This window comes from Leptotrichia hofstadii, from assembly GCF_007990525.1.
GTDB classification, from domain to species: Bacteria; Fusobacteriota; Fusobacteriia; order Fusobacteriales; family Leptotrichiaceae; genus Leptotrichia; species Leptotrichia hofstadii.
Window position 1 is genome coordinate 1,671,600 of the sequence record NZ_AP019823.1, and the last position, 115,343, is coordinate 1,786,942.

125 protein-coding genes, 1 tRNA gene, 1 pseudogene and 1 riboswitch (2 of these 128 cut by a window edge) are annotated in these 115,343 nt (G+C 29.1%); of the genes and pseudogenes, 20 read left to right on the top strand and 107 right to left on the bottom strand.

What is annotated here, in order from left to right; translation table 11 throughout:
* The 10 genes from FVE77_RS07910 to purH form a co-directional block, all read right to left on the bottom strand.
* Positions 1-1,070, bottom strand: partial view of a tetratricopeptide repeat protein gene (locus FVE77_RS07910; protein WP_026746040.1) — the 5' portion only. It extends 100 nt beyond the left edge of the window; only the first 1,070 of its 1,170 coding nucleotides appear in the window; it begins with the start codon at positions 1,068-1,070; the stop codon falls past the left edge of the window.
* 105 nt (positions 1,071-1,175) lie between these two features.
* Entirely contained in the window at positions 1,176-1,451 is a 276-nt protein-coding gene (locus tag FVE77_RS07915) for a Txe/YoeB family addiction module toxin (protein WP_026746039.1), read from the bottom strand.
* Entirely contained in the window at positions 1,445-1,684 is a 240-nt protein-coding gene (locus FVE77_RS07920) for a type II toxin-antitoxin system Phd/YefM family antitoxin (protein ID WP_026746038.1), read from the bottom strand. The genes FVE77_RS07915 and FVE77_RS07920 overlap by 7 nt, the downstream gene beginning before the upstream one ends.
* Before the next feature lie 72 nt (positions 1,685-1,756).
* Positions 1,757-2,932, bottom strand: a complete 1,176-nt coding sequence (locus FVE77_RS07925) for a YARHG domain-containing protein (RefSeq protein WP_026746037.1) — start codon at positions 2,930-2,932, stop codon at positions 1,757-1,759.
* A 252-nt stretch (positions 2,933-3,184) separates the two neighbouring features.
* Positions 3,185-4,558: a cation:dicarboxylate symporter family transporter gene (locus tag FVE77_RS07930; RefSeq protein WP_026746036.1), complete on the bottom strand. Its 1,374-nt coding sequence runs from the start codon at positions 4,556-4,558 to the stop codon at positions 3,185-3,187.
* 152 nt (positions 4,559-4,710) lie between these two features.
* On the bottom strand, positions 4,711-6,081 hold the full coding sequence (locus tag FVE77_RS07935; protein ID WP_026746035.1) for a DKNYY domain-containing protein: 1,371 nt from the start codon (positions 6,079-6,081) through the stop codon (positions 4,711-4,713).
* Positions 6,082-6,118: 37 nt separating this feature from the next.
* A complete protein-coding gene (locus FVE77_RS07940) occupies positions 6,119-7,126 on the bottom strand; it encodes a DKNYY domain-containing protein (protein ID WP_026746034.1) in 1,008 nt (335 codons plus the stop codon).
* Positions 7,127-7,611: 485 nt separating this feature from the next.
* Positions 7,612-7,688: transfer RNA gene (locus tag FVE77_RS07945), tRNA-Lys, on the bottom strand.
* A 188-nt stretch (positions 7,689-7,876) separates the two neighbouring features.
* Positions 7,877-8,062: an excalibur calcium-binding domain-containing protein gene (locus FVE77_RS07950; RefSeq protein ID WP_036088020.1), complete on the bottom strand. Its 186-nt coding sequence runs from the start codon at positions 8,060-8,062 to the stop codon at positions 7,877-7,879.
* A gap of 356 nt (positions 8,063-8,418) precedes the next feature.
* A complete protein-coding gene (gene purH, locus FVE77_RS07955; RefSeq protein WP_026746033.1) occupies positions 8,419-9,939 on the bottom strand; it encodes a bifunctional phosphoribosylaminoimidazolecarboxamide formyltransferase/IMP cyclohydrolase in 1,521 nt (506 codons plus the stop codon).
* A 228-nt stretch (positions 9,940-10,167) separates the two neighbouring features.
* On the opposite strand from purH, the gene FVE77_RS07960 reads away from it, so the two are divergent.
* From FVE77_RS07960 to FVE77_RS07970, 3 genes are read left to right on the top strand one after another with little or no spacing between them, the layout of a single operon-like run.
* Entirely contained in the window at positions 10,168-11,184 is a 1,017-nt protein-coding gene (locus FVE77_RS07960; RefSeq protein WP_026746032.1) for a hypothetical protein, read from the top strand.
* Between the two features lie 30 nt (positions 11,185-11,214).
* Positions 11,215-12,006 carry a hypothetical protein gene (locus tag FVE77_RS07965; protein WP_026746031.1) on the top strand — a complete coding sequence of 264 codons (792 nt, stop codon included), beginning with the start codon at positions 11,215-11,217 and terminating at the stop codon, positions 12,004-12,006.
* A 39-nt stretch (positions 12,007-12,045) separates the two neighbouring features.
* Positions 12,046-12,729: a hypothetical protein gene (locus FVE77_RS07970; RefSeq protein ID WP_026746030.1), complete on the top strand. Its 684-nt coding sequence runs from the start codon at positions 12,046-12,048 to the stop codon at positions 12,727-12,729.
* Between the two features lie 87 nt (positions 12,730-12,816).
* On the opposite strand, the gene FVE77_RS07975 is transcribed toward FVE77_RS07970, so the two are convergent.
* The 3 genes from FVE77_RS07975 to FVE77_RS12855 all read right to left on the bottom strand — a co-directional run bounded on the left by FVE77_RS07975 (position 12,817) and on the right by FVE77_RS12855 (position 16,180).
* On the bottom strand, positions 12,817-14,046 hold the full coding sequence (locus FVE77_RS07975; protein ID WP_026746029.1) for a replication-associated recombination protein A: 1,230 nt from the start codon (positions 14,044-14,046) through the stop codon (positions 12,817-12,819).
* A 365-nt stretch (positions 14,047-14,411) separates the two neighbouring features.
* The gene (locus FVE77_RS07980) at positions 14,412-15,215 is read right to left on the bottom strand and encodes a hypothetical protein (protein ID WP_026746028.1); all 804 of its coding nucleotides are present in this window, start codon (positions 15,213-15,215) and stop codon (positions 14,412-14,414) included.
* A gap of 68 nt (positions 15,216-15,283) precedes the next feature.
* On the bottom strand, positions 15,284-16,180 hold the full coding sequence (locus FVE77_RS12855) for a hypothetical protein (protein WP_232052900.1): 897 nt from the start codon (positions 16,178-16,180) through the stop codon (positions 15,284-15,286).
* A gap of 259 nt (positions 16,181-16,439) precedes the next feature.
* Between FVE77_RS12855 and FVE77_RS07990 the strand changes: the two genes are divergently transcribed.
* The 4 genes from FVE77_RS07990 to FVE77_RS08005 all read left to right on the top strand — a co-directional run bounded on the left by FVE77_RS07990 (position 16,440) and on the right by FVE77_RS08005 (position 18,304).
* Positions 16,440-16,937, top strand: a complete 498-nt coding sequence (locus tag FVE77_RS07990) for a methylated-DNA--[protein]-cysteine S-methyltransferase (RefSeq protein WP_026746026.1) — start codon at positions 16,440-16,442, stop codon at positions 16,935-16,937.
* Between the two features lie 179 nt (positions 16,938-17,116).
* Positions 17,117-17,296: a hypothetical protein gene (locus FVE77_RS07995; RefSeq protein ID WP_026746025.1), complete on the top strand. Its 180-nt coding sequence runs from the start codon at positions 17,117-17,119 to the stop codon at positions 17,294-17,296.
* A 127-nt stretch (positions 17,297-17,423) separates the two neighbouring features.
* Complete coding sequence (locus FVE77_RS08000; RefSeq protein WP_026746024.1) at positions 17,424-17,603, top strand: hypothetical protein; 180 nt, start codon at positions 17,424-17,426, stop codon at positions 17,601-17,603.
* Between the two features lie 464 nt (positions 17,604-18,067).
* A complete protein-coding gene (locus FVE77_RS08005) occupies positions 18,068-18,304 on the top strand; it encodes a DUF6290 family protein (protein ID WP_026746023.1) in 237 nt (78 codons plus the stop codon).
* A 496-nt stretch (positions 18,305-18,800) separates the two neighbouring features.
* Here the strand turns inward: FVE77_RS08005 and FVE77_RS08015 are convergent, their stop codons facing one another.
* The 4 genes from FVE77_RS08015 to FVE77_RS08030 all read right to left on the bottom strand — a co-directional run bounded on the left by FVE77_RS08015 (position 18,801) and on the right by FVE77_RS08030 (position 24,374).
* On the bottom strand, positions 18,801-20,048 hold the full coding sequence (locus FVE77_RS08015) for a dicarboxylate/amino acid:cation symporter (protein ID WP_026746022.1): 1,248 nt from the start codon (positions 20,046-20,048) through the stop codon (positions 18,801-18,803).
* Positions 20,049-20,413: 365 nt separating this feature from the next.
* Positions 20,414-21,085 (bottom strand): HAD family hydrolase, encoded by a 672-nt coding sequence (locus FVE77_RS08020; RefSeq protein ID WP_026746021.1) that lies wholly within the window; start codon positions 21,083-21,085, stop codon positions 20,414-20,416.
* Positions 21,086-21,184: 99 nt separating this feature from the next.
* Positions 21,185-22,927, bottom strand: coding sequence for a glycoside hydrolase family 13 protein (locus FVE77_RS08025; RefSeq protein WP_026746020.1), 1,743 nt, complete (start codon positions 22,925-22,927; stop codon positions 21,185-21,187).
* 124 nt (positions 22,928-23,051) lie between these two features.
* On the bottom strand, positions 23,052-24,374 hold the full coding sequence (locus FVE77_RS08030; protein WP_026746019.1) for a 6-phospho-alpha-glucosidase: 1,323 nt from the start codon (positions 24,372-24,374) through the stop codon (positions 23,052-23,054).
* A gap of 195 nt (positions 24,375-24,569) precedes the next feature.
* On the opposite strand from FVE77_RS08030, the gene FVE77_RS08035 reads away from it, so the two are divergent.
* Positions 24,570-25,277: a GntR family transcriptional regulator gene (locus FVE77_RS08035; protein ID WP_026746018.1), complete on the top strand. Its 708-nt coding sequence runs from the start codon at positions 24,570-24,572 to the stop codon at positions 25,275-25,277.
* A gap of 119 nt (positions 25,278-25,396) precedes the next feature.
* Here FVE77_RS08035 and FVE77_RS08040 read toward each other — a convergent pair whose 3' ends face one another.
* The 6 genes from FVE77_RS08040 to FVE77_RS08065 all read right to left on the bottom strand — a co-directional run bounded on the left by FVE77_RS08040 (position 25,397) and on the right by FVE77_RS08065 (position 33,294).
* Positions 25,397-26,983 (bottom strand): alpha-glucoside-specific PTS transporter subunit IIBC, encoded by a 1,587-nt coding sequence (locus FVE77_RS08040; protein ID WP_026746017.1) that lies wholly within the window; start codon positions 26,981-26,983, stop codon positions 25,397-25,399.
* Between the two features lie 219 nt (positions 26,984-27,202).
* Positions 27,203-27,994, bottom strand: a complete 792-nt coding sequence (locus FVE77_RS08045) for an endonuclease/exonuclease/phosphatase family protein (protein WP_026746016.1) — start codon at positions 27,992-27,994, stop codon at positions 27,203-27,205.
* A 38-nt stretch (positions 27,995-28,032) separates the two neighbouring features.
* The gene (locus tag FVE77_RS08050) at positions 28,033-29,163 is read right to left on the bottom strand and encodes an N-6 DNA methylase (protein WP_026746015.1); all 1,131 of its coding nucleotides are present in this window, start codon (positions 29,161-29,163) and stop codon (positions 28,033-28,035) included.
* Positions 29,153-29,740, bottom strand: coding sequence for a restriction endonuclease subunit S (locus FVE77_RS08055; protein ID WP_026746014.1), 588 nt, complete (start codon positions 29,738-29,740; stop codon positions 29,153-29,155). Before FVE77_RS08055 ends, FVE77_RS08050 begins: the two co-directional genes overlap by 11 nt.
* Positions 29,741-29,852: 112 nt before the next feature.
* Positions 29,853-31,580 carry a hypothetical protein gene (locus tag FVE77_RS08060; protein ID WP_026746013.1) on the bottom strand — a complete coding sequence of 576 codons (1,728 nt, stop codon included), beginning with the start codon at positions 31,578-31,580 and terminating at the stop codon, positions 29,853-29,855.
* A 61-nt stretch (positions 31,581-31,641) separates the two neighbouring features.
* Positions 31,642-33,294 carry an Hsp70 family protein gene (locus FVE77_RS08065; protein WP_026746012.1) on the bottom strand — a complete coding sequence of 551 codons (1,653 nt, stop codon included), beginning with the start codon at positions 33,292-33,294 and terminating at the stop codon, positions 31,642-31,644.
* A gap of 316 nt (positions 33,295-33,610) precedes the next feature.
* On the opposite strand from FVE77_RS08065, the gene malQ reads away from it, so the two are divergent.
* Positions 33,611-35,107: a 4-alpha-glucanotransferase gene (malQ, locus tag FVE77_RS08070; RefSeq protein WP_269472252.1), complete on the top strand. Its 1,497-nt coding sequence runs from the start codon at positions 33,611-33,613 to the stop codon at positions 35,105-35,107.
* Between the two features lie 81 nt (positions 35,108-35,188).
* Here the strand turns inward: malQ and FVE77_RS08075 are convergent, their stop codons facing one another.
* From FVE77_RS08075 to FVE77_RS08145, 16 genes are all read right to left on the bottom strand, one after another.
* A complete protein-coding gene (locus tag FVE77_RS08075) occupies positions 35,189-35,791 on the bottom strand; it encodes a hypothetical protein (RefSeq protein WP_146967870.1) in 603 nt (200 codons plus the stop codon).
* Between the two features lie 19 nt (positions 35,792-35,810).
* A complete protein-coding gene (locus FVE77_RS08080; protein WP_026746009.1) occupies positions 35,811-36,827 on the bottom strand; it encodes a tetratricopeptide repeat protein in 1,017 nt (338 codons plus the stop codon).
* 64 nt (positions 36,828-36,891) lie between these two features.
* Positions 36,892-37,440: a hypothetical protein gene (locus FVE77_RS08085; protein ID WP_006803662.1), complete on the bottom strand. Its 549-nt coding sequence runs from the start codon at positions 37,438-37,440 to the stop codon at positions 36,892-36,894.
* Positions 37,441-37,534: 94 nt separating this feature from the next.
* Positions 37,535-38,323, bottom strand: coding sequence for a tetratricopeptide repeat protein (locus tag FVE77_RS08090; protein ID WP_026746008.1), 789 nt, complete (start codon positions 38,321-38,323; stop codon positions 37,535-37,537).
* 237 nt (positions 38,324-38,560) lie between these two features.
* Positions 38,561-38,713 carry a hypothetical protein gene (locus FVE77_RS12680; protein ID WP_169718711.1) on the bottom strand — a complete coding sequence of 51 codons (153 nt, stop codon included), beginning with the start codon at positions 38,711-38,713 and terminating at the stop codon, positions 38,561-38,563.
* 27 nt (positions 38,714-38,740) lie between these two features.
* Complete coding sequence (gene purN, locus FVE77_RS08095) at positions 38,741-39,364, bottom strand: phosphoribosylglycinamide formyltransferase (protein ID WP_036087878.1); 624 nt, start codon at positions 39,362-39,364, stop codon at positions 38,741-38,743.
* Positions 39,352-40,350 carry a phosphoribosylformylglycinamidine cyclo-ligase gene (gene purM / locus FVE77_RS08100; protein ID WP_026746006.1) on the bottom strand — a complete coding sequence of 333 codons (999 nt, stop codon included), beginning with the start codon at positions 40,348-40,350 and terminating at the stop codon, positions 39,352-39,354. The genes purN and purM overlap by 13 nt, the downstream gene beginning before the upstream one ends.
* A gap of 21 nt (positions 40,351-40,371) precedes the next feature.
* Positions 40,372-40,659 carry a YciI family protein gene (locus FVE77_RS08105; RefSeq protein WP_026746005.1) on the bottom strand — a complete coding sequence of 96 codons (288 nt, stop codon included), beginning with the start codon at positions 40,657-40,659 and terminating at the stop codon, positions 40,372-40,374.
* Between the two features lie 9 nt (positions 40,660-40,668).
* Positions 40,669-42,120 carry an amidophosphoribosyltransferase gene (gene purF / locus FVE77_RS08110; RefSeq protein ID WP_026746004.1) on the bottom strand — a complete coding sequence of 484 codons (1,452 nt, stop codon included), beginning with the start codon at positions 42,118-42,120 and terminating at the stop codon, positions 40,669-40,671.
* A gap of 148 nt (positions 42,121-42,268) precedes the next feature.
* Positions 42,269-42,985: a phosphoribosylaminoimidazolesuccinocarboxamide synthase gene (purC, locus tag FVE77_RS08115; protein WP_026746003.1), complete on the bottom strand. Its 717-nt coding sequence runs from the start codon at positions 42,983-42,985 to the stop codon at positions 42,269-42,271.
* A gap of 22 nt (positions 42,986-43,007) precedes the next feature.
* Entirely contained in the window at positions 43,008-43,703 is a 696-nt protein-coding gene (locus FVE77_RS08120; RefSeq protein WP_026746002.1) for a hypothetical protein, read from the bottom strand.
* A gap of 19 nt (positions 43,704-43,722) precedes the next feature.
* On the bottom strand, positions 43,723-44,202 hold the full coding sequence (gene purE, locus FVE77_RS08125) for a 5-(carboxyamino)imidazole ribonucleotide mutase (protein ID WP_026746001.1): 480 nt from the start codon (positions 44,200-44,202) through the stop codon (positions 43,723-43,725).
* 40 nt (positions 44,203-44,242) lie between these two features.
* Positions 44,243-44,944 (bottom strand): hypothetical protein, encoded by a 702-nt coding sequence (locus FVE77_RS08130; protein WP_026746000.1) that lies wholly within the window; start codon positions 44,942-44,944, stop codon positions 44,243-44,245.
* A 98-nt stretch (positions 44,945-45,042) separates the two neighbouring features.
* Entirely contained in the window at positions 45,043-46,158 is a 1,116-nt protein-coding gene (locus FVE77_RS08135) for a DUF3829 domain-containing protein (RefSeq protein WP_026745999.1), read from the bottom strand.
* Positions 46,159-46,352: 194 nt separating this feature from the next.
* Positions 46,353-50,159, bottom strand: coding sequence for a phosphoribosylformylglycinamidine synthase (locus tag FVE77_RS08140; RefSeq protein WP_026745998.1), 3,807 nt, complete (start codon positions 50,157-50,159; stop codon positions 46,353-46,355).
* 712 nt (positions 50,160-50,871) lie between these two features.
* A complete protein-coding gene (locus FVE77_RS08145) occupies positions 50,872-51,540 on the bottom strand; it encodes a DNA-3-methyladenine glycosylase (protein WP_051254484.1) in 669 nt (222 codons plus the stop codon).
* A 346-nt stretch (positions 51,541-51,886) separates the two neighbouring features.
* Between FVE77_RS08145 and hpf the strand changes: the two genes are divergently transcribed.
* Positions 51,887-52,207, top strand: a complete 321-nt coding sequence (gene hpf / locus FVE77_RS08150; RefSeq protein WP_006803647.1) for a ribosome hibernation-promoting factor, HPF/YfiA family — start codon at positions 51,887-51,889, stop codon at positions 52,205-52,207.
* Between the two features lie 125 nt (positions 52,208-52,332).
* Here the strand turns inward: hpf and FVE77_RS08155 are convergent, their stop codons facing one another.
* From FVE77_RS08155 to FVE77_RS08220, 14 genes are all read right to left on the bottom strand, one after another.
* On the bottom strand, positions 52,333-52,974 hold the full coding sequence (locus tag FVE77_RS08155) for an EexN family lipoprotein (protein ID WP_026745996.1): 642 nt from the start codon (positions 52,972-52,974) through the stop codon (positions 52,333-52,335).
* 36 nt (positions 52,975-53,010) lie between these two features.
* Positions 53,011-53,661 (bottom strand): NUDIX hydrolase, encoded by a 651-nt coding sequence (locus tag FVE77_RS08160; protein ID WP_036087875.1) that lies wholly within the window; start codon positions 53,659-53,661, stop codon positions 53,011-53,013.
* Between the two features lie 33 nt (positions 53,662-53,694).
* Positions 53,695-54,096 carry a hypothetical protein gene (locus FVE77_RS08165; protein ID WP_026745994.1) on the bottom strand — a complete coding sequence of 134 codons (402 nt, stop codon included), beginning with the start codon at positions 54,094-54,096 and terminating at the stop codon, positions 53,695-53,697.
* Positions 54,084-54,629: a hypothetical protein gene (locus FVE77_RS08170; RefSeq protein ID WP_232052901.1), complete on the bottom strand. Its 546-nt coding sequence runs from the start codon at positions 54,627-54,629 to the stop codon at positions 54,084-54,086. The genes FVE77_RS08165 and FVE77_RS08170 overlap by 13 nt, the downstream gene beginning before the upstream one ends.
* A complete protein-coding gene (locus FVE77_RS08175) occupies positions 54,617-55,810 on the bottom strand; it encodes a hypothetical protein (protein WP_026745992.1) in 1,194 nt (397 codons plus the stop codon). Before FVE77_RS08175 ends, FVE77_RS08170 begins: the two co-directional genes overlap by 13 nt.
* 38 nt (positions 55,811-55,848) lie before the next feature.
* Positions 55,849-57,102, bottom strand: coding sequence for a hypothetical protein (locus FVE77_RS08180; protein ID WP_026745991.1), 1,254 nt, complete (start codon positions 57,100-57,102; stop codon positions 55,849-55,851).
* 176 nt (positions 57,103-57,278) lie between these two features.
* On the bottom strand, positions 57,279-58,460 hold the full coding sequence (locus tag FVE77_RS08185; protein ID WP_026745990.1) for a phosphopentomutase: 1,182 nt from the start codon (positions 58,458-58,460) through the stop codon (positions 57,279-57,281).
* 80 nt (positions 58,461-58,540) lie between these two features.
* A complete protein-coding gene (locus FVE77_RS08190; RefSeq protein ID WP_026745989.1) occupies positions 58,541-59,119 on the bottom strand; it encodes a hypothetical protein in 579 nt (192 codons plus the stop codon).
* A 21-nt stretch (positions 59,120-59,140) separates the two neighbouring features.
* A complete protein-coding gene (locus tag FVE77_RS08195; RefSeq protein WP_232052902.1) occupies positions 59,141-59,638 on the bottom strand; it encodes a DUF2262 domain-containing protein in 498 nt (165 codons plus the stop codon).
* 22 nt (positions 59,639-59,660) lie between these two features.
* A complete protein-coding gene (locus FVE77_RS08200; protein ID WP_026745987.1) occupies positions 59,661-60,119 on the bottom strand; it encodes an immunity 51 family protein in 459 nt (152 codons plus the stop codon).
* Positions 60,120-60,230: 111 nt separating this feature from the next.
* A complete protein-coding gene (locus FVE77_RS08205; protein WP_006803633.1) occupies positions 60,231-61,133 on the bottom strand; it encodes a hypothetical protein in 903 nt (300 codons plus the stop codon).
* A gap of 80 nt (positions 61,134-61,213) precedes the next feature.
* Positions 61,214-61,900 (bottom strand): hypothetical protein, encoded by a 687-nt coding sequence (locus FVE77_RS08210; RefSeq protein ID WP_026745985.1) that lies wholly within the window; start codon positions 61,898-61,900, stop codon positions 61,214-61,216.
* 80 nt (positions 61,901-61,980) lie between these two features.
* Positions 61,981-62,343 carry a winged helix-turn-helix transcriptional regulator gene (locus tag FVE77_RS12860; protein WP_232052982.1) on the bottom strand — a complete coding sequence of 121 codons (363 nt, stop codon included), beginning with the start codon at positions 62,341-62,343 and terminating at the stop codon, positions 61,981-61,983.
* A 212-nt stretch (positions 62,344-62,555) separates the two neighbouring features.
* Complete coding sequence (locus FVE77_RS08220; RefSeq protein WP_026745983.1) at positions 62,556-62,906, bottom strand: winged helix-turn-helix transcriptional regulator; 351 nt, start codon at positions 62,904-62,906, stop codon at positions 62,556-62,558.
* A 132-nt stretch (positions 62,907-63,038) separates the two neighbouring features.
* On the opposite strand from FVE77_RS08220, the gene FVE77_RS08225 reads away from it, so the two are divergent.
* On the top strand, positions 63,039-63,839 hold the full coding sequence (locus FVE77_RS08225) for an amidohydrolase family protein (protein WP_026745982.1): 801 nt from the start codon (positions 63,039-63,041) through the stop codon (positions 63,837-63,839).
* A gap of 308 nt (positions 63,840-64,147) precedes the next feature.
* Here the strand turns inward: FVE77_RS08225 and FVE77_RS08230 are convergent, their stop codons facing one another.
* From FVE77_RS08230 to FVE77_RS08255, 6 genes are all read right to left on the bottom strand, one after another.
* Positions 64,148-64,873, bottom strand: coding sequence for an endonuclease/exonuclease/phosphatase family protein (locus FVE77_RS08230; RefSeq protein ID WP_026745981.1), 726 nt, complete (start codon positions 64,871-64,873; stop codon positions 64,148-64,150).
* 67 nt (positions 64,874-64,940) lie between these two features.
* The gene (locus FVE77_RS13100; RefSeq protein ID WP_408610376.1) at positions 64,941-65,090 is read right to left on the bottom strand and encodes a DKNYY domain-containing protein; all 150 of its coding nucleotides are present in this window, start codon (positions 65,088-65,090) and stop codon (positions 64,941-64,943) included.
* A 170-nt stretch (positions 65,091-65,260) separates the two neighbouring features.
* A complete protein-coding gene (locus FVE77_RS13005; protein WP_026745980.1) occupies positions 65,261-65,608 on the bottom strand; it encodes a DKNYY domain-containing protein in 348 nt (115 codons plus the stop codon).
* 62 nt (positions 65,609-65,670) lie between these two features.
* On the bottom strand, positions 65,671-66,516 hold the full coding sequence (locus FVE77_RS08245; protein ID WP_026745979.1) for an SH3 domain-containing protein: 846 nt from the start codon (positions 66,514-66,516) through the stop codon (positions 65,671-65,673).
* Positions 66,517-66,778: 262 nt separating this feature from the next.
* The gene (gene deoC / locus FVE77_RS08250; protein ID WP_036087870.1) at positions 66,779-67,444 is read right to left on the bottom strand and encodes a deoxyribose-phosphate aldolase; all 666 of its coding nucleotides are present in this window, start codon (positions 67,442-67,444) and stop codon (positions 66,779-66,781) included.
* A gap of 81 nt (positions 67,445-67,525) precedes the next feature.
* On the bottom strand, positions 67,526-68,233 hold the full coding sequence (locus FVE77_RS08255) for a GntR family transcriptional regulator (RefSeq protein WP_026745977.1): 708 nt from the start codon (positions 68,231-68,233) through the stop codon (positions 67,526-67,528).
* 331 nt (positions 68,234-68,564) lie between these two features.
* Here FVE77_RS08255 and FVE77_RS08260 point away from each other — a divergent pair, with 331 nt between their 5' ends.
* Both FVE77_RS08260 and fabV read left to right on the top strand, forming a co-directional pair.
* A complete protein-coding gene (locus FVE77_RS08260) occupies positions 68,565-69,308 on the top strand; it encodes an SDR family oxidoreductase (RefSeq protein ID WP_026745976.1) in 744 nt (247 codons plus the stop codon).
* A gap of 175 nt (positions 69,309-69,483) precedes the next feature.
* Positions 69,484-70,677: an enoyl-ACP reductase FabV gene (gene fabV / locus FVE77_RS08265; RefSeq protein WP_026745975.1), complete on the top strand. Its 1,194-nt coding sequence runs from the start codon at positions 69,484-69,486 to the stop codon at positions 70,675-70,677.
* A 272-nt stretch (positions 70,678-70,949) separates the two neighbouring features.
* Here fabV and FVE77_RS08270 read toward each other — a convergent pair whose 3' ends face one another.
* The 3 genes from FVE77_RS08270 to FVE77_RS08280 all read right to left on the bottom strand — a co-directional run bounded on the left by FVE77_RS08270 (position 70,950) and on the right by FVE77_RS08280 (position 73,133).
* A complete protein-coding gene (locus FVE77_RS08270) occupies positions 70,950-71,855 on the bottom strand; it encodes a magnesium transporter CorA family protein (RefSeq protein ID WP_026745974.1) in 906 nt (301 codons plus the stop codon).
* A gap of 190 nt (positions 71,856-72,045) precedes the next feature.
* Entirely contained in the window at positions 72,046-72,483 is a 438-nt protein-coding gene (locus FVE77_RS08275; protein WP_026745973.1) for a hypothetical protein, read from the bottom strand.
* A 29-nt stretch (positions 72,484-72,512) separates the two neighbouring features.
* Entirely contained in the window at positions 72,513-73,133 is a 621-nt protein-coding gene (locus FVE77_RS08280) for an EndoU domain-containing protein (protein WP_026745972.1), read from the bottom strand.
* A 174-nt stretch (positions 73,134-73,307) separates the two neighbouring features.
* On the opposite strand from FVE77_RS08280, the gene FVE77_RS08285 reads away from it, so the two are divergent.
* Entirely contained in the window at positions 73,308-73,898 is a 591-nt protein-coding gene (locus FVE77_RS08285) for a histidine phosphatase family protein (protein ID WP_026745971.1), read from the top strand.
* 101 nt (positions 73,899-73,999) lie between these two features.
* Here the strand turns inward: FVE77_RS08285 and FVE77_RS08290 are convergent, their stop codons facing one another.
* The 20 genes from FVE77_RS08290 to FVE77_RS08385 all read right to left on the bottom strand — a co-directional run bounded on the left by FVE77_RS08290 (position 74,000) and on the right by FVE77_RS08385 (position 91,830).
* Positions 74,000-74,269, bottom strand: a complete 270-nt coding sequence (locus FVE77_RS08290; protein WP_026745970.1) for a GNAT family N-acetyltransferase — start codon at positions 74,267-74,269, stop codon at positions 74,000-74,002.
* 69 nt (positions 74,270-74,338) lie between these two features.
* Positions 74,339-75,097 (bottom strand): ABC transporter ATP-binding protein, encoded by a 759-nt coding sequence (locus tag FVE77_RS08295; RefSeq protein WP_026745969.1) that lies wholly within the window; start codon positions 75,095-75,097, stop codon positions 74,339-74,341.
* 30 nt (positions 75,098-75,127) lie between these two features.
* Positions 75,128-76,102, bottom strand: a complete 975-nt coding sequence (locus FVE77_RS08300) for an ABC transporter substrate-binding protein (RefSeq protein ID WP_026745968.1) — start codon at positions 76,100-76,102, stop codon at positions 75,128-75,130.
* Positions 76,103-76,491: 389 nt separating this feature from the next.
* On the bottom strand, positions 76,492-77,247 hold the full coding sequence (locus FVE77_RS08305) for an ABC transporter permease (protein ID WP_026745967.1): 756 nt from the start codon (positions 77,245-77,247) through the stop codon (positions 76,492-76,494).
* Entirely contained in the window at positions 77,219-77,530 is a 312-nt protein-coding gene (locus FVE77_RS08310; protein ID WP_026745966.1) for a thiamine-binding protein, read from the bottom strand. The genes FVE77_RS08305 and FVE77_RS08310 overlap by 29 nt, the downstream gene beginning before the upstream one ends.
* 147 nt (positions 77,531-77,677) lie before the next feature.
* Positions 77,678-77,767, bottom strand: a riboswitch (TPP riboswitch).
* Positions 77,768-77,796: 29 nt separating this feature from the next.
* Positions 77,797-78,432: an EexN family lipoprotein gene (locus tag FVE77_RS08315; RefSeq protein WP_036087865.1), complete on the bottom strand. Its 636-nt coding sequence runs from the start codon at positions 78,430-78,432 to the stop codon at positions 77,797-77,799.
* Between the two features lie 14 nt (positions 78,433-78,446).
* A complete protein-coding gene (locus FVE77_RS08320) occupies positions 78,447-79,025 on the bottom strand; it encodes a hypothetical protein (protein ID WP_026745965.1) in 579 nt (192 codons plus the stop codon).
* 44 nt (positions 79,026-79,069) lie between these two features.
* Positions 79,070-79,705: an EexN family lipoprotein gene (locus FVE77_RS08325; protein ID WP_026745964.1), complete on the bottom strand. Its 636-nt coding sequence runs from the start codon at positions 79,703-79,705 to the stop codon at positions 79,070-79,072.
* Between the two features lie 210 nt (positions 79,706-79,915).
* Positions 79,916-80,665: a glycosyltransferase family 2 protein gene (locus FVE77_RS08330; protein WP_026745963.1), complete on the bottom strand. Its 750-nt coding sequence runs from the start codon at positions 80,663-80,665 to the stop codon at positions 79,916-79,918.
* A 149-nt stretch (positions 80,666-80,814) separates the two neighbouring features.
* Positions 80,815-81,339, bottom strand: coding sequence for a hypothetical protein (locus FVE77_RS08335; RefSeq protein ID WP_026745962.1), 525 nt, complete (start codon positions 81,337-81,339; stop codon positions 80,815-80,817).
* Positions 81,340-81,351: 12 nt separating this feature from the next.
* Positions 81,352-81,981: a hypothetical protein gene (locus tag FVE77_RS08340; RefSeq protein ID WP_026745961.1), complete on the bottom strand. Its 630-nt coding sequence runs from the start codon at positions 81,979-81,981 to the stop codon at positions 81,352-81,354.
* A 176-nt stretch (positions 81,982-82,157) separates the two neighbouring features.
* Positions 82,158-83,138, bottom strand: coding sequence for a Gfo/Idh/MocA family protein (locus FVE77_RS08345; protein ID WP_026745960.1), 981 nt, complete (start codon positions 83,136-83,138; stop codon positions 82,158-82,160).
* Positions 83,139-83,199: 61 nt separating this feature from the next.
* The gene (locus FVE77_RS08350) at positions 83,200-83,760 is read right to left on the bottom strand and encodes an RNA 2'-phosphotransferase (protein WP_026745959.1); all 561 of its coding nucleotides are present in this window, start codon (positions 83,758-83,760) and stop codon (positions 83,200-83,202) included.
* A 97-nt stretch (positions 83,761-83,857) separates the two neighbouring features.
* Entirely contained in the window at positions 83,858-84,847 is a 990-nt protein-coding gene (locus FVE77_RS08355) for a YiiG family protein (RefSeq protein WP_026745958.1), read from the bottom strand.
* Between the two features lie 141 nt (positions 84,848-84,988).
* Positions 84,989-88,174: a carbamoyl-phosphate synthase large subunit gene (gene carB, locus FVE77_RS08360; RefSeq protein WP_026745957.1), complete on the bottom strand. Its 3,186-nt coding sequence runs from the start codon at positions 88,172-88,174 to the stop codon at positions 84,989-84,991.
* A gap of 131 nt (positions 88,175-88,305) precedes the next feature.
* The gene (gene carA / locus FVE77_RS08365) at positions 88,306-89,388 is read right to left on the bottom strand and encodes a glutamine-hydrolyzing carbamoyl-phosphate synthase small subunit (protein ID WP_026745956.1); all 1,083 of its coding nucleotides are present in this window, start codon (positions 89,386-89,388) and stop codon (positions 88,306-88,308) included.
* A 407-nt stretch (positions 89,389-89,795) separates the two neighbouring features.
* Positions 89,796-89,990: a DUF898 domain-containing protein gene (locus FVE77_RS12870; protein ID WP_232052903.1), complete on the bottom strand. Its 195-nt coding sequence runs from the start codon at positions 89,988-89,990 to the stop codon at positions 89,796-89,798.
* 444 nt (positions 89,991-90,434) lie between these two features.
* Positions 90,435-90,833 (bottom strand): 30S ribosomal protein S9, encoded by a 399-nt coding sequence (gene rpsI / locus FVE77_RS08375; RefSeq protein WP_015769247.1) that lies wholly within the window; start codon positions 90,831-90,833, stop codon positions 90,435-90,437.
* A 13-nt stretch (positions 90,834-90,846) separates the two neighbouring features.
* The gene (rplM, locus tag FVE77_RS08380; RefSeq protein WP_018450228.1) at positions 90,847-91,281 is read right to left on the bottom strand and encodes a 50S ribosomal protein L13; all 435 of its coding nucleotides are present in this window, start codon (positions 91,279-91,281) and stop codon (positions 90,847-90,849) included.
* A gap of 195 nt (positions 91,282-91,476) precedes the next feature.
* Complete coding sequence (locus FVE77_RS08385; protein ID WP_172966418.1) at positions 91,477-91,830, bottom strand: hypothetical protein; 354 nt, start codon at positions 91,828-91,830, stop codon at positions 91,477-91,479.
* Positions 91,831-92,109: 279 nt separating this feature from the next.
* On the opposite strand from FVE77_RS08385, the gene FVE77_RS08390 reads away from it, so the two are divergent.
* Genes FVE77_RS08390 through FVE77_RS08415 form a run of 6 tightly spaced genes read left to right on the top strand, consistent with a single transcriptional unit; the run spans position 92,110 to position 98,144 of the window.
* Positions 92,110-94,167 (top strand): BglG family transcription antiterminator, encoded by a 2,058-nt coding sequence (locus FVE77_RS08390; RefSeq protein WP_026745954.1) that lies wholly within the window; start codon positions 92,110-92,112, stop codon positions 94,165-94,167.
* Complete coding sequence (locus tag FVE77_RS08395) at positions 94,161-94,592, top strand: PTS sugar transporter subunit IIA (protein ID WP_026745953.1); 432 nt, start codon at positions 94,161-94,163, stop codon at positions 94,590-94,592. Before FVE77_RS08390 ends, FVE77_RS08395 begins: the two co-directional genes overlap by 7 nt.
* Positions 94,593-94,638: 46 nt before the next feature.
* The gene (locus FVE77_RS08400; RefSeq protein WP_006803591.1) at positions 94,639-94,908 is read left to right on the top strand and encodes a PTS sugar transporter subunit IIB; all 270 of its coding nucleotides are present in this window, start codon (positions 94,639-94,641) and stop codon (positions 94,906-94,908) included.
* Positions 94,909-94,931: 23 nt separating this feature from the next.
* Positions 94,932-96,281 (top strand): PTS ascorbate transporter subunit IIC, encoded by a 1,350-nt coding sequence (locus FVE77_RS08405; RefSeq protein ID WP_006803590.1) that lies wholly within the window; start codon positions 94,932-94,934, stop codon positions 96,279-96,281.
* Positions 96,282-96,332: 51 nt separating this feature from the next.
* The gene (locus FVE77_RS08410) at positions 96,333-97,181 is read left to right on the top strand and encodes a transketolase (protein ID WP_026745952.1); all 849 of its coding nucleotides are present in this window, start codon (positions 96,333-96,335) and stop codon (positions 97,179-97,181) included.
* Positions 97,182-98,144: a transketolase family protein gene (locus FVE77_RS08415; RefSeq protein WP_026745951.1), complete on the top strand. Its 963-nt coding sequence runs from the start codon at positions 97,182-97,184 to the stop codon at positions 98,142-98,144. It abuts the gene before it with no gap.
* 121 nt (positions 98,145-98,265) lie between these two features.
* On the opposite strand, the gene FVE77_RS08420 is transcribed toward FVE77_RS08415, so the two are convergent.
* The 25 genes and pseudogenes from FVE77_RS08420 to FVE77_RS08530 all read right to left on the bottom strand — a co-directional run.
* Positions 98,266-99,009, bottom strand: coding sequence for a hypothetical protein (locus FVE77_RS08420; RefSeq protein WP_026745950.1), 744 nt, complete (start codon positions 99,007-99,009; stop codon positions 98,266-98,268).
* Positions 99,010-99,034: 25 nt separating this feature from the next.
* Positions 99,035-99,175 carry a hypothetical protein gene (locus FVE77_RS12480; RefSeq protein WP_154669758.1) on the bottom strand — a complete coding sequence of 47 codons (141 nt, stop codon included), beginning with the start codon at positions 99,173-99,175 and terminating at the stop codon, positions 99,035-99,037.
* A gap of 185 nt (positions 99,176-99,360) precedes the next feature.
* A complete protein-coding gene (locus tag FVE77_RS08425) occupies positions 99,361-100,119 on the bottom strand; it encodes an SEL1-like repeat protein (RefSeq protein ID WP_026745949.1) in 759 nt (252 codons plus the stop codon).
* An 11-nt stretch (positions 100,120-100,130) separates the two neighbouring features.
* Entirely contained in the window at positions 100,131-100,454 is a 324-nt protein-coding gene (locus FVE77_RS08430; RefSeq protein ID WP_146967875.1) for an SEL1-like repeat protein, read from the bottom strand.
* 106 nt (positions 100,455-100,560) lie between these two features.
* Positions 100,561-101,595, bottom strand: a complete 1,035-nt coding sequence (locus FVE77_RS08435; RefSeq protein ID WP_162141766.1) for a PAAR-like protein — start codon at positions 101,593-101,595, stop codon at positions 100,561-100,563.
* 184 nt (positions 101,596-101,779) lie between these two features.
* Entirely contained in the window at positions 101,780-102,271 is a 492-nt protein-coding gene (locus FVE77_RS08440) for a hypothetical protein (protein WP_026745946.1), read from the bottom strand.
* A 142-nt stretch (positions 102,272-102,413) separates the two neighbouring features.
* Positions 102,414-102,638, bottom strand: a complete 225-nt coding sequence (locus FVE77_RS08445; RefSeq protein ID WP_026745945.1) for a hypothetical protein — start codon at positions 102,636-102,638, stop codon at positions 102,414-102,416.
* A gap of 101 nt (positions 102,639-102,739) precedes the next feature.
* Positions 102,740-103,876, bottom strand: coding sequence for a toxin-antitoxin system YwqK family antitoxin (locus FVE77_RS08450; RefSeq protein ID WP_026745944.1), 1,137 nt, complete (start codon positions 103,874-103,876; stop codon positions 102,740-102,742).
* Positions 103,877-103,940: 64 nt separating this feature from the next.
* A complete protein-coding gene (locus tag FVE77_RS08455) occupies positions 103,941-105,023 on the bottom strand; it encodes an SMI1/KNR4 family protein (protein ID WP_026745943.1) in 1,083 nt (360 codons plus the stop codon).
* Positions 105,020-105,202: a hypothetical protein gene (locus tag FVE77_RS08460; RefSeq protein ID WP_026745942.1), complete on the bottom strand. Its 183-nt coding sequence runs from the start codon at positions 105,200-105,202 to the stop codon at positions 105,020-105,022. The genes FVE77_RS08455 and FVE77_RS08460 overlap by 4 nt, the downstream gene beginning before the upstream one ends.
* Before the next feature lie 13 nt (positions 105,203-105,215).
* Positions 105,216-106,304, bottom strand: coding sequence for an SMI1/KNR4 family protein (locus FVE77_RS08465; protein WP_026745941.1), 1,089 nt, complete (start codon positions 106,302-106,304; stop codon positions 105,216-105,218).
* A 45-nt stretch (positions 106,305-106,349) separates the two neighbouring features.
* Positions 106,350-107,432, bottom strand: coding sequence for an SMI1/KNR4 family protein (locus FVE77_RS08470; protein WP_026745940.1), 1,083 nt, complete (start codon positions 107,430-107,432; stop codon positions 106,350-106,352).
* A 13-nt stretch (positions 107,433-107,445) separates the two neighbouring features.
* A complete protein-coding gene (locus tag FVE77_RS13010; protein ID WP_081690301.1) occupies positions 107,446-107,976 on the bottom strand; it encodes an HNH endonuclease in 531 nt (176 codons plus the stop codon).
* 36 nt (positions 107,977-108,012) lie between these two features.
* Positions 108,013-108,462: a hypothetical protein gene (locus FVE77_RS08480; protein ID WP_146967877.1), complete on the bottom strand. Its 450-nt coding sequence runs from the start codon at positions 108,460-108,462 to the stop codon at positions 108,013-108,015.
* Positions 108,455-109,192, bottom strand: coding sequence for a hypothetical protein (locus FVE77_RS08485; RefSeq protein ID WP_026745937.1), 738 nt, complete (start codon positions 109,190-109,192; stop codon positions 108,455-108,457). Before FVE77_RS08485 ends, FVE77_RS08480 begins: the two co-directional genes overlap by 8 nt.
* Before the next feature lie 71 nt (positions 109,193-109,263).
* A complete protein-coding gene (locus FVE77_RS08490; protein ID WP_026745936.1) occupies positions 109,264-109,989 on the bottom strand; it encodes a coiled-coil domain-containing protein in 726 nt (241 codons plus the stop codon).
* A gap of 57 nt (positions 109,990-110,046) precedes the next feature.
* The gene (locus FVE77_RS08495) at positions 110,047-110,226 is read right to left on the bottom strand and encodes a hypothetical protein (RefSeq protein ID WP_026745935.1); all 180 of its coding nucleotides are present in this window, start codon (positions 110,224-110,226) and stop codon (positions 110,047-110,049) included.
* Positions 110,227-110,289: 63 nt separating this feature from the next.
* A complete protein-coding gene (locus FVE77_RS08500) occupies positions 110,290-110,775 on the bottom strand; it encodes a hypothetical protein (protein WP_036087857.1) in 486 nt (161 codons plus the stop codon).
* Between the two features lie 100 nt (positions 110,776-110,875).
* The gene (locus tag FVE77_RS08505; protein WP_026745934.1) at positions 110,876-112,015 is read right to left on the bottom strand and encodes a toxin-antitoxin system YwqK family antitoxin; all 1,140 of its coding nucleotides are present in this window, start codon (positions 112,013-112,015) and stop codon (positions 110,876-110,878) included.
* A 9-nt stretch (positions 112,016-112,024) separates the two neighbouring features.
* Entirely contained in the window at positions 112,025-113,110 is a 1,086-nt protein-coding gene (locus FVE77_RS08510) for an SMI1/KNR4 family protein (RefSeq protein ID WP_026745933.1), read from the bottom strand.
* 20 nt (positions 113,111-113,130) lie between these two features.
* Positions 113,131-113,517, bottom strand: coding sequence for an SMI1/KNR4 family protein (locus FVE77_RS08515; RefSeq protein WP_081690300.1), 387 nt, complete (start codon positions 113,515-113,517; stop codon positions 113,131-113,133).
* Positions 113,471-114,250, bottom strand: a complete 780-nt coding sequence (locus tag FVE77_RS12485) for an SMI1/KNR4 family protein (protein WP_026745931.1) — start codon at positions 114,248-114,250, stop codon at positions 113,471-113,473. The genes FVE77_RS08515 and FVE77_RS12485 overlap by 47 nt, the downstream gene beginning before the upstream one ends.
* An 8-nt stretch (positions 114,251-114,258) precedes the next feature.
* The gene (locus FVE77_RS08520) at positions 114,259-114,627 is read right to left on the bottom strand and encodes a hypothetical protein (RefSeq protein ID WP_146967879.1); all 369 of its coding nucleotides are present in this window, start codon (positions 114,625-114,627) and stop codon (positions 114,259-114,261) included.
* Positions 114,628-114,689: 62 nt separating this feature from the next.
* A pseudogene (locus FVE77_RS08525) lies at positions 114,690-115,223 on the bottom strand (Hint domain-containing protein); the annotation flags it as partial.
* Positions 115,224-115,282: 59 nt separating this feature from the next.
* On the bottom strand, positions 115,283-115,343 hold the final stretch of the coding sequence (locus FVE77_RS08530) for a toxin-antitoxin system YwqK family antitoxin (protein ID WP_146967881.1). 1,013 nt of this gene lie beyond the right edge of the window; only the last 61 of its 1,074 coding nucleotides appear in the window; its start codon lies off the right edge, out of view; its stop codon occupies positions 115,283-115,285.

A 115,343-nucleotide genomic window follows, 5' to 3' on the forward strand; every position in this document is an offset into this window, starting at 1 on the left:
TCTGTATTCAATATTTTTTCCAGCACTAAATTAATGTTTTTCAATTTCTGTTTTTCATCTTCTATCATTTCCAAAAGTTCTTCTTCCGTTGTATCTTTCCGATATTCTTCGTCAGTCTTTATTTCTTCAATATTTTGAAAAATCTCTTTTTCAGCTTCTTTCAATATTCTATCTATTTTCTCAAATTTATTCAATTGTTTCAAAGAATAAAGATACGGTGCCATATAATTTGCTTCTAAATTAAAATTAACATTCTCTGCATATTTACAATATTTTTCATAATTACTACATAAATAATATAAATCTTTTATATTACCATTATCAATGGTATTAAAACCTTCATACGTCAACCAATTCAAATATTTTTCATAATCTGTTTTCTCCAGCATTTCAAACTCTTTTATTTTTTCCAAAAGTTTTTCTATATTTTCAATATCTTTATTTCCTAAATAAATTTCACAAAGAATTCTGTAAAAATGATATTTAATGTTGTCTGAGTCCTCCATTAACAAATCATCTAAAATTTTTTCAGCCTTTTTATATTCTTTATTTTGAATTAAAATCAATGCATATCCATAACTATATTTCGTTTCATCACTCATTTTGCAGGCGATTTCTATATTTTCAAGAGATTTTTGATACATTTTAGTATGAAAACAAATAGCTGCAAGTCTGTAATAAATGTCTGCATTATTTGAATTAATTTTTATTGCTTTTTCAAGATAATCAATAGCCTTTTCTTCCATACATCCCATATCCTCACACAAATAAGCCAAATCAACATATATTCTAAACTTTTCATCTTCTGTCAAAATATCAAAATTCCTTTTCAAAAATGTTTCTAAAATTGCTATATCGTCGCATTTCCTGCTCAAATAGCAAACTCCCGCCAACTGACAAACAACCGAAACATCTTCAGGATTTTTCACAGTTTCCTTCAACAAGTATTTCCTATAATTTTCAAGTGCAACATCATATTCTGTTCTATCTTCATTTCCCATTTTTTCCCATATTTTATAAATATATTTTTTCATACCTTCATTCAATTTAACTTCAATATCCAATTTCATCTCCCAATTTTTATTTTAAACTTATTATAACACTTTTTTAAAAAACAAAAAAGGCTACAATTTTACTTGTAACCTGTCTTCTTTCACAATTTATTTATTCTATTTTTAAATTTCATAATGTGTCCACATACTAATGATATTTATTCTTTTCTCTTCTTCTATAACTTCATACACTAGCCTGTGCTGTTTATTAATTCTTCTTGAATAGTAACGTTTCAAATCTTTAGTTAAAATCTCATAGGACGGTGGTGTTTGAAAAGGATTTTTCTTTATAAGATTTATTAATTTTTCCACATTATTTTTTAATGCTGGAAATTGCTTTATTTTCTCTTTATCCTTATTCACTTTTTTCAAAATATAAATTTTGTACTCTTCTACCATTCAAAAACCTCGTAATCTTCATCAGAAGCCTTTTTTGCAACTTCAATTTTTTCTTTCATTGTTGGATCTGATAACAGGTATAGAGTTTCTAATAAACCATTATATTCAACTTCGCTAATGATAATAGCATTTCCTTTTTTAGTGTTCACATTGATAACATCATTATAGTCAATTGCCGACTCTAAATAAGAAAATAAATTTTTTCTCAAATTAGTTGCATTTGTATTTGTCATAAAAATCACTCCTTCCATCTATGTACATAATACAGTACATCATTATAAAAGTCAAGCAACTTTTTATAATTTCTATTTTCCCCTGCTTTTTATAATCTTATTCACATTATTAATAACTTCATAATCATCTTCTCTCAATTCCACATTTTTTCCAATTGGAATATACCACAAGAATTTTGAGAAATAATCTTTTAATTTTTTATCAGAAAAATCATATCCTGCTACTGCATAAGGATAACTTCTCATTATTTTCAAATCTTCATTGGTAAGTTCTTTTAATTCATCTGCTGTTAAATATTCCGCACTGTAAGCGGCTTTTGTTAAATCATCTCTGTATTTATAGCCTTTTTCCGTTTTTTCAGGAAAATAGTAATTACCGTTTAGATATGCTATTTCTGATAGGCTAAATTCATCTTCAGGACTAAAATTCTTTGTTTTAAAATGTAAATATCCTTTTTTTAATTTCGCATAGAGAACTTTATATTGTCCGTCTCTATCGTAATAATTTCTGTATCCGTAATCAATATTCCCTTCTCCAACTAATTTCCAGTCTATATATTTTCCATTCTTCATCTTTATTTCAGGTATTGCAATCAAAGCGCTTCCAGGCTCAACAATTACTTCAAAGTCATCCACTTTTTGATTTTTCCATTTTGAAATAGTAGACCAGACATAATTAAAGTCGTTATATCCGACACCTCCACTTCCATCGTAACGATAGCTATGCTCAATTACATTTTCTCCCTTTTTAAAGTTTGCTTTAAAATAATAAACATAGCTTCTTTTATAATAGTCGGCTTCCTCTTTTGCATTTTCTTCGTCATATTCCTTAAAATATTTTTTCACTTCTTCAAGTTTCTTTACATCCTTTGGAACAAAATCGGTTAATCTGTAAGAAACTGTATTTACACTTTTCCCATTTACAACAGTTCTAAAATTTTTAAAATGATTAACTTCATCCCATTCCTCATTTCCACCTTCAGGCGTAATAAACCCAATGTATTTCTCGCCAGCCTCAGGACTATCAAACACAAATCTTACAGTTACCGCCATTTCATTTACTGGTCCATACTCCCCCTTGACTTTTTCCAGCTTAAAATGAAGTTTCTCACTCTTTATAGCAATATTAGACACATTCATTGGAACAATATGTCCACCTTCCGAACCAAATTCCCAGTCATTTGCCAGTAAATTTGTACAAAAAATAAACATTAAGCAAAATAATAAAAATATTCTGATTTTTCTCATAGCAACCACTCCTATTTTTTATTAATTTTTTGTTTTTCATTATAAATTATACCTTGTATTAAATTTTAGTCAATATCTTTAATTCTTATTTTTAGAAAAATTAAAAGGACTAACTCCTGTTTTACACAGGAATCAATCCTTGTTAACCCATTAAATTACTTATCTAATTACAGATTTATCAATAACATAGACAAGTCAAAAATCTTAGGAGCAACTATAAATTTACTGCTTTAGAAATTTTTAAAAAATTTATTATGCTTCGCTTATTCTTTCCCCTTTAAAAACTTCTTCATTAAAAGTTCCCATTTCCTTGTCTACAACAGTTGAAACTACCATTGCACCGTTTACATTTATTGCTGTACGCCCCATATCTATTATTGAGTCAATTGGCAGCACTAAAGCTACTGGAGCAAAAGGCAATCCCATTCCACCTAGTACGACTGTTGCTGCAATGTAGGCTGTTCCCGGCACTCCTGCCATACCGAACGACCCTAATGAGATTACTGTTATAAGGCTTATTAGAAATACTGGAGTAATTGCAATGCCGTTCATATTGGCAATCATTATTGCTATTACTGCTGGAAATACTCCTGCACAACCATTCATTCCTATTGTTGTCCCTAGTGCCGCTGTAAAATTAGCAGTTGGTGAACTTACTCCTACTTCTTTTTCCAATGTTTCAATTGTTACAGGTAAAGTTCCCATGCTTGAAGTTGTTGTAAATGATAGAACTAACGGTGCTGTTACTTTCTTGTAATATCTTAGTGGATTTACACCGTGTATTGCAAGATTTAAAGATTGCATTATTACAACCAGTCCTAATGAAATAAACATTACAATCAGATATGTAACAAGATTTTTAAACACTTCAAGCCCATAAGAAGCTGTCAAATCAAACATCAATGCCGCAACTCCATACGGAATTATTTTTATTATTGTAATCGTAACGCTTGTCATTACTGAAAACAATGCTTCTGTTACGTCCTTCAAAGGTTTTATTTTCTCAGGATTTTTTAATCCAACTCGGTTTGTTGCAAATCCTAAAAACGCTGTAAATATTACTACTCCAATAACACTTGTTTCTGTCATAGCCTTAAAAATATTTGACGGTATAAACGAGACTACAACATCAACAAGGCCTTTATATTCCCCTTTTCCAGCCCATGCTTCCATTCCTTCAGGCAATTTCATTCCAACTCCCAGCTTAAATGTCATTGCAATTACAATTCCAATAATCGCCGAAATAGCCACAGTCGCTGTATAATAAACTACTGATTTTATGGTAAGTTTTTTCAAATTCTCATTATTTTTAGAATTAATTATCGAATTATAAACAGATAGCCCAACTAACGGAATAACTATCATTTTTAAAAGGCTCGTAAATCCTCTCCCTACTAACGAAGCTGCATTTGTTACATTCTTTATAACAACCTCATGCTCAGCCGCTCCCACTAATCCCAAAGTTGATTGAAATACAATTCCCGCAGCAAATCCCAATACTGTAGAAATTATTATCCTTGTAGAAAACTTAAATTTTTTCTTTAAATTCACATTTATATGAATCAATAAAAAAAATAGTAAAATCAAAATTACTATCCATATACTTGAAAACACTACCGCTGTCATTTTTCCTCCTAATTTTATTTAAAATTTATTCTTAAAATTTTCATATACAAATATTATCATTAATTTATTTTCATGTCAAGATATTTTTGTAATTAAATCATTTTTATAACAAATTTTATAAATTAAAAGTTTAATTTTAAAAAAATTGAAGTTTATTTCACAATTCTGCAATATTCATATTTATGATTTTTGTCCTGTGCTGTAATTGAACTCTTTTTAGTTTCGTTGCTTTTTTCCAGTGAACTAGAAGCATCAAAAATATTTTCCAAAGCATCTATAAATTCATCCATTGCTTCATCCTTATCATTTCCTACCATTTCAAAAGTTTTTACATCAGCACCTTTTAGCACTTTGTCATTACAATAAACGTTATTTCTATCTTTATAATAATTTTTACTAAATATTTTTACACTATCCTTATCTACATTCAATTTTACAACCTTATTTTTCGTCAAATCAAAAGGATCTTCAATTAACAGCTTAAATACTCCATCCTTATTTTTAAAAAATATTGCATACGCAACATTAGCATTTTTACTCATATACAGTGTCTGAAATTCAATTGGGCTTATGTTTTTTAATTTATGTTCTTTATAAAAAACATTGCTTTTATCTTTTTCAAAGAAATTATCCACTATTTGAAAAGTTTTTGCTTCTGCTCCTTCAATTTTATTTTTTTCAAAATAAATATTATTTTTATCCTTTGAAAAACCATTACCTATTAATTGAAAAGTTTTTACATCTATATTCTTAAATTTTTCATTATTGTAGTAAATGTTATTTTTGTCTTTTGAATATCCCTCTCCAATATTCTCAAAGCTCTCTTTATCAACATTTTCCAACTTTGAAATATTATATGCATCATCACTATCATAAAAAATTACTTCTGTGTCTCTATAAATACCATTCTTATCTTTTATATATCCATCACCAATATTTTCAAAACTTTCCCTGTCTATATTTCTCAATTTCGTTTTTCCAGAATAAATCCAGTTTTTATCTTTTCCAAAGCCTCCACCTAAATCTTCAAAAGTCCTTTTATCCACGTTATCAACTTTTTCTGCATACATTCCTTGCAAAACATAGATGCCATTTTTATTTCTAAAATAATCCATTTTACCCTTAGAATTCTCATAAAAAGTAACTTTTTTCATATCTACCGGTTCGCCACTATTTTCATACCGTACAGTCTGCCCATATAAATAAATATAATTTTTGTCTTTTCCAGTATCTTCATCCAATATTTCAAAACTATTTATATCTGCTTCCAAAATATCATATTCCTTATAATAAATAGTATCCTTATCTTTCGCAAAATTCTCATTCAAAATTTTAAAACTCTTTAAATCGGGATTTTTTACTAAATATTTTTCACTTTTTTCATCATCTATCCGCTTTACAACCAAAGTTTTATGATAATCCTCATTATAATAAATTTTACCATTTTCAATAATATATTCGGAAAATCCCGCATTTACTATTAAAATTAACAAACCTAATATTCTTAAAACAGTGCTTTTCATAAAGATCCTCCTTTTTTCAAATCCATCATTCCTTTAATTATCTCACAGAATAACAATCATAATATCCATGCTTGCTATCTTTCGCTGTTTCCACATCTGAATCATAAAATACTTTAAAACTCTTGACATCAGCTCCTTCCAAAATTTTTCCATTGCAAAAAACATTATTTTTATCCTTTGAATACAAATCGTCTATCAATGCAAAAGTCTTTGGATCCGCCTTTTCTACAACACTTAATTCGGATATTTCATTCAAAAAATACACCTTGTCCCTGTCTTTTAGGTAATAACTCACATCATAAACATTTCCCACAACTTCAAATCCATTAGATAAAACGTTTTCCAGTTTAATTCCCCTATAGTACACCCTATTCTTATCCGCAGAAAAGACAAAATCAATAATTTTAAAACTATTTTTATCCAGTCCTTTCAATTCATCAGCCTTCCCATTTGCAACATAATAAATTCCTGTTTTGTCTTTTACATATCTAAAATATTTTTTATTAACCACTTCAAATGTATTATAGTCAATATTCCTTAGTAAAATTAATTTCCCGTCAAATTCAAGAAAATTAATATTTCTTTCTAAAAAGTAAACATTTTTCCCATCTTTAATATAATATTCAGCTCCATCTTCCTTATTCGCAATTATTTCCATCTTACTGTTTTTCAAATTATCAATTTTCCAATAAAAATAATAAAGGGTATTCCCTGATTTTACCAAATAATTATTTATTCTCTCAATCGGCTTGCCTTCTAATTTTCCAATTTTCTCCCCTTCAAAATAGACATTATTCTCATCTTTTCCGTACCAAGTCCCTTCAATCCATTCAAACGTACCTGTCTTAGCCCCTTTTACAACTTTTCCATCATAATACACTTTCCCTTTATCTGTTACATATTGATTTTTAGGCTTTTCAGCAATACTTTCACTTTCATTTTGCTTTTTATTTTCCATTTTTGCATCTTTATCTCCATTCTTTACGCAAGCCACCATAATTACCATCATTGACAACATCATCATTTTTACAATATATTTTTTCATAAATGAAGCTCCTTTTAAAAATTTTTCTCTCAAATTGAATATCTGATACTATTTCCCATTTAAACAGCAGAAATCAAAAAATTCATGAAATTAAAGTTATTTTTTTACAAGATTATAATATTATCTAACTAAATTTTATCATTAAATATCAACCTTAAAGACTTTTATAGGTTTATTTACAAATATTATGTTTAATAATACTTTTTTCTATTTTTTAAATGGGATTTAAAAACATACTTTGATTTAATAAATTATATCACATTTTTCATTTAAAAAACAAAAATCACAGCTAAATTAATAGCCGTGATTCTAATAAATTTTATTCTATATTCAATACTTGTTTCAAGGTGTTTTGCAATAACTGAAAAAATTTAATTTTTTTATGTAAATTTATAATCAGTTCTGTTGTATCGGTTGTTAAGCAAAATTTCAAAAAAAAATAAGAGCCTAAAAAACTCTTATCACTAATATTTTATAGAAGATGATGGTGGGACTGGTGGGGATCGAACCCACAACCTACCGATTAAGAGTCGGTTGCTCTGACCAGTTGAGCTACAGTCCCATAAAAATTAAATTATAAAAACAATTCTATTCAACAGCTCTTAATTATAATACCACATTTTTTTCAATTTGTCAATTTAATAATTTCTTTTTTATACATCTCTTCACTTTTTATTTTAAAATTTTACTAAATTATACCATGTTTTAAAAAAAGAGTTATCCCAATCAAGAAACAACTCTGCATTTAATTTATTTACTTTCACAAGCTATACCATCTTTATCTCTGTCTAAATGTTTTGCATATCCTGGCTCGCCTTTTTTTATATTTTTGTAGCCTTTTGCACGTGCTTCCTTACAATTCTTGAAATACAATGTTTCCGAAAATGTATTTGCACTTACAAATACCAATGTCAATATCAAAAAAATTTTTTTCATTTTGGCTTCCTCCATTTTTTATATTTTTAAACCAAAATTAACCCTATAAAATCTATTTTTCTCAGTTTTTGATATTGGGATAGTCTATATCTCAATATGTGACTGGGCTGTAAACAGTGGTGTTTTAGTCCCCTTCAATATTGGGGTGGTCTATATCAATTAAGAAAAGAAATTTTAAACTTAACGTGGGTTTTAGTCCCCTTCAATATTGGGGTGGTCTATATCTCATCATATAATTGGAATAATATAGTTTTTTGAATTTTAATTGTCCCTCTATTCTTAAATTTTGATATAGATTACCCCTTTTCATATATTTTAAGTACAGTTTATCTATAAAAACAAGTATTTGTTTAATTTTAATGTTTGAAGTGTCTGATGCCAGTAAATACCATTGTCATTCCGTGTTCATCGGCAGCTTCGATTGACTCTTTGTCTCTAATTGAGCCACCTGGCTGTACTAATGCTTTGATACCGTATTTTGCAGCTTCATCTACACAGTCTCTGAATGGGAAAAATGCGTCTGATGCCAGAACTGCTCCTTCTAGTGAATCCAAGTCCCCTTTGGCGTGTTCAAGTGCGTGCTGAGTTGCCCAGATTCTGTTTGTCTGTCCTGTTCCAACTCCTGTTGCCGCTCCATCTTTTACGACCACAATTGCATTTGATTTTACGTGTTTTACGACTTTCATTCCAAGTTCCATGTCTTTTAATTCTTGCTCTATTGGCTGTTTTTTCGTTACAACTTCCATATTGTCAATCATTTTTTGATTTGTCTGCTGAACTAATATTCCACCGTCAACTTTTACATATTCCACTTTATCCTGCGGTTTTGCAACTTCGCATTTTATTACTCTCAAATTTTTCTTGGATTTTAATATTTCCAGAGCTTCATCAGTAAATGCCGGGGCAATTACGATTTCTAGGAAAATTTTGTTCAGTTCCTGTGCAGTTTTTGCATCAATTTCTCTATTAATTGCAACAATTCCACCAAAAATTGATACTGGATCACAATCATGGGCTTTCTTATAAGCTGTGAAAACATCATCTGCAACTGCCACACCACAAGGAGTCGAGTGTTTTACAGCACAGCAGGCAATTTCATCAAATTCATTTGCCACTTTCCAAGCAATATCCATATCCCTGATATTATTAAACGACAATTCTTTTCCATTTAACTGGACAAAATCCTTCATACTTCCATTTTCAGTAGTTGAAACGTAGTATGCAGACGATTGGTGAGGATTTTCGCCATATCTTAAATCAAATTTCTTTTCATACGAAACATTCAAATATTTTGGATATTCCTCTTCCAGCAAAAAGTTAGAAATAGCCGCATCGTAAGCTGATGTTAAGTTAAACACCTTCCCAGCCAATTTTTTTTTTGTTTCAAATGAAACTTCACCATTATTTTCAATTTCTTCCATAACTTTCTCATAGTCTTCTGTTTCGCAGATAACTGTAACGTCCTTGAATGATTTTGCAGCCGAACGAAGCATTGTAGGCCCGCCTATATCGATAAATTCGATTTTTTCATCAAAAGTCTTGTCTGTCTGAACTTCCCTGAAAAACGGATAAAGATTAACAACAACATAATCAATCGTCTCTATTCCTTCTTTTGCAATCGTATCCATATGCTCCTTATTGTCCCTAATCGCCAAAATTCCACCATGAATATTCGGATGCAACGTTTTCACCCTTCCATCCAGCATTTCTTTAAAATTAGTAACTTCTGAAACATCTATTACAGAAAGCCCATTTTCCTTCAAAAACTTGTAAGTCCCTCCAGTCGAAATAATTTCCACACCTTTTTGATTTAAAAACTGTGCAAATTCCAATATCCCAGTCTTATCAAAAACACTAATCAAAGCTCTTTTTTTCATTCGGCATCATTCCTCCAATATATTTTGTTAATTTATTTTATCACAAACCCTTGTATTTATCAAGGTTGTGTAATTATTAACTTTTTGAAAATTGTAAATTTAAAATTATTATACAATAATCTATAAAATTAACTACAATTTAATTCCCTTATAAGCAAAAAAAAAAAAAAAAAGAATAGTATAATTAAAAGGAAAATATAACTTTAAAACAAATAAGGAGGTTTTTTTATGGGATTTATTAATCCATTTCAAATTTACTCTAAAGGAGAGAACACTATTACAAATAATATTCTATTACTTCTATCAAACTTGTATAGAATAAATCCAAAAATTTATGAGTTGTTTATAAACAGTATTCTTCCAGAAAACATCAATTATGAAGTTATCCCTGTTTTTACACAGCAAAAATCACAAAAGGAAGGAGGAGTTATCGACGGACATATCCAGACAAAAGCAACAAAAATCATTATTGAAACCAAAATTACAGGATTAGACAATACAAAAAAACTTATTAATTACTGCAAAAATGAAAATTTAGCTGAAACAAATATATTAATTCACATAAGTGATTCTACCTTTGATGAAACTACCATAAAATCTATAAATCAAAGAATAGGAATTTATAATTTTAATTTTGTTTCAATAACTTTTTCCGAATTAATTTCTTCCCTTCAGGAAATTGCGGACGAATATCCTTTTAATGAAGAGCTATACCGTTTATCCAAAGATTTTTATTATTATTGTAGTTCAATGGGTCTAATAAAAAACGTATTTAGAATCGTTCCATGTAATAAAAGTTTTGAATTAAATAAAAAATATCGTTTATACTTCCAACCTGAATCCAGAGGATATTCAAACCATCAATTTACTGGAATATATACTGCAAAAGAAGTGAAATATATTGGAAAAGTAAATAAAGTTTTTTTGGCTGAGCTTACAGAAGAAGGAACATTAATTACTAAAAAAATTTTAGGCAATGCGGAAATTACTAACGAGGAAGAAAACAGAATCATCAATGCAATAAGGGAATTTCCAGAAATTTATGGCTATGGAGATATTTCAAAAAGACATATTTTCTTTTTATTTGACGATAATGATTTTTGTCCAACAAAATTTAAAAAAACTTCAAAATATGGTTTGCTAGGCTCTAGATTTTTTGACTTAAAAGCAGATTTGGAAATTGAAAATGTAGAGAAATTATCAACTTTAGAAATTGCAGAAAAATTAAATGATATTACTTGGTAAGAATGTATTTTAAAAGATTGGAAAAGAATTATGAGAAAATTGTTGTTAATTTTAAGTTTGTTCGTTATAAATATTATTGGATTGGCTTATGAGAAATGTAATCCTAAAACAATCTATGAAATTAGTGTAAATGATTTAAATGGAAGTTATTTTGGACAAAACAAAAAAGATGGAACAATTATGATAAAACTTGGTAAAAATGCTAACAAAGTACAGGCAATTCACTTTGATGAAAATAGGATTTTAAATAATTGTATTCTTGATCCCAAAATAACAGAATTTCATATTGAACATGGTTTATTTATCAATGCGATGTATGCTGAAATGATGGATGGTGTATATAATAATAATCAAGACATAAAAATAGATTATGATTCATGTCTTGAGAAAAATCATCAATTTTGTAAAATTTCTAAAGATGCAGATATTAACGGAAATCCTGTGGGAATTTCATTTAATCAAGAAGTTCAGGATATTGAAATTTATGGAAATATAGTTGACGTTGAAAAAAGAAATGATTATAAAAAAGTGATAATAGGTGAAGGATATGAGGAGGAGAATATTGCTGTATGTGCAAGTAAAAGTATTAGTGAAGAAAATTGTAAAAAAGAAAAATTCATAGTAAAATCTCCAAATGGTTATGCCAATCTTACTAGAAAAGCGTATGATAATTCGACTATTCGTGATAAAATAAAAAATGGAACAATTGTAGTCATAGATCCAATTGATATAAGTCCTTTTGATGTTGAAGGAGTATATGTTGAAGTTTTAGGACAACATAAATTTGGATACATTAATTGGAAATATTTGAAAAAGAAATAGTATTAAACATTTTAAATTTAAAATTTAGGAGAAATATAAATGGAAAATAATAATGTTGAAAATAAAAATTTAGTAAAAATTCTAATTGGAATAATAATTGCTCTTGTTCTAGTTATAGGATTTATCATCATAGGTAGTGGTATTTACCAATTTGTAAGTATGAAAAATAAAATAAGCGAGATGGAAAAAGTTCAAAAGGAACAAGAAAAACGACAGTTGGAAAATCAAATGATGGCTTCAGTACAAACTCAGGCTAAAGAAGACAACAAAAAAAGTGAAACCAAAACCAACGAAACTAAGACTGAAACTAAAGAAGTTGATCCATATGAAAGAAGATTTACAGCTTCTGATATGGATTATACACTTGTTGAAATAAAAGGAATAAGAAGTAATAACAAAATATTAGTTCAAGTTTTGGATGGAAAAGATAAAGGAAAAAAGGGATATATAAATTTAAAAGGCTTTAAAAACATAAGCACTTCTTCTCTAAAAAAATATATCGGTACAGTTTGGGCTGCAACAGGTATCAGTAATGGAGTAGAAATGGAATACGGCCTAATACTTCATTTACCAAATGCCAGCAGTAATCAGTTAGCTGAATATAATTTAAATAAATTGCTCATAGAAAGCAAAATGTCTGGAGATTCAGTCATTAAATACGACTGTGAGCGTGACACAGCAAGAAATTTTGTACAAAATTATGATTCTTCAGCTTGCTATTAAATATTCAAAAAAATACTCAGACAACTAATTACACCACTGTTTGAGTATTTTTTATACCAACTATTTTTCTAAATTCAACAGACAAATTTATTTTCCATTCTTCTTAATCTTCTTCAACCACTCATCTGCCGCCTTTTCAAATTTATTTTCCCCATGCTCGTAAAACTTGATTTTTTCATTCATATAAATTTGGTCTACATAATGATTTTCATAATTATGTGGGTATTTGTAGTCTTTTGCTCCAACTTTTGTGAGATGAACTGGTACTTCCTGAATTTTTTCATTTTCAATGTGGCTTAGTGCTGAATTTATAGCATTGTAGGCTGAATTGCTTTTGGGAGAAATTGCGAGATAGATTGCCACTTCAGATAAGATGATTCTAGCTTCGGGCATTCCAATTTCCTTTATTGCATTAAGTCCTGCCACAGCAACTGGTAAAGCCTGCGGATTTGCAAGCCCAATGTCTTCAGAAGCCAAAATTACAAGTCTTCTTGCAATATACAAAATATCTTCTCCGCCAGACAGCATTTTCGCCATCCAGTAGACAGTCGCATCAGGATCACTTCCACGAATACTTTTTATCATTGCTGAAATTGTATTGTACTTGTCTTCTGTCTTGTGGTATGATTTTTTTGTATTCAAAATTTCCTTTACTTCATCTAGCGTAAACTCCACTCCAACATTTGTTATCAGTTCCAAAATATTTATAGCCTGCCTTGCATCTCCTTCGATTATTTCCGAAATATATCCCAAAATATCATCTGAAATTCCAAAATTCTCCTTTTCATTAATATTTTTCAATATTTTAAGCAAATCATCCTCACTCAGCTTCTTAAATTCAAATGCCATACATCTTGATAACAATGCATTATTCAAGCTGTAATAAGGATTTTCAGTAGTCGCTCCAATTAAAATAATATTTCCATTTTCCAAATCTTCAAGCAGTGAATCCTGCTGCAACTTGTTAAATCTATGAATTTCATCTAAAAATAGTAATGTCTGCTGACCATTTGTGTGAAAGCTGCTGTGTGCCTTGTCAGAAATATTCTTTATATCAGTTACAGAGGCTTTTATAGCATTCAAATATTCATAATGGTAATTCATTTTATCAGCGATTATTTCTGCAAGCGTAGTTTTCCCTGTTCCCGGTGCTCCCCAGAAAATCGCATTCATAAAGTTTCCTCGCTCAATAATCTTCCTCAAAATCCCATTTTCCCCAACCAATCTCTTCTGCCCATAAAAATCATCAAGACTTTTGGGACGGTATCTAAATGCCAGCGGCTTCTTATCTTCATATACTTCATCAAATAAATTCATTTTTTTATATTTCCTTTTTTATAATTTTATTTAATTTTCTAAATATTAAAAATACAAATAAAAATTAACTTCTAAATAAGTAATTATTCTTTTTTTCTTTTAAAATTTCTATTTGTTGTTCTAATAAATAATTTTCCTCTTTCATTCCCCTTCTCCTTAAAACAAAAAAGTCTTGTCATAACTTATTTAAATACGACAAGACCGATGATCAAAACGATCAATTTATCTTGAATTAAGTATATCACTAAAACATTAATTCGTCAACAAACATTTTAATTTTTTTTAAATAAAGTAAATTATAAACACAAATATCATTTTTCAAAACTTTAATCACTAAACATCAATATTTTCAACAGTTTTAAAAACTATTCTTCTCCATAAAGTTTCTTTTTGTTATCTGAAAAAACATTTAAAATTAATATTATTGTAAATATTACAACAACAGATGATGTTAAATAAAAATAATAATTAAACACTACTTCCTGCATATTTGCATTTTGCATTATTTCTCTTATAAATCCAGAGAGTGTTTCCATTTTCCAGCCTTGACTTGTTTGAAGCAGATATAAATCTAAAAATAGCCCAGCAAAATAAAAAATTATCATTAGAATTATTGAACTTACGCCAGAAAAAATTATTGCAAATAGACTCTTTTTCTTATTATTCTCGTAAACTTTAATCGAAAATAAACACATTGTCAATAAAAATCCAATTAACTGCATCCCTTTTATTCCTTCTAAAACTCCCGTTTTAAAAAATATAGTAATTTTATCACTCATAGAAATACTCCCAGTATTTTTAACTATCGAATTTATCATCGAAAAAGTCACTCCAAGTGCAAATAAAACAATAGTTATCACTATTATAACAAAAGTCCAGAATTTTATTTTATTCAAATTCTCATTACCAAATCTAGTCTTCATCATTTTTATAAAAATAACACTTAATATAATCAGTACAACAAAGCTAAATAACGTCTGAACAAGCGTTACCATTTCTCCAGCTTTCAAATCTCCTGTTTTTGCCACACTATTGAAATAATAACTGCCAAAAATACCTCTTTGAAAAATTAGAATACTCCATGTAAAAATCATTATTCCAACTATTTTAACAGCTCCCAATAAAATATCAATAAAATTCCTATTTTCTATTTTTTCAAAATTTCTCATAAAAGCCTCCATTATATTTTAAATTTTTGTAAATCAACATTTACAATTTTAAGTATGATTTATTTCTCTTAAAAACTGTACTCTTTATAATCAAACCAGACATACCACAGTATTTTTTCTTTCTGATTAGGATATTCCCCAATAAGTTCTGTTACTATTGCCAATTCTTTTATTACTTCACTAAGCCACACATCTTCATCAGTTTCATCGTAATAAATTTCATATTTTTCCATTTTCTCTTCCGTTAAGTAATCACCAATTTTCAAATCTTCTGCTGGAAAATACTTCTCATCTTTTATATCAATCTTTACAATTTTTCCAGTTTTTGGATTTGCAAATAATGAATATTTCTGTTCCTTGTCTTCATACAGCAAATACTGACAATATTTTTTTAGATTTCTTTTCTCTGATTCAGGAATTACTTTTTCAATGTGATTTCCTAATTTTATTCCGCTATATTTACGGTTAATTTTAATATTTTCATCTAGTTTGACTTCTATTTTCCCTGTATCAAAATATCTCTTTAAGATTTTTTCAATTAACCTCAATTCATCCCAATAATATTTTTTTAAATTTACAAATTCAGGAACATCAAGATTTACGTTGTATTCCTGCAAATTATTTAAAAACTCCTCAGTATTCCCTATTTCAATTTCATCAAACCATTTATTATTAACAATATACTTTCCTTCTTTTTTACTTATATAAAAAAAAACGCAAAAAGCATAAATATCTCTAAATACTGCAATAATAAATGGCTCTCCATCCTTTGCTTCTTCGTTATAAATCAAAAATTTATTTTCAAAATTTCCATTTTTGGCTTTTACATATTTTTCTGTATTGTTTAAAATGTCACAAAGTAATTCATAATTTAAATTTTCCTTAATTATTACCTCTTCTTCTCCACTATCTGTTTCTTCTTTTTTATATTGATTATACAGCCACAATTTTAATTTTTTACTCATAAATTTTTTTAAAAGAAAGCTATCCCTAAATATTTTCTTTTCCCATAATGACTTATTCAACATAACTGAAAAACCTCACCTAATTTATTTCCCATTATATCATAAAAAGAGAACTCTGAAAATGTTAAAGTTTTCATTTAAAATTTTTACTTTTTCACTCCCTATTTACTTTTTTACCCAACCATATTATAATACATTTACCACAAAATGAATTAAAAAATTCAAATTTTAAATATAAAAAATTGAAAGGCTGATAACAATGAAAAAAAATATCTATTTTTATGAAACCAATACTCCAATTGGAAAAATTGGACTTGCCACAACAGAAAATGATTCTCATATTACTGATGTAATCTGGAATTATGAAATTGAAAAATTTAAAAATGATGATAATTTTCAAATTAAAGAAACCGAGTTAATAAAAAAGGCAAAAAATCAGTTATTTGAATATTTTTCGAAAAAACGAAAACAATTTGACTTGCCACTTTTAAAAGAAGGAACTCCTTTTCAAATTTCCGTCTGGAACGCTCTTGAAACAATCCCTTACGGCGAAACCCGTTCCTACAAGGACATATCCGTTGCCATTAATAACGAAAAAGCAGTCCGTGCAGTCGGAATGGCAAACAATCGAAATAAAATCTCAATTTTTATTCCCTGCCATCGTGTAATTGGTATGAATGGAAAGTTAGTCGGATATGGTGGAGGACTCCATATAAAAGAGTTTTTATTGGAACTGGAAGGTATTGAAATAAAATAATTTAAGAAAATTATATTGTAATTTAGGTATAATTTTATTTTTCATCAAATTTTCTACAGAAATATAAAAAACATTTGTATTCCAATTTAAAATATTGTATAATAAAAATATAAAAAAACACAAATAATCAATACATAAAATGAGATAAATATATTTAAAACATAAGGAGATGATATGCAATGTTTAAAAAAATTTTATTAATGGTTATACTTGCTATGTCTGTCGTGGGATGTGAGCTTTTAAGTCCAAGTTACTGGAATGATGTAAGTCAATCCAGAAGAGAAAGAGGAGAAAAATGTTATAGAAATGAAAATGGATATGCTTACTGCGTAGACAAGTACGGAAATAGAACATACTAGCTATATGTAATTTTATATTTCAACTTAAAATATTATTTAGTTAAAAAGAACACAAATAGTTAATACACAAAATCGAAGAAATATATTCACATAAATAGATAATTTAAACGGAAGGAAATGATATACAATGTTTAAGAAAATTTTATTGATGATTATACTTGCTATGTCTGTCGTGGGATGTGAGCTTCTAAGTCCAAAAGAATGGAGCGAATACAATAAGAGAAGGGCTGAAAGAGGTGTAAGGTGTTATGAGAGAGCTGATGGAATTTATTACTGCAATGATAAATACGGAAACAGAGTAGACTGATATATAATAGTATAGATATAAAACTAATCAATAAGATGGATAATGATAATCAGAAAAGAAGGAAACATATATTAAAGGCAGGGGCTTCCCATACAGGGGAATGCTTTCCCGCCTTTTTTTGATAAATATTTTATTTCTATTCTATCCCAGTTCAATTTCTTCATTAATTTTCTGATGAAAATCAATTTTGTTTTCAACATTAATAACATTAACTAATCATTTGTTTGACATATATTTTCTATAAAGCTATCTATTTTGTCTTATGTTATTCACTTCTTTTATTGTTTTCTGTATGAATGATATTTTTTATTCTAATAGGAACAATTTCATGCCCATATAGAGCAATTTCCTCTGAAGGAATTTTTTTGATACAAATTGCAGTTAATAAAATATTTTCGTTGATTTTTATTATTTTTTATGTTAAAATTTTATTAACAAAAATAACAAGAAAGGGTGTGAATTTTATGATAACCGTTTCTATAAATGCTCATCCTGACATAGAAGATAAAATAAACAACTATGTTAAGGAAAACAATATCAATTTAAACCAAGTAATGTTAGATTTAATTCTTGAAAAAATCGAAGATGAAGAGGACTACAAATTGGCTGTTGAAGCTTATGAAGAATATAAGTTAAACAAGGAAAAAGCAATTTCATTTGAAGATTTAGTAAAAAAAATGGGATTGGAAAATGAAATATAAAGTTATCATTAGACAAAAAGCTGAAAAACAATTAAATAAACTAGATGATTCTATGAAACTAAAAATTATGCGATACATTAAACAAAATCTTAATAACACAGATAATCCAAAAAAATTTGGTAAAGCATTAATACTATTTCCCATTTAAAGAGTAGAAATTAAAAAATTCATGGAGTTAAAGCGTTTTTTACAAGATTGTACTGTTATACAACCAAAATATCCTTTAATTAAATTTAATTATTAAGTATTCATATAAGGGATTCTTATTCAGATTTTGAAAAACTGTTTATTGTTCATAAATATTTATAAATAAAGTTTAGTATTAGAAATAAAAAAACTGCCTTCTATTCTTAAAAATAAGAGTATTAGACAGTTTTTACAAATTTTGACTCCATTCTTACAAACATTTCTTATTTAATAATTCTATTTTAATGTAGATTTTGTAATTTCTATACAATCAAGAATGAAATAACTTTTAGTTTGAATTTAAAAAAAGTTAATTATAAAATTTTTCAGTATCTGTAATTTCATTTTCACTTCTAGCTACAACCAATGTACATACAGCATCTCCTGTTATATTTACTGCTGTCCTGAACATGTCTATTATTCTGTCAACACCAATTACAACTCCAATTCCTTCAAGCGGTAATCCTGCCTGTTTTAACACAAGTGACAGCATAAGCATTCCTGCTCCAGGAACTCCTGCTGTACCGACAGAAGCCAGCACTGCTGTTAAAATAATTCCTAAATATTGTGTCGGACCTAAATTAATATTGTAAAGATTTGCAATAAAGACCGCCGCAACACCTTGCATAATCGCTGTACCATCCATATTTACTGTGGCTCCTAAAGGAATTGTGAATGAGCTTATTTCTTCGGATACGCCAAATTTTTCTGATAAAGTTTCAATATTTATTGGAATTGTTGCATTACTGCTGGATGTAGAAAATGCAACCGATATTACATTAAAGAATTTTTTGAAAAATCTTAATGGATTTACCTTTGCCATAGTTACCAGCATTACTTGATAGACACCTGCATGAATAACAAATGCAAATAATGTCGCCGCAACAAATCCAAGTAATCTTATCAGCACATCCACACCAGTTGAAGCAACTACTTTTGAAATTAACGCAAATACACCTACTGGCGCAACTTTCATTATCAGTTCTACCATCTTTAACACAAGTTCATTTGATTCTTCAAGTAAAACTTTTAAATTTTTTACTTTATCTCCTAAAGTTGAAATTGCAACTCCCAACAGTAGAAAAAATACTATAATTGCAAGCATTTTTTCATCTGACATTGCATTAATGATATTTTTGGGAACCATATCAAGCAGAACATCAATAAGTTTACCTTGCTCCGCAATCTTAAATTCACCTTTAGGAAGTTCTCCATGAACCATTCCCTTTCCAATTCCAGAAACTTTTGCTACAAATAATCCGATTGCTACAGCAATGGCAGTAGTTGCAAAATAAAATCCTAAAACCTTTGTACCAATTCTTTTAAGTTTTTTTATATCTCCAATGGAAGCCGCGCCCATTGCAAGAGAAATAGAAACTAACGGCACAATCATAACTTTCATAAGATTGATGAACATTCCTCCCAAAAAAGCAAGAACCGAATCAATAACAACATCTTTCACAAACGGATCTTTTGCAAAAGGGCTTAGTATCAGCCCAAATATAATTCCAAGTACTAGTCCAATCATTATTCGGGTTGTTAATCCTATTTTTTTCATAGATTTTTTACAGTATAAAATACTGCCTCCTTTCTCAAATTTATAAAATATACTATATTTTAACTTTTTATTGAAAAATTTACAACCCATTTTAAAAAATTTTTATTATTTTTGAATATTTTTTTAAATTCATAACTTATTTAGACTAAATTTTCGCGTGTATAAAAGTTGACATTATCTAGTATTTCTATATTTAAAATTCAAGGCCTCTAATACAGTATCAAAAATATCAATATTAAAATTTTTTTTATTTACATTCATAGATTTTAGAAACTCCTCATTATTTCTAAATGATTTCCATAATAATTTCTTCCCTGCTTCGTCAATATTAATCTTATCATAGATTGTATAATATATTTTTCAAATTACAAATTATCTATTGATATTTCCGTAAAATCTTTTATGACATACGAAACTCCATCAATTGATGATAATTTATTGGTATCGAGTGTTGAAGAAACAGCTATAATTTTTGAAGCATTTGCCCTCTTTGCCGCCTCTATTCCGAGTATTGCATCTTCAAATACTGCACAGTTTTCAATATCCACATTTATATTTTTGGCTGCTTTCAAAAAAATATCTGGTTCTGGCTTTCCTTTAAAACTTCCGTCAGTATAAACAACTTTATTTATATCAAACCATTTGCCCAAATTTAGATGTTCAAAATAAAATTTTACATTGCTTATCGGAGCACCTGTTGCTATAGTAATTGGAATACCAGCCTCTTTTAACTTATTAAGAAATTCTGGCAATCCTTTTACTAATTTGAACATTTTCTCATCTTTTAGGCACATATCCCGATACATGCTTTCCTTTTCTTCTCCTAGTTTTTGAACTTCTTCATTTGAAAAATCTTTGTTAAAAAAGTATGAAAGTACAGTTTTATTATTTCCACCATGAATATACTTATGAATTTCTTCATTTGTTATTTCCCTACCAATTTTGCTTCTTAAAAATTTTTTCCATACATCTTCCTGTAAAGCACTATCAAAAAGCATTGTTCCATTAAAATCAAATAATATCCCTTTTATTTTCATTTTTCCTCCAAGTAAGCAAAAAATATTGATTATTTTAAAATATTACTTTCAATTTTATTTTTTTCCAATTTATATCAGAAAGTTTTACCTTAAATTTTATTATAAAATTTGGACTAATAAACTTTGGTATCCTTCCAAAACTAACGCTTTTCCATCATTTTTAATATTCTCATAATTATTAATCAGAATATCTCCTAGCTTGATTTCTGTTTCGTCAATATTTTTAGCAATTTCGCTTAGCTCCACTTTTTGTTTTTTATCAGAAAAATTATTAATACAAAGAACTTGCTGATTTTCATATTTTCTTACATATGCGATTATTTCATCATTTCCTACTTCTACTGGAATAAATTCCCCATAAATCAGGCAATCTGAATATTTTCCATTTTGTCGTAAATCAATCATTTTTTTATAATGGGCAAAAATTGAATTTTCATTATTTATTTGAGATTCTGCATTTACTTTATCTTGACTTCCAGTCAATTCTATCCATGCTTTTACATCTTCATTTTTTGAAAATCCTGCATTTTTACTGCTATTCCATTGGAAAGGTGTTCTTGAATTGTCACGGCTTCTTTTGTTTACAAAATATAGTGCTTCTTTAGGAGAAAAACCTTCTCCCAATGCACGTTGATACTGATCTTTGCTGGCAATATCATCAAACTGTGCTATGTCAGTTCTCTCAAAATTGTCCATTCCTATTTCCTGTCCCTGATAAATAAACGGTGTCCCACGTAAAAAGAAAAACAATGTCGCAAGTAATTTTGCATTTATTTCATTTGCTTTTTTCCCTAAAAATTTATTCAAACTTCTTGGCAAATCGTGATTTTCTAAAAATGGTGCTCCCCATCCATATTTCTGCTGTGTCAGCTGACTTTCAAAAATTTTTTTTCTCAATTCATTAATTTTCACATCCTGCACTGAATAGTAAAAACCTTCTTTCGCCATATCCAAATCAGAATAGCTGAAATCAAAAATCATTGAAAAAAATCCATCTTCACCAATAAAATCATTGTATCTTTCGTATTCAAGTAAAGGTGTTTCAGCTACAGTCATGCAGTTGTACTTCTTAAATGTTTTTTCTGCCAGTTCTCCTAAAAATTCCTCAATTCCTGGCTGATTTAACGTATATTTTATGCTAAATGCAAAACCATCCGCTCCATCAACAGGCAAGTCTAGATAATCTTTGTCTTTTTTTATTGAATTTATAGCATCTACCCTGAAACCTGCAATTCCTTTTTCCAGCCAGTAATTTACCATTTTATAAAGTTCTTCCCTAACTTCAGGATTTTCCCAATTTAAATCAGGCTGTTTCTTTGAAAATAAATGTAAATAATACATTTCATTCCCATTTTCATCAGTTTCTCCTTCAACCTTTTCCCAAGCAGAACCTCCAAAATGACTTCTCCAGTTTGTTGGTGGCAGTCCATTTTTCCCTCTTTTAAAAATATAATAATTTCTATACTTGCTTTCAGGATTTTTCAATGCTTCTATAAACCACTCATGCTCATCTGAAGTGTGATTAATTACCAAGTCCAGAATTATCTTTATTCCTCTTTTTTCCGCCTCTACAATTAATCTTTCTAAATCTTCCTTTGTTCCAAATTCAGGATTTATATCATAATAATCAGAAATATCGTATCCATTGTCATCCATTGGCGACTTATACACAGGACAAATCCAGATAAGAGTTATCCCCAGTTCTTTTAGATAGTCCAATTTTTCAGTAATTCCATTCAAATCTCCAATTCCATCATTGTTGCTGTCATAAAAACTTCTTGGATATATTTGATATCCAACTTCTTTCTTCCACCACTTTTTATCTAGTTTTTTTGTATCCATATTTTCTCCTTTTTTAGAATTATTTTATATTATCAATAAAAAGATTATCTCACAAGTTAAGAGTAATTCATAAATAAATTTTTAAACTTTTGAGATAATCCTATAAATTAAGTATATTTGTTAATTATTTCAACACTGGCCAGAAGTCTTTATTTGCTTCAATTAAGTCATCCAATATTGCTTTTGCAACAGATGCACTTGGTACTGTTCTTGACAATGTGATTGCTTGCCATAATTTTTGGTATGAACCTTCTATCCATGCTTCTACTGTCAATTTTTCAACTGATACTTGTTGTTCCATTAATCCTTTTTGGAATTGAGGGATTTTACCTTGAACAATTTTTTCTGGTCCATTTGAACCTACTATACAAGGCACTTCAACCATTGCAGTTGGATCAAAGTTTGAGATTGCTCCGTCATTTTCTACTATTAATAACATTCTTTCTTTTGTATCATAAGCGATTGCTCTTGCAAGGTCAACTATATATGAAGCATGATCATCAACGTGAAGTTTGCTATCTTTTGCTGTTCCTTTTTCAGCGATTGCTCTACATTCTCCGAATACAAATTTTTCTCTTCCTTCCATTACTTCATTTGCTCTTGTATGGTTAGGATTTGAATGTTCTACCACATAGTCAGGGAAGAAATAGTATTTTAAGTATGTGTTTGGCAATGTTGTTGGATCGATTGCAAATACATCTTTTGCTTTTGTAAATGTGTCATTCCAGCTTGCTTCTGTGTTTTCGCCTTCAATTGGTACATTATATCCAACTTTTGCAACTTTTTCCTTTAACGCAGGCATTAAGTCATTTCCTTCTTTATCTCTAATGTCTGTCCACCATCCAAAGTGATTTAATCCAAAGTATCTAATTACCATATCTTTTCTTGATTTAAGCCCAAGCATTTCAGCCATTCTTATTTCAATTCCGATTGGCATGTCACAAATATTTAATATTTTAGAGTTTGGACGTAATCTTCTAGTTGCTTCTGCTACGATTGCTGCAGGATTTGAATAATTTAACATCCATGCATTTGGTGAATATTTTTCCATATAATCAACTAATTCTATAACTCCGCCAATTGAACGCATTCCATAAGAAATTCCTCCAGGTCCGCAAGTTTCTTGTCCTAATACTCCATGTCTTAAAGGTATCTTTTCATCTTTTTCACGCATTGCATATTTTCCAACTCTTATATGTGCCATAACAAAGTCTACATCTGTAAATGCTGTTTCAGGGTCTGTTGTATAAACAAAGTTAATATCAGGTGCTTTTTCCTTTATAATAATGTCACAAGCCTTTGCTATAACTTCTTGTCTTTCTGCATCGTTATCATAAAATTTTATTTGTCTAATCGGAAATTTATCTAAATTTTCAAGTAACATCAACACAATTCCTGGAGTAAATGTACTCCCTCCACCAGCTACTGCAATTGAAAATTTCTTCATAAATAATCATCTCCATTTCTATTTTTATTAATTTTTATTTCCTATTTTCATTATTTATTATATCACAATTTTTTTAAATGTCAATACTTTTATATAAATCTTTTTTTATTGATATTTATTATTATTTATTGTATAATCATAGTGATAATACTTAAAATTGAACTTAAAAATTATAAGAAAGGTTTATATAAATGAATGAATAAATATGCAAAAGTATATCACGATATAAAAGATAAAATTAAAAAAGGTAAACTAAAGCCTGGAGATTTTCTAAAAAAAGAAGACGATTTGGCACTAGATTATAATTTTTCCAAGCTGACTGTGAGAAAAGCTCTCTCTATGCTAGAAGCAGAAGGCTACATTCAAAAAATAAAAGGAAAAAAATCTATTATACTTGAGAAAAAAAATCTGGAAAATATTTCTTTAACTTCCATTCAGACTGTACAAGAAATTAACAAGCTTCAAAATATTCATCTTGAAACTGATTTAATCAGTTTATACATCGTTCAAGGAGTAAAAAAACTAATGGAAGAATTTCAAGTACCTGAAAGTGCTGATTTTTATAAAGTTGTCCGTACCAATTCTTTAAATGGGGAAGTTTTAAATTATTCTACGAGTTTTTTTGACAGAAAAATTGTACCTTTTCTAAATGAAGAAATAGCAAAAAAATCAATATATGAATATCTGGAAAAAGAACTTAACCTAAAAATAGCTTATTCCCGTAGAGATATTAGTTTTAGAAAAATTACTTCTGAAGAACAGAAATATCTTAAGCTAGAGGATATAAATATGGTTGTTGTTATTGAAACTCATGCCTATCTTTCAAATGGCACTCTATTTCAATACGAAACAATTATTCACCATCCTGAAAAATTTACTTTTAGTGCAATTGCAAAAAGATAAGTATTTTAAAAATAAAAGAAAGAACTTTCTTAAGTCTTATATTAAAATTTTTGACTTTTGAAAATTCTTTCTTGATTTTTTTATAAAATTCAAATTTAATTATTTATCAAATTTTATTTTTATCCTTTTTTCATCATTTCTTCGATTCTTTCTCTTACTTGAGGTACTGACAATCCAATGATTACTTGAATAGCTGATCCTTTTCTAACTACACCATGAGCTCCTGCTGCTTTAAATGCTGCGTCTGGCGATAATTTACTCGGATCTTTTACACTTACTCTAAGTCTAGTTGCACAGTTATTAAGCTCTTCAATATTTTCCCTTCCACCTAATGCTTCAAGGATAATTGCACCTTTTTGAGCATATTCATCTCCGCCTGCTGTTCCACCTGCTGTATTTCCTTCACCGTGTTTAGCTTTATAATCAGCTTTAGTATAAAGTTTCATTTCTTCATCTTCGTCTTCTCTACCTGGAGTTTTCAGATTCATTTTTTGAATCAGGAACTTAAATACGAAGAAGTATATTGCTGTAAATATTAATCCTATTATTATTTGAGTAAATACTGTTCCAGAGTGATTTTTAAACATAGGTATCCAGTTCAGGAACAAGAAGTCAAGTAATCCTCCACCCATATTTCCAACTACTCCAAAAGCATACATTGTTGCCGCCATTGTTGCCGCTAAAAATGCGTGAACTGCAAACAATACTGGAGCTATAAATAAGAATGTAAATTCCAATGGCTCAGTTATACCTGAAACTACGGCTGTAAATACTATAGGTATTAATAATGCCGCTACAACTTTTTTCTTATTAGGTTTTGCTGTAGCATACATAGCAAGAGCTATCCCTGCCGCACCAAATATTTTTGAGTTTCCATGTAACGCGAATCCACCTTGCGGAAATAAAGATTTCAATGATTGTGTGCTTTGAGCAAATTCTTTTATATGTTCAACCCAGTAAACTTGAATTCCGTTAGGAACAGCTGCCGGTCCGAATATGAATGGTGTATAAACAAAGTGGTGTAATCCAGTTGGAATCAATATTCTTTCTAAGAATGTATAAATCCATACCCCAAATACTCCTGAAGCTTTCATAAATCCTTGCATTGCACCAATTCCCAATTGAACTTTAGGCCAAATTAATACTGTTAAGAATGCACAAGGAATCATCACTACAAATCCTACCATGTATACAAATACTGAACCTTGGAATACTCCTAAGAAATCAGGTAATTTTTGATCAAAATATTTATTATGCAGATATACTACTAATGCTGCTATCAAGATACCACCAAATAAGTTTGTGTCTAATGTTGGAACTCCACCTATTGCAGCATATCCTGTTACTTTATCTGCTACCATTTTAGCTGTATCTACTCCAGAAAATACTTTTAATATTGCAGCTACAAAATAGTTAAATGTCATGTATAATGCAAATGTTTCCATACATGCTCTGGCATTTGTTTTTGTTGCCAAACTTATTGGTAACCCTATCGCGAATAATAACGGCATTTGTCTAAATACTGTCCAACCACCTTCTGCTACCACATACCAGAAATTATACCATATTGTACCTTCTTCAGCAATGCTCCCCATAACTTGCGTATTAGTGAATACTGAAGCCAATCCTACCACTATCCCCGTAAATGCAAATAATAGAACTGGCGCCATCATTGCTCCACCAAAACGTTGAATTTTTTTCATCATGTTTAGTACCTCCTAAAAATTTTTATATATTTGATTTATTTTTTCCTTATTTTAAATATACCACACTTTTTTAAATTGTCAATACATTTACGTATATCTTTTTTCAGATTTTTTTATAAAAAAATAATCGCTGTATTAAAAAACAACGATTATTACTGGTTTTATACATATATTTAGAATTATAAATTTATTTTAAAATCATTATTTTTTCATTTAAATTTAAATTTCTATTTCGACTTCTACACCAAAGTGATCTGATACTACACCTTTATTTTTTCCGTTAAAGATAACTTTGCTTTCTTTTACTTTGATTTCCTTAGTACAGAATATGTAGTCTATTCTCTTTTTCGACTTATCTTGAGCCCATCCATGTATTCCTTTATCCACTGTCACACCACTGTCTTTTTTTTCAGCAAGTGTATATGTATCAAATAAGCCTTGATTTAAAATATTTTGATAATCTTCAGGATTCCCATTGGCATCTGTATTAAAGTCACCCATTAATATTTTCAAATTATCAGTTTTAGATCTGTTCAAAATATTTCTTAAATTTTCTCCCATATCTTCAGTTTCACAATTTGGTAAATTCATGTGACAACTGTAAAATTCAACATCCTGTCCTTTATAATCAATAGTAATACTAACTATTCTTCTTGCCGATATTGTTCTTACCGACTGTGCAAAAGTACAGTAAAATTCATCTTCAGCCTTGATTTTATGTCTCGTTATTACTGCCACGCCTTCATTATATTTGCTAAATCCAATATGCGAGTTGCTCCAGTGGTAATAATAATCAGTGTCTGTATATTCCTGTAATTTTTCCAGAAGAACCCATCCATAGTTTTCCTGTCTTATATCGTCAAAAATTACAGGATTGTTCATAAGCTGGTTTACTTCCTGCATTGCTATTACATCATACTGCTTTTCAGCTATATCTTTTGCAAGAATATCAATTTTTTCCATTTGATTTTCTTCTAACCATGCATGTACATTTATTGTCAATAATTTCATAAAATTACAACCTTTCTATCTAAATTTTATTATTAAATTTATTCCTCTTCCAGATAACTATTTACTAAATCATCGCATTTTTTCCTATTTACTGTCATTAATTCAAAAACATTATCCCTATTTTGCTTTAATTCTTCCAAATCAACTTTTTCCTTAGTTTTGAAAACATACCCCAGAATATCCAGATTGCATTTTCTTCTTAATATTGTTTCATTGGAAACTAATTTTGAAATACCGTTTATTTCCTGCTTTTTCTGAATTATTTCAACTAATTCCTTATAATTTTCAGGCTTTATTTTTTCACTTCCTTTTTCAAAAAAGTGCTGCGACTGAACAAATAATATATTGTTTTTATTCTCTTTTTTTTCATTAAATATTATTACCTGATTTTTTAGTGTATTGTTAAAGGGTATAGAAACTACATATTCTATTTTATCAGATTTTATAAAATTCTTCATTTCCTCGTTTTTTAACAGATAAAAGGCATCCTTTTCTACTATTCCTTTTTTACTGTTGCTTAAAAAACTATACAGCAACTTGCTGGTATCCGAGTTTTTGGTTAGCATCACTGCAGAATCTTTATTAGATTTTGAATTTTTTAATGAGTATAAAATCTCTATAATTGCATTTTTTTCATCCGTTTCTATTTTTTCACGATAAAAATTATTCCCTTCAAAAAAATCAACGCTATACAATATTTCATTATTTCTTATATCTAAAAATTCCAGTGATAATTGATTAACGCTTTCATCACGTGTAATTGGCAGATTAATTACATTGTCTAAATAATTTTGTGCAATTTTTGCATATTTCCCTCTTAAAATATTCAGTTTCAGCTCCATTTCCAGTTCCGGTAGGCTTTCGATAAACCCTTGCTTGTCCGGATGTTCTTCTATAAAACTGTATGTCTGGCTGAATATTGCTATTCTATTTGATAAATTTTTCATATTTTCCAAATATGTGCCGTTCAAATTATACTTAAATCCCAGATTATTTAAATATTCCAAAAATAAATAGCTGTCGTCTCTTAAATCTTCCAGTTCTTCATAAACAACCTTACTTGCACAGATAACATATAAAAGTAGAGACATTTTCAAAATCTGTAATTTTTTCTGATTTTTATTATTTTCCAACTCATCTGTTATAAGTTCAAAGAATTTATTCTTCATTTATTATCACCTTATTTTTCGCTAGAATTTTTTCTTCGATATATTTTTTCTTAATTTTCAGATACTCTATCGTATTTTCTTCCTCATTTTCAAAACTTGTTATTATTTCAACCATTCTGTCCTGTTCTTCCCTATCAGGCAAGTCTATGTCAAGTTCAACAATATCAGTTTTATTTACAGCTCTGACAGCGCTCATGGTCTTGTATTTCTTTTCAAAATAAAGCAGCAGCAGCTCTGTCTTTAAAAGCCATTGCAAATACTTGGGATTTATTCTGTCGTTTGCCCGTAAAATGAAGTAAAGCGTTGCAGGAAGTACATTTTCGTATTCCTTGTCAACATATACGACTTCTATTTTACTCCCTTTTGCCTGAAACAGCACGTCGTTCTTTCTTACAAAGTATTTTTCATTTATTTTATTTTTCCCATTTTTATATCTTTCAGGAACTTCCGCATTTTCAAAGCTCTCTATCTTCCCATTATTTACAAGCGTCGGATTTAACAAAAGATAACCTGTTTCCGAATCGGCTGTTTTTACATTTAATGGTGCTATTATATCTACATTATCTCCTAATTTCATATTTTCACTTCCCTTCCCTTGTAAATATTATACCATAAAAAAATGTGGAATACTATATAATAAATCTTTTTTTATATATAAAATATCTTAATTTTAATCTTAATTTTACCCACTAATTTTTATTTTCAATATCATTTCTAAATTCAGTAAAGCAGCCACCATTACTTTTAAGCTGTGTATCTTCTTCCATCTGTTTCTTATCCTTGTAAATCATTACATCTTCAGGATTCTCAACAAATAAAGTTGTTCCTGAAGCCTTTATCTTGGCATTGCATTTAAATTTGAATATTCTGTCTTTAACCCCATTTTTCAAGAGAATATTGTATCTTTTTTTAGGAAATTTCTCTATAACTAAAAAGTCGTAATCCCCTGAAGCAGTGCTTCCCCTTATTCCTGTCTTCTCTAAATACTCATCTTTTTTAGCACTGTAGTACAAATTATTATCAGTAACATAAAAGCTGGTATCCTTGTCAAGGGAAACCATCTTCTCCTCTTTCGCATCCAGAACTATATTTTCATCATTCTGTTCTGCATTTTGAGATGTTTCGTTGTTTGACATAATTAAATAAACTATTATGCAAAACATTGTTGCTATGAGTATAAAAATAATTATATTCTGATTTGATCCCTTCGCTTTTTTTGGTTTCATCAGATGAAATGATTTTCTTTTTTTCAGAAATTCTTTTTCTTTCTTTTTATTTTCAATCCATGTCTTCCTTGTTTCCTGCAATTTTTCCTCAAGAACTTCAATAGAATCATTTTCAGGCCAGTATAACTTTGCATCATTTAAGTATTTTTGAGCTTCTTCAAATTTAAATGCCTTTATCGCTCTCAATGCTTCAATGCACAGATTTTCAGATTTTTCAGCATATCTATTTTCTTTTGCTGTTTTCTGTCTTGAGCTGCCATCATTTTGCCTGTATTCTTTCATTCCGCTTGATTTTTTAGAGACAGTATACGGTATTTTATTCTCCTTGCAAAATCCTATAAAAATACTTTTTGCTTCTTCCTTGTTTTCCACAATCTTCTGTATTTCGTCAATAAATTCCTCAGAAGGAATTTTATCATCTGTCAAGTTGTGGATTTGTTCGGCTCTTTCGAGTATTTTCAATGCTTTTAAATATTGGAGATATTTTAAATATCCATTGTATCTTCTTAATTTTTCTTTATTTTTTAATATTATTTCACATGCGCTATATAGTTTTTTCTTGGCAGAAGTTTCATTGTCAAACTTAATCAGATGTTTTCTTTTTTCGTCAATTTGTTCCTGAGTCAGCGTTTTTATGTCTAGTCCTTCAGAAACTAAAAATTGATATAAATTCTCTTTGCCTAAAATTTCCAGATGTTTTTCAAATACTGAAAATTCAAAAAATTCATCCTGATTTTTGTTAATATTTTCATAAAAATTCCTGTATAATTTTTGATTATATTCACTAGGTAAAATTTTTCTTCCACTAATTTTTATTCTTTCTCTTACCAGATTTTCTTGCCGATGTGTTCTTTTGGCAATTTCCTTTACAATTTCTTCTTTAATTTCTGCATTTTTTATATATTTCAAAAAATTGTCTATCGGATCAAACAGTTTTTTCTGGGCATCTTTTATTAGTTCTTCTCTTCTAGCTTCATTTAGCATTTCCTGCCTTATAATGCCAGTTTTTGCGAGATTGCTGTATTTTCTGTATTTTTTCCCATCAAAAGGGTCGCTTTCCTTTGCCAGCCAATACCGTTTTTTTGCTTCTATTCGCGCTTCTATTTTCTTTTCGTCTTTTTCAGGAACTGGATAATACTCAAGCCCAAGAATTATGTACCAGTTATTTATTATTCGACTCTCTTCTGCCATTTTTATTATTTCTCCTCCTTTACATCAAGATTTTTTATCCAGCACAATTAGGATTATATACTTACAGCACCGCAATTCCTTGCGATTTACTTGTCAATCTTTCTAATTTTTCCTTAGATATTATACTTTTTGTTTCTAATTTTACATTTACTTCCTTATTTCCAGCTTTGTCCCTTCCTCTTATTTCCAAAATCCCTTCTTTATTCAATTTCAGAGTGATTTCCACTAAAGCTCCTGCTGGAAGGTTTTCAGGCAGTTCCAATATCGCATTGCCTATTTTCAAGTCCTCATCTACGTCAAAATACTTATCCATATAGTCATTTTCATAAATTTCTATATCTACTGTCTCCTGATTGTCATTAAGCGTCGTAAAATTACCCGAAACTTCCAAAATTCCACTTGGCATAGGCTCATTTTTTATAATCATGTTAAAACAGCTCTTAACTCCATCTTTATTTTCAACTTTTACTGCAAAGCTCTTTGTTGTTGCAATGACAATTTCTCTTGTATTTCCACCTATTCCCATCATTTCAGGAGAGAATGTCAAATCTTCCTTGTAATCCTTTGCTCTCAATTCCTTTTCATCTCCATTAACCATTACTGTTACTTCCTTGTCAGATTCAAAATCCTGCCCTGCAAGGCTCTTCTGGTTATTCACATAAACATTTGCAGCATGAATTGCCGCTCCCTTCGCAACGGCTTCATCCGGCTCAAGGATTTTTATTTCTATTCCTCCAAAGTTTTCTGTCAATGCCCTTTTTATCTGCGGCATTCTTGTAGAGCCACCAACAAGAAGTATTTCATCTATTTTTTCATATCCTTTTCTTTTTGCTACATCAATTACTTCTTTCGTTTTTTTCAAAGTTTCATTTAGCAATGTAGAAGTTATCTCTTCAAATTCATCTCTAGTTATAGAGACTTTTTCCCTGCTTCCCATAACCTCCAGCAAATCTCCAGCCTGACTTCGTGAAGTTAGCTGTTTTTTTATCTTTTCTGCCTTCAATCGTAAATCCTGTTTTGCATATTCATCAAACTCAATATCATAACCTATTTTCTTGACAAATTGGTCAGCAAGATATTCTATCAATACTTCATCCCAGTTTTTTCCACCTAAATCATGATCCCCGTCTGAACAGATAACCTGAATTTTATCAGAACTGATACGCATAATCGTAACGTCAAAAGTCCCGCCTCCTAAATCATAAACCAGAATCGTCTTTTCATTCTGTTCCTTTGCGCATCCATAGTACAGTGCCGCCGCTGTTGGCTCGCTTATGATTTCCAGTACGTTAAGTCCTGCGATTTTACCTGCATTTTTAGTTGCTGTTCGCTCCGCTGTCCCAAAGTAGGCTGGACAAGTTATTACAACATCCTTAACTTCCACTCCAAGCTGTTCTGAAGCATCTTGTGTCAATTTTCTTAAAATAAAAGCCGATATTTCTTCAGGAGTCTTGTCTTCCCCATTATAATTAATTGCAAAATCTGTCTTTCCCATAAGCGTTTTTACAAGCATTACTGTATTTTCAGGATTTAAAACTGCCTCAGATTTTGCATCTGATCCTACAATCACATTATCTCCGTCAAATTCAACCACAGACGGTGTTATATTATCTCCATCATTATTTTTAATTACTTCAGCCCTTGCTGTATCATCCACACGAGCTATACAGGAATAAGTCGTTCCCAAATCAATTCCAAAAACATATTTTGACATTTTCAATTCTCCCTTCGATTCTTATTTTTGCAAGTCTTAGAATTATCTGATTTTTATATTTTTTATAAGTTTTAAATATATTTTAATGTATTAATTAAAATTTTAATCAATAACTATCTGTATTATACCACATTCATTATTAAATTTCATTAATTTTTTTATAAGATATCCTCGGAACCTTAATATGAAACCAGTTAAGATTAATTTTAATTTTCAACAATTTTACATTTACGTATATGTTGACAATTCAAATAAAATATAGTATATTTAGTATGAGAAATCAAAACTAATTTTATTAATAAATTTTAAGGAGGATATAGAAATGTTTGAGAGAAGTTCTGGAATTTTGTTACATCCTACTTCACTTCCTGGAAAATACGGAATTGGAAGTTTAGGAAAAGAAGCATACAAATTTGTAGATTTCCTGAAAAAAGCAAATCAAAAATTATGGCAAATTTTCCCGCTTGGGCCAACTGGGTATGGGGATTCGCCTTATCAATGCTTTTCAACATTCGCTGGAAACCCATATTTAATTGATTTTGACTTGTTAATCGAGCAAAATTTATTGACTGAGGAAGATTTGAGAGATGTTGATTTTGGAGGAAATGGAGAATATATTGATTATGGCGCTATTTATAATCAAAAATATCCTTTGTTAAGAAAAGCTTATGACAACTTTAAGGCTAATGGAAATGATTATTTAAAAGGAAAATTAGATGCCTTCAAAGCTGAAAACAATGATTGGCTAAATGATTACAGCCTGTTTATCTCTTTAAAAAATCACTTCAACGGACTTCCTTGGACTGAATGGCCGCATGACATTAAAGTTAGGGAAGAAGCTGCAGTTAGTAAATACAGAGAAGAATTAGCTGACGACATTGAGTACAACAACTTTATTCAATGCCTGTTCTTTACTCAATGGGACAACTTGAAAAAATACGCTAACGACAATGGAATCAAAATAATCGGAGATATTCCAATTTTCGTTGCAGTAGACAGCTCAGACGCATGGGCAAATCCAGAAATTTTCCTATTCGACCCTGAACTAAAACCTGTTAAAGTAGCTGGTGTTCCGCCTGATTATTTCAGTGCCACAGGACAGCTTTGGGGAAATCCTCTATACGACTGGGACAAATTAAAAGAGTTAAACTACAAATGGTGGGTAGACAGAGTTAGAGCCAACCTTTCTACGTGCGACATCATAAGAATTGATCACTTCAGAGGGTTTGAAGCATACTGGGCAGTTCCTTATGGAGACGATACTGCAATAAACGGACAATGGGTAAAAGGACCCGGAATTGACTTATTTAACAAAATAAAAGAAGAATTGGGAGAATTACCAATTATTGCAGAAGATTTAGGATTAATGACACAAGGTGTTATTGATTTAAGAGATGCAACTGGATTCCCAGGAATGAAAATCTTAGGTTTTGCATTTGATTCAGAAGAAGAAAATGACTACTTGCCTCATACTTATACAAAAAACTGTGTAGTTTATACTGGAACTCACGATAATGACACATTAATCGGATGGTTTACAAAAGCAAAAGAAAAAGATAAACAATTTGCAAGAGATTATTTAAACTCACAAACTGACGATAACATCCATTGGGATGCAATAAGAGGTGCATGGAGTTCTGTTGCAAACATGGCAATCGCTCCAATTCAAGATTTCTTAGGATTAGGAAGCGAAGCTAGAATCAATACTCCTGGAGTTGCTAGCGGAAACTGGCAATGGAGATTAAAAGACGGTGTATTAAGTGATGAATTAGCAGAAAGAATTGCTAAATTAACAAAAGTTTATTCAAGATAATTTATAAAATTTTTTAATTTGAAAAATTAAAGAAAAATAGAGAGAAGTTTGAAAATATTATTCAAAAAACTCTCTATTTTTTTAATCTCCTATCCTATTTAACATCTGTATCTCATGCAAATATTTTGCAATATTTAACGCACTCGTTTCTTGAATGGTGATTACTGTTTTTCCAGTATTACTGCTATAATTATCATTATCTGGAACAAATTTTATATACATCAAAGTTTCAGAAGTGTACAAAAATGTTGCTGAAGCGTATGCATTTTGAAGTTTCGTGTAACCTTTTCTTTTAGAATAAAGTTTTCTAATTTCGGCATCCATTTTTTTATGTTCTTTTACAGTTGTATCATATTCAAAAATTGAAGACATAAGCATATTTTTCCCAAAATAAAAACTAGCTCTTGCATAATTTCCAAATGGATCTTTTACTTTTTCATAGTAAAATACCGTATCATCTACTCCATCATTATCACGATAATATTCTTTTTGTGGAACTACTTTTTTAAATTCTTCGTAACTCATCAAAAGACTAATATCATCTGTAACTTTATGCATTGTCTTAAAATCGCTCCATTTATCTGGACTTGTGAACTTTGGTTCAGTGATGTAGCCAAATCCTGTGTATGCTGAATATGATAACAAAGTAATGATTAATGATAATATAATTATTATTTGTTTCATTTTTTGCCTTTCATATTTTTTAAAATTGATCTCTTGTTATAACAATCTTCGATTGTTCTTCAAGGAATTTTGCAATTCTTTTTTGATACTCTAAAGACATTTTCTGTGCTTCATTATTTTTTCCTTGTAATTTATAAATTTCTTCCATACACATGAAAGAAAACGGATCCTCTTTTTGAATACCTGTTTTACACATTTTTTCGGCACCTTTTCCATTATTTTCTAATATAAAAAGTCCATAAAGTCCATAAGCATATTTATTTTGTTTATTATACTGATTTCTTAGTACTTCTTCAATTTTATCATCTTCATCTAATTCACCATATAACTTAACCACATTTGATAACATTTCTTTATCTCCGTTATCCAAAGCTTTTTTGAAATATTCTACTGCTTTTCTTTTATTATTTTGTTTCCAATATAAAATTCCAAATGCTCTTATAGAATTTTTTGAATTTTTATCGTTCATACTTAATAATGTATTTTCAGCTTCTTTATATTTCTTCTGTTCTCGATATACTGCTGCTAAATTTAGCTTAACATTATCACTTAACTCTTTTTTATCTTTTATCTTATTTAAAGCACTTACATATGCTTTTTCTGCCAAATCATATTTTTTTTGATAAAAATATGTCGTTCCAAGTTCTATTTCAGCACTTACATCATTTGTACTTTTTGAAGACATTTTCAAATATTTCTCTGCTTTATCATTCTGATTTGTTATCTGATACAACCTAGATAAATTAAATAATGTAGATTTTTTCAGTTCAGGATCCCCACTAGTTTTCTTTAATGCATCTAAAAAATATCTTTCAGCTTTATCATACTCTTTTTTATTCAAATATAAAGTTGCCAAATTATAGTTCGCTCTTACATTTCCCTTTTTTATTGACTCCAAAAACATCTTTTCTGCATTAGAATAATCATTTTTCTCATAATATTCATTCGCCTTCAAAAATTCCTCATTTCCATTTGCTCCGTAACTTATTGAAAAACTAAAAATTAACAGCATCAAAATTAAAAATTTATGTTTCATTTTCATCTCCTCTCAGTTTTTGTATAAATTCATATTTTTCAATATTATCTTTAATCAAAAAAATTTACCTTTTTACATTATCATATTTTTGCATAAAAAGTGTTGCGACATATTCATTTTTATTGTATTTTACGCCTCCAATTTCCACTTCTCCTGCCAAATCTTTTAAATCAGAATATTGATTATATTCCCAGCCATTTTTACTTGTCTGTTCCAAAATTTTAGCATTCTTTTGATATGACAGTTCAATTACTTCAACATTACCTCTATATCTATATTTTTTTAACAGTTGTAAAATCTGAACCATAGTATTTTCTTCGTTTTGTTCTATCAAAAAAGTTAATTTATTTGGAAGAGATTTGTTCATTCTCCAAATTTCTTCTATCAACTTTTCTGCAAATTTCTTCTCATCACTTTTATATCTAAAAGTAACCATGTCTCCTAATGATAGAGCTTTTGTTAACACTCCGCTTTGCTCTACAGTTCTTGCAATAGGATTTTTGAAATTATCATCCATTACAGTTATAACCACTTTTGGCATATAAACTTTTTTCTCTTTTGAAAAAGATAAAATTCCTAATATTAAGAATAATGATAGTATTATTTTTTTCATTTTCCACTCCGTTCTTAAATTTTTATTGTCTTGTTTGTATTCTAAATTGAAATAGAATCTTATTACGAATACTAACTGCTTTATTAATGAAAATCTACTTTTTATTTTTTTCTAATTTATCTTCTAATTTACTCATTTCTAGCTTATATTTCTCAAATAATTCTTTCGATTTAGTTTTGTTGCCTTTTTGCTCATAAAATACACTCATACACAAATACGAACTAGGATCACCTTTTTGTATGCCTAATTTACAAATTCTTTCTCCTTCTTCAAGACTTCCATCCTTTATTTTTTCTGTTCCATAATATCCATAAGCATAAATATTACCATTTTCATATTCTTTTTTTATTAAGTTTTTAATTTCATCAGTTACATTTCTACGTTTAATCGAAATTACTACAATATTATTTATTGAGACGTTATCTCCTTTTGCTAATGCTTTTTTAAAAAATTCTTCTGCTTTTTCATAATTTTGATTGTCATAATAAAAATTGGCTAACATTTTAAAAATTGTTATATCATTATTTTTAATAGTTCTTAATATTTTTTCTGCCTCTTTTTCTTTATTTTGTTTTATATAAATATATGCCAAATTTATTTTCATTCTTTCTTTTAATTTTTCATCTTTGGTATTTTCTAAATCTTTCAAAAGATAATATTCCGCTTTTTGAAATTTACCTTGAACAGAATATAAATAACCTAGAGCATTATAAGCGTTTGGATTCCCTTTTTTCAATGCTACCAAAAAATATTTTTCAGCTTCATTGTATTTTTTTTGATTAATATAATTATTTCCCTTTTCAAATTCCTCATTGCCATTTGCTCCATAACTTATCGAAAAACTAAAAATTAACAGCATCAAAATTAAAAATGTAGGTTTCATTTTCATCTCCTTTCAGTTTTTTCCTCTATTTCTCCGAATTACAGTAATATTTAACTTATCTAGAATATTGCCATGTATCTATTTTTACTTTCATGCCTTCTAATTATTCTTATTTTTATCCTTTAATTTTTTCTGAATAAACTTTACCAGTAAAAATCCACTTAATCCTCCCACAATCATAGCAACAATTACTAATATTTCTTCCATATTATAGTTTACCTCCAAATCTTTCTAAAATCAATCATCTAATTTTTCTTCTTCTAATTTATCTTTGCTTTCAATTTTTTCTAATTTTCTAAAAAAAGCTACTATTAATCCTATTCCAGCTACTCCTCCAATAATTATCATGATATATGTTAATATAACTAAAATAGTATAATCTGTATCCATATTTAAATCATTCCTTTACTTTTAAAATTATTGTCCTAATAACTTTTTAATCCCCTCTATTAGCAAAATATGCTCTTTTTCCAGCACTCTCTTTTGCAAAATTTCAGGCGTATCATTCTCATAAACAGGCACTTTCACATTTGTTATAATTTCTCCTGTGTCTATTCCATTGTCTACAAAATGGATGGTGCAGCCGCTTTCTTTTTCCTTGTTTGCGATTACGGCTTCGTGGACTTTTATTCCGTACATTCCTTTTCCACCGTATTTTGGGAGAAGTGAAGGATGAATATTTATAATTTTACGATTCCATTTGTTTATAAAACTTTCTGATAAAATTGATAGATAGCCTGCAAGTACGATGTAATCTGTTCTTTCTGTATCATTTTCCAAAATAGCGTTTATTTCATCTGATAAATTTTTTCCAAATAACTTTTTATCAAGCATTATGCTTTTTATCCCATGTTTTTCAGCTCTTTCCAGTCCAAAGCATTCCCTGTCGGCAATTACATAGGAAATTTCACAGTTTAAGTTGCCATTTTCGATATTGTCGATTATTGACTGTAAATTAGAGCCTGAACCTGATATAAATACTGCTATTCGTGTTTTTTTATTCTCTGACTTATCTTTTAGATTTTCAATTATTTTAGACATATTTTTTCATCACCTTTTCCAATATGTCCAATTTCATAAGCATTTTCACCATTTTTTTCTAAAATTTCAATCACTTTTTCCTTATCTTTTGCGTCTACAATCAATACAAATCCTATACCCATATTAAACGTTCCCCACATTTCGTCTTCGCTTACTCTTGAAAATGCGTTGTGCTTAAATAACTCATGAATTTGAATTTTTGATTTTTGTATATTTGCACAAAGTCCATCAGGTATTGTTCTTGGTACGTTTTCGATTAGCCCTCCACCCGTGATGTGGGCCATTCCGTTGATTTTTACTTCCTTCATTACAGCCTGAACTGGTTTTACATAAATTTTTGTTGGAGTCAATAAATGTTCCCCAATTGTTTTTCCACTGTAAACTTCAGTAAAGTCAGTAAATAATTTTCTGATTAATGAAAAACCGTTACTGTGTGCTCCACTTGATGGAATTGCAATTAAAACATCGTTTTCCTTAACATCTGAACCATTCACAATTTGGTCCTCTTCTACTGCCCCTACTGCAAATCCTGCAATATCGTATTCACCCGGAGTATAGAATCCTGGCATTTCAGCCGTTTCTCCACCAATCAAGGCAGCTTCTGACTGCAAGCATCCTTCCACAACTCCGCTTACAATTTCAGCCGATACATTTGAATCTAATTTCCCGCAAGCTAAGTAATCTAGGAAAAATAACGGCTTTGCTCCGTGACATAAAATATCATTTATACACATTGCTACGCAGTCTATTCCTACTGTGTTGTAAATCCTTGTTTCAAATGCAACTTTTAATTTTGTCCCAACTCCATCAGTTCCAGAAACCAGCACAGGCTTTTTATAATCTCCAAGTTTGTATAAAGCTCCGAAACTTCCCAAATCATTCATAACATTGGCATTATATGTGCTTTTGGCACCATTTTTTATTTTTTCTACACTTTTATACCCTTCTTCTTTATCTACTCCCGAATCTTTATAAGAAATTGACATTTTTTCCTCCTATTATATCTTTTATTCTACAAATATTTTAAAATTTTTGTTATATTTTGTAGGAAAAAATTCCGTAATTTCATATTCTGCAATTTCATTTATATTAAATGGATCTTCTAAAATTATCTTTTCTACTTCTGATAAACTTTCTGCATTTAACAAAATTACACCGCCTGTTCTAGGATTTTTTCTTCCTGAACAAATGAATTTTCCCATTTCATAATATTTTTCCAAAAATTTTATGTGATCTTCTAAATGTTTTTCAACTTCACTTACTTCTTTTATATAATTCAAACTTACAATATACATTTTTTCACCTTACTTCTTTAATTCCTCTAAAGCCTCTTTTTGAACCGGTGTCAACGAAGCATAAAATTCTTCCTCATAATCGCCCAATCCAGCTGGATAATCTCCATTAAAACATTCCATGCAAAGCCCTGTATAAGGTGCGTCAAAATCAAGCCCTATTGACTCAATCAGCCCATCTATGCTAAGAAATGCAAGCGAATCTGCTCCTATATATTCTCTTACTTCCTCAACAGTTTTATTTGCCGAAATTAATTCAGATGATTTTGAAACATCTATTCCATAAAAAATAGGAAATTTAAATTCTGGAGATGCAATACGGACATGCACTTCCTTTGCTCCCGCTTCTTTTAACAGCTGAACTATACGGCTTGAAGTTGTCCCACGGACTATTGAGTCATCTATCATAACTACAACTTTATCTTTTACAACGCTTTTTACAGCAGATAATTTCATTCTGACACCTTGCTCACGTAATTCCTGAGTTGGCTGAATAAAAGTACGTGCTACATATTGATTTTTAATTAAGCCCATTTCATAAGGCTTTCCAATTTCTTCTGCATATCCGCTTGCCGCTGATAATGATGAATTTGGGACTCCAATTATAATATCTGCATGTTCAACTGGAGCTTCCTGCGCCAGTCTTCTTCCACATCTTTTACGTGACTTATGAACATTTACTCCAGAAATATCAGAATCAGGACGCGCAAAATACACATATTCCATTGCCGCAATAGCAGTTGAAGTATTTTCAGTGTATTTTTCTATTCTATATCCACTTTCATCAATAATAACCACTTCTCCAGATCTTATATTTCTAATAAACTCCGCTCCCACAATTTCCAATGCACATGTTTCACTTGCCAAAATATACGCCCCATTTTTTGCTTTTCCTAAAATTAAAGGACGAAATTCAAATGGATCTACTGCCCCATACAATTCTGTCTGAGTTTGAATTACGAAAGAAAATCCACCTTTTACTTGACGTAATGCATCTTTTAACTGGCTCAGAAAATCCTTTTCCTTGCTTCTTCTTATCAAGTGAACCAATACTTCCGTATCAGATGAAGAATGAAAAATCGCACCGTGTTCTTCTAATTCCCTTTTTAATGTTTTGGCATTGATTAAATTTCCATTGTGTGCCAACGCAATGCTTCCATCAAAAAATTGAAATAAAAATGGCTGAATATTACGTCCACTGCTGCTTCCAGAAGTTGCATACCGCACATGCCCTATGGCACTATTCCCTTCCAGACGGTTAAATATCCTGTCATCATTAAATACTTCTGACACTAATCCAGGACCACGATGTCCGTTTACACGTTTTCCATCACTTACCACAATTCCTGCCGCTTCCTGCCCTCTATGCTGAAGACTATGAAGCCCATAATAAGTAAGCCTTGCCGCATTAGGATGTCCATAAACTCCAAATACTCCGCATTCCTCATTCAAACTCTTAATCATTTGTAATTTTCCTCCATTTTTATTATAAACTATTCTAAATTTATAATTTTATTGATATTTTTACTATAAAAAAAATTATCTCTCATTTATCTGATAACAAGTATTCAAGACTCTCTTGCTAATGTATGCTTTAAAATTCCTAAAAAATTTATTTCAATACTTCTTCCAAACGACGTAAAACTTCACGATATGCTCCCATTACATCTCCTAAATCCTGTCTAAATCTATCCTTATCCAATTTTTTAAGCGTATCTTTATCCCATAATCTCATTGAATCTGGACTTATTTCATCAGCTAGCAAAATATTCCCATCCTTATCTCTTCCAAACTCAATTTTGTAATCCACTAAAATCAAGTTCATTTTATCAAATAATTTTGAAAGCAAGTCATTTATCAAAAAAGTTTGCTCCTTAATCCCAGCCAATTCATCTTCAGTTACCAATTCCAAAGCCAAAGCATGATCATCATTCAATAGCGGATCTCCTAAATCATCATTTTTATACGACAGTTCAAATGTAGGTCTTTTAAAAATTTTCCCTTCTTCTGCTCCATATCTTTTCACAAAACTTCCAGTCGCCCTATTTCTAATAATCACTTCCAAAGGCACAATTTCCACTTTTTTACATAATTGTTCCCTTTCGTTCAAAGTTTCAATCCAGTGAGTTTTCACACCATTTTTTATCAAATATTCATAAATTAAAGTAGAAATTTTATTATTCAAAATCCCCTTATCTTCCAACTGATCCTTTTTTACTCCATTAAAAGCTGTTGCATCATCTTTAAAATACATAATTATTTCATCCGCTTTATCTGTTGAAAAAATTGATTTTGCTTTTCCTTCATAAATTTGTTCTCTTTTTTCCATTTTTTATTTCCTCCATTTATATTTATTTAAATGCTTGTATAATTTGTACTACTCCTATTATAATTCCAATTACAGCAAAAGAAATATTCCACAAGTTGCTTCTCGTTTCTTCCTTTTCCTTAATTTGTTCTTCTTTTTTTCTGATTTGATACTTAGCGATATTTCTAATCAAATTTAATGTTCTTTCTAGTTCTTGAATTTGTTCTTCTATATTATATTTTTTTAATATTTCTTCAATATCTTTAGATGATTTTCGATTTTCCGAAATCGGATATTTATAATACATTTTTGTATAAAATAATGTCATTTCTTTTAAAATATTTTCTACTTTCATAAAATCGTCTGCTGAATAATTTAAATATAATTTTTCTATATCCAATTCTGAAACCTTTTCTTGAAAATAAGTTATCATTACAGAATAATACTTGGATATGGCTTCTCCTAATAATTTTAAACGTTCTGTATTATACTTTGTCATATTCTTGTCCTCATCAGGAAACTTTCTCTTTCTAGATATTTGTGTTATTTTGTTTTCTGATAATTTAAAATAATAATCATAATAATCTGAAGTTTTATTAACAAATAATGAAATTTTATTTTTCAAATTTGGTTTTAATGTGTCATTACCACAAATTTCTGTGTTACCACTAATATTTTGTTTATTTTCTTCTATCTCTTCTTCACTTAAAAAATAATTTTTAAAATAAAACTCTCCCATATTTTATAATTTCTCCCTTTTACAATTCAATTTTTTTCTCATTATCCGCAATAAACTTAGCTTTCATTTCTTTTCTGAAATTAATCAGTTTTTCCTTAATTTCAGGATATTTTACCGATAAAATCTGTACAGCCAGCATCCCCGCATTATACGAATTATCAATTCCAACTGTTGCCACAGGAATAGACTTTGGCATCTGAACAATTGAATAAAGTGCATCAAGCCCTCCAATCGCTCCATTTAAAGGTACGCCTACAACAGGAAGAATTGTCTTTGAAGCAATAACTCCTGGTAAATGTGCCGCAAGCCCTGCTCCAGCGATAATCACTTCAGCCCCTCTCTTTTCCACATCTGCAAGAACTTCCTCCAATTTTTCAGGAACCCTGTGAGCCGACAAGACATAAGCTTCGTACCCAATCCCAAATTCCTTCAGGCAATTTGCCGCACCTCTCATTTTTTCAGTATCTGACTGACTTCCAAAAAATATTGCTACTTTCATTTTTTAATTCTCCCTTCATTTTTACTTTGCTTATTTTTAATTACTTTAATTCTCTATTTAAAATATCATAACCACATTTTTCATTAATTTTAAAATCTGATGTTTCCATAACAATATTTACAATATTTCTATCTGTGTTTTTAATGTATTTCCCATAAAATATAATTTTTTCTTTATTATTTCTAACATCGTTAAAATTTTTAGAAAAATAGCTATAAAAATTTTTAATATCTGAATATTCAGCTTGCAAAACTAAATCAAATTCATTTTTAAATCCCAACACAGAAGTATTTTCAGATTTCAAGATTTTTATATTTTCAAATTTATCAAGTTTAAAAGATTGTATTTGAAAATAGAGATTAAAATTTTTTAAATTATTTACAACTTTGTTATTTTCAGCATTATAAAACTTTCCGTTTTTATATAAGATTGGTATTTCTTTAATTTTATTTTCTATTTCTTCAGTATAGTTTCCGTTCCAATTTCCATTTTCCTTTTTTAAAAATAAAATTTTATTTTTTTCTTTACCATCTCTTTTATCTTTTATTGTCAATTCATACTTTGTATCACAAAATTCATCTAATGTTTTTTTGGAATAACTATTTATAATGCCATTTTTTAAAATCTTTGCCTCCTTTTCCAAATCTCTAGATTTTTCTAATTTCCAGTTTACAAAAAGAAATATTATTGGACAAGATGCAAGTATTAATATTACCATAGTTATGAACATTATTTTTCTCATATTCTATCCTTTAATAAAAAATCTAATCTCACTGCACCATTTTTTATGTAAATTTTTACTTATCTATATAAAAATCAGCTTTCTTTTTATTTGAATTACTATCTGCTTCTTGCAAGTTGTTTTCTTATAACTTGTTCTATTTCCTGATTTCTTTTCATAAGAAGTATTCCAATTGGATTTATATCTGTATATTTCTTATTTTCCATATCAGACATTATTTGATTAATTAATTCTAAATTTGATTTATTTTCTTTTTTAGCCAAAAGATATATTTCTTTGTTTATTATTGTTTTGGAGTTTATAAATTTATACTCCTTGTTTTCCATCGTATCTGATAATTTTTTTATTTCTGATTGAATTTTTTTCAAATCCTGTAAATATTTTTCCCTGTCTTTTTCTTCAACTGGAACTTCAAATACCTCTTCTGTATTATAAATTTCATTCCAATCGTACAATTTATAATAAAATATATCAATCAATAAACTTTCTTTAAACAAATCACCTATTGGTGTATTATTTCCATATTGCTGATCTGCATAAAAAACAGCCGTTTTTTTTAGTAAATATTTTAATTTAAAAATAAATATTTTGTTTAATTCCCTATATTTTTCCTTACGTTGTTTAATACTTTCTAAATATTCAGAATTTAAAGTTTTTCCCTTTGCAAAATTGTCCTTTTTATAATCTCCTGATTGATAATAATTTTCCAAGTTATCTGCTTTCGACTTCCAAATTTTTAATGATTCAATCCAATTTCCTGTTAATTTACCAAACAATTTATCATTTTTATTTTCCTTTTCCAGCACTTGAATTACACTGTCAAAATCTGAAAAATTTTTTTCTGATGCCATTTTCAAAAAGTCATTTATTTGCTTTTCATCAGGTTTTACAAAATTATTATTATCATCTAAAAATATCTTTTTGTAATCATAAAAAAAATCTTTTTCATAAAAATACAAAATTATTTTAGTAACATTGTTACCATAACGAGGCATATTTTCAGCAATTTCTCTGAATTCTTCCTTCCAATTCTTAGGTATATGTTCAAAATCCAGCATTTCATCAAGTGAGATTTCACGTAAAGCATCCTGATTACTCACATTTTCAATCTTTTTATTTTGAGCATTCTCCGACTTTTCTTCTTTCTTTTGGCAATTTGATAAAACTAACGACAGCAAAATGGCTAAAAACATAAATTTATTTATTTTTTTCACACCAAACTTCCTTTACAAAAAATTAAAATTATTTAAGTTATACTCAAACCCATTTAAAATTAAACTATTAAAAATTAGACATTAAGGTTTGAGTAAATAGTCATAGCCTTTGAGTTCTGTTTTAAAACAGTTTTACTATGCAAAGATAGAATCAATATTAATCCAAGATTCTATCTCCATAACATAATTTTTTTCTATTTAAAAAATTTTATTCCATTTCTAAAGATATTCTGCTCCTTATTCCCATAAATATTTTTATAAACATTCTTTCCTTTTCTTTCAGAATGTCCCATTTTCCCAAAGATTCTACCATTATGAGCAAGCATTCCTTCAATTGCATAATATGAACCGTTTGGATTAAATTGAGAATCCATCGTTGAATTTCCATCTAAACCTACATATTTTGTTGCAATTTGATTGTTTTTGAATAATTTTTTGTATTCTTCCTCCGTAATAATTATTCTTCCTTCACCGTGAGAAATTGCAACAGAGTGAATATCTCCCTCTTCCATATCAGAAAGCCACGGAGAGTTATTTGTAATAATTTTTGTCTGCACGATTTTTGACATATGCTTGTCAATTGCATTAAAGGTCAAAGTTGGTGAAGTTTCGTTCAATTCCCGAATTTCCCCGTAAGGAAGTAATCCTGATTTTATAAGTGCTTGGAAACCATTACAAATTCCTAAGATTAACCCATCTCTCTTTAGTAAATTTTCCACAGCTTCTTTGACTTTTTTATTTTTTAGGACAGCAACCATGAATTTAGCAGAACCATCTGGCTCATCTCCTGCACTATATCCTCCTGGGAGCATTAAAATCTGCGAATTATTAATTTCCTTAACAAAATTGTCTATTGAATCTAAAATATTTCTATGAGACAAGTTGTTAAACACTCCTATTTTAGAAATTCCTCCTTCACGGTTAAATGCTCTTTCCAAATCATATTCTGAATTTGTTCCTGGAAATACTGGTATAAACACTCTAGGTTTTGCATAAGTATTCGAGATGTTACTAATTATATTTTCATGCTCAATTTTAGCAAGTTTTTCATATTTTAAGCCTTCACAATGTGCAATTTCATGCTCTTTTGCCACTTCTTTTTTTGTTGGGAAGATTTTTTCAAGTTTGCTTTCCCAATTTCCAATTAACTCATCTAATTCAAAAGTTATTCCATTTACAGTAATTTTGGCTTCATCAGTAACTTTTCCAAGCAACATCGCATTTTTATGCTCAATATTTTCAGCAGTTTCCACAATAAATGCTCCGTAATTTACTTTAAACCAGTCATTTTCATCAATTTGTGCCGAAACATCCACACCCAGTTTATTTCCAAAAGTCATTTTTGTAATACTTTCTGCAATTCCACCATTTTTCACAGCCATAGCAGATACAATTTTTTTATTTCTTATATTTTCAGTTATAAAATCAAAATTTGCCTTTAATTCATCAAGTTTTGGCAAGTCATTTTCATCATTTGGCGTTGTAATTAAGTACACATTGTTTCCAGCCTTTTTAAATTCACTAGAAATCACATTTTCCGCATCTGTAATGCTTACTGCAAATGATACCAATGTTGGCGGTACAGAAATTTCGTTAAATGTTCCACTCATTGAGTCCTTTCCACCAATTGACGGCAATCCAAAGGCTTTCTGAATGTGCAATGCTCCTAATAATGCTGATAATGGTTTACCCCATTTTTTGGAATCCTGCCCCAGTCTTTCAAAATATTCCTGGAATGTAAATCTAATGTTTTTGTAGTTCCCTCCACCAGCGACAACTTTTGCCATTGACTCAATTACAGCGTAAGCACCGCCGTGGAATGTACTTTGTTTTGCAACATAAGGATTGTATCCATACCCAACCATTGAAGCAACATCTGTTTCTGCATTAATTACTGACACTTTCTGTACCGAAACTTCCGCAGGTGTCAACTGATATTTCCCACCAAATGGCATTAATACAGTAGTTGCCCCGATTGTTGCGTCAAAAGTTTCAACCAATCCTCTTTGTGAAGCGACATTTAAGTCTTTCAGGTTATTTATAAATTTGCTTCTAAAGTCATTTCCTTCAATTTCTCTGTTTAAATTCAATTTTGGTGTATTTTCAATTGTAATATTGATATTTGAAGCAGCTCCGTTCGTATTTAGGAAATCTCTTGAAATATCAACAATCGCCTTTCCATTGTATTTCATAACAAGCCTGTTAGAATCATTAATTTCAGCCACTTGACACGCTTCTAGATTTTCCTCATTTGCAAATTCTATAAATTTATCCAAGTTTTGTTTTTCGATAACAACTGCCATTCTCTCCTGCGACTCTGAAATAGCAAGTTCCGTACCATTTAGCCCAATATATTTAACTCTTACCTTATTCAAGTCAATTTCAAGTCCGTCAGCCAGTTCTCCAATTGCAACCGAAACTCCTCCAGCTCCAAAGTCATTACATTTCTTAATTAATTTTGTAACATTTCTGTTTCTGAAAAGTCTTTGAATTTTTCTTTCAACAATCGCATTTCCTTTTTGTACTTCAGCACTTGATTTTTCTGAAGATTCTGTTGTATGCTCCTTAGACGATCCAGTCGCTCCTCCAATTCCATCTCTTCCAGTTCTTCCACCAAGTAAAATTACAATATCCCCATTTTCAGGCTTTTCACGAATAATATTTTCAGCAGGTGCTGCTCCCACGACAAGTCCCAGTTCCATCCTTTTAGCCTTATATCCTTCATCGTAAATTTCATTTACATGAGTTGTTGCAAGCCCAATCTGATTTCCGTAAGAAGAAAATCCGTGTGCAGCTACTTGTGTAATAACCTTTTGCGGCAATTTCCCAGCCATTGTATCCTCAATTTTTTCAGTCGGATCAGCAGAACCGCTAATTCTCACAGCCTGATAAACATAAGTTCTCCCAGATAACGGATCACGGATTGCTCCACCAATACAAGTAGAAGCTCCTCCAAACGGCTCAATTTCTGTTGGATGGTTATGAGTTTCATTTTTAAACTGCAAAATCCATTTTTCAGTAACTGTATTCTTTTTCCCATTTTCATCAATTCTTTCAATTGGCACATCAATATAGATCGAACACGCATTTATCTCATCCGAAACTTCCAAATCTGGCAAGTTCCCATTTTTTCTCTGCTCTTTTCCAAAAATTGTAGCAAGATCCATAAGTGTCATAGGCTTTTTAGAAATTCTGTCAGCATGAACATGCTCCCTGCTTTCCAAATATTCATTAATAGCCTTTTCAATAATATTCTTATAAGTCTCATTTTCAATTTTTATATCGTCAATAATTGTTTCAAAAGTTGTGTGTCGGCAGTGATCACTCCAGTAAGTATCAAGAACACGAATCTCAGTTTCCGTAGGATTTCTTTTTTCCTCATTTTTAAAATATTCCTGAATAAACAGCAAGTCATTCACAGTCATTGCTAATTCCAATTCATTTTTAAGACTTTCAATTTCCTCTTTTGTTTTTTCAGTAAATCCTTCATAAACAATAACATCATCCGTATTTTCAGTTTCAACATTTTCACTTAAAACATTTAAATCTTTTTCCCTCGCCTCAACCTCATTTATATAATATTTTTTTATTCTTGCAAGTTCATCAGGAGAAATTTTTCCGTATAAAATTATCAATTTTCCACTTTTTACATTAATATTATTATCTTCATCAATCAATAAATTTATACATTGAATTGCAGAATCCGCCCTCTGATCATATTGCCCCGGCAAAAACTCCATTGAAAAATACACATTTTCTGAATCTTTTTCCTTAAACACTTCATCGAATGATCTAAAAACATTGTCAACATTTATTTCTGAAAATACAGTTTTTTCCAATTTTTCCAAATCATTTTCACCCAAGTTAAACACATCATAAATATTCAAGACTCTTACATCAACAAGCCCATCTATCCCGATGTTCTCCTTCAAGTCAATAAACAAATTCTGTGCTTCCACTCTAAAATCTTCTTTTTTTTCCACAAAGATTCTATAATTCATTTTTTTCTCTCCTTCTTTCTGCTATATTTTTTATTTATATTAATTAATTGAAACCCATATTATTTTTTATTAAGTAATTATTTTTATAAAACAATCCTAAACAGTTGCCATCTCCTTTAAAAATTAGACTTGTCTAAGTATTTTTTGACATTTAATCATAATAGTTTATTTGACTAAAATAAATACCAAACAAAATTTAGTTAGAAGAAAAAGAATTGTTTGAGCTTTTGCAAAACATTTTAAAAAAATCTATTTTTTGATATTAAAATGATTTATTCTCAAAAGCGATTTTTTTTCTTTTATAAGAAAGTTTTGTGTAAAGCGGGAGTGCAGAGATATGGCGTATGATATTATCTCTGTCTAAAAAAGATCGTTATAAATAATAAATAAAATAACCATTATTAATCAAAGCAATATAAAAAAACAAAAAAAATCTAAGTAAACAAAATTCACCTAGATTTCTGACATAAATTTATATATTTATTTTTTTTACATTTTATACATAACAAAGCAGACAATTTTACAATTTGTCTTGTGAAAAATATCCTCATTGCTCTCGTGACAAAAAAAATTTTTTTCATCTTTCCTCCACAATAAATTTAACTTTACATCCTAATAACAAAAATAATCTACTAAAAAATTTCATATTTGTAAAATTTCTCACCTAGTAAAAGTATAACAAAATTTTACTATTTTTTCAATACCTAAAAAATTATTTCCAACAATTATCATTAAATTCAGATTTTTTCATTCTTGAAACATATTTATTCCCTGCCACAAAATATCGTAATTGCTTTTCTGTCCAGATTCCTTTGTTTGGAATTCCTATTCTTGCCGAAATTTCAATTTTCTTTGGAATTTTACTATTTTCAAAATCAACATAAAGTAGATTTTCCTTCATATTTTCACTATTATAAATCAATTCTTGCGTTATTTTATGAAAATTTTTAGTAATTTCAAAAATATTACTCTTATTAAATTTGTCACTAATTCCCATAGCCTTTGTCAATTTTCCCGGACCATTGCTAACTAGAATCCCAGATTTTCCTCTATTTTCAACCATTCTTTCAACATTAATCACTGGCTCAATTCCCCTAATCAGTACTGCCTGCGGATTTCCTTCTTCACAGCTGACAATATTAAGCATTTTATGCGTATGCATTGTATAAATATAAACTGTGCCAGCTTTTCCGAATAAAGCCTCAACCTTTGGAGTCCTTTTGCCTTCAAATCCGTGACAAGCCCTATCAACTGCTCCCAAATAAGCCTCTGTTTCCACAATATATCCCCCTAATATTTCATCATCCTTTTTCACAAGTATCAATTTCCCAAGTAAATCTTTTGCAAGCGAAATTGTATCCTGCTTAAAAAACTTTATCATTTTTTCACCTTATATTTCCATTTTATAAATCAATAATTTTACAACATTATTATATACAATTTATTGAATAATTTCAAATTCAATAAACACTAATTTAAATTTTTATATTATATACTTTAATCTTTTTTAATATTAAAATATAGATTAAAAGATTTGAAGTTACATAACATTGTAATTACTTTATAAATATTATTATATGCCAGTTTATCTCACAGAATTTAATAAATAACAGATGTTTTTTTAATCATTTATTATAAAGAATTTTTAATTATTTTATTTTGGCTATTGACATTTAGGATTTTCAAGGTACAATATTATTGACATAGATGAAAGGATGTGATGATTTATGAAAATCATTATTAGCGGAAAACAACTTAAAATTACAGATGCAATTAAAAATTATACTGAAGAAAAAGTAAGCAAAATTTCTAAGTATTCAGATGCTATCACAGAAATCGATGTTGTTCTAACAGTCGAAGATACCAAGTCTGAAGGTCCTGTTCACAAAGCTGATGGATTAGTTTATGCAAGTGGTACAAAAATAAAAATAGAAGCTGAAAATAAAGACTTATACGCAGCGATTGACGACTTATCTGACAGACTGGAAAGACAAGTTAGAAAATATAAAGAAAAACAAAAAGATTATAATAAAAAAGGTTCTCGTTAATTATAATTTTTAAAAAATATTTTAAAAGTAAAAAAGCGTGATATATAAAAAAAGACTATTTTAGAACTTATCAAGTTTTAGGGTTAGTCTTTTTTATATATTTTATTTAGTAAGAATTAACTGTATTATTTCAACTCCTTTAACTCTTTTAAATCAGGATATACTTCTTTTAATACTGGTATTGATGTTTTATCAATATTTATCATATACCATTTCCCTTCATCTTCAAATATTAAAGTTTCGCTTTTACTTTCTTCAGATTTACCATCGCTTATCTTCAACTGGGAACTAAGCGGTACAATTACGTATGTTCTACCAGAGAAAGTCTGATTTACTCTTGCTTTGCTGAAATCTCTTGTTAATATCAGTTTTCCATCTTCATATTCTTCGGATGCATATTTAGATACTTCTTCTACAAATTCCTTTGCAGTAACTCCGTTGGCTTTTCCTACATGTTCAGCCACTTTTTCTGGAAGCAAATCAAACATATGCTCGTATTGTCCATTTTCTATATATTTTTCATTCTCTTTTACCTTAGCCTCAATTTCGGCTTTATTTTTATCCCAAACTTCCTTTGCCATTTCAGCTTGAACTTTCTTTACATTAACACAATTTTTGTCATTTAATTTTAATTTTCCTGTGCTACATTTCTGCATTGTTTCCTTCAGAAGTTTTTCATCTTTTTTTAAATCATCCGCTGAATTACCTCCACAGCTTAATAATCCAATAAACGCTGTTAAAATCAGCATAGCTTTAACTTTTTTCATAATATTTTTTCTCCTTTACTTTATTCATTTTTTAACTTAATCAAAAATTACTTTCCAATTATCTCTATTTTCATTTGCATCAAAGCACATTCGTATCTGCTCAACTGTAGTTTTATTACTTGCAAGCTCTGGCAATTCATCAATTCCAAAATATCGGCTGTCAATCGTTTCTATATTTTTCTCAAATTTTCCGCTAACATATTTACATAACACAAAAATTTTTGTTATGCCATAAGGAATTGCTTTCCTTTGATTTTTTGTTACATCCAGTAAGGCTACAATCATCTCTGCACTTGCTTCAATTCCAGCTTCCTCCTTAACTTCCTTCAATACATTTGCCCGAACAGAAAGGAATACATCTGCCCAGCCACCTGGCAATGCCCATTTTCCATTGCTCTCCTGAATAAGTAAAATTTTATTGTTCTCAAAAATTGCAGCTCTCGTATCAATCTTAGGTGTCTGATATCCAACTTCATTGCAAAACAGATTTTTCACCTTTTCCACTGAAATATCAGTCTTATGAGCCATCATCTCCGCTGAAATCTCTCTAATTCTCTCAAACCGCTCAATATCGAACTTATCCTTGCCATAAGCCAGTCCTGCCTGAGCCAGACTTTGCAGTTCAATCGCCCATTTCAGCCACTTTTCTTCTTCCTGCTCCCTATCTTTTGTCTCTCCATCTTTCATAAATCATCATCCTCTGCTAAAATTTCTTGCTGTCTACTCTTCAACATCCACTTTTATTACTTCCCTCATAAACATCAAATACAAAAACAAAATTAAAAAAATAACACTAAAAATTGTTCTCAAAAGTGAAAGTTTCGGAAAAACAAAATTATTTATTATTAATTGAAGTATTACCATCATTACCGGTAAACTGACATCTATCCTTACAGAAACCTTTGCCTCTTTTCCCACCACCTTAATTTTCTTCACAACCTTTTTAAGTCCAGTCCTAAATATTGTAACTTCATGCTCCCCTTTTGAAACTTGAATCTCCAAATATTTTTTTCTAAATTCTATCGGATTCCCACCGTCTATTTTTACTCTGTAACCAGTTGTTCCGTTTTTATCGGCATTTTTTTCTTTTATGTTTAGGTTGTTTATTATTAATTTTGGCATTTATTTACCCTTTCTTTTAAATTTATTGCATAATCAGCTGCAAGCCATGTTTGAACTTCATTTTCTACATTTACATTTTCTAGAAAAGAAACTCCAAAACTAAAAATTTGATTCCTTGTTTTTTCAAAAATTACAATTTCAATTCCATTTTCCAAATACTCAACATCAAAATCATTATTATTTCCGTCAACTTCTGCCATAGACAATCCAGAAGTTGTTCCAATTGTTAATTTCCCTCTATTAACTTCAAAAGAGATTGCTTCCAATCTCTCTCCAGTTTCAACAAAACTTTCGTATTCACAATTTGTTTCTAAGATACATTTCAAGAAATGTTTTTTTATCTTATCGGATTTTTCCTTTTTAAATTCATACTTCAATAAATATGTTTCAGTTTTCAAAAAAGATTTAGAATTTTGAATTTTAAAAAAATTAAACTCAACTTCTTTTTTATCCAAAAACATTCGTATATTTCCAAAAGGTGTTTTTAGCATTATATTCTTCCCTTCATTTTTTAAATTTCCTATTCTACACAATATGAATGTTCTCCTAATTCATCTTTCCAATATACTAATGAATAATTATTATTTTCTGCTTTTTCTAATGAAAGTTTTTTTGCTTCTTCTATAATTTTATTAATTTCTTTTTTATCTACTTCTACTAAAATTTTTTCCAAACCTTCTTTTAATTTTCTTCTTTCATTTCCTATATTTTTATCTATTATTTCTAATTCTTTTATTCTTTCTAACATTTCACATAGTTCTATCAATTTATTCCATTTTTTTTCATAATTTTTTATTTCTTCTTTTGTCTTTTTCATATTTATTTCAAAATATTCAGGATTTTCTTGTAATATTAATTTATTTCTTAAAACTAAAATTCTAACTGATAAAATTGAAAAGCAAACCCATAATCTTATATCTAAAGTTTCTGATGTTTTTATCTTAGATTCGAATATTTTCATTTTTTCCCTAAGTTTTTCTTCCCTTTTCTTTTTGTCTTCAGAATCTTTCAAATCTTTTCTTGTCAATTCAAATATTTCATCATATTCTAAAATATTATCCTGTATTAATGTCCAATACATTTCATCTTCCGCTTTTACATTATTTTCAACTACACCAAGTCTTTCTATCATATCAGTTGTAAACTTTTGTGAATAAAAAAATTCATCCTCAATTTCATTTATTATGTCTAAAGAAGAAGAAAAATACCCAATATCATTGGCAATATCCCTTTTTAATAATTTTTGAATACCTATTCCGATTTTTACTATTTCTTGCTCTATTTTACCAAATTGCCAAAGCAACAATAAAGAAGAAGCAATTTGAGTTAATAAAACAGGTAACACTAACCCTGAAGAAATAGGAATAAATGGAGCATGCCCTGCAATTTTTCCACTTTCCATAATTGGGGAACCAAATCCAAATCCTATTTTCATTAAATTATCAACGTTTGTTGTCGCTATGAATAACGGAGTATTGACAGTTCCTAAATAACTTTCTATCCCAGCAGCAGATACTAACGACATCATAACTGTATTCTTTATTTTATTTGCATTTTTAAAGTAATTTCCTGTTTCTGAAAAATTTTTATTAATTTCTTTTAAAAATTCATTCTTTAATTTTCCATTTACGTTTACTAATACCATATTTCCATCTATATTTTCATTTTTTTCAAATGTATATACATTCATATCTTTTTTTTCATTTTCTTCCATAATTACTCTCCTAAATTTTATTTACTTTAAGTATTTTATTATTCTAAAGAATAAGAGTGTTCTCCTAATTCGTCTTTCCAATATATCAAAGAATAATCTTTTTTTTCATTTTCTTCTTCTTTTAAAAATATTTCTGCTTCATTTACAAGACTTTCCATTTCTTGAACATCAATACCATTTAAAATTTTTTCCAAACTATTTTTTAACATTGTTCTTTCTCTTCCAATGTTTCTATCTATTGCTTCAAATTCTTTTATTTTTTCCAACATTCTATACAATTTAATTAATTTTTCCCATTTTTCTTTATAATTCTCCATTCTTTTTTTAGTTTTATTAATATTTTTTTCAGAATATTGAGGATTCTCTTGTAACATTAATTTATTTCTCAAAATCATTATTCTAACTGATAAAATTGAAAAACACAGCCATAATTTTGTATCCAATCTTTCTATTAATTCTACTTTAGAAACAAATACTCCCATTTTTTCCTTAAGCATTCTTTCTCTTTCATTTTTTTTGTTTGAATCCTTAATATCTTTTCTTGTCATTTCATATATTTCATCATATTCTAAAATAACATCTTGTATCAAAATCCATTGCTTTTCATCTTCTTTTCTAACATTATTTTCAACTAAACTTAATCTTGTTATCATATCATTTGTAAATTTTTGTGAATTTAAAAATTCATTTTCAATACTTTCAACTATTTTCAAAGAAGAAGAAAAATAACTTATGTCTTTAGCAATATTTCTTTTTAATAGTTTTTCTATTTCTGTTCCTATTCTTATTAACTCTTTTTCAATTCTTGCCAATCTCCAAAGAAAAAATAATGTTATAGAAATTTGACTAATTACCATTGGAACAAAAAGTGGACCAGAAGAAAACGCAGTTATAGCTCCCACAACACCTCCTATTGCTGCCACTGAGATCATTCCCCAAAATGCAAACTGACTACGAAATTCCGCATCATTCATAGCTATTTCATAATTAATTCCTCTAAGTTGCATTAATTTTTCAGGACTTGTTGTTACTATGAATATAGGAGTTTTTTTTAGACTAAGCTGCTTTTCTGATCCAATTTGAGTTAATAACAATGATATTGGATTAGTTTTTATCTCATTGGCATCTTCAAAATATTTTCCAGTTTTTGCAAAATTCTTTTTAAGATTTTTTAAAAATTTTTCTCGCTCTTCTCCATCAATACTCACTAAAATCATTTTTTCTTTTATAACATCACCTTCACTCTTTATAATTGGATAATAATTGACATCTTTTTTTGATTCATCAATCATAATTTAACCTCCTAAATTTTTATTGTTATTTTTTAACTATTTTAAATTTATAATACTAAACCCCATTTAAACAACGAACTTATTATAAACTTTTTTACCAATGAATAAAGGCCTAACATTTCGAATAATTAAAATATAATTTCGTTTTTTAAACGGGGAATAGTGTATTATATTTTTTAGTCTTCCAAAATTTCTTTTGCAAAACTTCCTTCTTTTTCAGTTCCCAATAAAATTTCCTCAACAGTTGCCGCAATATCAGCAAAAGTTTTTCTAGTTCCAATATTTACATTCTTCTTAACATTTTTACCACAAATCATTATAGGTATATACTCTCTTGTATGGTCTGTTCCTTTGAATGTAGGGTCATTTCCATGATCGGCTGTGATAATCAAGATTTCATCATCTTTCAAGTTTTTCTCAATTTCAGGTAGCCAGTTATCAAATTCGATTAGAGCCTTTACATATCCTTCAACATTTCTTCTATGTCCATAAACAGCATCAAAATCAACTAAGTTAGTGAAAATCAATCCTTTTGTATCTTCCTTCAATGCAGCTATTGTTTTTTTAATTCCATCTAGATTGTCCTGATTAGCTTTTCTGTTATCTGTAATTCCTTTTCCATTGAACAGGTCGCTTGTCTTACCAATTCCGACTACATCAAGTCCAGCTTTTTCCAACCTTTCAAGCATGCTTTCTTTTGGAGGGTCAATAGAGAAGTCGTGTCTGTTCGCAGTTCTCTTAAATTCTCCTACTTTTTTACCAACATAAGGTCTTGCAATTACCCTTGCCACAGGTGATTTCTCATTACAAATTTCAAGTGCAATTTCACACGCTTTGTAAAGTTCTTCCAATGGTATAATTTCTTCATTTGCAGCAATCTGGAATACAGGATCTGCTGAACCGTAAACTATCCAGTTACCTGTTCTAATTTGCTCTTCTCCATATTGATCAATTGCGACAGTTCCTGAAAGTGGCTTGTTTAACATAACTTTTCTTCCAGTTTTTTCTTCAAATTCCTTTATAACCTCATCTGAAAATCCATTTTGGTAGTTTGGAAACGGTCTTTCCAATGGCACTCCGGCAATTTCCCAGTGTCCAGTCGTAGAATCTTTTCCATGTGATACTTCAATAGCTCTTCCATAAGCCCCTTCTACTTTTTCCACAGCTGGAGTCCCTTCAATCTCAGTAATATTTCCAAGCCCCAATTTCCCCATATTAGGCAAACTCATTCCCCCATAAGCTTTAGCCATATTTCCTAAAGTATTTGACCCGCAGTCATCAAATAAATTTGCATCAGGCAATTCTCCTGCTCCAACACTATCCAGTACAATTAATGTAATTCTTTCAATTTTTTTCATTTCTATCTCTCCCTTTCTTTTTTATTTACTGATATTATACCTTTTATGTTTTTTAAAGGCAAATAAATTCCCTGTTTTTTTTATTCATCAGAGCGGTAAACAATCATTAATAAACATTCTTTATACCGTATTATTCCTGCTGAAAAAACATTGTATGCATAAAATTCACTTAAAATAGCTTCATATTTCCTTATCGCTACATAAAAATTTACAGGCTCACCAAACCAATGTGTTATTTGATTGAAAAAACATCTTACATTCCAGTATTGTTGCTTTTTATCTGCTTTATTTTCTAAATTTTCAATTATTTCCTCAACAGTAAATTCTGTTTGCAATTTAATAAATTCAGAAATTCTATCGTAATCAGCTTTTGCTTCATTTTGTTTTATCAATTTTTCATATTTTCTATTTTTTTTGAAAACAATATTCAATTTTTCCAATTTTTTTCTAGTATTATCATCTTTTTTCTCAGATGAACTACTTTCATAATATTGCAATAATTTTTTCTTTATTATTTCATTCAAATCATTATTTTTATCATTGTCAATAAAAAATGTATCAATATATATTGCCGTATATTCAGGACAAACCTTCATTCCATTATTCCAGCACATTGAAACACCTTCAATAAATCCTTCAATGTAATCCCTATTCTTCATTGTGATAATTCCTTTTCAAAATTATGATTTTTTATAAATATTTGTCAAATCATCAAAAACAACTTTCTCATAAATCTCAGCGTCAGTTATAAACATATATCCATCAAAAAGTACTTCATCGTAAGCCCACACACTAAATTGACTAATAGAATATGGCATTATTTCATCAATTGTTAAATTTTGGAAGAAAAAGTTTTCTGTAATAATTCCATTTCTAGCATTTTCTACATCGTACTTAGTTAAGCTATTTCCCAATTTTTGAATAACCTTCTCCAATGAAACAGACAATTTATTCTCTTTTAAACGGCTGTTTGCCATACCTAAATATTTTTTTACAATGCTATTTTTTATTTTGACATCCCATTCTTTTACATTATCAAGAATAAGAGACATCTGTTTTTCCAGTTCCTTATCATAAATTTCAGCTTCTTCCATTGACACATACACTTTTTTCCCAAGCCAGTCAACTTCAAAATCCTCAATATCGCCATTATCATTTACATTAAACGCTATCTTCATTTTCCCTCATTTCTATTTTTACCTAAAATGAATCCCAAAAAATATCATCTCCATTTTCCTCAATATATTTATAAATTTTATCTTCATTTTCAATCAAATCCTCAACTATTTCAGCCACTTTCCGTATTTTTTCCCAGTTTTCCTTAGTATTTCCAAAATAGCGTCCGACATATCCCCCAGCTTCAGGATCAGAATCATAGTCTTCATAAAGTTCTGGATAATTATTCTCCAAATAACTTTCAATTAAAGCCGCCCATCCATGGCCATTTAAATAAGCTTCTTCATTAATTTCAGATACTTTTTCAAAAATTTCATCAAATTTTTTATCATTATTCATTAGGCAAAAGGCTACTTGATCGTTAATGTCATCCTTTATTTCCTGTATTTCTTCTTCTGAAAGTTCCATTCCACTTTTTTTCAAACTTTCAATATATTCCTCAAACCCTTTTTCATCTTGCTCATCAATTGCTACATATTTCATAAATTTCTCCTTCTTTTTTTCATTTTATTTTTAACCAATCTCCAAAAACGCCATGTATGATAAATAATCCAATAATTTCGTTCATTCCTGTAAATCATTATTTTTATAATTTTAATTATCATATTTTTTATAATTTTTAGGCATAACGTTATTTTGAAAATAATAAAAATTAAATTTTACGCTATTAAAATTTGTATTTTCATAATTAATTATTACTTTTTTATCTGTTTCAAAAAAATCATCCATAATATAAATTTCTTTTTTCTTTTCAGAAATTGATATACTATAATTATTGTACCTTTTCATAATATAATCTTTTTTAAAAAATCTTATTACAGTTACTACCAGTAATAATATTATTATTGTAAACAATTTAATCATTAAATTTAAATATCCCCAAGTAATTCCAACTGAAAAAATTACTATTATAAAAAATACTGCAAAACACATCATATAATACTTTTCAAAAATTGAATATTTTACATATAATTTTTCTCCATTCACTTTTTCACGAATTTCTTTTTTTGGATAACCTATTTTCTCCAATAAACATTCCAAAATTTCATCTTTATTTTTTATGTCACAAAAAATATAACTTTTTTTATGATTACTTTCTATTGAAACATCAATTATTAAATTACAGAAATACTTGTAAATATTCATTGAGCTGTCAAAATTTAAAAGAATGTCATACGAGCCTAATATATTTTTTCTCACTGTCAAAGTTTTTATATCATTATATGCAATCGTTTTCTCAAAAAATAGACCTTTTATTTTCACTTCATAATCAGAAAAATCAAATTTCATCTTATTTTTAATAATCATTACCAAAAGAAATCTATATATAAAATAACTTATTCCAATAGCTAAAAAAAATATCCCGGCCTTTTCTTTCTCATTAAATAAAATATCAATTCCTACTAATAAATGTCCTAAAAACATCATCAGAGAAAACATATCCCACATATTAATTTCAAATTTTGAATATTTTATTTCCATATAATTTATCTCCATATTTTACTATTTCTTTCAATACTTTCTCCCTTTCTTTTTTATTTAATTATATCTTTTATCCGTTTTAAAAGCAATTGATTTTAAGATTTTTTATAATACTTCTCTGCAATATCTATTATATCTATGCTTACATCCAGTCCTGTATTCAAATATATTTTATCATCCTTTTTCAAAAATGCTTCCCAAATTTTTCCCGTATTCAAATAAGCCGTGACAATTTCAAAATCATTTTTTAAAATTTTTACTATTTCTCTATTTCTTAGTTTCGATATTTCTTTAAAAAAATTTTCAATATTATCATCTAATTTATCTATATCAACAAAATATATATCATAAAATAATTGTTTTTTATATTCTTCAAATGTATCAAAATATCCTTTAAAATTACTCAATCCTAACCACTGTAACAAAATATCTAAACAAGAAATTTCATCTATTAAACTTATTTCTTCTTTAGACATCAACCTTAATAACTGATGTTCAGTAAATTTTAAAGGTAAATATTTGTAATTGTGTTGATAAATTTTTTCTCGATATGGAACCATCAAAAAATTATTCTCAAATTTTACTATACCTGTATCACATTTATTTTTTATATCCCCATAATTAAATTCAAACATAAACTTATATCGTGCTTCTTCATTACAAGAAATTAATTCATAACAGTATCCATAATAAACAATTTCATTATTTTTCATAATTTGAAGATAATCCTCGTAACAACTATCATAATAATTCTCATCCCAAGTAATTATACTTATATCCATTTTATCTCATCCTGTTTATATTAATTTATTTTTGAATTACCGTAATTTTTTATGATTTTTAAATATTTAAAAATTCAAAATTATTTCTTCCGATACTTTCTCCCTTTTTTCTCTCCAAATGCCTCCAAAATTCCATTTTTCAAAAGTTTATTCAAAAATCTTCTCGCCGTAGAATCCGAAACATTCAAAATTTTTTGAGCCTCACTATTATCAATATAATTATTTTTCTCAAAATACACTTCCAGTATTTTCAGTCTTTGTAGCTCTTTATCAGTCATTTTATCAGTCAAAATATCAGTCATTTTTAAGTCTTTTTTTTCTTTTTTCACAATATTTCTAATTTCTTCTATTATATACAATAGTAAATTTAACAACTTTTCTTCTTTTTTATAATCATTCATTGATATTCTTGCTGGTATTTCAAGACAATATTTTTCTTCCATCAACAAAAATTACAACGAAAAAATGTTCTTATCACACACTTTTTACAATGAAAAATGTAAATATATTACAAAAATTACAACGATACTTTATCATTTTTAAATTTATTAAAAGCCATAAAAACACCTTTCTTTCATTAAATAGTAGCTTTAACAACTCTATTATAATAGAAAATATTTTTTACTTGAAAATTTTGTTTCCGCATAACTTATTTTTAAACCTTACCTGTATTATCATTAATCAATTCCAAATATTCATTTCCCCAATCACATAAAGTTTTTAATACAGGCTCAATAGAACTACCTATGTCAGTTAGAGAATATTCAACTTTTGGAGGAATTTCAGGATAAATAGTTCTTTTTATTATTTTTTTATCTTCAAGTTCTCTCAATTGCTCTGTCAAAGTTTTTGTAGTAATATTTCCCAGGTTTCTTTGCAATTCATTAAATCTGACCACTTTTTTAATATACAAATTCCATAAAATCCTTAATTTCCATTTTCCACTGAGTATGTTTATTCCTAACTCCATTGGACAAGCGTTTGAAACTGCTTCTGTTTTTGACATATTTTTCCTTCCTTTAATAAAGTATCAAAAAAGATACTTTATATCAAAAATGTGCGTACTTGTATTGATTACAAGAGGTATGTTATACTTTATTATATCAAAAATAATAGAAAGATGAAAGAGTGAGAAGATATGATAATAGACAGTCACCAACATTTAATATTGCCAACAGAATTACAAATTGAACAAATGAATAAAGCGGGGGTAGACAAGGCAATACTTTTTACTACAACACCACATCCTGAAAAAGCTAAGACTTTAACTGAATTCAAAAATGCGATGTCAATTTTATTTAAAATTTTAGGAGGAGAAAATTCTCTTGAAAATAATAAAAAAAGATTTAAAAAGGATATTTCTGATTTAATGAAAGTGATAAATAATTATCCTGATAAATTTTATGGCTTTGGAACAGTTCCACTTGGATTATCACTTGAAGAAACTCAAATCTGGATAAAACAATATATTATTGACAATGGATTAAAAGGCATTGGCGAATTTACACCTGGAAATAATGAACAAGTAAGCCAATTGGAAACAATTTTTAAAGCACTAAAACAATATGAGACCTTTCCCATATGGGTTCACACTTTTAATCCAGTCACTCTAAACGGTATAAAAATTCTTGAAAATCTCACAAAAAAATACTCTAAAACACCAGTAATTTTTGGACATATGGGAGGTTATAACTGGATGGAAGTAACAGATTTTGTAAAAAATACGCCAAATGCCTACATTGATTTATCCGCTGCTTTTTCTACACTCGCATTAAAAATGATAATAACAGAAGTTCCTGACAAATGTCTATTTAGTTCTGACGCTCCTTACGGTGATTCATTTTTAAATAAACAAGCAATAGAATATTTAAGTCCATCTAAAAAAATATCAGATAAAATACTTGGAGAGAATATTATAAAATTATTGGGATTAAAATAAATTTTAACAGGGATATTCTTACCATACCCCTATTTATCTTCAAAATTTTTCTACATTGACTAAAAATTTACTCCTGATTTAAAATAAAAAGTTTTTTTAATTTGAATAGGGGCATAAAGATTAAGCTGTGTCTGAAAACTCAAAATCTATGTTATTTTTAATATTTTTTGATTTTAGAAATTATACAAAGTACGATAAAATTAGTATTTGTTATTTTTGAATTTAGAAAAATTTGTTAAAAATTCATCATTTTGAGAGTTTTAAGACATGACCTAATTCAAAAAATCTCAAAATTATTTCCAATAAATTTATTCCACTTCAAAAACCGCCATATACGGCAAATGATCCGACAGCTTTGTCCATTCCTGCGAATCATCATTTATAAAAAAACTTTGCTTAGTTCTGTAATTTGCATATTTTTTTGCCATTATATAATCAATTCTCTGTGTTTCAAGATTCCTGTTTTCAAGATTTGATTTATTTTCCAAGTCCTTGCCTTCAAAATAAGTGTCATTCCAGTTTTCAGTAATTTTACGATAATGCTCTGTCGTTGGCAAAAGGTTAAAATCACCACATAGAAATTTTATATCTCCCTTAAAATAATCTATAACTGTCATCAAATCGTCAATTTGGGTACTTTTTACTGCAGGCTCATAATCCAGATGTGTATTTATAACCAAAATATGTTTTTTATATTTTGAACTGTTAATTTGTGCTGCCAAAACCTGTCTTTTTTCATTTCCAGCAGACGGCAGCTCGTGAACATATATATTTTTCACATCGTATCTTGAAACAAACGCAATTCCAAACTCCCCTTTGTCAAAATCCATTGCCTTTTGAAAATAATAATAATTATACCCAAGTTCAAGTGCAAAATCCTGCGTTACGTCACGAAAATTACTTCTTTTAGTATTTTTATCAACTTCCTGCAATGCAACAAAATCAGGCTTATATTTTTTTATGCTTTTTGCCAATTTCTTACCATCAGCAAGCCTTGCTCCATAAATATTGTAAGTCATTATTCTAAATTCCATTTTTTATTTCCTATCCTTTTTATTTTATCTGTATAAGCAATTAGTTCCCTATTGATTAAAACCATTCTTATTCATCTTTAGTCAAATATTCATAACTTCGATTTTTATCTTTTCCATTTCCATTCGGAAGCACTTCAAATGTATTGTAATCAACATCTTCTAAAATTTTTCCCTTAAAATAAATATTTTTATCATCTTTTATAAATTTTTTATTCAAGAATTTTACTTTATCTTTATTAATTCCTTCTACTTTAAACCCTATCCAAGTATATGTACCAAAACAACTTAAAAATATCCTATTTACATAATAAACATTATATTTGTCTTTTCCATAAAATAGATCTGTTCGATAACTATATATATTTAGAATTTAATAAAACAAATATTCTAAAGCAAGGGGTCTTGACCCCTTGCGAAAATAAAAAAACTTAGGTTATCGAACACATCTAATGAATCAGTATTTATAGTATCTGATAAAAATTCAAATGTTTCAGGATTTTCAATTTTTACATCTTTTATTTTTTCACCCATGTAATAAACATTCTTATCATCTTTTAAAAGAGAAAATCCTATCAACTCAGCAGTTTTCGGATTTGCTCCTTCCAAAATTTTATTTTTGTAATAAACTTTTCCTCTATCTATCGAATAATAATCTCCTATAATTTGTGCAACATCTCCAAATCCCACATTTACAAAAATCAAAAATATCACTATTTTCAACAAAATTTTTTTCACAAGTTATCCTCTCTTTGTAATCAAAAAGCATAAATTTTTTCAAATTTTTTTACAAAAACACTCTAATCAACATATTTTTTCAACTGGCTCTTATGGATAAATCCTCTATATTCCTTAGTTTTTGTAAGCTTATTACTTTCATCAGGATACTCAACATCAAAAATATAATACCAGTCGCCAGATTTCGTAATATATTTCACAACAGTTCTATTGTCCATTTTTGAAACAGTTCTCGAGTTTGTTGTCGGCTTTTCTCGCAAATTCGTGTATCCGTCCTTTGAGCTCACTTCATATTTTTTCAAATCAAACGGTTCATTCAGATTTGAAAATTCTTCTTCAAAATCCTTCGATTTTTTCGTTTTAATTTCAGTAATTTTAGATTTCGCACCAGCCACCCTCTTCAATTCCGTAGCATAAGCATAAACCGTCGTAAAATCACATTCTGTATATGGCAAAACCTTTTTTATCTTAACTGTCGCTGGAACTTCAAATTCCCCTTTACGAATTTTTTGCATTTTTTGATACTCTTCTGGAAAATTTTTCTTCAATGTTTCAGTAATAATTTTCTCTTCCTTAGCAGCTTCTTTTTCATAATTTTCATTATTTTCATATATATCTGGATTATTATAGTCAAAATCCCTAAGCCTCAAAACTATCGCTTTCCCATTCACAATATCCTTATTATCAGGATAAAACAGCATCTCGCCATATTCTATTGCAGAACAGGGCACATCTGAATCACTTTTATCCCAATTAATTTTAAATGTTCCCTTCAAATCCAAAATTACTCCATCATCAGTCAAAATAATTTCATCAGATTTCTTATTTTGTCCAAAAGAAAGCATAGAAACTAGCAGAAGAAAGCAACAAAAGAAAATATTTCTAAATTTAAAATTTTTAAGTTTCATAAACACTCACTTCTCCTTTACATTTTACTGACAGCTATTTGCAAAAGTTTATATACCTAATTAATATACTATTTTCAATTTTAAACTTCTTCTCTTTCTGATAAAAGTTCTTAATTTCTTGCTGCATAAATATCTGTTATCCAATTTTTTACTTTAACAAGGGATACTAACCCCTTGCTTTATAATCCTTCTTTTATTAAATTCTAAAAATATATAGTTCCTGAAGGAGTCTATTATTATGTTCCTCTTTATTGACTAAAATTTAATAGCCAGCCTTTTCACTTTCCAGTCCTGTTACAATAGCGATTCCTGAACTTGTTCCCAGTCTTGTTGCTCCTAATTCAATATATTTTTTTGCAGTTTCAAGGTCTTTCACTCCACCACTTGCCTTAACTTCTGCTTTATCTCCAACATTTTTTTTCATAAGCTCTACATCTTCAAATGTAGCTCCTCCTGTTCCAAATCCTGTCGAAGTTTTTACAAAATCTGCCTTTGCATTAACTGATAATTCACATGCTTTCACTTTTTCATCGTCAGTCAAATAGCAAGTTTCGATTATAACTTTCAGAACATTGCTTCCAATTGCCTCTTTTATTTTTCTAATTTCGTTTTCCACTAAATCATAGTCCTTGTCCTTCAATGCACCAACATTAATAACCATATCAATTTCCGAAGCTCCGTCTTCAATAGCCTTTTTCGCTTCAAACACCTTCACATCAGTTGCCATCGCTCCCAAAGGAAATCCAACTACCGCCGCAACTTTCACATCGCTATCCTTAACTTGACTATAAGCATATTCAACATTCGCCCCATTTACACAAACTGAATAAAATCCATATTCTTTCGCTTCATCGCATAATTTTTTTACATCTTCCTTTGTAGCTGTTGCTTTCAAAATTGTATGATCAATAAATTTGTTTATTTTCATCATTACCATTTCCCTTCTTATTATTTATTTAATTAATGTTTTATCTATTCTTATTATATCCACTTTTTATATTTTTAGCAACTATCTTTTAGCAATTGCAGTAAAAGTAAATTTATCAGGATGATAAGTTATTGTTTCATATTGGAAAAGATTTCCGTTGGATAAATAGGCGTAAGTTTCAATAACTACAACTCTGTCAATATTTTCAAGATTTATATGCCGTCTTTCCTCATCTGTTGCACTTCTAAACTTTATTTCCCGTCTTGAATAGGATATTTTTAAATTTAGTTCATTTTCCAGATATTCATAAATAGACTTGCTAGCTATTTCATCATTCAGATAAGTGACTATTTTTCTATCAAAATAAGAAGTGGCATACTGCACAGTTTCGCCATCCAAGGAATAAGTACGGACAACCTTGTAAAAATCAGCAGTTTTAGAAACATTAAATTTTTCCATCAGTTCCTCGACACCTTGTACTATATATAGACTAACTAAATTTGCCTTGACATCTATATTTTTTATCTTATTCAATTCCTGAAATGTCTGTATTGAAGTAAGCGAAATATTTTTCAAATCCCCTTTTTCAAGCACAACTGACCTTTTACCTTTTATTTTTTGAATATATCCTTCCGATTCCAGTAAAGCAAGCGCTTTTCTCACAGTAAGCACCGAACAGGAATATTCTTTGGCAAAATCTGCTTCCTTTTTTAAATAATCTTTTGGCTTTAATTTTCCATCTTTAATTTGTTTTTTTATATTGTTATATACTTCTTTATATTTACTCATTCTTTACCTTTCCAAAATTATAATCAATCCTTTTAAAATTTGAAGCAAGAATACGTAGAAAGTTATAGTTTGTCTAAGTTCCCGTTTCAAATTAGAATGCTATAATCTATTTTACATCGTATTTATAAAATTAAATATTTTTAAAGTTTAAATGAAATAACTACAACTTTTAAAGTTAATTTATTATAATTATACTTTAAAATATTAAAAATAACAACTACAACATATCATCCGTTTTTTATAATAGATATATATATACCTATTGACTTTTTAAAAAGATATGATATAATTTGATTGTATAAAAATTAATTATTTAAAGGAGATGATTTAAATGGCTGTTAAAAACAAAGTCGTTATTGTTACAGGAGCTTCTTCAGGAATTGGAAGGGCTACTGCGAAATTATTGGGAGAAAGCGGGGCAAAAGTTGTACTTGCCGCAAGAAATGAAGACAAATTACAGCAAGCTGTTGCTGAAATAAAGGAAAAAGGAGGGGAAGCCACTTACAAAATGACAGATGTATCAAAAAGAGAGGAAGTAAAAGCATTGGTTGAATTCGCAATTTCTGAATACGGAAAAATAGATGTTATTTTCAATAATGCTGGATTAATGCCAAATGCACCATTGTCAGAACTAAAAAATAGCGAATGGGACGAAATGATTGATGTGAACTTAAAAGGTGTCTTAAATGGTATAGAAGCTGTACTTCCACATTTTATCAAGCAAAAATCTGGACACGTTATCAGCACATCTTCTGTTGCTGGACTGAACACATATCTTGGAGCAGGAGTTTACTGTGCTACAAAACACGGTGTAAAAGCACTAATGGAAGTACTGAGAAAAGAAAGCGCCAACGAAAAAATGAATGTCCGTACAACAACTCTATACCTAGGAGCATTCAGAACTGAACTTGCAACACGTATCACAAATAAAGCAATTAAGGAAAGAATTGAATTTCTTTACGACACAATTGGAGCAGATCCTATAATAGTTGCCGAAGCTGTAAAATTTGCGATTGATTTGCCAGAAGAAGTTAGCATGAACGAAATCACGCTTTATCCTACTGCACAGTTATAATTTTACAAAAATTTTTCTCCAAAGAATTATTTTGATTGCCAAAATTATTTATTTCTATTTAAATTAAAATATTTCTTGAAAATACATCATAAAATATGTTATCATTTTAAATGTATGATTTTTTTAAAATTGAAAAATAATTATAATAAATAATTTTTTAGGAGGAAAAGAAAAAATGGTTATAAAACCTAGATTAAAAGGTGGTTTAGCACTTACAAACCATCCCATTGGAGCAAAAGAATTTGTAAAAAGGCAAATTGACTATGTAAAATCACAAGATAAATATGAAGGCCCAAAAAAAGTTCTAATTATCGGTTCTTCATCTGGATACGGACTTGCCACAAGAATCTCCCTTGCCTTCGGTGCCGGAGCTGAAACTATTGGAGTAGCATTTGAAAAAGGGGTAGAAGGGAAAAGAGCAGGTTCTGCTGGTTGGTGGAATACAATTGCCTTTAACGAAGCTGCTGAAAAAGAAGGCTTAGTTTCTAAAAACTTCATTGGCGATGCCTTCTCAATGGAAATGAAAGATGATGTAATAAAGTTCATTAAAGAAGAATTTGGTGGAAAAATCGACTTGTTAATTTACAGCTTAGCAAGTGCAGTCAGAACTGATCCAATTGACGGTGTAACTTACCGTTCAGCATTAAAATCTACAACAAAGGACATTACAGGTCCAACTATCAACTTTGAAAAAGAAGTTATGGAAGAAACAACAATGGGTGTCGCAACTCCAGATGAAATTAAAAGCACTGTAAAAGTTATGGGTGGAGAAGACTGGAAATTATGGATTGAGGCGCTTGATAAAGGCGGTGTTCTTTCTGAAGGCTTCAAAACAGTAGCTTACTCATATTTAGGCCCAAAAGTAACTTATGGAATCTATAAAGAAGGTACAATTGGAGCTGCAAAAAGAGATTTGGAACATACTTCTGATGTTTTAAATGACTTTTTAAAAGAAAAATATAACGGAGAAGCATACGTTTCATTAAGTAAGGCGTTAATGACAAAAGCAAGTGCAGTTATCCCTATTTTCCCATTATACGCAGCATTGCTTTACAAAGTAATGAAGGAAAAAGGTATCCACGAAGGTACAATCGAACAAAAACATAGACTTTTAACTCAAATGGTTTATGGAAACAATCCTGTTATTGACGAAGAAAGAAGATTACGTCCAGATAACTGGGAAATGCGTGAAGACGTTCAAGCTGAAGTAGAAGCTCTTTGGGACAAAGTTACTCCAGATAACTTTAAGGAAATAAGCGATTACGCTGGAGCAAGAGAGGAATTCATGCAATTAAATGGATTTGACTTTGATAATGTGGATTATGACGCTGATGTTGATTTAGATGAATTAGCTAAATTAAAACCTTAATTTAATTTTAAAAATTTACAAGATAAATAACAAAAAAATTAGACTATCTTTTAGAAAAAATATTCTTTTAGATAGTCTTTTATTATACATAAATTTACTTTAAAATTATAATTGTGTTTATACATATTTATTTTGATTTTTTTATTTTAACAAAAATAAACTACTATAATTTCTATTTTTACATTATATACTCAAACCTACTTAAAATTATATAAATTTAAGGTTTGAGTAAAATAGTCATAACTTTTAAATTTTGTTTTAAAACAGTTTTACTATAAAACTTTCTTTTTCATATATCTCCACAAAACTAGCATTAGCAACATCATTATTATAAAAATTATTACTAATGCCCAAAATCCCATATCTTGAAGCGGTAACTTCACATTCATTCCATAAAATCCAAAAATCATATTTGGAACTGTAACCAATATTGTTACTGCAGCTAAAAACTTCATTGTTATATTCATATTATTTCCAATATACGATGAATATGTTTCTCTTGTAGTTTTACAGATTTCACAGTATGAAGATGATAAGTCTAGCGTAAAATTTATCTCCTGTAAAATTCTTGTCATATATTCTTCATATTGTTCAAACTGCTCATCTTCTTTCAAATTCTCAACAACATAATCCAAATTTCTCAATGCAATATTATAAACATAAAATCCTTGTTCTACTTCCGCAAGAGAAATTAATTTTTCATTGCTTTGCTGCTCCCTCAAAACAGTTTCTATCTTGTCATGCTCTCCAATCAAAATTCTCACATATTTATAAAGGCTTTGAGAGATTTTATGGAGCATATTTAGAAAAAAACGATTTTCTTCAAGAACTTCATCTCTTAACTTGGCATATTCCTCAACAAATTCGTAAAAATCATTGTAATAATCATCATCTAGAATAACAATTTTATCTTCTTTAAAAAAAATTACAATCGGATTAATCTCATACGATGTAAATTCTTTATCTTTTGTCGATTTTTTCACAGCTGGATAATACAGTTTATAAATCTCCCAGTCCGATTTTGAAATTCTTGGAGTAAAAATTTCCTCGTCAATAACATTCTTTATCTTCTCTTCATCAATTTCCAATCTTTCTGATAAAATTTTATAATCTTCATCCTTCAGATTGTAGACATAAGAAATTATTTTACCGCTTTTCGTATCTATTCTTTTTATCATAATTACCTTTCTAAGTCTCTACTTTTCCCTATTTATATTAACTATACTCCATTTAAAAAATAGGAATAAATTTTTATAATAGGAGTATTTGATAGCTAATTCTCATAATCATTCAACTAAATTATTTTTTATTATTTTTCAGATATTTTGATTAATAAATATTTTTTCATATTACCATATTTTTTATTTCTTAAATCTCCACTGCAACTTCACTTTTTAAATTAACTTCCATTTCCAAAAACTTTTTCCAGCCTTCAAAAACCTTTCTATATTCTTTAAACTTACATTCCCACAGTGGATATTCCTCACAGATCCCAAAAATTGTATGCTCAAATTCAACTTTTTCCTTATTAATCTTATGCTGAAAAGCCTGTCCATCCCAAATAGCTCCCTGTGATTTTCCAGCCTCAACTTTTTCTAGCTGTGGCAAAAAAATATCAATTATTTCCACATCTGGAAAATCTTCCATTATTCCAGTTATTAGATATTTTGTATACTCTTCTTTCTTTTTTTCTAAATGTCCATTTTTTTTATTATTTTTTGTTATTTCTTTTTCAGAAAATTTTATTTCTGGAAATGCAGTTAATCCAAAATCTTCATCGTCGTAATAGCTAAATTTTATAATCATCATTTCCTCCTTTCTAAAAATTTCAGTTTCTAACGATTTTCATAAACTGGATAAGCCGTTATTCTAGGACTTTTGTAACCACGAATTACAACTCCGCTTTTGCTGATTCCTTGCCACATGTTATTATCTCTGCCTTTGACATCTTTTCTGTTTTCCCATGCTGAATTTATTTCGTCAATAATTCTCGCTTCATCCCAGCTTTCTGGAAACATCGTATTTACTCCACCATTAGAAGTTTTTGCCTGCCAAGTTCCATCTTTTTTCTTAACTTCAATGCTCGCTCGATACACTCCATTTTTAGCTGGATTACCAATTTTTTTCACAATTCTAACATCTCCACGCAAAAGAGAATGTCCGCCAGTAACTTTACCTTGCGAATTTTCATCTCCGCCAATCACATGGTCATAATCAATTTGATATTTTCTATCTCCTTGGTTTGAAGTATTTTGAGTTTGTTTTTCATTTTTATTTTCTATATTTTTCTGTTTAATAGCATTCTTTTTGCTATTTCTCTTATTTTGTGCAACAAATTCCTTTGAAGAATTTTCCTTTGCATTCATACTGTTATTTCTGCTTAAATACAGTTTTCCTAGTCCAAACAATATAATAACGAATAACAGCAATATTTTTATGATTTTATTTTTATTCATTTATAAATTTCCTCCTTTTTTATATGCGTATTAATTATATCAAACTTATATTTTAAAATCAATATTGTAAATTTTTCTCAATTTAATAATTATGATAAAATGTGGTATAATAATATTAAAAATAATTAGCAGCTAAATAGAATATTTATAAAAATAGGAAGGACTGATATAGTTATGAAAAAGACTTTGTATTTAATGCGGCATGGACAGACTTTATTCAATTTACGGAAAAAAATCCAAGGAAGCTGTGATTCTCCGCTGACTGATGAGGGAATTAGACAGGCTAAAGTGGCTGGAAAATATTTTCAGGATAATGGAATCGCTTTTGATACGGCTTACTCCTCAACTCAGGAAAGAGCTTGTGACACACTTGAAATTGTGACTGATAATAAAATGAAATATGAAAGATTGAAAGGATTAAAGGAATGGAATTTTGGATTGTTTGAAGGAGAAAGTGAGGATCTGAATCCAAAACATCCAAATGAAAGAACTTATGGTGATTTTTTTGTAAATTTTGGTGGAGAAAGTAACAAGGATGTTGAGAAAAGAATGCACGAAACTTTGACTCAGATTATGGAAAAGGATGGGAATAATACTGTTCTTGCTGTGAGCCACGGTGGCGCCTGCTACACTTTCTTTTTAAAGCATGCTCCAGATGTTCCATTTACAGGCCTTCCAAACTGTGCCATTTTCAAATATGAGTATGAAAATGGTAAATTTACATTTATTGAACTTATTAAACACGACTTTACAAAAGAAATATAACTAAAAAATGCCTTAAATAAACTTTTACTCTACATAATTTTGTAAAAATTTTATTTTAAGGCTTTCTATTTTTAATATTTGTTACTGAAATTAATAGTTTTTTATGCTTTTAAATCATCATATTCTCCGCTTTCAAACTTTTTCACAATATAACTGCAGACTGGTACAATTTTATACCCATTTTCTCTTGCATACTCCACACCAGCATCAAACAATTTTCCTGCAATTCCTTGACCTCTTAATTCGGAAGAAACTACAGTTGATTCAAAATACAATTTTTCCCCTTCTTTCCTATAAGTCAATTTTGCAAGTTCATCTCCATTTTCTCCAAATATAAAAAATCCTTCATTTACTACATGTCTTATTTCCATTTTTCAAACTTCCTTTCAATATTTTATCTTATTATATAGTAAAATCATCTTAAAATCAAATAAAAAAATTTACAAATATTTTAATATCTCACGCTTGTATTCAATAAATTTTTCAGACATTATAATTTCTTCATTATTATAGCCCTTGCTCTGACTATTTTTCAAGTCAACATTTATTTGTGCAGCAATTTTACCTGGACTTCCTGCCAAAATATAAATTCTGTCGGAAAGCAGTATCGCCTCATCGATATCATGGGTAATAAACAGAGTTGACATTTTAATTTTGTTCATTATGCTAAGATACCAGCTATGAATTTTATGCTTTGTAATGGCATCCAATGCACTGAAAGGCTCGTCAAGAAGAGCAACTTCGCTGGAAAATAAATATGTTCTAAGCAGTGCCGCCCTTTGCTTCATTCCCCCTGACAGTTTGCTTGAATACAAATTTTCCGTGCCTTCCAATCCAAAATCTTTAAAATATGGCTTTGCAATTTCCCGTGCCTTATTTTTATTTTCACCTCTTATTACAAGTGGAAGCGCCACATTGTCAATAATTTTTTTATGAGGTAAAAGCAAGTCCTTTTGCAGCATGTAACTTATTTTTCCAGATTTTCCAGTTATATCTTCTCCATTCATTTTCACATTTCCGCAATCAGGCTTTAAAAGTCCTGCAATAATGTTAAATAACGTTGTTTTCCCAGCACCGCTCACTCCTAGAATACAAACCAGCTCATTTTCATACAAATCAATCGAAACATTTTCCAAAACTTTTTTATTTTCAAAAGAAATGGAAATATTTTTTATTTCAAGCTTTTTGTCTTTCTTCACTTAATATTTCTCCTTTTTATAAATTTTCTACTATTTCAGATACTCATTGCTATATCCAAAATCCTTTGGTATTTCACGTTCTACAGCCTTATTTTTGTAAAGCCACTCATAAAATCTGTTCCAACGGCTTGCATCAATTATTCCCCATTCTTTTGCATCAGACTGGTATTCTTTAGAAATCCATTTTTGGCTGGCTGTTACTAAGTTTATGTCAAGCTCTGGCGAATTTTTTACCAAAATTTTCGCTGATTCCTCTGGATTTTTCATTGCATATTCATACCCTTTTTTTATTGCCTTCAAAACTTTTTTTGCAATTTCAGGATTTTTTTTCAGAAAGTCATTATTTGCGATAATTACAGGGCTGTAATAGTCAAGTTCTTCTCCATAGTCACGGATTTTTAGAAAATTTGTCCGAAGCCCTGCCCTTTCTGTAGCAATTCCATCCCACGCATAATAAACCCAGACAGCATCAACATCAGTCTTTAAGCCAGTTACAACATCTGTTATAGTATAAGGAATTAATTTTACTTTAGAAAAATCGCCTTTACCATCTGTTACTAATTTTTTCAAGATAGCCTGCTCAATATTGTCTTCCCAAGTGGCATATTTTTTACCTTCCAGTTTTTTTGGCGAGTCTATTCCTTTTTCCTTTAATGAAATAATCCCAGATGTATTATGCTGAAGAATTGCCGCAACAGCCGTTACTGGTACAGGATTCTCCCTTGCAAACGATTTTGCCAATGTATCCTGAAAACTTATTCCAAATTCTGCTCCTCCAGCTCCAATAAGTGCCGTTGTACTCCCTTCAGGCGGCTGCACAATTTCCACATCCAGTCCTGCCTCATTAAAATATCCCAAGTCTTTTGCTACATAAAGCCCTGTATGATTAGTATTTGGTACCCAGTCCAGTACAATTTTTATTTTCTGATTACTTTTAGATTTTCCACATGAAACAGTCAAAACCAAGATTAAACATAAAATTAAAATTTTTAAAATTTTTTTCATTTTTTATACCTCTCTTCACTTTTTATTTTTTTTTAACAATAAATTTATTATAAATTTTTTTAGCAAAAGATAAAAACTTAGCGCTTTCTAATAATTAAAATAGATTTTTTAGTTTAATAAATCGACGGAGCTTTTATTTGTTCAACTACGACTGTTTGACGACTGAAAGGAGGAGTTCCGGAGTTGGGCAGATAAAAGTCGGAGTCTAGCCATAGGTTGTAGGATTTGCGGCAATGAGCAATCCTACGGAAATAAAAAATATTTAATATTAAATCCCGTTAAGAAATAAAAACTATGTTAATGACAAGAAATTTTAATGCTTTGCTAAATAATATTTGCTTCAAAAATTATTAAATATTTGTTTTTTAAATGGAAAATAATATAAAAACTTACTTTTCCCAAACTATACACCATTTCTGTATTTTTTTTACAAGATACATAAGTAGCAGGCTTATTGCGGAAATAAGAAAAATTACAGCAAACATCTTATCAAATGAATACGATTTTCTGACTCTTGTCATATAAACTCCAAGTCCGCTAAATCCACCGAGCCATTCAGCCACAACCGCTCCAATTATCGAATATGAAACTGAAATTCTAAGCCCTGCAAAAAAATATCCTAATGAACCTGGCAATTTGACATGAATAAAGTTCTGAAATGGCGTTGCTCCCATTGTTTTTAACAAATTCAGCATATCCTTGTCAGCCGAGCGAAATCCATCTAGAAGCCCAATAGTTATTGGAAAAAACGAAGTCATAACAATAAGCGTAATCTTTGGCAATATTCCATATCCCAGCCAAAGTACCAAAAGCGGTGCAATCGCAACTGTAGGTATTGTTTGACTAATTATCAAAACAGGATAAATCATTTTATATGCATACTCAAACCTGTCCATAATAACCGCCACGGCAAATCCCAGGACTATTCCCAGCCCAAGTCCCAAAAATGCTTCAAGCAGAGTAATTTTTGTATGTTCCATGAGCAGCGGAAAATCCAAAACAAACGCTTTTACAACTTCAAATGGCGACGGCAGCATAAATTTTGGAATAATATTCATCATTGATAAAATTTGCCAAATCATCAATAATACAGCAATAATAATACTTGGTGCAATTTTATCTGTTATATTTTGAAATTTTTTCATCAATCTTTAAAATGTCTCCCTTCGGTTTATAATTTATTTTTACATATGACATTACGCCCTCAGCCCCCGCCTTCACAGCGACAACCTGACATTCCTTAACAATTTCCATAAGCTCGTCAAAATCCCCTTCTATCGTCGTTTCAAATGGAGCAACATTCATTTTTAACCCTTTGCTTTTAATAAATTCAATAACTTCATCAACAACTCTTACAATTTCCTCATTTCCCACAACATTTGGCAATACCTGAATTGCAATACTCGCATTAATTTCTTTTCTTTCCATAATCTATCATTCCTTTCCTTAAAACTGTTTTTTTATTTAAAATTTCTTTGTATAAAAAAATCCCCTTATCACAAGGAGATTCTATATTTTTATAAATTTTCTAAAATAATTTGAAAAGGTATGCAAAATAACTTTAAAATTATTTCTTATTTTATATAAAATACTCCCTCCGACAGCATTATCTGTACAGGTTATATGGGTTTAATTCTCAGCAAAATTGCTCCCCAGTATTTTTATTAAATTGTTAAATTTTTTATAAATTTTATTTATCTTACTTTAATTTCTTCAAAATCAGGATATACTTTTTTGGCATATTTTAAAGTATTTTCATCTAAATTCATAATATACCACTTGTTTTCGTCTTCAAATACCAATGAATCTTGCTTTCTATCCACTTTTTGATTATCAGCTGCCACTGTGGTTACTGAGGAAATAATTGCATAATTCCTTCCTGCTGATGTTCTTCCAATTTTAGCAGCATCTACATCGTAAACAACGTTTTCAATTTTAAGTTCAGTTTGAACAATCTTTAATATTTCTGTCATCATTTTTTTTAGTTCTTCTACTGATGTCGAATTTTTTTCTGCAACGTATTTTAAATACTTTTCAGGAATTTCGTTTATAACTGTTGCATAATTCCCTGCCATTATATCCTTTGTAAATTTATCAAATTTTGCCTTAATTTCTGGCTTCACTTTCTTCCAGTTTTCCTGTGCCAGTTCACTTTGTGCCTTATCCACATTTTTACAAATTTTTTCATCATTTTTTTCTTTACATTTTACAGCCGTTTCTTTTAGTAATTTATCATTTTTTTTCAAATTTTCAACGCTGTATTTATTTCCGCAAGCTGTAAAAAATAATGCCGCAAACATTGTTGCCAATAAAAATTTTATCTTTCTCATTTTTTCTCCGTTTCTTATTTTATTTCCATCAAGTCAGGATAAAGCTCTTTCATAGAAGTTATATAATTTTTGTCAAAATTCACAAGATACCATCTGTTCTCATCTTCAAATGCCAATATTTTACCTTTGGACTCTATACTTTTCCCTTTTACTGACATTGTTACAGTCGTTGGAATAAGTGCGTAATTTCTTCCTCTGCTTGTTTTCCCAATTTTGGTATTTTCTAAATCATATGTGCTTTTAGTAAATTTTACATCTTTTGTTATTCCACCTAGCAGCTTAACTGTAGAATTTTTAAATTCCAGCACTGTCATTGAGGCTTTTTTTGCCATGTAGCTCAAATATTTTTCAGGCAATTCATTAATATTTGCCATGTAATCTCCATTTACTGCGGCTTTTGCAAGTTTATCCATTCTTGCCTTTATTTCAGGCTTTACTCTATTCCATACCTGTTGTGCTGTTTCAGTATTCTTGCTTGATTTTTCAGAAACTTTTACATTGTTATTTAAATTTCTATTGCCATTCTTACTCCCAGCAGCTGAAAAAACTACTGCTGAAATAATAATCATTAATCCTGCTGTTATTTTTTTCATTTATCCTCCAAATAATATTTGTTTTTGCTGTACTGTCTTTGCTGTTATTCAGCTTTTACGTCTGCAAGGTCAGAATACATTTCCTTTAAGATTGCTTTGTTCTTTTCATCAATATTTACCACGTATAATTTATCTCCATCTTCAAATACTAAAGACTTCTGATTTATTTCAGCTTGGTTGCCTTCAGCTGAAACTATACTTTTTGTGGGTATAATCGCATAATTTCTTCCAGCACTTGTCTGTCCGTATTTTGCATTTTCTACTTTATATTCGACTTTTTCAAATTTTATTTGTTTTACCGCTTCCTTTAAAATTTGCAATGTTGTTTCTTTAGCCTTCTGAGGTGTTGTGGAAGCATGTTTTGCTTCCCATTCCCAAAGTTTTTCAGGTACAAATTCCATACTTGACATAAGATTTCCAGCCATCAGATCCTTTGCGATTTTATCAACTTTTTTAGTAATTTCAGGTTTTGTTTTGTTCCACCATTCCTGCGCCTTTTCAGCTTGTACCTTGTCAACATTTATACAAATTTTTTCATTTCTTTTTATTTTACATTTTTGAGCCGTTTCTTTTAGCAGCTTGTCATTTTTTTTAAGATTATCAACGCTGTATTTATTTCCGCATGCTGTAAAAATTACTGCCGAAATCATTACAGCCATCAAAAATTTCATCTTTTTCATTACTTCCTCCAATTTAATTTATTTAACCAATTATACCTTATTTTTTAAAATTTTCAAAGCTTTATTTGGGAAAGCAGTCTAAACTTTATTATCTGAACAAACAAATATTGCTACAAAACCGAAACTCACTGATGCTCAAACAATTTATGATAAAGAGTTCTTAGTGTATCATTTTTCATTGATATTTCCTTTTTTCCAAATATTTTGCTTTTATTTACTTTTTAGTACAGCCCTGACTGCATAATGTAAAAAATAATAAACTGACTTTAAAAACGGCAATTTCTCAACTTTTCGATAAATTTCCCAACGAACTTTTGCCGTTTTAGCCTTATTGCTCGAACGGGAATTATCCAGCACTCGATAATAAGCCAAATTTTCCTTGAGTCCAAAAATCGTTTTCACATCTTTCACAATCTCCAGCCAAAGTACATAATCCTCATTTTTCTCCAGTTCCTTAAAATACCGCTTCCCGACTTTTTCCACATCATACATGACTGTAAGACAGCCTAGATAGTTATTTTTCAGCATATCAGTATAGGAGATTTCTGATTTAATTACAACTTCATTGATTTTTTCGCCATTTTCCTTAACTCTCGTGTACTCTGTACAGCTTATGCCTGCATTTTTTTCTTTCATAAATTGTATCTGCTTTTCCAATTTTTGGCTATGCCAGTAGTCATCAGCATCCAAAAATGCAATATATTTCCCATTTGCCAAATCAATCAAATGATTTCTCCCTTTTACAACACCCATATTTTTTTCAGTATTTACAACCATTATTCTATCATCTTTTTTTACAAATTCATTTACAACTGCAAGACTGTTATCCGTTGAAACATCATTCATAATAAGCATTTCCCAATTTTCATAAGTCTGTGAAAGTACTGATTCTATCGTTTTTCCAATAAACTTTTCTGCATTGTACATTGGCACAATTATTGAAACTTTTTCTTTATCCATTTTCTCTCCTTATTTTTAAAATTTTAAGGAATTTTATCCTCAAACCGCTTTAATAACCAATTAAAAGGCAACTATTCTATTAAAATCAAAGATTCATCCTGATTAATTAGGTATTAGAGACGTTCGAGCATACTTTTAAAGTATATCCATTATTTTTTTAAATACAATTTATCAAAAAATTCATCAAAGTTATCTCCTAATTTTATCCATTTCCATTTTTCCCTATTTCCTCCTTCAGTAAAAATTTTATGTATATCCTCAGCAAAATAATACATAAAAATCTCCTTTGTTTCTTTAGAAATAAATATGTACTCATTTTCATCCGCATCTATTGCCACATAGTTGTTTCTCCAAAAATATGTTCTTTTTAAATCAGGATTTTTTTCATATTCCATCTCATCAAATTCTGTAAGCATATTTTTTCCTCTTTCAACTGTTTCATCATCAAAATATAAATACGAAATAAATTTATCATTTATATTTTCATCATCAATGGGTATATATACAGTTTCCTTAAAATAAATTTCAGAATATTTTTTAACCATATCTCTGTATTCTTCTTTTTCAATTCCCAAACTTTCTATAAACTCATCGTCATAATAGTAACTTTCCTCTTCCCTCACTTCACAATCTTCTATCTCCAGTATTTCTTCCAAATGCTTTTGTCTATCCATTTCTATCATCCCCTACCTTTCTTCATCCAATTGTTCCAGCAATCCATCAACAAATTTTGTCAGTTGCTCTTTTTCTTCCTTAGACATTTCTTTATTATCTTTTGGATCTACATACAGTTTTTCAATAAATTCATCAAAATTTTCTGCTAATTTTACCCATTTCCAATAAACTCCTTTACTTTCATCCTCTAAATCTGAATATGAAGAATACTGCACTATCCTATTTGATGCCTTTGATATATACATATAGGCATAAGGTTCCCCACTTATTATTGGTATATAATTATCTAACTCTCCATAGTTTACTTCAATTTTTTTAGCATCTTTTCCATATTTCTTCTTATGAATTTTTTCAGAGTACCATATTAATTTTTTTCTTCCATTTTCATACATTTCATCACTAAAATCTAATTCAAAAAATAAAGACTCTCCTTCTTCATTCGTTTCTGGGTCAATATTTTTACAACGAAGCAGTGGCTTAAATGCTATCAATTCATAGTCTAATACTAAATTAACATATTTTCTTACTCCATATTTCTCAAGCAACTCTTTTGTATAATATTTGCTTTTCTCTTTTCTCTTTCCTTCTTTTTCAGTGTATTCTATATCCACAGCTTCCCAAAATTTTTTATATTTTTCCATTCTTTTCACCATTATAATTGATTTTTACCAATTACTGCCTTTCTTTTTCTATCAACCCATATTCTATTATCTCTTCTAAATGTTTTTTTCTATCCATGTTTACTCCATTATTTTTTTAGATTTGAAGCAGTAATTTTTTGAATTTCTTGATTAAAAAACCCCCCCCCCCTTTTTTATTAATCCTGCGGAAACTTAATACCCGCCCCAATTCTAGCCTTTGTCTGCACTTCGCTTACCAGCAGGCTTTTTTCCAGCTGTTTATAGCAAAATTCCAAGTCATTTTCATTTACTGCACTAATGAATGTTTTAAATTCAGGCACAACTCTATCTTTTGAAAATCCATCATCAAAGCTTTCTGTTGTTCCATCATACATTTTTAATGTAACTTTTCCGACAAGTCCCGGAGCCTCTTCACTTACGATTTTTCCTTTACTTCCTTGAATTACTCCTATTCTTTCTCCTTCACTATCTTTTGCACATACACACATAGCATTGAAATTTTTGTATTCTATCATAAGAACTCCGCTTGTGTCAATATTTCGCTCGATGTTTGCATAATATTTCACATTTTCAGGCTTTCCAAAAAGTCCTAAAACATAATGTAAATTATACAGCCCCAAGTCCATCAATGCTCCTCCAGCTTTTTCGGGATCAAATACAGGTAAAATTTCTCCTCTCTTAAAAGCGTCATATCTGCTGGAATACTGACTATACTGGCTCTGAACAAGTTTCACATCTCCAATTTTTTCAATCCAGTCTTTTATTTTTTTATAATTTTCAAAATAAAGTGTCGTTATTGCTTCAAATAAAAACAATTTTTTTTCCTTTGCTAAATCTGACAATTCTTTAGCTTGTCTATAATTAGTTGTCATCGGCTTTTCAACAATAACATTCAGACCTTTTTCCAATGCTTTTTTACAATATTCAAAATGTAAAAAATTCGGAACAGCAATATAAACAGTGTCAATCCCAAATTCACAAAGTTTATTAAAATCATCAGTAAATTTTGGAATACCATATTTTACACAAATTTCCTCAACTTTTCCAATACTCTTTTTTGTCCCTTGTATACCCACGATTTCCAGCCCTTCCAACCGAACAAGACTAGGCAAAAATTCCTGAACGATCATCCCTGAACCAATAATTCCCAATTTCATAAAAAATTCCTTCTTTCATCTTTCTATTTTTTATATTAATAAAATGGTTTGATAATTTATTTTAAAATTCCAAATATTCCACTTCAATATCATCAGTCAGCCAAACGCCATTTTTTGAAATAAAAAATTTTTTCCCATCTTCATACATTCTTTCTGCCAAAACCTTTATTATAAATGGTTTTCCGTGGCGCTGACCAACAGAATATGCCGTTTCTTCCGTCTCTGACAAATGTACAAATTGCCTGCTTTTCTTTTTTAACCCCTCTTTTTTTATCTGCTCCAAAAATCTATCCGCTGTCCCATGATACAAAATTTTAGGAGGCTTGACAGCTTTCAATTCTAAGTCAACATCTATGCTATGTCCTTGACAAGCCCTAATTTTCGTCAAATTTTTATTAAATTCATATCTCTTTTTACTGTTATTCCTTACAATCTCCTCCAAAATTTCAAAATTTATCCGTTCCTCTTTTCCGTCTTCAACATCTCCAGAGCGATTTATTCCATTAATAAGCTCATTTACATCAGCCCATCCATTCCTATCCAGTTCAATTCCAATCATCTCAGGCTTATGCCTTAAAATCAAGCTTATGAATTTCCCTAATCTTGTTAATTTCTTTTTCACGGTTCTCCTTTTTTCTATATAATTTGTTAAGTAAATTAAATTTTTATTTATTTAATTTTTTTGAAAATAAAATCGGCAATATTAAAGCAATAAATAGTTAATTCATCAAATTATTATAATCATTTACCAGTTTATTATACTTCTTAATCACATCGTTCGGGGTCCCAGTCATATCTTCCGTATAAACTTTCTTCTCAATCTCGCTCTTGCTCATCGACTTGCTTTTCTCAATTTCCTTAATAAATATTGTAACCGATTTTTCAAATTCTGCAAGCTGTTTATTAAATATTTCCAGTTTTTCTTTTGTATAATTTTCTTTTTTTAGCTGTTTATCATTTGCAATTGCTTTCTGGAAGTTAGCTGAAGCCACTAAAATATTTTGCTGTGCTTTTTTTAATTTCCCTAAATCACCTTTTATAAAGGTGGTCATGCTAAGTTTCTGATTATCCATTTTATCCACAAAATCTTCACAGCTGTTTATCAAAATTGTCAAATTGTATTTTATTAGGCTGCCTTCATTTTTATATGTTTCCAGTATTTTCTGCATTCTTTCCATTGATTTATTTGCCACTTCCGTTTTGAAAGCATCTGAACTTTCTTTATATCTTTTGTAAATTTTTAAAAAATTTGTATGTAATTGCCGCCCTTTTGCAAAGCCATCTGCCAAATGTTCTTTTTTTCCATAGTAATTTGTCATGGAATCCGTTGCTGTTTTTAATTCTTTTAAAATTGGCAATAATTTTTTGGAAGAGTTATCCAGCTTTTCCATCTTAAATTTTGAATTTATATTTTTTTCAAGTTTCTGGATAACAGCATTGTCGATTTTAATAACAGGAACGCTTTCCAGAGTCCCCATTTCCTGTACATTTATTTCCTTGCCTTCTCCAGCCGCATCAATATATTTTGAAATTTCATTCTCAATATTTGTTAAATTATTATGGATTTCAATATAACCGTTGTACTTCTCCATCTCTTCATTTTTTACTTTTTTTATACTCAATTTTCTTCCAATTTCCTTAAATGTATCATCACAGGAAAATAAAAAAATTGAAAGAAATACTATTAATATTATTTTTTTATAATTCATTTTTACTCCAGTATTTTTTATTTATTCAATTCGCTTAAAAATTTTACCAATTCCGCGAATCCTATTCCTCAAAATAAAACTAACGAAATTGGTAATTTTTAAAATTTATTTTCTATTTTATTTAATAAAATCAATAATTAATTATATCGAACTTACATTAAATGAAATGGATTCCAGAACTTTCAGTAAAGCGTCCGTTGTATCAAGTGAAGTCAGGCAGGCTATTTCCTGCTCACTTGCGGCACGTCTGATTTTAAATCCATCGTTTCTTGCAGTCTTTTTCTTACCAGCTGTATTTATTACCATATCTACAAGTCCTTTATAAATCAGCCCTAGCACATCGTGTTCATATTTTCCTTCTTCTTCAATTTTTCCAACTGTTTCAACACGAAGACCTTTTTCCTCAAAATATCTGGCTGTACCTTTCGTAGCCATTATATGATAACCTAACCGAGAAAATCTCTTAGCCAGTCCATAAGCTTCCTCTTTTGCCGTTCCACTAATTGTAAACAATACGCTTCCTTGATCCTTGACTTTAATTCCAGACGAAATTAATCCTTTGTAAAGTGATTTTTCAAGGTTTTCATCACTTCCCATAACTTCTCCTGTAGACTTCATTTCAGGCCCTAGCGTTGTGTCCACATCTTTCAGTTTTTGAAAACTGAACACAGGAACTTTTGTATACACGTGTTTACTTTCTTCAATTAATCCAGTTTGATAGCCTTTACTTTTCAACATTTCTCCAAGAATTCCCTTCATAGCAAGATTTGCCATAGGAACACCTGTAATCTTGCTTAAAAATGGAACTGTCCTTGAACTTCTAGGATTTACTTCCAGCACATAAACTTCCCCATCGCTAATTACATACTGAATATTCAAAAGCCCTATAATGTTTAATCCTTTTGCAAGTCTTGTTGTATAGTCAATCAATGTACGCTTTTGTGAATCTGTAATGCTTTGTGGAGGATAAACCGCGATAGAATCTCCAGAATGGACTCCCGCTCTTTCGATATGCTCCATAATTCCAGGAATCACAACTGTTTCCCCATCGCAAATTGCATCCACCTCGATTTCCTTTCCAACTAAATATCTGTCAGTAAGCACAGGATAATCAGGCGACACTTTTACAGCATTTTCCATATATTGACGTAATTCCTCTTCACGATATACGATTTCCATTGCTCTTCCACCTAATACGTAAGATGGACGCACTAGAACAGGATACCCGATTTCAGCCGCATTTTTTACAGCAGTTTCCGTATCAAATGCAGTTTTTCCAAGAGGCTGAGGAATATTCAATTTATGCAGCAATGCCTCGAATTTATCACGGTTTTCCGCATTATCAATTTCTTCAAGTGCTGTTCCCAATATTTTAACACCATGCCTTGCCAATTTTTCAGCCAAGTTAATTGCCGTCTGTCCACCAAATTGAACAACAACGCCTTCTGGCTGTTCAAGTTCAATTATTGCCATAACATCCTCTTCTGTAAGTGGCTCAAAATAAAGCTTATCCGAAATTGAAAAGTCCGTTGAAACAGTTTCTGGGTTGTTATTTACAATAATCGCCTCATAGCCAGACTCTTTTATCGCCTTCACAGCGTGAACTGTCGCATAGTCAAATTCAACACCTTGTCCAATTCTAATAGGTCCTGAGCCAAGTACAATAATTTTTTTCTTATTTCCTACAACACTTTCATTTTCCTGCTCATAAGTCGAGTAAAAATAAGGTGTTTCTGACTTAAATTCAGCCGCACAGGTATCAACCATCTTAAACACAGGCTTAATATTGCATTTTTCACGAAGTTTGTAAACTTTATCTTCTGTCGTATTCCAACGGTGTGCAATAACTTTATCTGAAAATCCATATCTTTTGGCAAACAGCAGTGCATCTGGATTATTTACATTCGCCTTCAATTCAACTTCGATATCAATAATATTTTTCATTTTATCAAGGAAAAACATGTCAATCTTTGTAATATCATGTATTTCCTGTGGAGTAACTCCTCGTCTTAATGCTTCCCCAATGAAAAACAATCTTTCATCTCCGGCTTTCTGGATTCTTCTCAAAATATATTCCAAGCTAAATTCATCCCCATTTGGAAGCCCCAAGTGATGTACTCCGTACTCAAGTGAACGAATAGCTTTTAACAAACTTTCCTCATAAGTTCTACCAATAGCCATTACTTCTCCAGTTGCCTTCATTTGAGTTCCTAGATGTCTATCTGCCTTTTCAAATTTGTCAAATGGAAATCTCGGTATTTTACTTACAACATAGTCAAGTGACGGCTCAAAGCACGCATACGAATTTTTGGTAACAGGATTTATAATTTCATCAAGTGTCAATCCAACCGCAATTTTTGCGGCAATTTTTGCAATTGGATAACCTGTTGCCTTTGAAGCGAGTGCCGATGAACGTGATACCCTCGGATTTACCTCAATAATATAATAATTGAACGAATACGGATCTAATGCCAGCTGAACGTTACACCCACCTTCTATTTTCAACGCTCTTATTATTTTCAACGAAACATCCCTTAACATGTGATATTCCCTGTCTGTCAACGTTTGCGAAGGTGCTACTACAATCGAATCTCCCGTGTGAATCCCAACTGGATCAATATTTTCCATATTGCAGACAACAATCGCTGTATCATTGCTGTCACGCATTACTTCATACTCAATTTCCTTGTATCCTGAAATTGATTTTTCCAATAAACATTGAGTTACTGGCGAATATCTAAGTCCATTTGTAACAATATCTTCCAGTTCTTCATCATTATGGCATATTCCTCCACCAGTTCCTCCCATTGTAAAGGCAGGTCGCACAATTACAGGGTATCCAATTTTTTCCACAAATCTACGTGCCTCTTCCAAATTATGAATAATATCCGATTCAGGCACAGGCTCTCCCAGTTCATTCATCAAATCTCTGAACAGTTCCCTGTCTTCCGCCTGCTTAATAGAGTCAAGCTTAGTTCCTAGCAGTTCTACTCCACATTCTTCCAGCACTCCCGCTTTGTGCAGTTCCACAGCCAGATTTAGCCCAACCTGCCCTCCAAGAGTAGGAAGCAAGGCATCTGGACGCTCTTTTCTTATAATTTTTGACACAAATTCAACAGTTAATGGTTCAATATATACTTTATCCGCAATTTCCTTATCTGTCATAATAGTTGCAGGATTGGAATTTACAAGGATAACCTTGTATCCTTCTTCACGCAATGATAAACACGCCTGTGTCCCCGCATAATCAAATTCAGCAGCCTGTCCAATAATAATCGGTCCAGATCCAATCACTAAAATTGTTTCTATATCTTTTCGTTTAGGCATTTCCCTACATCTCCTTGCTATTAATTTTTATCAACGCTTTTATTTCAATATTTTATAATTTTTAATTTTATGTAACAAATTTACCTAAAATAAACTAAAAAATTTGTTTTCAATCAATAGTTCTAAAATTATTATTTCCGATTCTTTTTCATATTTTCAATAAACATATCAAATAAATAATTTGGGTCATGTGGACCTGGAGAAGCCTCTGGATGATACTGTACCGAAAATACTGGATATTTTTTATGTCTTACACCTTCACAAGTCCTGTCATTTACTGCAATATGTGTCAATTCTAGCTCTGTATCCTTCAATGAGTCAATATCTACGGCATATCCATGATTTTGTGCCGTAATATCAACTTTTCCAGTCTGTAAATTTATTACTGGCTGATTTGCCCCACGATGTCCGAATAGCAATTTATATGTTTTTGCTCCGCAGGCAAGTGAAATTAGCTGATGTCCCATGCAAATTCCAAAAATTGGCACTTTATCTATTAATTCCCTAATTGTAGCAATTGTTTCTGGAACATCTGTCGGATCTCCCGGTCCATTGCTTAACATTATTCCATCTGGTTTTTGTCTTAAAATTTCTTTAGAAGTTGCATTATGTGGCATTACGACAATATCACAGTCCCTTGAGTTAAGTTCCCTCATAATTCCTGATTTCATACCTAAATCAAGCAGAACAACTCTCATCCCTCTTCCAGATGAAAGAAATGCCTTTTTTGTCGATACCTGTTCGATTTGATTGGTTGGCAACGAATTGATTTTTAAATTTTCTGCAATTTCTTGCGGATCTTTGTCTGCACTAACGATAATTCCCTTAATCGTTCCATGCTCTCTTATTTTCTTTGTCAGACTACGTGTATCAATTCCAGAAATTCCTGGAATATTCAAGTCCTTCAAAACTTCATCCAATGTAAATTCATTTCTAAAATTAGAAGGTTTTCTACATATTTCACGAGTTATAATTCCCTTAATACTTGGATTAATAGTTTCATAATCATCCCTATTTATCCCATAATTTCCAATTAACGGATAAGTAAATGTAATAATTTGCCCATTATACGATGGATCTGAAATAGTTTCCTGATACCCAGTCATCGCAGTATTAAAAACGACTTCTCCAGCCATTTCCACATCTGCTCCAAATCCATACCCCTTATACACACTACCATCTTCCAAAACAAGCTGTTTATCCAATGCGTACATAAATACTACCTCCCTAAATTTTAAATGATACTATTTGTTTTAAAATTTGTTCAATTGTCATTAACGTGTCTGATTTGCGATATAGTAAACTATTTTAATTCAAATTCTAGATATGTATTTAATAAAAGTCTGAATGTATTTACTAACATCTCTAATCTCATAATTATACTATATTTTTTTAGTTTTATCAATAATGGTAAATGATTATTTTTTAATTTTTTGAAAATTTATATTTTATACTAAATCTCTTCTAAAAGCAGGAATAAATTTTTATTATAGAATTTCTGATATTTTAATCATTTGAAAATCTAGATTATTATTTCTCAATAAAAAAACTTAGAATAAATTCGTTATTAAAAAAATTAATACAAAAAAAAGACTGAAACAATCAGCCTTAATTTAACAAATTAATTTAAAAAAGTTGTATTTTTCACTTTCCATTGTTCTAACTTAATATTTACCCAAAATCCATATATTCCTAAAGTTACCACTATTAGCAATAACCATTTTATCCAGTTGCCAAATAAACCTATTGCACTACCATTAAACTTTAGCCTTCTGCCTTCAATAACAGTATGATTTATTTTCCAAGCATAAATCATGCACAATGCCCATGGATAACAAATCCCAAGTGTACAAGATGTTATAAGAGACCCTAAAATAATCCACCCAATGTAACTAAGTAATCCACATCAAAATAACTTTTATTTTCCATAATTCCTCCTTATTATTTTAAATTATACTCAAACCTATTTAAAATTAAACTACTAAAATTATATAGATTTAGGGTTTGAGTAAAATAGTCATAGCTTTTTAAGTTTAGTTTTAAAGCAGTTTCGCTATAATTATAATATAAAATATAAGTTTATAAAAATTTTATTTAAATAGTATAACAGGAAAAGATATAGTGTTTTGTATATTACTTGTATATTGTGTGTATATTGCAGGCACACATTTCTATACTTTTCCATACTTTTTCCAAAATAAAAACCCCTGAAAACCAGTGTTTCCAAGGGCGTATAAAATATCTTTTATTATGTTTTTTCCTATCTTTTTGAGAATTGTGGGCTTCTTCTTGCTTTCTTTTTCCCGTATTTTTTTCTTTCAACCATTCTTGAATCTCTTGTTAAGAATCCTGCTTCTTTTAAAGCTCCTCTTAATTCAGCGTCAGCTACTAATAAAGCTCTTGAAACACCATGTCTAATTGCTCCTGCTTGTCCAGTGTTTCCTCCACCGATTACATTAACTTTTACTCCGTATTTGTTTAAAGTTTCTGTTAATTCTAATGGTTGTTCTACTATTTTAGCTAAGATTTCTCTTCCACCAAAATATTCTCTCATATCTTTTCCATTTATTGTTACTCCAGTTTCACCTGGTACTAATCTTACTCTTGCTACTGAAGTTTTTCTTCTTCCAGTTCCTAAATATTGAATTTTTTCTGCCACGAAAATTTACCTCCTATAACTCTATTCTTTCTGGTTTTTGTGCTGTATGTGTATGTTCTGTTCCTGTGAATAATCTCAATCTGTTAATCATTTGGCTTCCTAATTTGTTTTTAGGTAACATTCTTTCTACAGCTTTTCTGATTACTTCAGTAGGTTGTTTTTGTAACATTTCTTCTAAACTTCTTACTTTCAATCCACCTGGATATCCACTATGTCTGTAATATTTTTTGTCTAATAATTTGTTCCCTGTTACAGCAATTTTATCAGCGTTCAATACGATAACAAAATCTCCTCCATCAACGTGTGGTGTGTAGCTTGGCTTATGTTTACCCATTAATCTAACTGCGATTTCAGTAGCTAATTTTCCAAGTACTTTTCCTTCTGCGTCTATCTCATACCAGTTTCTTACAACTTCTTCTTTTTTTTGCATTACAGTGTATTTACTCACTTTGTTTCCTCCTGTTTTTATTCTCTATTTTATAGAATAACGGTCCTTTGTGGGAAAGGCTCATATTAGTTAATTATATATCATTTCCTTTTACTTGTCAAGTGAATTTCCTTGATATTTTTTCATTTGAAGAAATTTAAAAGATTTTATTCATAAAAAATACCCTTTTTACTTTTAATCCTTATAAAAATCTACTCATTCCATTTTCTCAAGATTTTTACTCATCTCTTTTTTTATTTGTTTTCTAAATTCATCTGATAACAAAAACTCATATCCATGTTTCTTAATAAGTTTCATCTCTTTTTCTGTTATTTCTTCTGGAGTTTTTGAACTGGCAATTTTATATGCTAACGAATCTTCCATACGACATTTTTTAATAAGTTTCATTTCTTTTTTTGTTATGTCTTCCAGTTCTTTTGAACGAATAATTCGATCAGCAATTATACCCTCAATCATACTATTACCAAAACAAGCAAATACATTTGTACTAATTCCTAAAGCCATTATAGCTAACACTAATATTTTTTTCATATTTATCATTCCTTCCATTTATTTTTACTAAAAATATAATTCTTGACATTTTACCTATTTGATTAAAGCAATATTCAAATCCAAAATATCCTTTTAATACAATATTATTATACTACATTATTTCTATAATGTCAATTTTTAAAGTAATGTTTTTTCTGTAATTTTGAATCGACTTTAAAAAAATAAGAAAATAATAAAATTATGCAGATGGTAATATTTTTTCAAATATATTTGAAATGGAATTTAGATTGATTATTTAAATTTTCGAGGTATCCTTATTATAGAAAGGTGAATAATATGTTAAATTATAGGGAAACTGAAATATTAAATAACCTTATTAAAGGGGAAAAATATAATTTCAAATTAATATCTGAAAAATATGGCGTTTCAGACAGGGCCGCTAGATATTATATTAATAATATTGACAGTATTTTACGGTTACTTGACTATAAGATTACTAAAAAAGTTAAAAACAGTATTTATCTTGATACTAATCAGGATTTTAAAAATCTATTTGAGATTTTGGAAAAAATTAACAAACTATCTATAGAAGATAGAATAAATATTTTGAAGTTAATATTATTTTTTGACGAAAAAGGGCTTAATATTACAAAGATATGTAAAGAACTTGAAATTTCCAGAACAACAATAAAAAAAGATTTGAAACTGATGTCAGAAGAATTTAAAATGCAAGGAATCGAGCTAGTTTATAAAAATGCTAACGGTTATCGCCTTAATGGTAATTTTCGAGAAATTCTCATAAAAAAAATTGAACTTCTGGAGCAAATATTTGATTCCCTTAATAATAAAAATTTTTCAAAAGTAATCAAAACACAAGTTTTTCGTTATTTTTTCAAATATATTAAGCAAAAAAATATTGAAAATGCAAAAAAATTTATTGTAGAAATTGAAAAGGTGATGTTTTTAAATATAAATGAAGAAAGTTATAATAAAATATTTTCTTATGTCCTGCTACTTCTAAATTTTGAAAAAGCTCATGAAAATCAAAAAGATTTGATTGCAAAAAAATTTTTAATTCACACAGAAGAATATCAAAAAATTGAAAAAATTTTACAAAAAATTCTTAACAAAAATGAAATAAAATCTGAAATGTTAATTGAAATAACTGATTTAATAATGGGAATAAATATAAACAGTTTAAAAAATAATTCGTTTGAAGACTGGATAAACGAGGAACTGATTATAAAAAAAATGATTTCCAAAGTGAGCAAAATTGTAAAAACTGACTTGACACGTGATGAAATACTTTATAACGGACTTTTATACCATATAAAGCCTGCTATGTATAGAATAAAAAATAATATTCAAATCACAAACTCGGTTTTTCAAGAACTGATTTTAGAAAAAGATCCTATTTTGGAAGTAGTAAATAGAGCTATAGAAGAAATTGAAGGGCTTTTTGAAGTAAAGTTTCCAGAAGATGAAATTGCTCTTATGGGCTTTCATATAAAGGCTTCCATCGAAAGAAACACTTCTGAAAAAACTAAAAAGGTAATATTAATTTGTGGACTAGGTTATGGCAGTTCAAAAGTGCTTGAACAAAGCTTAAAGGAAAATTATGATTTGGATATTGTGGATGTTTTGCCGTACTATCTGATTAAAACTTCAATGCCTAATTATAAAAATATTGATTTAATCTTGTCTACTATTGACTTAGAAGAGACTTATGATATTCCTGTTATAAAAATAAATCCATTACTTAAAGAGCAAGATTTTATTCTTTTATCAAAATATGGAATAAGAAAAAATATAACAAAAATTTCTTTAAAGCAAATAATGGACATAATAAAAAATAATACAACCATAACAGATGAAAATAGACTTATAAATGAATTGAAAAATAAACTTGAAAATAAAGTTATTGATGATTTGTCAGAAGTAGGAATTATTTTAAAGAAAATGCTTAGTAAAAATAATGTCCAATTTGTGGATAAAGTTAAAGATTGGAAGGAAGCAATAGTTAAAGCTGGAGAGATACTTGAAAGAAACGGATTTATCAAGCAAGATTATACAAAAGAAATGATAGACATGATTGAAAAACATGGAGCTTATATCATTATTGAGGAAGGAATGGCAATTCCACACGCACCAATTTCAAAAAATGTATTAAAAACAGGCATTTCATTATTAATTGTAAAAGAAAAAGTTCTATTTCCAAATGGAAAAGGCGCAAACATATTTTTAAGTTTTGCAACTGCCAGCAAAACAGAGCATCTAGGAATTTTAAACGACTTATTTGAATTAATTACAAAATATAATTTTATTGAAAAAATCTCAAAAATAACTAAATATGAAGAATTAGAAGAATTCTTCAGAAAGGAACTTATATGTTAGAAAAAATACTTGATGGTAACATTCAAATAATAGATTCTGCAATCGACTGGAAAGAAAGTATCAAAATCGCAGGAAAACCTCTATTAGAAAAAAATATAATAACGGAGAATTATATCAACGCTATGATAGAAAGCATCGAAAAACTAGGTTTTTATGTTATTTTAAGAGATAATTTGGCAATGCCACATGCAAGACCTGAAGACGGGACATTGGGAACTGGAGTAAGCCTTTTAAAACTCAATAATCCAGTATATTATGGGGATTCCAAAGTACAGCTGGTATTTGTGCTGGCAACTAAAGATGCCAGCAGCCATTTGGAAACTCTTATGCAGTTAATGGAGTTGTTTCAGGATGATGAAAGTATTGAAAAACTTATAAATTCAAAAGATTATAATGAAATATTAGAAGTTATAAAAAAATATTGATTTAAAAAATAAAAATAATTTATAAAAAAATTAGGAGGAGATTATTATGAAAATTATGGCAGTTTGTGGATCAGGATTAGGGAGCAGCTTTATGGTGGAAATGAACATTAAAAAGGTTCTTAAAAAAATTGGCGTAGAAGCTGAAGTTGAACATTCCGACTTGGCATCAGCGCTTCCAGGAGCAGCAGATGTATTTGTAATGGGAAAGGATATTGCAGAAAGCGCAACAGTTCCAGCTGACAAGTTAATTGTTTTGGACAGCATTATCAGTATGCCTGAACTGGAAGAAAAATTAACAGATTATTTCAAAAAATAAAATATAAAATTTAGGAGGTAAAAATGAAAAGCTTATTAACTCTTATTGTAGACATTTTAAAAGTTCCATCAATTTTAGTTGGATTAATAGCTATGATTGGTTTGCTAGTCCAGAAAAAACCAGCTACAGATATAGTAAAAGGTACAATTAAGACGATTTTAGGATTTTTAGTGCTAGGTGGAGGAGCAGGACTTGTTGTAAACTCGCTGGCACCTATGGGAAGCATGTTTGAACAAGGATTTCACGTTCAAGGAATAGTGCCTAATAATGAAGCAATTGTTTCATTGGCATTAAAAGAATATGGAACAATAACAGCGTTAATAATGGCGCTTGGAATGTTCTGGAACATATTTATCGCAAGATTTACAAAGTTAAAATATATTTTCCTGACAGGGCATCACACTTTATATATGGCATGCATGATTGGAATAATATTAAAAGTTGGCGGATTTGAAGGGCCTTTACTAGTAATCATTGGTTCATTGACATTAGGACTTGTAATGGCAATATTTCCTGCACTGGCACAACCTTATGTTAGAAAAATTACTGGAAGCGATGATGTTGGATTTGGGCATTTCAGCACAATAGGGTATGTTTTATCTGGATTTGTCGGATCTTTAGTTGGAAAAGGTTCAAAATCAACTGAAGAAATGAAATTGCCTAAAAATTTAAGTTTTTTAAGAGACAGCTCTATTTCAATTTCATTAACTATGATGATAATTTACTTAATTCTGGCATTAGTTGCAGGAAAAGAATATGTTGAAAAGGAATTAAGCAGCGGAGATAACTTTTTAGTATTTGCAATTATTCAGGCTATAACATTTGCAGCGGGAGTTTATATTATTTTATCAGGTGTTAGACTTGTTCTTGCTGAAATAGTTCCAGCCTTTGTAGGATTTTCTGAAAAGCTTGTACCAAATGCAAAACCTGCACTTGACTGTCCAATCGTATTCCCTTATGCGCCAAATGCTGTACTTATAGGATTTTTATGCAGCTTTTTAGGAGGAGTTATTGGATTATTTATGCTCGGTATGTTAAAATGGACTCTTATCTTGCCAGGAGTAGTTCCTCATTTCTTCTGCGGAGCGACAGCAGGTGTATTTGGAAACGCTACTGGTGGTAGAAGAGGTGCTTCAATTGGAGCCTTTGCAAATGGACTGCTATTAACATTCCTGCCTGTAATTTTATTACCAGTGCTAGGAAATTTAGGATTTGCAAACACTACATTCTCTGATGCAGATTTTGTAACAGTTGGAATTGTATTAGGTAATATGGCAAAACATATATCTCCAGTAGTAATTTCTGGAATAATCGTTGGAATAACTGCTATTTTAGTAGCCTTTGGATTTGTACCTTCAAAAAAATCAGAATAAATCATTGTTAAAACTGAATAACAATTGACTATCATTTGGAAGGAGCAAAAAATGAATAGTGATTATAATGAAAAAGTGAAAGAAATGAAAAAATTAGCCGCCAATATTAGGATAAATACACTAAAATCCCTTACTAATTTAGGTTTTGGGCATTACGGCGGGAGTTTATCAATCGTTGAAATATTAGCAGTACTGTATGGCGGCATTATGAATGTTGATGCTAAAAATCCACATTGGGAAGGCAGAGATTATTTTGTGCTGTCAAAAGGGCATGCAGGCCCTGCACTCTATACAACTTTAGCTTTAAAAGGATTTTTCCCGCTTGAAGAAATTTACACATTAAATAAGAATGGAACAAATTTGCCAAGCCATCCGGATAGACTCAAAACAAAAGGAATTGATGCAACAACAGGTTCTCTAGGGCAAGGAATCTCAATTGCCACAGGAATTGCAAAAGCCTTACAAATAGATAAAAAATCTAATAGGGTATTCTGTATTGTTGGAGATGGAGAAATAAATGAAGGACAGTGCTGGGAAGCATTTCAGTTTATTGCTCACCATAACTTAAATAATTTAACGGTGTTCCTCGATTACAACAAAAAACAGCTGGACGGTGCTTTGGATGAAATAATAAAGCCATTCTCTTTTGAGGAAAAAATGAAATCATTCGGCTTTGATGCTGTTACTGTAAAAGGAAATGATATTGAAAAAATGTATGATATTTTGAAAGTGCCTCGTAAAAACAATGAAAAACCACTATTTGTAATACTTGACACTATAAAAGGGCAAGGTGTCGAATACATTGAAAAATTGAAAAATTCACATCATCTAAGATTGACTGATGAACTAAAGCGGGAAATCGAAAAGGCGATAAAGGATTTGGAAAGCGAGGTGGAATAAATGATAAAAATTTATAATGGAACTCCAAAAAAAGATGAAATAGAAATGAGAAAAGTTTATTCTTCCAAACTTTGTGAATTACTGGAAAAACATAATAAAATTGTAGCTCTTGAAGCTGACTTAATGAACGCAATTACAACTGACAAGATACAGGATAAATACCCTGAAAGAGTGATAAACTGCGGTATAATGGAAGCGAATATGATAGGTGTCGCAGCTGGAATGTCCATTGCTGGAAAATACCCCTTCGCACATACTTTTACAGCTTTCGCAAGTCGAAGATGCTTTGATCAGTTATTTATGTCAGGGTCATATCAGAAAAATAATATTAAAATAATCGCTTCTGACGCAGGAGTAACTTCCGCCCATAATGGAGGAACTCACATGTCCTTTGAAGATATGGGAATAATGAGAGGACTTGCCAATACAGTTGTACTGGAAGTGACAGATGCGGCAATGTTTGAAAATATTCTCGAACAAATTGCCATAAAAGATGGCTTCTACTGGATTAGAACAATTAGAAAAAATGCATCAACAATTTATGAAAAAGGCTCAACTTTTGAAATTGGAAAAGGAAATTTATTAAAAGATGGTTCAGATATCACTTTAATTGCTAATGGAATTATGGTGGCAGAAGCCTTGAAAACAGCAGAAAAATTGGAAAACGAAGGAATAAATGCCGCTGTAATAGATATGTTTACTTTAAATCCAATAGATAGGGAATTAATCAAAAAATATGCACAAAAAACAGGGAAAATAGTAACTTGTGAAAACCATAGTATTCACAATGCTTTAGGAAGTGCAGTCGCTGAAGTAATTGCTGAAACTGGAGACGCAAAATTAAGAAGAATTGGAATAAAGGAAAGATTTGGGCAAGTTGGAACTTTGGATTTTTTGATGAATGAATATGAGTTGACTGCAGAGCATATTTATAAAGCTGCGATGGAATTATTAAAAGATTAAAATAAAAAATATCGATTTATTAAGTTAAAGTTTATTAATAAGTCGATATTTTATTTTTACATTAAACTTCATGGGAAGATTATTTGTCTTCTAACCGCTTAATCTTTCAAATCAAATTGACTTAAATCATTTTACCTAAGCTCTCTATATTTCTTAAATCTCCAGACTGAACATAGTAATTTGATGCGTCCATTTTAGTATTTTTATTCAACTTTGAACCTTTTTCTATTATCAATTTATCCTGTATTATATTCTTCAAATCTTCTAATGTTATAAAGCCTGGAATATCATACTGCCATTTTTCATTCAGGATTAAATGTTTCAAAAACTCCTTATCTGCTTCTTGGGAATAAAGCAATCTATTCTTTTTCATAATTTCTTCACTAAATGGTTTCATTCTAATCAGAACAGTAAAGTCATAAGGTTTCTGATTAGGCAAATAATTACCATTTTCGTCCCAGTCATCTTTCTCTAATAACAAAAGATTTCCAAAAGATTTTGTAGATTTAATGGAAATTTGTTTATCTTGAACCTTTAAATCTGTATCATCCCACTTACCTAATCTATATGAAGTAACATCTGGCTCATCCAAATTTGTACCTAATGCCCGCAAATAACCATATAATGCAAATTCCGCTAATTTTCCTTGAAAAGCATTAGAAAATATCTCTCCATTTTTCCTTATATGACTTCCTCCTGTTCTATTTGCCCTATGTTCACCAGATTGTTCAAAAGTCATGCTATATGCAAATTCAAATACGCTCTCAACAATATTTTTAGACATTGTCCCATAAGGTTTAAACGACTTTTTTCTGGTTATAGAATATCCGTTCTCATCTAAAGCCAAACGATTAAATTGACCCATATAAAAACACACTCCTTTATATTATTTATAATTTATTATATTCCATAAATTGCAATATTAATTGCGACATTTTACCAAATTTTTTTATATTTTGAAATTGTTCATTTATTCTATAAATATCCGACTTCAAATATTGAAATTTTTTAATTATTTCTAATTTTTTCATTTTATTTCACCTTCATATTATTAGGCAGTGTCTAAAAACTCAAAATCTATGTTATTTTTAACATTCTTTTGATTTTACAAATTAGATGAATTATGATAAAATCAATGTTCATTATTTTGAATTTTGAAAAAATTGCTAAAAATTTATCATTTTGATAGTTTTTAAATACGCCCTAATGTAAAAATTTATTTTTTGGAATAATTTATCATATCATATTCCAAATAAATTAGTCTATTTTCAAATAATATTTTATTTTTTAGTTTCTTTACTTTTTCTTTTTCTCCCAAATTTTCATAAATATGAATTAAATTATAAATAGATCTGGCATCTTTCAATTCCATCCCTTTATTATAAATTATTATCGCATTTTCTATGTTATTATCTTCTTCTTCGTAGATAGCACCTAAATTAAAAATCGATTCCCTATCTTCTTTTTCAACTCCTATTTTATAAATTCTTTTTGCTTCTTCAATATTTCCATTATCTTCTTCTATTCTTCCAATTATTGATAATGAATGAAAATTTCCTAATTCGTATGATTTTTCTAATATTTTTTTTGCTAAATCTGTTTTTAAAAGATAATAATATAATTTTCCTAATTCATAGTAACCGTTCTTCTCATTTGTTTTGGTTGCATTTTTTAATTTGTTTTCTGCAATGCCATAATTTCCAAGGAAAGCAAAATTATTTGCCTCGTTAACTTGATTAAAAAAATTTTTATCTTCACTATTACCCTTGATATAATTTATATTAACCATCATATCTTCGTTTATATCTTCAACCTCAGTTTCATTAAAAAGTTTATTTTCCCATTTATTCATAATGTATTTATCATTTTTTAAATATGAAATTATAAATAAATTATATATTGCTTCTCCGTTTTTTTCTATATTTTCAACTTCTAACAATAATTTTTCGGCCTTGTCAAATTCTTTTTCTGCCATATATATTTTAGCTAATTGAATTTTGCACGAATTTTCATTATTTTCAATTCCTTTTTTATACCATTCTTTTGCCTTTTCAATATTTCCTTTTTCCTATAAATATCTTCTAATGGTAAAGTTGATAATATATATCCCTTCTTATAGCCTAATTCAAAAAATTCTATCGCTTTTTTTTCATCATTTAATTCTGAAAAATAAAATATTCCAAGCTGGTAATATCCTTCCACATCATATTTTATTGATTTTTTTAATAATTTTTCAGCTTTTTCATAATTTCTTTTTTCAACCATTTCATTCACTTGTTCTAATATTTGTTCATATTTTTTTCTATTCATATAATCTCCTTTAAATAAAATATATTGAAATAAAAATAAAATTATCAGTATTCCTATTCCAGAAACTATTACTTTATTATAATTTTTCATCAGAATTCCCTTTCATTTATTTTACTATTTCTATTATAGAAATATCATTATTTAAATATTTAACACTTTGTTCATATTTTTCTTCAATAGTTTCTCCTAGTTCCTCATACAACATTTCACGTAATTTTTCATCTTTTGCTTTTAAACTTGTATGTTCATTATTAAGATCTTTTAAAAACCCCTTTTTTATTTTATTATTCTCACTTTTTTTTAATTCTTTTTGTGTTGCCTTCTTTTGCCAATTTTTCTCTTTACGATTCGCATTTCCTCTTCTTTCACTTCGTGATTTTTTTGACATTGGATTTTCCTTAATTTGTAAATAATTACTATTAAAAATTGATAAAGGGTTATTTATTAAACTAGAAAATTCATAAATCCCACTAGAAAATTTAAAAATTGATTCAATTTCTTCAGGGGTATATCCTACACTGCTTAGAATTTCTTCTCCAACACTAATGTTTTTTCCTTTGTACATTGAAATCCCTGCTGATAATGTTGATTCAATTCCATTAATAATTTCAACTGAAGAAGTTACCATCCCTATTATTCCTAAAAATCCTACATAAGGAACTTTTAACATTTTTTTTGCAACAGCAAATTTTCCGACAGATTCATAAGTTTCTTTTATACCTTCTTCTAGTTGTTGTAACCAAATAACTTTCATAAGTGCTATATCCTGCTTTGCTGTATTTTCTGTAATATTTTGACCATTAAAAATAATGTCAATGGGATTATTAGGATCTACTCCACAAAAAAGTTTACTTTCATTTGATAATGCCTTTTTTCCACTTTTTAAAATATTGTTAAAAATATTTCCCCATTTCCCATTTTTCACATTACACAAATTACAACTAATTAAACAATATCCTTCTTGTTCTATTCCATTTTTATCACAAACAACAAAATTATAACTGTTAATGTCAAATTCTGTTGCTACTGGTTTCCCCAAAATTTGTATTTTCCTATCAAGAATTTTTAATTTTAAAATCAAATCTTTACTAATTAAGTTTTTACATTTTAGTAATGCACCATCACAAACATATGTTTTCAAAATTTCTTTACTAATTCTTGTTTCTACTATTTTTCCTAAATTTAATACACTTCTTTTATAAGATAAATCTTGCATTTTTTTCTATTTTCAAGTCTTTCTTTGATTTGCTGATAAGTTACTGCTATGTCTGAATTCTCATTAAGATATTCATAGTACATCTAATAATCACCCTTTTTTTCAAAATTTAAATTAATTTTTTTAAAAACTCTCTTTTAAAATATATTATTCTATCTTGATTATTCTCATTTGATAATCCATACTGATTTTCTTTTTCACATACTTTAATCATATTATCAGCCTTTTTCATAATCCTCACATCATCCAGCAACATCAATTTCCCGTATTCAATATTCACATTTTCAAACTCCCTTTTATATTCTGAATTGATAAATTCTTGAAATCTTAAATTGCTCATTTTATCATAGCTTAAATGTCCTTTTATTGCATAAACACCTTTTTCCGTGGTTGTTTTCAGTGATAAAGGAACAGGCTTTGAGCCTATTCCATAGATTGTTTTTTCCTTATCAGAAAGATTGCTCTTAAATACGTTATAAAATTTATAGTTCTTTATAAATTCTAGAAAAACGTTCTCATCTGATACCAGCTTTTTGTATTTCTCTACATCTGGATATTTCAATTTCAAATCCACATTTTCAATTTTTATTACTTCCTGCACTCTCTGAAATACTGTCTGCACTTTCAGATATACTGCTTGCCGTCTGTGAAATTGAACTTGCTGCCGATGTTGACAAACTGTTAGTCGCAAGTACCATATTAAAGTCCGAATCTCCCTAAGTGTATTTAATAATATAAGTTTTTCATTTTTTCAAAATATGTTCTTTATTTGATACTTTTAATGCTTCTCCGTATTTATCTGTATGTATTTCTATTTCCTCAGTTAAAAAATATAGACTTAATGCTAATTTTTGAAGAGGTTTTAACTCATTTACTGCTACCCTTGTATCTATAATATCGATAAATATATTATACTCCATATCAGGTAATTCTTTAACACTTTGTTCAATTATATTTTTTATCTGCATCTTTTCTTCATCATCATATATTTTTATTCTTGAAGTTGATAAAATTTCTTATTTTTTTTTATCAAAATTTCTTATTTTTTCTATCATATTCCTTCCATTCCTTAAAAATTCTCTTCGCTTACCAATTCATCTTCATGAAATTTTTGCTTTAATATTAAATTTCCTAGTTCATCATAATATTCGGCTATTCCTTCCAGTTTATCATTCAGGTATCTTTCTATACTTTCGATTGTCTTTCCATCATCATTATATGAAATTTTTTCTCCATTTTTTTTACCGTTTATATAATCAACTTTTTTTGAAATTAAATTTTCTCCATAATCAAAATATGTAACTATTTTCCCATTTAATTCCCCATCTTTCATAAATCCTGACTGCTTAATTCTACCATTTGGGTAATAATCCGTATATTCTCCATTTAATTTATTATTTTCATATCTTTCTATGCTTTCAGGAGTTCCATCTTCATAATATCTTTTCACTATTCCTTCCAGCTTACCATTTTCCCAATTAAATTCACCCTCAATGTTCTTATTTCTGTAATAAAAAATTTGATAGCCATTTAATTTGTTTTTGCTCCACTGCTCCTGTGCTTCAATCTCGCCAGTTTCAAAATATGAAGTCCACTTGCCTTCCCTTTTTCCATTGATTTCCAGCCCCTGATACTTTGTATTTCCATTTTCATAATATCTTCTGTATTCCCCTTGCGTTAAGCCATCCACTCTTTTATATTCTGCCTGAATATTTCCGTTCTCATAGTATATTTTCACTTTCCCATTTTCAAGCCCATTTTTATAGCATGTTTCCATAAAAAGATTTCCACTTTCAAAATTTTGGATAAACTTCCCTTCCCTTCTATCTTCAATATATTCCCCTTCTACTTCAATTATTCCATTTTCATGATACCAGCACCAATGTCCTGATTTCTTTCCTTTTTTAAACTGTCCACTAAATATTTTTGAGCCATCTCTTCTGTACTCCTCATTCAACCCATCCAGTAATCCACTTTTATATTCATTGACTCCTTTTAGTTCTCCTGTATCAAAGAAATGCTCCCATCTCCCTTCCCTTAATTCGTCAATAATTTTCCCTCGTGTAATTACCACATTTTCTGAATAAATTTCGATTTCCGCTGTTACTTTTTCACCATTCCTGCTTAAAATTTCTGTTTCATCTACTGTTTCCACATCAAAATATTCATAAAACTTTTCATGCTCGTCTATTTTCAATACTTTCATTATTTTTTAACACTCCCTTTCCTTAACATTGTCCTATTTTCATTTTATAATAAATAAAACCTTCCTATTCTTCATCCTTTATCATCTCCAATATTTGATCCCCATACAAATATCTTTCCTCCATCGCCTTTTTTTCCATTTCAACTTTCTTTTTGTCAACTTCTATCATATCCAGAAAGGCTTCATAGCTGTCCGCTATCGGCACAAATCTCCTGTTCCCAGATTCCTCCGAATTAAAATAAGTTATTCTTGGCTCTTTTAGCGTCGTATTCAGTTCCCCTCTATAGTCAAGACAAATATAGCATTCGGATATACATTCGTATATCGGGATTAACTTTTTCGGATATGGCTTAAATTCATCCAGCAAAAATTTATAGTTATTCTTTATCTCTTTCAGCATCATATATTCTCCATATTCAAAATTTGTATCCGATAATTCTTTTCTATATTTACTTTTATATTTTTGGGGATATATTCTGATTCCATTTTCATCAATTGCCTTATACAAAAAATTCAGATATTTTTCAGGAAACCTTAAACCTATCTCTTTCTGAAACTCCTCTATTTCCTCTTTTGTTGAAAATTCCTCAAATAGCCATCCTACTTCTGCCTCTTTTGGTTTTTCATCTGTTACATACATATAGTCAAGGATTACTGAACTCTTATCTCCCAATTTTTTTTCCGTAACACTATCTTCTATATAAACATAATTTCTCAATACATCTTTACCAATATCTTTGTTTTTAAACATTATATAAACAATTTCAGGATTACTATTATTTTTTGTAAAATCATAGGCTACAACATATTCTTTTGATTCTCTAATTTCATCTAAAAATTGTGTTTTAGATATTACTGGCACTATTTTTCTATTTGCAAAATAATTTCCTGTTGATTCATGAAAATAATCTAGATTTTTATTAAAATATTTATATTCAAAAGTTAATAATTCTATATTAAATTTTTTATCGTCAATAATAAATACTGTATTTATACTTGTACCACGATTAAAATTTTTCAAATATTTCACATCATTTTCTGGAAATTTTATTTTTAATTCATTTTCTATTTTATCAAAATTTTCCTTATCAATTTTTTTTACATTTTCCCATATTGTTTCATCTAAATTTTCCATTAATTTTTTCATTTCTTGCTCCTTTTATTTACAAAACTTTCATCATAATTTGGTAAATCTCTTACTGTTCCACCTATTTTATCATCTTTTAGCCAGTCCCATGCTTCTCCTCCGTCAATTCTTGTTTTATCCAGTGAATTAATTACAGAATTTGGACCCATATGCGTTCCAATTTGCTTAGTTTTTACCAAATTATGATATACTTTATTTTTTATCCTCCTCCCTTATCATCTCCAATATCTGATAACCATACAAATATCTCTCCTTCATCGCTCTCTTTTCACTTTCAACCTTCTTCTCGTCAATTTCTATCATATCCAAAAATTCCTCATAACTGTCCGCTATCGGCACAAACCTTCTGTTCCCCTCTTCCTCTGAATTAAAATACGTTATTCTCGGTTCTTTCAATGTCGTATTCAGTTTCCCTCTATAGTCAAGGCAAATATAACATTCGGATACACATTCATATATTGGTATTAACTTTTTAGGATATGGCTTAAATTCATCCAGTAAAAACTGATAGTTGCTTTTTATTTCTTTTAGCATCATATACTCTCCATATTCAAAATTTGTCCCTGACATTTCCTTTTTATATTTACTTTTATATTTTTCTGGATATATTCTGATTCCATTTTCATCTATTGCCCTATACAAAAAATTCAAATATTTCTCTGGAAATCTTAACCCTATCTCTTTCTGAAATTCCTCTATCTCCTCTTTCGTTGAAAATTCTTCAAACAGCCATCCTGCTTCTGTTTCCTTTGGCTTTTCATCTGTTATGTACATATAGTCAAGTATCACCGAGCTTTTATCCCCTAATTTTTTCTCCGTTACACTTCCTTCTATGTACTCATATCTATAAAGAGTGTCAAGCCCAACATCCTTCGCTCTATAAGTTATGTATATGATTTCAGGATTATTGCTATCTTTTGTAAAATCATAGGCTACAATATATTTTTTTAATTCTAAAATTTCATCTAAAAATTCCGTTTTAGATATTACTGGTATTATTTTTCTATTCACAAAATAATTACCTGTTGATCTATGAAAATATTCTAAATTCCTAATAAAATTTTTATATTCAAAAGTTGATAATTTTACATTAAATTCCTCACCATCAACACTAAATATCGTATTTATACTTGAACCACGATTAAAGTTCTTCAAGTATTTTACATCATTTTCAGGAAATTTTATTTCCAACTCATTTTCTATTTTATCAAAATTTTCCTTATCAATTTTTTTCACATTTTCCCATATTGTTTCATTTAAATTTTCCATTAATTTTTTCATTTCTTTTTGCTCCTTTTGTTTACAAAACTTTTGTCATATTAATTTCTATTCTTCCTCCCTTATCATCTCCAATATCTGATAACCATACAAATATCTCTCCTTCATCGCCCTCTTTTCACTTTCAACCTTCTTCTCATCAATTTCTATCATATCCAAAAATTCCTCATAACTGTTCGCTATCGGCACAAACCTCCTGTTCCCAAATTCCTCTGAATTAAAATACGTTATTCTCGGTTCTTTCAATGTCGTATTCAGTTTTCCTCTGTAGTCAAGGCAGATGTAACGTTCATACAGGCAGTCAAATATTGGAATTAATTTCTTCGGATATGGCTTAAATTCATCCAGCAAAAATTGATAATTGCTTTTTATCTGTTCAAGCATCATATATGCTCCATATTCAAAATTTGTATCTGATAATTCTTTTCTATATTTACTTTTATACTTTTCTGGATATATTCTGATTCCATTTTCATCAATTGCTTTATACAAAAAATTCAAATATTTTTCTGGAAACCTTAAACCTATCTCTTCCTGAAACTCCTCTATCTCCTCTTTTGTTGAAAACTCTTCAAATAGCCATCCCACTTCCGCCTCTTTTGGCTTTTCATCTGTTACATACATATAGTCAAGTATTACTGAACTTTTATCCCCAAGTTTCTTTTCTGTTACACTTCCTTCTATATATTTATATCTGTAAATGGTATTTAGCCCAACATCTTCCGCTCTATAAGTTATATATATAATTTCGGGATTATTGCTATCTTTTACAAAATCATAAGCTATCACATATTCCTTTAACTCATCAATTTCAGTTAAAAACTTTGTTTTTGATACTACTGGCACTATTTTTCTGTTTGAAAAATAATCTCCTGTCAATCTATGAAAATGATCTAAATTTTTAAAAAAATATTTACAATTAAAAGTTGATAATTCTACATTAAATTCTTCATCATCAATAAAAAATACTGTATTTATACTTGTACCACGATTAAAATTTCTCAAATATTTTACATCATTTTCTGGAAATTTTATTTTTAATTCATTTTCTATTTTATCAAAATTTTCCTTATCAATTTTTTTTATATTTTCCCATATTGTTTCATCTAAATTTTCTACTAATTTTTTCATTATCCTTCCTTTCCTATTTTTTAAAACTACTGTCATATTGTCTATAGTTTTTAATGTCTCTACTTATTTTATGTTTTTCTCTCCAATCCCATGCTTCTCCTCCATCAATTCCTGTTTTATCCAGTGAATTAATTACAGAATTTGGACCCATATGCGTTCCAGCTTTATGTACATCTGTTCTCACAAGATACATTTGATCTCCTTTTAAGTCATGATGCCAAGTATATGAAACGTATTCTCCTGTTGTTTTATCTCTAGCAAATACATTTGATTCTGTAACTTTAAAATCTTTTCCTAAAATTTCTTTTAAATCTTTGTTTTCTGAAACTAGCTCCTCAACCAGTATTTTATTTCCTTGTTCAAAATGTGTTCCATAATTACTTGTTAAATCACTAAAATGTATTTCAGTTCCTCTAATTGCCTGTGAATCACTGTATACAGGACGGTAAGATGCTACTTTGAAGTCTACATATTCTGGAGTAGCACCTTTAATTCCCCTATTAATATCGACATTGTATGTTTTTACAAATCTCTCATATACTATATTAGTTTTTAAAAAAAATTTGGTAAAATGTCGTAATTAATATTGCAATTTATGATAGTTTAATAAAATTCTTTTTAAATCTTCTAAATTCTTTTTCTCATATTCTATATCTTCCAAAATACCATTTCTTTCCTCTTCATCTTCGTTTTCTTCTAATTCTTCTTCAAGATCAGAAATTTCACTTTCCGAATTTTCCACACGCTCTTCAATTTCCTCTAAATAATTTATAAATTCATTATAATGTTTTTCTATTGCGTCATTAGATATTTCTAATTCTCCAACCAATGAATCTAATTTTGGATTTTCTTTTTTAAAAGTTTTAATTTTTACCCCTATGGAAAAACATAAAACATCATAACCCCTTAACAATTCCTCATATTTTGTAGGATATTTTTCAAAAAATATTTCTGTAAAATATCTACTTTTTTCTGTTCTTTTTTTACATCTTTCATAATCTAATATTTCATCTAAATTTCTTTTATTCATTTTTAAATTTATCTCTTTCTTTAATATATTCATCCATCTCTTTTAAAACCTTTCTTCCTTGAGCAATATTAACTACTCTGTTCTCTGTTTTTTCAATGTATAATTTATCTATAAATTCATCAAGACTATCTGCTATTTTAAATAATCCCGTATATTTATCTATTGAAATAGGATCTCTCATAAAAAATTCAATCGCTCCTGTTAATTTATTTATTAATAAATAATGAAAGCCTGGTTCAGAATGTATTGGTATATAATTTTCTATTTTTGGATATATTTCCAACAAATTTTTAATTCTTTCTATTTCTTCTTTGTCATCTTCAATTTGAGATTCAAAATCTTTTATATCTTCACTTTCTTCGCTTTCTTCTATATAATCTTCCATCATTTCAATATCATCTTCATAATCTTCCAACGTATCTTCTAATCTTTCAATATAAAAAATTATATCATTATATATTGTTTCTATTCTATCATTTGAAATAGAAAAATATGAAGCCAAAATTGTATTTTCTTCCCCCATAGAATCTTTATACACATCTGTCATATATTTTTTATCTACTTTATAATAAACATTGTCTTTAAAAAATATCTTTTCATACTCTTCAAATAATTCCCTATATTTCATTGGATGCTTTCTAAAAAATATTTCTGTAAAATATTTGCTTTTTTCTATTCTCTTTTTACATCTTTCATAATCTAATATTTCATCTAAATTTCTCTTGCTCACTTTCTAACTTTACTCCTTTTTCTATATTTCAAAGAACTTGGGAATTAAATCCCAAATTCTCTAATTTTTCTTTATTCTTCATTTTCCGCTTCCACTGCGTCCTCTATCGCTTTTCTTACTTCCCTCGCTTGAATAAGATCTTGATAATTTTTCCCTTCATCATCTTTTACATATAGATTTTCTATAAATTCATCAAAACTTCCTGCTATTTCAAACGTTCCCACATAGTCATCTTTTGCAAAATAGTCTATTCCTCCTGTTGTTTTATTAAATAGAAGAATAGCATAGTCGTAACTTGTTAATGGAATATAATTTTCTACATTTAATGGTGAAGCTAACAAAATATCTTGTAAACTCAAAATTTTTTCTTCAGCATTTTCTATTTCTCTATAAGCACTCTGAATTTCTTCTTTATTTATTTCTTTTCTTTCAATTTCTTTTTTTAATGTTTCTATTCTATCTTCATGATTTCTTGCTTCTTCATCAATTTCTTCTATAAAATCAATAATTTCATTATAGTTTTCTTCTATTAAATCATTTTCCAAATCTAATGAATACGGATAAAAAAAATTATCTTTCCCTTTTTGTCCACCTACACATAAAACATACTCTTTGGTTACATATTTTTTATCTATTCTACATACAACATTATCTAAAAATGGTACCCACTCATATTTTTCTAATAATTCTCTATATTTCACTGGATACTTTTCAAAAAATATTTCTGTAAAATATTTGCTTTTTTTCGTTCTTTTTTCACAATCTTCATAATTTATTATTTCTTTTAAATTTTTCATTTTATTTCCTCCTAAAATAATGTTAATCATAAATTGCAATATTAAATGCAACGTTTTTTAGATTTCTTTTAATTTAATTTCTTGAATATTATTAAATGTTCCCTTTATTCCGCCTACTATTCGAAAATTAGCCTGACTTATTCTGCCTGTTTTTAAATTTAATTCTATTATTCCATTACCCTCTAAAAATAAATTTTCTCTTTGATATTCTATTCCTAAAGTTTCAAATACTTCCATAGCCTTTATCTCAGGAACATTATATTCATCTAAACTTACATTTATTTCAATAAAATTACTATTTTAATTACTTTTAGCTTGTTTGTATTCTAAAATAATTGGCATATTAAAATCTAATATAAAATTTTCTTTTAATTTTTTTACTACTGCATTTTCCCTTAAATAATAACCTCCAAAAAATACATCATATATTAAGGGCTGTGTTACAAATTCCAATAATCTACTGTCCTCTTCAATTTTTAGAGTAATCTCATTTTTCATATTTGCTAGTAATTCAGATTCACTAACTACTTTTTCTGGAAACAACTTTTCTCTATTATCTTCCCATTTTTTCAAAATATGTTCTTTATTTGATACTTTTAATGCTTCTCCGTATTTATCTGTATGCATTTCTATTTCTTCAGTTAAAAAATATAGACTTAATGCTAATTTTTGAAGAGGTTTTAACTCATTTACTGCTACCCTTGTATCTATAATATCGATAAATATATTATACTCCATATCAGGCAATTCTTTAACACTTTGTTCAATTATATTTTTTATCTGCATCTTTTCTTCATCATCATATATTTTTATTTTTGAAGTTGATAAAATTTCATATTTTTTTTATCAAAATTTCTTATTTTTCCTATCATATTCCCTCCATTCCTTAAAAATTTTCTTCACTTATTAATTCATCTTCATGAAACTTTTGCTTTAATATTAAATTTCCTAGTTCATCATAATATTCTGTAAATCCTTCCAGTTTATCATTCAGGTATCTTTCTATGCTTTCGATTGTCTTTCCATCATCATTATAAATTATAAAATCTCCATTCATTTTTCCATTTATATAATCTATTTTTTGATATTTTAAATCATTATCATAATCTGTGTAAATTATTTTTTCACCATCCAATTTCCCAGATTTATAATTTTCTATCTGAAACACTTTGCCTATATTAAAATATGTTACACGCTCTCCTTCCAGTTTATTATTCCTATAAATTTCCTCCAGTTTTTTCTGACCATTTTCAAAATAATAATATGTTTTCCCCTCTTTTTTACCATTTTTCCATCTAGATTCATATTCTATATTCCCGTTTTTATAGTATCCAAATATTTCTCCATTTAATTCATTATTATAATAATTTTCTTCAATCTCTAATTTCGCATCTTCATAGTATGATAACCATTTCCCTTCTTTTTTTCCATCTACAAAATTTCCTGTTATTTTTATATTACCATTTTTATAATAGAGAAAGTAATCTCCTACAGTCTTATCTTGTACCCTTTTATATTTTGCCTGTAATTCTCCAGTTTCATAATATGAAACAACTTCTCCATCTTCCATACCATCTTTAAAATTTGTAAGTAAGGAAATTGCATTATTTTCATATCTTAAAATATATTCCCCTTCTCTTTTATCCTCTTTATAACTACCTTCTGATTCAACAACTCCATTTTCATAATACCAGTACCAATATCCTGTTTTTTTATTATCTAAAAATTGTCCTTTCAATATTAATTTTCCATCTTTAGAATATTCTTCCGCTCGTCCATTCAGCTTCCCTTTTTTATATTCATTAAACCCTCTTAATTCGCCATTTTCAAAATAATAAGCCCATTTGCCTTCTCTAAGTCCATCAATTATCGTACCTCGTATTGACAATTCATTTCCAGGCCCATAAGTTTCTATTTCTCCTGTAAACCTTTCACCATCTTTTGTTATAACCTCAACATCATCTATAATATCAATATTAAAATAGTCATAAAACTTATCATTTTCATCTAATCTTACTATATTCATACTTAACTCCTAATCCTCCAAAGGCTGCTCCCCATAAAAATAACTCTCCTCTATTTCCTTTTCCTTTCTTTCTATTTCCTCCTCATCTATCTCTATCATATCCAAAAACTTGTCATAGCTATCCGCCAAATGTATAAATCTTCTATTCCCTATTTCATCATGCACATAATATGTTATTTTTGGCTCTTTTAAAGTTGTATTTAGTTTACCTCTGTAATCTAGACACGCATAATCTCCATTTCCATATAATGCTATTGCTATCAGCTTCTTGGGATAAGGTTTATGTTCCTCTAAAAATATTTCATATGTTTCCTTTACATCCTTTAAGTCTATGTACATTCCTGTATCATATTCCATAACGCCTCTCGGAACTTTTATCTTCCATTTTTTTGGATAGAGTCTCACTCCTTCCTCCCTTGCTCTGTTTAACATATTTTCATAATTTTCTGGAAATTTTATTCCTAGTTCTTCTTCAAATTTTTTTATTTCATTTTCCGTCGCTGTTTCCCTAAATATATAAAAAACTTCTTCTTTCTCCACTTTTTCATCCGTTATGTACATATATTCAAATAAATCTTTCAAACTATGAACGTTTTCTAATTTTTCTTTTTTTACAGTTCCTTCCACAATTTCTTTTTTCAATATTTCTATACCATCTTTTTCCACTACTTCTTCATATATTATTAAACAAAATTCTGCTTCTTCTTCATTTTTAGTAAAATCATAACATATTTCGTATTGTTTATAATAAATCAACACAGTTTCTTCTATCTTTGTATTCACTTTTTCTCTTCCAGATAATATATAAACTATTTTTTGTGAAGGAAAATAAGTTTCTATTAATGATAAAAAAAATTTAGTATTCATTTCTAAAAAATCAATATTAAAATTTGAAAAATCTACTTTAAATTCTTCTCTTTCAATCCTAAAAACTATATTCACAGATCTAGCATTATTGTATGCTTTTATATATTTTTTATCTGCCATCGGAAATTTGACCTTTAATTTTTTCTCTACTTCATTTAACATTTTGCCATCTATCTTAATAATATTTTCCCAAATTGCTTTATCCCAATTTTCCAATAATTTCTCCATCCTACACCTCTCTTTCCCTTTTAATCATCCTCCAAAGGCTGCTCTCCATAAAAATAACTCTCCTTAATCTCCTTCTCCCTTTCCGCTATTTCTTCCTCATCTATTTCTATCATATCCAAAAACTCATCATAACTATCTGCCAAATGTATAAATCTTCTGTTTCCTATTTCATCATGTACGTAATATGTTATTTTGGGCTCTTTTAAAGTTGTGTTTAGTTTACCTCTGTAATCTAGGCAGATGTAATCTCCTCCGCCACATTCCCTTATTGGTATTAATTTTTTAGGATACGGCTTATGATATTTTAAAAATATATTATAATTTTCCTTTATATCCTTCAATGATATATAATTTCCTGTATCAACAACATTTTCTGGAACTTTTTTTTTTAAATATTGTTGAATAATATTCTATTGATCTTTCTCTTGCATAATTTAATAAATCTAAATATTTTTTAGGAAATTTTAATCCTATTTCTTTTTGGAATTCTTCAATTTCTTCTTTAGTTGCATTTTCTTTAAATTCCCATGTTATTTTTTCTATATCTATTTTTTTATTTTCAATATACATATATTTAAATAAATCTAGAATTTTTTTTCCTATCTTCTCTTCAATAATTGATCCATCTAATAACTTAGAAGTTGTCTTAAAATTTGGCATTTTTATTTTTTGTTCATATGTATAACATACACATATTATATCTGGATTTTTTGGACTAGTTGTAAAATCATACATAAATGTACAATCTTTTACATCTTCATATATCTCATATTGGTATTCTTTTTCAAATTCATGATTTTCTCTTCTATTTTCAAAAATTAATCCCGTTATCAAAGGAATTAATTTTCTGTTTTGAAAATAATTTTTTACTTTTTTTATTTCAAAATAATTAAAACTATTATTTTTAGAATATTTTAAATAATCCATAAAATCTATAACATTTACTTTGTAGCTATCATTAAACATTTTGAATACAATATTCTGTGCTTCTCCATGATTATATGCTTTTATATATTTCTTATCCTCTTCTGGAAATTTTATCTTTAAATCTTCTTCAAATTCATCTAAATCTTTATTCGATAATCTTTTTATGTTTTTCCATATCATTTTATCTAAATTTTTTAATAATTTTTTTTCCATGTGGATTTTTACCTCCCAAATATTTTATTATAAATTTTTCCTAATGAATTTCCTCCCATATGCCCAGTTTTATGTACTGTTTCTACAACTGGTTCCAAACAATCTCTTAAAGCATTATGATTCCATGTATACATGACACCATCTAGTTTAAAATTACTTTTTGTGGGAAAACTTATTCTCTCTTTTAGTTTATAATATATACTATTTTTATCTGTTGTGTTTTTTAATAGTTTTTTTAATTTACTATTAGCTGAATTTGGATGATTCTTAAAAGTTTTTCCTAAATCTGAAAATGGTATGGATAATTTGTCTAACCTATTTCCTTTAAAAAATGCATGATAAAACTCCATTTCAACTTCTACTCCATCTACTACCATTTTTTTCTTTAACTTTTTAAACAATACATCCCCATATTTTATTGTACCTTTCCATTTTCTTCCTAATTTCTCTCCTTTTTTTTGAAAAGTTTATCAAGAACCTCAACATTAGGGTACCCTTTCAATTTTACTTTTATATGTTTTTTCCCTAACTTTTTTGCTTCTTCTACAGCATTTTCTACTTGTTTAGCAATTGCAGGACAGTTTCCATTATGAACCAGCATATCTTCTTCTGTTATCAGATAGTTATGGTTATCCTCCACTTCCAAGTCATACATTATTTTCGGATTAACATTTCTAGTTATCTCTTTTGCTTCTAAACTTATTATTTCACCAGTCAACGTGTATACTTTTGTCTCTAGATCCAGTTCTTCTGCTGTTATCCATTCTCCGTCTGATGTCATAAATTCATGATTAAATGTTGTTTCTATTTCTATATTTTCTTTAAATTTTAATTTTAATGTATTTTCTTGATTATAGGTTTTTAATACTTCTAATACTGGCTTTAATTCTATTTCTCCTGTTAACAAATTATATGAGTATATAAACTCTCCCTTCTTAATATTTTCTATTTTTACATATCCATTTGGAGTTCTTACAAGTGTTCCTTTCTATTCTTCTGATGAGTATAAAAATTTATCTCCTGCCTATTTTTTTAATTTTCTGAAATATTCTCTAACTTACCATCTTTATATATTTCAAAATATTCTAACTTT

Bases quoted from the DNA above. Each gene is read 5' to 3' on its own strand.
- FVE77_RS08050 (WP_026746015.1), bottom strand. From the start codon at position 29,163: ATGAAGAATAAATTCTTTGAACTTATAACAGATGAGTTGGAAAATAAT.
- FVE77_RS07920 (WP_026746038.1), bottom strand. From the start codon at position 1,684: ATGACAAATACAAATGCAACTAATTTGAGAAAAAATTTATTTTCTTAT.
- FVE77_RS08450 (WP_026745944.1), bottom strand. From the start codon at position 103,876: ATGAAAGTATTGAAAATAGACGAGCATGAAAAGTTTTATGAATATTTT.
- deoC (WP_036087870.1), bottom strand. From the start codon at position 67,444: ATGAAAATAAACAAATTTATTGATCATACAATTTTGAAAGCAACAGCT.
- purM (WP_026746006.1), bottom strand. From the start codon at position 40,350: ATGTCAATTTCTTATAAAGATTCGGGAGTAGATAAAGAAGAAGGGTAT.
- FVE77_RS08185 (WP_026745990.1), bottom strand. From the start codon at position 58,460: ATGAAAAAAATTGAAAGAATTACATTAATTGTACTGGATAGTGTTGGA.
- FVE77_RS08320 (WP_026745965.1), bottom strand. From the start codon at position 79,025: ATGAAAAAAATAACAGCAGGATTAATGATTATTATTTCAGCAGTAGTT.
- FVE77_RS08325 (WP_026745964.1), bottom strand. From the start codon at position 79,705: ATGAAAAAGATGAAATTTTTGATGGCTGTAATGATTTCGGCAGTAATT.
- purH (WP_026746033.1), bottom strand. From the start codon at position 9,939: ATGAAAAAAAGAGCTTTGATTAGTGTTTTTGATAAGACTGGGATATTG.
- FVE77_RS08075 (WP_146967870.1), bottom strand. From the start codon at position 35,791: ATGAAACAAATAATAATTATATTATCATTAATCATTACTTTGTTATCA.
- FVE77_RS08220 (WP_026745983.1), bottom strand. From the start codon at position 62,906: ATGTCAAAAACAGAAGCAGTTTCAAACGCTTGTCCAATGGAGTTAGGA.
- FVE77_RS08210 (WP_026745985.1), bottom strand. From the start codon at position 61,900: ATGGATATAAGTATAATTACTTGGGATGAGAATTATTATGATAGTTGT.
- FVE77_RS08020 (WP_026746021.1), bottom strand. From the start codon at position 21,085: ATGAAAATAAAAGGGATATTATTTGATTTTAATGGAACAATGCTTTTT.
- FVE77_RS08480 (WP_146967877.1), bottom strand. From the start codon at position 108,462: ATGAATAAAAGAAATTTAGATGAAATATTAGATTATGAAAGATGTAAA.
- fabV (WP_026745975.1), top strand. From the start codon at position 69,484: ATGGTTATAAAACCTAGATTAAAAGGTGGTTTAGCACTTACAAACCAT.
- FVE77_RS08025 (WP_026746020.1), bottom strand. From the start codon at position 22,927: ATGGATACAAAAAAACTAGATAAAAAGTGGTGGAAGAAAGAAGTTGGA.
- FVE77_RS07935 (WP_026746035.1), bottom strand. From the start codon at position 6,081: ATGAAAAGCACTGTTTTAAGAATATTAGGTTTGTTAATTTTAATAGTA.
- FVE77_RS07925 (WP_026746037.1), bottom strand. From the start codon at position 2,932: ATGAGAAAAATCAGAATATTTTTATTATTTTGCTTAATGTTTATTTTT.
- FVE77_RS08180 (WP_026745991.1), bottom strand. From the start codon at position 57,102: ATGATTGATGAATCAAAAAAAGATGTCAATTATTATCCAATTATAAAG.
- carA (WP_026745956.1), bottom strand. From the start codon at position 89,388: ATGTACGCATTGGATAAACAGCTTGTTTTGGAAGATGGTAGTGTGTAT.
- FVE77_RS07930 (WP_026746036.1), bottom strand. From the start codon at position 4,558: ATGACAGCGGTAGTGTTTTCAAGTATATGGATAGTAATTTTGATTTTA.
- FVE77_RS07965 (WP_026746031.1), top strand. From the start codon at position 11,215: ATGAGAAAATTGTTGTTAATTTTAAGTTTGTTCGTTATAAATATTATT.
- FVE77_RS08190 (WP_026745989.1), bottom strand. From the start codon at position 59,119: ATGAAGAATAGGGATTACATTGAAGGATTTATTGAAGGTGTTTCAATG.
- FVE77_RS12855 (WP_232052900.1), bottom strand. From the start codon at position 16,180: ATGAGTAAAAAATTAAAATTGTGGCTGTATAATCAATATAAAAAAGAA.
- FVE77_RS08405 (WP_006803590.1), top strand. From the start codon at position 94,932: ATGAAAAGCTTATTAACTCTTATTGTAGACATTTTAAAAGTTCCATCA.
- hpf (WP_006803647.1), top strand. From the start codon at position 51,887: ATGAAAATCATTATTAGCGGAAAACAACTTAAAATTACAGATGCAATT.
- FVE77_RS08230 (WP_026745981.1), bottom strand. From the start codon at position 64,873: ATGGAATTTAGAATAATGACTTACAATATTTATGGAGCAAGGCTTGCT.
- FVE77_RS08155 (WP_026745996.1), bottom strand. From the start codon at position 52,974: ATGAAAAAAGTTAAAGCTATGCTGATTTTAACAGCGTTTATTGGATTA.
- FVE77_RS08310 (WP_026745966.1), bottom strand. From the start codon at position 77,530: ATGGAAAGAAAAGAAATTAATGCGAGTATTGCAATTCAGGTATTGCCA.
- FVE77_RS08495 (WP_026745935.1), bottom strand. From the start codon at position 110,226: ATGGAAGTATTTGAAACTTTAGGAATAGAATATCAAAGAGAAAATTTA.
- FVE77_RS07980 (WP_026746028.1), bottom strand. From the start codon at position 15,215: ATGAGAAATTTTGAAAAAATAGAAAATAGGAATTTTATTGATATTTTA.
- FVE77_RS08345 (WP_026745960.1), bottom strand. From the start codon at position 83,138: ATGAAATTGGGAATTATTGGTTCAGGGATGATCGTTCAGGAATTTTTG.
- purF (WP_026746004.1), bottom strand. From the start codon at position 42,120: ATGATTAAGAGTTTGAATGAGGAATGCGGAGTATTTGGAGTTTATGGA.
- FVE77_RS08260 (WP_026745976.1), top strand. From the start codon at position 68,565: ATGGCTGTTAAAAACAAAGTCGTTATTGTTACAGGAGCTTCTTCAGGA.
- FVE77_RS08015 (WP_026746022.1), bottom strand. From the start codon at position 20,048: ATGAAAAAAATAGGATTAACAACCCGAATAATGATTGGACTAGTACTT.
- FVE77_RS08520 (WP_146967879.1), bottom strand. From the start codon at position 114,627: ATGGTAGTAGATGGAGTAGAAGTTGAAATGGAGTTTTATCATGCATTT.
- FVE77_RS08140 (WP_026745998.1), bottom strand. From the start codon at position 50,159: ATGAATTATAGAATCTTTGTGGAAAAAAAAGAAGATTTTAGAGTGGAA.
- FVE77_RS08130 (WP_026746000.1), bottom strand. From the start codon at position 44,944: ATGAGAAAAATAATGTTCATAACTATGGTAATATTAATACTTGCATCT.
- FVE77_RS08470 (WP_026745940.1), bottom strand. From the start codon at position 107,432: ATGAAAAAATTAGTAGAAAATTTAGATGAAACAATATGGGAAAATATA.
- FVE77_RS08395 (WP_026745953.1), top strand. From the start codon at position 94,161: ATGTTAGAAAAAATACTTGATGGTAACATTCAAATAATAGATTCTGCA.
- FVE77_RS08275 (WP_026745973.1), bottom strand. From the start codon at position 72,483: ATGATTATAAAATTTAGCTATTACGACGATGAAGATTTTGGATTAACT.
- FVE77_RS08505 (WP_026745934.1), bottom strand. From the start codon at position 112,015: ATGAATATAGTAAGATTAGATGAAAATGATAAGTTTTATGACTATTTT.
- FVE77_RS08160 (WP_036087875.1), bottom strand. From the start codon at position 53,661: ATGAAAGATGGAGAGACAAAAGATAGGGAGCAGGAAGAAGAAAAGTGG.
- FVE77_RS08415 (WP_026745951.1), top strand. From the start codon at position 97,182: ATGATAAAAATTTATAATGGAACTCCAAAAAAAGATGAAATAGAAATG.
- FVE77_RS08000 (WP_026746024.1), top strand. From the start codon at position 17,424: ATGTTTAAGAAAATTTTATTGATGATTATACTTGCTATGTCTGTCGTG.
- FVE77_RS08245 (WP_026745979.1), bottom strand. From the start codon at position 66,516: ATGAAACTTAAAAATTTTAAATTTAGAAATATTTTCTTTTGTTGCTTT.
- FVE77_RS12480 (WP_154669758.1), bottom strand. From the start codon at position 99,175: ATGAAAAAATTAGAAATAATTAAAAAATTTCAATATTTGAAGTCGGAT.
- FVE77_RS08165 (WP_026745994.1), bottom strand. From the start codon at position 54,096: ATGCCAAAATTAATAATAAACAACCTAAACATAAAAGAAAAAAATGCC.
- FVE77_RS08335 (WP_026745962.1), bottom strand. From the start codon at position 81,339: ATGGATAGACAAAAGCATTTGGAAGAAATACTGGAGATAGAAGATTGT.
- FVE77_RS08490 (WP_026745936.1), bottom strand. From the start codon at position 109,989: ATGAAAAATTTAAAAGAAATAATAAATTATGAAGATTGTGAAAAAAGA.
- FVE77_RS08425 (WP_026745949.1), bottom strand. From the start codon at position 100,119: ATGGCAGAAAAAGAATTTGACAAGGCCGAAAAATTATTGTTAGAAGTT.
- FVE77_RS08410 (WP_026745952.1), top strand. From the start codon at position 96,333: ATGAATAGTGATTATAATGAAAAAGTGAAAGAAATGAAAAAATTAGCC.
- FVE77_RS08065 (WP_026746012.1), bottom strand. From the start codon at position 33,294: ATGTCAAAATATGTTTTTGGAATTGATTTGGGAACGACTTATTCCTGT.
- FVE77_RS08465 (WP_026745941.1), bottom strand. From the start codon at position 106,304: ATGAAAAAATTAATGGAAAATTTAAATGAAACAATATGGGAAAATGTG.
- FVE77_RS08330 (WP_026745963.1), bottom strand. From the start codon at position 80,665: ATGGATAAAGAAAAAGTTTCAATAATTGTGCCAATGTACAATGCAGAA.
- FVE77_RS08090 (WP_026746008.1), bottom strand. From the start codon at position 38,323: ATGAAACCTACATTTTTAATTTTGATGCTGTTAATTTTTAGTTTTTCG.
- FVE77_RS08085 (WP_006803662.1), bottom strand. From the start codon at position 37,440: ATGAAAAAAATAATACTATCATTATTCTTAATATTAGGAATTTTATCT.
- FVE77_RS08145 (WP_051254484.1), bottom strand. From the start codon at position 51,540: ATGATAAAGTTTTTTAAGCAGGATACAATTTCGCTTGCAAAAGATTTA.
- FVE77_RS07960 (WP_026746032.1), top strand. From the start codon at position 10,168: ATGGGATTTATTAATCCATTTCAAATTTACTCTAAAGGAGAGAACACT.
- FVE77_RS08080 (WP_026746009.1), bottom strand. From the start codon at position 36,827: ATGAAACATAAATTTTTAATTTTGATGCTGTTAATTTTTAGTTTTTCA.
- FVE77_RS08040 (WP_026746017.1), bottom strand. From the start codon at position 26,983: ATGATGAAAAAAATTCAACGTTTTGGTGGAGCAATGATGGCGCCAGTT.
- FVE77_RS08340 (WP_026745961.1), bottom strand. From the start codon at position 81,981: ATGGAAAAATATAAAAAATTTTGGGAAGCTGTGGATATAGAATACACT.
- FVE77_RS08205 (WP_006803633.1), bottom strand. From the start codon at position 61,133: ATGGAGATAAATTATATGGAAATAAAATATTCAAAATTTGAAATTAAT.
- FVE77_RS08400 (WP_006803591.1), top strand. From the start codon at position 94,639: ATGAAAATTATGGCAGTTTGTGGATCAGGATTAGGGAGCAGCTTTATG.
- FVE77_RS12485 (WP_026745931.1), bottom strand. From the start codon at position 114,250: ATGGAAAAAAAATTATTAAAAAATTTAGATAAAATGATATGGAAAAAC.
- FVE77_RS08420 (WP_026745950.1), bottom strand. From the start codon at position 99,009: ATGGGTCAATTTAATCGTTTGGCTTTAGATGAGAACGGATATTCTATA.
- purN (WP_036087878.1), bottom strand. From the start codon at position 39,364: ATGTCTAAAATAATTGAAAATCTAAAAGATAAGTCAGAGAATAAAAAA.
- FVE77_RS08455 (WP_026745943.1), bottom strand. From the start codon at position 105,023: ATGAAAAAATTAATGGAAAATTTAGATGAAACAATATGGGAAAATGTA.
- FVE77_RS08305 (WP_026745967.1), bottom strand. From the start codon at position 77,247: ATGAAAAAATTTCAAAATATAACAGATAAAATTGCACCAAGTATTATT.
- FVE77_RS08430 (WP_146967875.1), bottom strand. From the start codon at position 100,454: ATGAATAGAAAAAAATATGAACAAATATTAGAACAAGTGAATGAAATG.
- FVE77_RS07950 (WP_036088020.1), bottom strand. From the start codon at position 8,062: ATGAAAAAAATTTTTTTGATATTGACATTGGTATTTGTAAGTGCAAAT.
- purC (WP_026746003.1), bottom strand. From the start codon at position 42,985: ATGGAAAAAAGAGAACAAATTTATGAAGGAAAAGCAAAATCAATTTTT.
- FVE77_RS07970 (WP_026746030.1), top strand. From the start codon at position 12,046: ATGGAAAATAATAATGTTGAAAATAAAAATTTAGTAAAAATTCTAATT.
- FVE77_RS08060 (WP_026746013.1), bottom strand. From the start codon at position 31,580: ATGGCAGAAGAGAGTCGAATAATAAATAACTGGTACATAATTCTTGGG.
- FVE77_RS08445 (WP_026745945.1), bottom strand. From the start codon at position 102,638: ATGCAGATAAAAAATATAATTGAACAAAGTGTTAAAGAATTACCTGAT.
- FVE77_RS08045 (WP_026746016.1), bottom strand. From the start codon at position 27,994: ATGAAATTATTGACAATAAATGTACATGCATGGTTAGAAGAAAATCAA.
- FVE77_RS07995 (WP_026746025.1), top strand. From the start codon at position 17,117: ATGTTTAAAAAAATTTTATTAATGGTTATACTTGCTATGTCTGTCGTG.
- FVE77_RS07975 (WP_026746029.1), bottom strand. From the start codon at position 14,046: ATGAATTTATTTGATGAAGTATATGAAGATAAGAAGCCGCTGGCATTT.
- FVE77_RS08510 (WP_026745933.1), bottom strand. From the start codon at position 113,110: ATGGAGAAATTATTGGAAAATTGGGATAAAGCAATTTGGGAAAATATT.
- FVE77_RS08195 (WP_232052902.1), bottom strand. From the start codon at position 59,638: ATGAAGATAGCGTTTAATGTAAATGATAATGGCGATATTGAGGATTTT.
- FVE77_RS08390 (WP_026745954.1), top strand. From the start codon at position 92,110: ATGTTAAATTATAGGGAAACTGAAATATTAAATAACCTTATTAAAGGG.
- FVE77_RS08030 (WP_026746019.1), bottom strand. From the start codon at position 24,374: ATGAAGAAATTTTCAATTGCAGTAGCTGGTGGAGGGAGTACATTTACT.
- FVE77_RS12680 (WP_169718711.1), bottom strand. From the start codon at position 38,713: ATGGATACAGATTATACTATTTTAGTTATATTAACATATATCATGATA.
- FVE77_RS08105 (WP_026746005.1), bottom strand. From the start codon at position 40,659: ATGTATATTGTAAGTTTGAATTATATAAAAGAAGTAAGTGAAGTTGAA.
- FVE77_RS07915 (WP_026746039.1), bottom strand. From the start codon at position 1,451: ATGGTAGAAGAGTACAAAATTTATATTTTGAAAAAAGTGAATAAGGAT.
- FVE77_RS08200 (WP_026745987.1), bottom strand. From the start codon at position 60,119: ATGAAATATGTAGCAATTGATGAGCAAGATGAAAAAGGGTTTGAGGAA.
- purE (WP_026746001.1), bottom strand. From the start codon at position 44,202: ATGAAAGTAGCAATATTTTTTGGAAGTCAGTCAGATACTGAAAAAATG.
- carB (WP_026745957.1), bottom strand. From the start codon at position 88,174: ATGCCTAAACGAAAAGATATAGAAACAATTTTAGTGATTGGATCTGGA.
- FVE77_RS07990 (WP_026746026.1), top strand. From the start codon at position 16,440: ATGAAAAAAAATATCTATTTTTATGAAACCAATACTCCAATTGGAAAA.
- FVE77_RS07940 (WP_026746034.1), bottom strand. From the start codon at position 7,126: ATGAAAAAATATATTGTAAAAATGATGATGTTGTCAATGATGGTAATT.
- FVE77_RS08385 (WP_172966418.1), bottom strand. From the start codon at position 91,830: ATGGAAGGAATGATAAATATGAAAAAAATATTAGTGTTAGCTATAATG.
- FVE77_RS08355 (WP_026745958.1), bottom strand. From the start codon at position 84,847: ATGAATTATAAAAAAATAATATTAATAGTATTTCTTTCAATTTTTTTA.
- FVE77_RS08280 (WP_026745972.1), bottom strand. From the start codon at position 73,133: ATGAATAAAAATAAAATCATAAAAATATTGCTGTTATTCGTTATTATA.
- FVE77_RS08225 (WP_026745982.1), top strand. From the start codon at position 63,039: ATGATAATAGACAGTCACCAACATTTAATATTGCCAACAGAATTACAA.
- FVE77_RS12870 (WP_232052903.1), bottom strand. From the start codon at position 89,990: ATGATTTATGCTTGGAAAATAAATCATACTGTTATTGAAGGCAGAAGG.
- FVE77_RS08270 (WP_026745974.1), bottom strand. From the start codon at position 71,855: ATGATAAAAAGAATAGATACGAAAAGCGGTAAAATAATTTCTTATGTC.
- FVE77_RS08290 (WP_026745970.1), bottom strand. From the start codon at position 74,269: ATGGAAATAAGACATGTAGTAAATGAAGGATTTTTTATATTTGGAGAA.
- FVE77_RS08300 (WP_026745968.1), bottom strand. From the start codon at position 76,102: ATGAAAAAAATTTTAAAAATTTTAATTTTATGTTTAATCTTGGTTTTG.
- FVE77_RS08120 (WP_026746002.1), bottom strand. From the start codon at position 43,703: ATGGGAGAGTTTTATTTTAAAAATTATTTTTTAAGTGAAGAAGAGATA.
- FVE77_RS08035 (WP_026746018.1), top strand. From the start codon at position 24,570: ATGAATAAATATGCAAAAGTATATCACGATATAAAAGATAAAATTAAA.
- FVE77_RS08255 (WP_026745977.1), bottom strand. From the start codon at position 68,233: ATGAGTAAATATAAAGAAGTATATAACAATATAAAAAAACAAATTAAA.
- FVE77_RS08005 (WP_026746023.1), top strand. From the start codon at position 18,068: ATGATAACCGTTTCTATAAATGCTCATCCTGACATAGAAGATAAAATA.
- FVE77_RS08315 (WP_036087865.1), bottom strand. From the start codon at position 78,432: ATGAGAAAGATAAAATTTTTATTGGCAACAATGTTTGCGGCATTATTT.
- FVE77_RS08285 (WP_026745971.1), top strand. From the start codon at position 73,308: ATGAAAAAGACTTTGTATTTAATGCGGCATGGACAGACTTTATTCAAT.
- FVE77_RS08500 (WP_036087857.1), bottom strand. From the start codon at position 110,775: ATGCAGATAAAAAATATAATTGAACAAAGTGTTAAAGAATTGCCTGAT.
- FVE77_RS12860 (WP_232052982.1), bottom strand. From the start codon at position 62,343: ATGGAAGAAAAATATTGTCTTGAAATACCAGCAAGAATATCAATGAAT.
- FVE77_RS08175 (WP_026745992.1), bottom strand. From the start codon at position 55,810: ATGGAAGAAAATGAAAAAAAAGATATGAATGTATATACATTTGAAAAA.
- FVE77_RS08055 (WP_026746014.1), bottom strand. From the start codon at position 29,740: ATGAAATTAGGAGATAATGTAGATATAATAGCACCATTAAATGTAAAA.